Annotated in this window: 77 protein-coding genes and 1 pseudogene (1 of these 78 only partly in view); 32 read left to right on the top strand and 46 right to left on the bottom strand. The window is 41.7% G+C overall.

Annotated features, from left to right (window positions below; translation table 11 throughout):
• Positions 1-142 precede the first annotated feature (142 nt).
• Together L6773_RS10095 and L6773_RS10090 are read left to right on the top strand one after the other, a co-directional pair.
• Positions 143-361, top strand: coding sequence for a hypothetical protein (locus tag L6773_RS10095; protein WP_237853991.1), 219 nt, complete (start codon positions 143-145; stop codon positions 359-361).
• Positions 362-367: 6 nt separating this feature from the next.
• Positions 368-841, top strand: coding sequence for a hypothetical protein (locus tag L6773_RS10090; protein ID WP_237853989.1), 474 nt, complete (start codon positions 368-370; stop codon positions 839-841).
• Positions 842-974: 133 nt separating this feature from the next.
• On the opposite strand, the gene L6773_RS10085 is transcribed toward L6773_RS10090, so the two are convergent.
• The 3 genes from L6773_RS10085 to L6773_RS10075 all read right to left on the bottom strand — a co-directional run bounded on the left by L6773_RS10085 (position 975) and on the right by L6773_RS10075 (position 5,705).
• Positions 975-1,994 carry a DMT family transporter gene (locus tag L6773_RS10085; protein ID WP_237853987.1) on the bottom strand — a complete coding sequence of 340 codons (1,020 nt, stop codon included), beginning with the start codon at positions 1,992-1,994 and terminating at the stop codon, positions 975-977.
• A 259-nt stretch (positions 1,995-2,253) separates the two neighbouring features.
• Positions 2,254-3,198: an NmrA/HSCARG family protein gene (locus L6773_RS10080; protein WP_237853986.1), complete on the bottom strand. Its 945-nt coding sequence runs from the start codon at positions 3,196-3,198 to the stop codon at positions 2,254-2,256.
• Positions 3,199-3,317: 119 nt separating this feature from the next.
• A complete protein-coding gene (locus L6773_RS10075) occupies positions 3,318-5,705 on the bottom strand; it encodes a glycoside hydrolase family 31 protein (RefSeq protein WP_237853984.1) in 2,388 nt (795 codons plus the stop codon).
• Between the two features lie 240 nt (positions 5,706-5,945).
• Here L6773_RS10075 and L6773_RS10070 point away from each other — a divergent pair, with 240 nt between their 5' ends.
• Positions 5,946-6,704 carry a D-alanyl-D-alanine carboxypeptidase gene (locus L6773_RS10070; RefSeq protein ID WP_237853982.1) on the top strand — a complete coding sequence of 253 codons (759 nt, stop codon included), beginning with the start codon at positions 5,946-5,948 and terminating at the stop codon, positions 6,702-6,704.
• 21 nt (positions 6,705-6,725) lie between these two features.
• Positions 6,726-7,328: a D-alanyl-D-alanine carboxypeptidase gene (locus L6773_RS10065; protein ID WP_237853980.1), complete on the top strand. Its 603-nt coding sequence runs from the start codon at positions 6,726-6,728 to the stop codon at positions 7,326-7,328.
• A 42-nt stretch (positions 7,329-7,370) separates the two neighbouring features.
• Here L6773_RS10065 and L6773_RS10060 read toward each other — a convergent pair whose 3' ends face one another.
• Entirely contained in the window at positions 7,371-8,765 is a 1,395-nt protein-coding gene (locus L6773_RS10060; protein WP_237853979.1) for a PQQ-dependent sugar dehydrogenase, read from the bottom strand.
• Positions 8,766-8,956: 191 nt separating this feature from the next.
• Here L6773_RS10060 and L6773_RS10055 point away from each other — a divergent pair, with 191 nt between their 5' ends.
• A complete protein-coding gene (locus L6773_RS10055; protein WP_237853977.1) occupies positions 8,957-11,113 on the top strand; it encodes a DUF5916 domain-containing protein in 2,157 nt (718 codons plus the stop codon).
• Between the two features lie 169 nt (positions 11,114-11,282).
• Complete coding sequence (locus L6773_RS10050) at positions 11,283-12,044, top strand: SDR family NAD(P)-dependent oxidoreductase (protein ID WP_237853970.1); 762 nt, start codon at positions 11,283-11,285, stop codon at positions 12,042-12,044.
• Positions 12,045-12,057: 13 nt separating this feature from the next.
• Here L6773_RS10050 and L6773_RS10045 read toward each other — a convergent pair whose 3' ends face one another.
• The 3 genes from L6773_RS10045 to L6773_RS10035 all read right to left on the bottom strand — a co-directional run bounded on the left by L6773_RS10045 (position 12,058) and on the right by L6773_RS10035 (position 14,735).
• Positions 12,058-13,176 (bottom strand): acyltransferase family protein, encoded by a 1,119-nt coding sequence (locus L6773_RS10045; protein WP_237853968.1) that lies wholly within the window; start codon positions 13,174-13,176, stop codon positions 12,058-12,060.
• Positions 13,177-13,370: 194 nt separating this feature from the next.
• The gene (locus tag L6773_RS10040; RefSeq protein WP_237853966.1) at positions 13,371-13,958 is read right to left on the bottom strand and encodes a hypothetical protein; all 588 of its coding nucleotides are present in this window, start codon (positions 13,956-13,958) and stop codon (positions 13,371-13,373) included.
• A 192-nt stretch (positions 13,959-14,150) separates the two neighbouring features.
• The gene (locus tag L6773_RS10035; protein ID WP_237853994.1) at positions 14,151-14,735 is read right to left on the bottom strand and encodes a hypothetical protein; all 585 of its coding nucleotides are present in this window, start codon (positions 14,733-14,735) and stop codon (positions 14,151-14,153) included.
• A gap of 259 nt (positions 14,736-14,994) precedes the next feature.
• Between L6773_RS10035 and L6773_RS10030 the strand changes: the two genes are divergently transcribed.
• From L6773_RS10030 to L6773_RS10015, 4 genes are all read left to right on the top strand, one after another.
• The gene (locus L6773_RS10030; protein WP_237853963.1) at positions 14,995-15,414 is read left to right on the top strand and encodes a secondary thiamine-phosphate synthase enzyme YjbQ; all 420 of its coding nucleotides are present in this window, start codon (positions 14,995-14,997) and stop codon (positions 15,412-15,414) included.
• A 234-nt stretch (positions 15,415-15,648) separates the two neighbouring features.
• Positions 15,649-17,373 (top strand): carbon starvation CstA family protein, encoded by a 1,725-nt coding sequence (locus L6773_RS10025; protein ID WP_237853953.1) that lies wholly within the window; start codon positions 15,649-15,651, stop codon positions 17,371-17,373.
• A gap of 101 nt (positions 17,374-17,474) precedes the next feature.
• The gene (locus L6773_RS10020; protein ID WP_237853951.1) at positions 17,475-17,801 is read left to right on the top strand and encodes a hypothetical protein; all 327 of its coding nucleotides are present in this window, start codon (positions 17,475-17,477) and stop codon (positions 17,799-17,801) included.
• A gap of 81 nt (positions 17,802-17,882) precedes the next feature.
• Positions 17,883-18,809, top strand: a complete 927-nt coding sequence (locus L6773_RS10015) for an aminotransferase class IV (protein ID WP_237853949.1) — start codon at positions 17,883-17,885, stop codon at positions 18,807-18,809.
• 17 nt (positions 18,810-18,826) lie between these two features.
• On the opposite strand, the gene L6773_RS10010 is transcribed toward L6773_RS10015, so the two are convergent.
• On the bottom strand, positions 18,827-19,210 hold the full coding sequence (locus L6773_RS10010) for a VOC family protein (protein WP_237853947.1): 384 nt from the start codon (positions 19,208-19,210) through the stop codon (positions 18,827-18,829).
• A gap of 263 nt (positions 19,211-19,473) precedes the next feature.
• Here L6773_RS10010 and L6773_RS10005 point away from each other — a divergent pair, with 263 nt between their 5' ends.
• Entirely contained in the window at positions 19,474-19,800 is a 327-nt protein-coding gene (locus L6773_RS10005; RefSeq protein ID WP_237853945.1) for a phage integrase N-terminal SAM-like domain-containing protein, read from the top strand.
• 4 nt (positions 19,801-19,804) lie between these two features.
• Here L6773_RS10005 and L6773_RS10000 read toward each other — a convergent pair whose 3' ends face one another.
• Entirely contained in the window at positions 19,805-20,239 is a 435-nt protein-coding gene (locus L6773_RS10000; RefSeq protein WP_237853943.1) for a hotdog fold thioesterase, read from the bottom strand.
• A gap of 193 nt (positions 20,240-20,432) precedes the next feature.
• On the opposite strand from L6773_RS10000, the gene L6773_RS09995 reads away from it, so the two are divergent.
• The 5 genes and pseudogenes from L6773_RS09995 to L6773_RS09980 all read left to right on the top strand — a co-directional run bounded on the left by L6773_RS09995 (position 20,433) and on the right by L6773_RS09980 (position 27,423).
• Entirely contained in the window at positions 20,433-22,241 is a 1,809-nt protein-coding gene (locus tag L6773_RS09995; RefSeq protein WP_237853941.1) for an AMP-dependent synthetase/ligase, read from the top strand.
• Between the two features lie 209 nt (positions 22,242-22,450).
• A pseudogene (locus L6773_RS21730) lies at positions 22,451-22,681 on the top strand (endonuclease domain-containing protein); the annotation flags it as partial.
• A gap of 68 nt (positions 22,682-22,749) precedes the next feature.
• Positions 22,750-25,110, top strand: coding sequence for a 3-hydroxyacyl-CoA dehydrogenase/enoyl-CoA hydratase family protein (locus tag L6773_RS09990; protein ID WP_237853940.1), 2,361 nt, complete (start codon positions 22,750-22,752; stop codon positions 25,108-25,110).
• Between the two features lie 118 nt (positions 25,111-25,228).
• The gene (locus L6773_RS09985) at positions 25,229-26,434 is read left to right on the top strand and encodes a thiolase family protein (RefSeq protein ID WP_237853937.1); all 1,206 of its coding nucleotides are present in this window, start codon (positions 25,229-25,231) and stop codon (positions 26,432-26,434) included.
• Between the two features lie 137 nt (positions 26,435-26,571).
• Complete coding sequence (locus L6773_RS09980) at positions 26,572-27,423, top strand: SDR family oxidoreductase (RefSeq protein ID WP_237853935.1); 852 nt, start codon at positions 26,572-26,574, stop codon at positions 27,421-27,423.
• Positions 27,424-27,546: 123 nt separating this feature from the next.
• On the opposite strand, the gene L6773_RS09975 is transcribed toward L6773_RS09980, so the two are convergent.
• From L6773_RS09975 to L6773_RS09955, 5 genes are all read right to left on the bottom strand, one after another.
• Positions 27,547-28,398: a hypothetical protein gene (locus L6773_RS09975; protein WP_237853933.1), complete on the bottom strand. Its 852-nt coding sequence runs from the start codon at positions 28,396-28,398 to the stop codon at positions 27,547-27,549.
• Between the two features lie 74 nt (positions 28,399-28,472).
• Complete coding sequence (locus L6773_RS09970) at positions 28,473-28,655, bottom strand: PspC domain-containing protein (RefSeq protein ID WP_237853931.1); 183 nt, start codon at positions 28,653-28,655, stop codon at positions 28,473-28,475.
• Between the two features lie 263 nt (positions 28,656-28,918).
• Complete coding sequence (locus L6773_RS09965; RefSeq protein ID WP_237853929.1) at positions 28,919-30,637, bottom strand: M56 family metallopeptidase; 1,719 nt, start codon at positions 30,635-30,637, stop codon at positions 28,919-28,921.
• Positions 30,638-30,639: 2 nt separating this feature from the next.
• A complete protein-coding gene (locus L6773_RS09960) occupies positions 30,640-31,017 on the bottom strand; it encodes a BlaI/MecI/CopY family transcriptional regulator (protein ID WP_237853927.1) in 378 nt (125 codons plus the stop codon).
• Between the two features lie 197 nt (positions 31,018-31,214).
• A complete protein-coding gene (locus L6773_RS09955; RefSeq protein ID WP_369431559.1) occupies positions 31,215-31,688 on the bottom strand; it encodes an SLOG cluster 4 domain-containing protein in 474 nt (157 codons plus the stop codon).
• Between the two features lie 81 nt (positions 31,689-31,769).
• Here L6773_RS09955 and L6773_RS09950 point away from each other — a divergent pair, with 81 nt between their 5' ends.
• From L6773_RS09950 to L6773_RS09935, 4 genes are all read left to right on the top strand, one after another.
• Complete coding sequence (locus L6773_RS09950; protein ID WP_237853923.1) at positions 31,770-33,338, top strand: cryptochrome/photolyase family protein; 1,569 nt, start codon at positions 31,770-31,772, stop codon at positions 33,336-33,338.
• A gap of 81 nt (positions 33,339-33,419) precedes the next feature.
• Positions 33,420-34,631, top strand: coding sequence for a 2'-deoxycytidine 5'-triphosphate deaminase (locus L6773_RS09945; RefSeq protein WP_237853921.1), 1,212 nt, complete (start codon positions 33,420-33,422; stop codon positions 34,629-34,631).
• 2 nt (positions 34,632-34,633) lie between these two features.
• Positions 34,634-34,831, top strand: coding sequence for a (2Fe-2S)-binding protein (locus L6773_RS09940; RefSeq protein WP_237853920.1), 198 nt, complete (start codon positions 34,634-34,636; stop codon positions 34,829-34,831).
• A 9-nt stretch (positions 34,832-34,840) separates the two neighbouring features.
• Complete coding sequence (locus tag L6773_RS09935) at positions 34,841-35,539, top strand: RsmE family RNA methyltransferase (RefSeq protein WP_237853910.1); 699 nt, start codon at positions 34,841-34,843, stop codon at positions 35,537-35,539.
• Between the two features lie 52 nt (positions 35,540-35,591).
• Here the strand turns inward: L6773_RS09935 and L6773_RS09930 are convergent, their stop codons facing one another.
• The 8 genes from L6773_RS09930 to L6773_RS09895 all read right to left on the bottom strand — a co-directional run bounded on the left by L6773_RS09930 (position 35,592) and on the right by L6773_RS09895 (position 45,144).
• Positions 35,592-37,478: a S41 family peptidase gene (locus L6773_RS09930; protein WP_237853909.1), complete on the bottom strand. Its 1,887-nt coding sequence runs from the start codon at positions 37,476-37,478 to the stop codon at positions 35,592-35,594.
• Positions 37,479-37,620: 142 nt separating this feature from the next.
• Positions 37,621-39,039, bottom strand: a complete 1,419-nt coding sequence (gene hslU / locus L6773_RS09925) for an ATP-dependent protease ATPase subunit HslU (protein ID WP_237853907.1) — start codon at positions 39,037-39,039, stop codon at positions 37,621-37,623.
• 3 nt (positions 39,040-39,042) lie between these two features.
• Positions 39,043-39,597 carry an ATP-dependent protease subunit HslV gene (gene hslV, locus L6773_RS09920; protein WP_237853905.1) on the bottom strand — a complete coding sequence of 185 codons (555 nt, stop codon included), beginning with the start codon at positions 39,595-39,597 and terminating at the stop codon, positions 39,043-39,045.
• Between the two features lie 33 nt (positions 39,598-39,630).
• Positions 39,631-41,373: an Rne/Rng family ribonuclease gene (locus tag L6773_RS09915; RefSeq protein WP_237853903.1), complete on the bottom strand. Its 1,743-nt coding sequence runs from the start codon at positions 41,371-41,373 to the stop codon at positions 39,631-39,633.
• Between the two features lie 518 nt (positions 41,374-41,891).
• On the bottom strand, positions 41,892-43,160 hold the full coding sequence (gene murA / locus L6773_RS09910; RefSeq protein ID WP_237853901.1) for a UDP-N-acetylglucosamine 1-carboxyvinyltransferase: 1,269 nt from the start codon (positions 43,158-43,160) through the stop codon (positions 41,892-41,894).
• A complete protein-coding gene (locus tag L6773_RS09905; protein ID WP_237853893.1) occupies positions 43,153-43,662 on the bottom strand; it encodes an acyl-CoA carboxylase biotin carboxyl carrier protein subunit in 510 nt (169 codons plus the stop codon). Before L6773_RS09905 ends, murA begins: the two co-directional genes overlap by 8 nt.
• Positions 43,652-43,915, bottom strand: coding sequence for a hypothetical protein (locus tag L6773_RS09900; protein WP_237853891.1), 264 nt, complete (start codon positions 43,913-43,915; stop codon positions 43,652-43,654). Before L6773_RS09900 ends, L6773_RS09905 begins: the two co-directional genes overlap by 11 nt.
• A gap of 716 nt (positions 43,916-44,631) precedes the next feature.
• On the bottom strand, positions 44,632-45,144 hold the full coding sequence (locus L6773_RS09895; protein WP_237853889.1) for a hypothetical protein: 513 nt from the start codon (positions 45,142-45,144) through the stop codon (positions 44,632-44,634).
• A 142-nt stretch (positions 45,145-45,286) separates the two neighbouring features.
• On the opposite strand from L6773_RS09895, the gene L6773_RS09890 reads away from it, so the two are divergent.
• From L6773_RS09890 to L6773_RS09875, 4 genes are all read left to right on the top strand, one after another.
• On the top strand, positions 45,287-45,628 hold the full coding sequence (locus L6773_RS09890; protein ID WP_237853887.1) for an arsenate reductase family protein: 342 nt from the start codon (positions 45,287-45,289) through the stop codon (positions 45,626-45,628).
• 31 nt (positions 45,629-45,659) lie between these two features.
• Positions 45,660-46,412 carry a DUF3108 domain-containing protein gene (locus tag L6773_RS09885; RefSeq protein WP_237853879.1) on the top strand — a complete coding sequence of 251 codons (753 nt, stop codon included), beginning with the start codon at positions 45,660-45,662 and terminating at the stop codon, positions 46,410-46,412.
• Entirely contained in the window at positions 46,405-46,851 is a 447-nt protein-coding gene (gene dut, locus L6773_RS09880; protein ID WP_369431561.1) for a dUTP diphosphatase, read from the top strand. The genes L6773_RS09885 and dut overlap by 8 nt, the downstream gene beginning before the upstream one ends.
• 66 nt (positions 46,852-46,917) lie before the next feature.
• Positions 46,918-48,198 carry an MFS transporter gene (locus L6773_RS09875; RefSeq protein WP_237853877.1) on the top strand — a complete coding sequence of 427 codons (1,281 nt, stop codon included), beginning with the start codon at positions 46,918-46,920 and terminating at the stop codon, positions 48,196-48,198.
• A gap of 392 nt (positions 48,199-48,590) precedes the next feature.
• Here the strand turns inward: L6773_RS09875 and xrtX are convergent, their stop codons facing one another.
• On the bottom strand, positions 48,591-49,148 hold the full coding sequence (xrtX, locus tag L6773_RS09870; RefSeq protein ID WP_237853875.1) for an exosortase X: 558 nt from the start codon (positions 49,146-49,148) through the stop codon (positions 48,591-48,593).
• 132 nt (positions 49,149-49,280) lie between these two features.
• Between xrtX and L6773_RS09865 the strand changes: the two genes are divergently transcribed.
• Positions 49,281-50,309, top strand: a complete 1,029-nt coding sequence (locus L6773_RS09865; protein ID WP_237853873.1) for a VWA domain-containing protein — start codon at positions 49,281-49,283, stop codon at positions 50,307-50,309.
• Between the two features lie 20 nt (positions 50,310-50,329).
• A complete protein-coding gene (locus L6773_RS09860; protein WP_237853871.1) occupies positions 50,330-51,085 on the top strand; it encodes an HAD hydrolase family protein in 756 nt (251 codons plus the stop codon).
• Here L6773_RS09860 and L6773_RS09855 read toward each other — a convergent pair.
• Both L6773_RS09855 and purE read right to left on the bottom strand, forming a co-directional pair.
• Positions 51,082-51,882, bottom strand: a complete 801-nt coding sequence (locus L6773_RS09855) for a copper resistance protein NlpE N-terminal domain-containing protein (protein ID WP_237853869.1) — start codon at positions 51,880-51,882, stop codon at positions 51,082-51,084. The genes L6773_RS09860 and L6773_RS09855 overlap by 4 nt on opposite strands.
• A 39-nt stretch (positions 51,883-51,921) precedes the next feature.
• The gene (purE, locus tag L6773_RS09850; RefSeq protein WP_237853867.1) at positions 51,922-52,410 is read right to left on the bottom strand and encodes a 5-(carboxyamino)imidazole ribonucleotide mutase; all 489 of its coding nucleotides are present in this window, start codon (positions 52,408-52,410) and stop codon (positions 51,922-51,924) included.
• 262 nt (positions 52,411-52,672) lie between these two features.
• On the opposite strand from purE, the gene L6773_RS09845 reads away from it, so the two are divergent.
• Entirely contained in the window at positions 52,673-53,698 is a 1,026-nt protein-coding gene (locus L6773_RS09845; protein WP_237853865.1) for an LLM class flavin-dependent oxidoreductase, read from the top strand.
• A gap of 616 nt (positions 53,699-54,314) precedes the next feature.
• Here L6773_RS09845 and L6773_RS09840 read toward each other — a convergent pair.
• The 6 genes from L6773_RS09840 to gltB all read right to left on the bottom strand — a co-directional run bounded on the left by L6773_RS09840 (position 54,315) and on the right by gltB (position 62,889).
• Positions 54,315-54,731 (bottom strand): YciI family protein, encoded by a 417-nt coding sequence (locus L6773_RS09840; protein WP_237853863.1) that lies wholly within the window; start codon positions 54,729-54,731, stop codon positions 54,315-54,317.
• Positions 54,732-54,867: 136 nt separating this feature from the next.
• Positions 54,868-55,383, bottom strand: a complete 516-nt coding sequence (locus L6773_RS09835) for a hypothetical protein (protein ID WP_237853862.1) — start codon at positions 55,381-55,383, stop codon at positions 54,868-54,870.
• 62 nt (positions 55,384-55,445) lie between these two features.
• Complete coding sequence (locus tag L6773_RS09830; protein WP_237853861.1) at positions 55,446-55,919, bottom strand: GNAT family N-acetyltransferase; 474 nt, start codon at positions 55,917-55,919, stop codon at positions 55,446-55,448.
• On the bottom strand, positions 55,909-56,667 hold the full coding sequence (locus L6773_RS09825; RefSeq protein WP_237853860.1) for a CPBP family intramembrane glutamic endopeptidase: 759 nt from the start codon (positions 56,665-56,667) through the stop codon (positions 55,909-55,911). Before L6773_RS09825 ends, L6773_RS09830 begins: the two co-directional genes overlap by 11 nt.
• Before the next feature lie 18 nt (positions 56,668-56,685).
• Complete coding sequence (locus L6773_RS09820; protein ID WP_237853859.1) at positions 56,686-58,170, bottom strand: glutamate synthase subunit beta; 1,485 nt, start codon at positions 58,168-58,170, stop codon at positions 56,686-56,688.
• 102 nt (positions 58,171-58,272) lie between these two features.
• Entirely contained in the window at positions 58,273-62,889 is a 4,617-nt protein-coding gene (gene gltB / locus L6773_RS09815; RefSeq protein WP_237853858.1) for a glutamate synthase large subunit, read from the bottom strand.
• A gap of 607 nt (positions 62,890-63,496) precedes the next feature.
• Here gltB and L6773_RS09810 point away from each other — a divergent pair.
• The 4 genes from L6773_RS09810 to L6773_RS09795 all read left to right on the top strand — a co-directional run bounded on the left by L6773_RS09810 (position 63,497) and on the right by L6773_RS09795 (position 65,477).
• Positions 63,497-63,970 (top strand): aminoacyl-tRNA deacylase, encoded by a 474-nt coding sequence (locus L6773_RS09810; RefSeq protein ID WP_237853857.1) that lies wholly within the window; start codon positions 63,497-63,499, stop codon positions 63,968-63,970.
• Between the two features lie 80 nt (positions 63,971-64,050).
• Positions 64,051-64,563, top strand: a complete 513-nt coding sequence (locus L6773_RS09805; RefSeq protein ID WP_237853856.1) for a cupin domain-containing protein — start codon at positions 64,051-64,053, stop codon at positions 64,561-64,563.
• Between the two features lie 85 nt (positions 64,564-64,648).
• The gene (locus L6773_RS09800) at positions 64,649-64,855 is read left to right on the top strand and encodes a hypothetical protein (protein ID WP_237853855.1); all 207 of its coding nucleotides are present in this window, start codon (positions 64,649-64,651) and stop codon (positions 64,853-64,855) included.
• A gap of 70 nt (positions 64,856-64,925) precedes the next feature.
• On the top strand, positions 64,926-65,477 hold the full coding sequence (locus L6773_RS09795) for an EF-hand domain-containing protein (RefSeq protein ID WP_237853854.1): 552 nt from the start codon (positions 64,926-64,928) through the stop codon (positions 65,475-65,477).
• Positions 65,478-65,553: 76 nt separating this feature from the next.
• On the opposite strand, the gene L6773_RS09790 is transcribed toward L6773_RS09795, so the two are convergent.
• Positions 65,554-66,342, bottom strand: a complete 789-nt coding sequence (locus L6773_RS09790; protein ID WP_237853853.1) for a hypothetical protein — start codon at positions 66,340-66,342, stop codon at positions 65,554-65,556.
• Between the two features lie 168 nt (positions 66,343-66,510).
• Between L6773_RS09790 and L6773_RS09785 the strand changes: the two genes are divergently transcribed.
• A complete protein-coding gene (locus L6773_RS09785) occupies positions 66,511-67,875 on the top strand; it encodes a Gfo/Idh/MocA family protein (protein ID WP_237853852.1) in 1,365 nt (454 codons plus the stop codon).
• 100 nt (positions 67,876-67,975) lie between these two features.
• Here the strand turns inward: L6773_RS09785 and L6773_RS09780 are convergent, their stop codons facing one another.
• The 14 genes from L6773_RS09780 to dgcA all read right to left on the bottom strand — a co-directional run.
• Positions 67,976-68,797 (bottom strand): oxidoreductase, encoded by an 822-nt coding sequence (locus L6773_RS09780; protein ID WP_237853851.1) that lies wholly within the window; start codon positions 68,795-68,797, stop codon positions 67,976-67,978.
• A gap of 157 nt (positions 68,798-68,954) precedes the next feature.
• Complete coding sequence (locus tag L6773_RS09775) at positions 68,955-69,959, bottom strand: hypothetical protein (RefSeq protein WP_237853850.1); 1,005 nt, start codon at positions 69,957-69,959, stop codon at positions 68,955-68,957.
• Positions 69,960-69,974: 15 nt separating this feature from the next.
• Complete coding sequence (locus tag L6773_RS09770; RefSeq protein ID WP_237853849.1) at positions 69,975-71,279, bottom strand: dicarboxylate/amino acid:cation symporter; 1,305 nt, start codon at positions 71,277-71,279, stop codon at positions 69,975-69,977.
• 102 nt (positions 71,280-71,381) lie between these two features.
• Complete coding sequence (locus tag L6773_RS09765; protein WP_237853848.1) at positions 71,382-71,864, bottom strand: DinB family protein; 483 nt, start codon at positions 71,862-71,864, stop codon at positions 71,382-71,384.
• 12 nt (positions 71,865-71,876) lie between these two features.
• Entirely contained in the window at positions 71,877-72,716 is an 840-nt protein-coding gene (locus L6773_RS09760) for an inositol monophosphatase family protein (RefSeq protein WP_237853847.1), read from the bottom strand.
• 19 nt (positions 72,717-72,735) lie between these two features.
• Positions 72,736-74,676 (bottom strand): sialate O-acetylesterase, encoded by a 1,941-nt coding sequence (locus tag L6773_RS09755; RefSeq protein WP_237853846.1) that lies wholly within the window; start codon positions 74,674-74,676, stop codon positions 72,736-72,738.
• Between the two features lie 604 nt (positions 74,677-75,280).
• Entirely contained in the window at positions 75,281-76,228 is a 948-nt protein-coding gene (locus L6773_RS09750) for an alpha/beta hydrolase family protein (RefSeq protein WP_237853845.1), read from the bottom strand.
• 130 nt (positions 76,229-76,358) lie between these two features.
• The gene (locus L6773_RS09745) at positions 76,359-77,096 is read right to left on the bottom strand and encodes a GDSL-type esterase/lipase family protein (RefSeq protein ID WP_237853844.1); all 738 of its coding nucleotides are present in this window, start codon (positions 77,094-77,096) and stop codon (positions 76,359-76,361) included.
• A 13-nt stretch (positions 77,097-77,109) separates the two neighbouring features.
• The gene (locus L6773_RS09740; protein ID WP_237853843.1) at positions 77,110-78,165 is read right to left on the bottom strand and encodes an arabinan endo-1,5-alpha-L-arabinosidase; all 1,056 of its coding nucleotides are present in this window, start codon (positions 78,163-78,165) and stop codon (positions 77,110-77,112) included.
• Positions 78,166-78,256: 91 nt separating this feature from the next.
• The gene (locus L6773_RS09735) at positions 78,257-79,246 is read right to left on the bottom strand and encodes a DUF1996 domain-containing protein (protein ID WP_237853841.1); all 990 of its coding nucleotides are present in this window, start codon (positions 79,244-79,246) and stop codon (positions 78,257-78,259) included.
• Positions 79,247-79,532: 286 nt separating this feature from the next.
• Complete coding sequence (locus L6773_RS09730) at positions 79,533-80,324, bottom strand: 3-keto-disaccharide hydrolase (RefSeq protein WP_237853839.1); 792 nt, start codon at positions 80,322-80,324, stop codon at positions 79,533-79,535.
• Between the two features lie 118 nt (positions 80,325-80,442).
• The gene (locus tag L6773_RS09725; protein WP_237853837.1) at positions 80,443-81,741 is read right to left on the bottom strand and encodes a DUF3472 domain-containing protein; all 1,299 of its coding nucleotides are present in this window, start codon (positions 81,739-81,741) and stop codon (positions 80,443-80,445) included.
• Between the two features lie 44 nt (positions 81,742-81,785).
• The gene (locus L6773_RS09720; protein WP_237853835.1) at positions 81,786-82,106 is read right to left on the bottom strand and encodes a hypothetical protein; all 321 of its coding nucleotides are present in this window, start codon (positions 82,104-82,106) and stop codon (positions 81,786-81,788) included.
• Positions 82,107-82,509: 403 nt separating this feature from the next.
• Positions 82,510-83,123 carry the 3' portion of an N-acetyl-D-Glu racemase DgcA gene (dgcA, locus tag L6773_RS09715; RefSeq protein ID WP_237853834.1) on the bottom strand. It continues 361 nt past the right edge of the window, so only the last 614 of its 975 coding nucleotides appear in the window; its start codon lies off the right edge, out of view; the stop codon is at positions 82,510-82,512.

Genomic DNA, 83,123 nt, shown 5'->3' with positions numbered 1-83,123 from the left:
TCTGGATTACGCTTGCGTAATCACACCCCAGCGGGGTGAATGGTATTGTAACCCCGGGTGGAGGCCTCGTGAAGAGCGGAGCTCTGAAGAGAGGCTGCAGCCCGGGGATGGGAAGGCTCTCTAAACCAAATACCCCGAGGCGGTGGGTATTGAAAAAGCAGGAGATCATTCGAGGGGTAGCGCAAAAAAAAAATGCATGAATTTCATAACTGGCGGTATGAAAGCAGGAGCTTGGGAACGATTTATAGTTGTTGAAAAGGGGCACAAGTGGACACTTTCGCCAGTTGGGGAGAAATTTAAGATAGGTGAACTGTTCGTCAGAAGTATATTAAACAGAGGAAGAGGTAAACTTTTCAGATAGGATAAAATGTCTATTAAATATCGATTTCTCGCATCTGTTCTGCTCTTAATTTTTTCCAGTTGTAGTATTATTTCATCCGATTCTGACCAGAAAACTATAGTCCGGGTTCAGGCAATGGAAAACAGTTATACTCTTGATAGAGAGACTTCTATTGGTTTGAAGATAGAAAATGTGTCATCCAATACGATCTACTATTCAACGTGCGGCAACGGTAGAGTTCAGGAATTGGTGGGCTCTGAAATAAATGAATCCGCTGTCTACGTGAACCCATGTTATTGCATCTGTATAATTTCTATAGAATCCGGTAAAGAGAAAGAGCTTTTTGTTCCGGGTTATTTGATACAGGATAAGAATGAACTCCAATTCTCATCAAATGTAAGATACCAGGTCTTCCCTCATTTCTATAAAGATCAAGATTTGAAGAATCGAATTTCATTAAGCGCCTATGAGATGACACCGATAAAAATTACCGGGATGTAGTATTGAGAACTCTTTGATTCATTGAAGAACTCAAAGAGTTCAGAGTGAATTTCTGAAAAAAGAGTCGCCAGATGAGTGGTCGTACAGTTTACTTTTCTTAAATCCCAAAAGACTCATCCGATGACTTTAAAAATCAATCCTGCTTAGCACTAGAAACTACTGACAGCTCATCGTCTTGCTGAGTGTGTTTGTGAGGTGTTCTTGAGGCATCAATCACCTGTATACAAATTGCCCCGACGATAACCAGCAAACCGGCGATAATTTCATACAATGAGGGATTTTGACCAATGGATAACCAAGCAATCAACAATGCGGCAATCGGGACCAGGTTTCCATAAATAACAACCCGGGTAGGCCCCAGTAACCGGAGCGCACGTACTTTTACCCATTGACCTACACCCACTCCAACAGCACCACCGGCCAGGATGGCGATCCAGGTCCACATACCAAGATTCAGCCAATTTTCTTGTACAAGAGAGGGGGAGGCTATTAAAAGATACAGGGTACCACCAATAACGGTTCGCATCGCCACCATGCTGACGGATCCGTATTTTCGTGCAAGAGGTTTGATGAGGTGTAACTCAACCACAGTGAGTACTAATGCGATAAAAAGAAGCAGATCGCCGGTCCAGTAGCCCTGTTCAACAAAAAGACCGTCGTAGGCGAGAGTGAGGGTTCCAAGCCCAGCTAATACAACTCCAAGATATCCTATTTTTCCCATTTTTTCGGTGCTTAGAATATATCCAAAACCTGTACTTACCGCGGGGCCCAATGCCAGCCAGATTGAAGCCCGTGCACCGTGAGTCAGACCGAGGCCTTCGATTCCCAACCAGGGAGCCAGGGTTGCTCCAAGCACCGAAACCCAAAGAAGCCGCATCCAGTCTTTCTTGTCAATTTTGGGAAAAAATTGAAATGAGTATCCCGTTTGTTTGGCATCTGCATAGCATTGTGCATATAAAACAGCCAGCATGGCAATACCGCCCATTGCAAATCTCGAGACGCTGAATGAGATTGGGGCCATCTCTCGAAGTGCAACCTCTGCCAGTATAAAATTGGCTCCCCAAAAAAAGGTAAAAAGAAGAAGAAGACCGTGATGAGAGAGCTCCTTCCCGGGATTTTGTGCAGTATGTTCAGAGTGTTCAGATTCAGCCAAAAAGTTTATCCGTTAGTCAGCTAATTGTAAGAGTATTGCAGACAACAAATTAACCGGATATTAATAGTAGGTATCATTCGAGCAGAATTTAATATAAAACAATAATAGTGTAATACTTATTGCCAAACTGAACTGTAATAAAGTTTTAAAATTTACCATTAACTGAATAGAGGGTTTGTAAATAAAAAACCGATTGAGATACTTAAAAAACAATTTCCATATCTCAACCGGTAAGAATATTGACAGAAAAATGCCTTATTTAGTCAACAGGAATTTTACTTCCATATTCATCAAGCCACTCATTAAAAGATTTCAATTCAGGATTGAGTTCTTTCGATCGCTGGACATCACGGCTTGAGTTGTATACGTCATAATCGCGATAGAATTGGAACATATTGCCGAGATCATCAGCACCGGGAAATCCAAATCCTCGATATTGTTCGGGAGTCACTGCATGATAGGTAACATCTTCTCCAATAAAATCTGACAGAGATTTTGCTACATCGTTAAACGAAATATGTTCACCGGCTATACCGATTCTTTCGCCAACCATCTCTTTGCCCTTTTTAAAGATTCCGAATGCACATTTGCCAATATCATCAGCTGCAATACCTGCCATCTTTTTATCACCCATTGGAAATGCAATTGCCAGATTGCCGTCTTCTCCTCTCTGAGGCCCCATCCCAAAGTGGATCATATTATCCCAGTAGAAAGAAGCAAGTAGATATGTGGTTGGTACGTCATACTCTTCAAAAAACTTGTCGGCCTCGCCTTTTGCATCAAAATGCGGAACGTTATACTTCTCCTGCAGAGTCGGCATTTCATCACTGTCAAGCGGAATGATCTCCCGGGTATCCTCGAGTGTGGACCATATCACATGTTCCAATCCCTCTTCACTCGCTGCTTTCGCATAATTTTTGATGTTGTTGAACTCCTTCTCCGGTGAAAAATGCTCCCAGAAGAACGTTACAAAAAATGCTCCGTAAGCACCGTTAAGAGCCTTTTTGATATCTTCGAAATTATCGATATTTGCCTTTACTACCTCAGCACCTTTATCGGCAAGGGCTTTTGCACTATCTGAACTTGGGTCCCTTGTTACAGCGCGAACTGAGAATTCGCCATCCGGATCTTCCAGAATTGAATGAACTAATCCGCTTCCCTGTGCACCGGTTGCTCCAAATACTACAATTTTTTTGTCAGCCATATTTTTTAATGATTTATAATTTAATGTTAAATGAATATAGAATAAGAAAACCTGCTATCCAACTTCACATGCATTAATGAATCAATAACCCATGGAAAAAGTTCATAGCAGGTAATGAATTATATTCCTGAATTAATTTCAAGGTTTACACTTCCATTAAAAGGATCTTCATCAAGTATAAATTCACCATTATCGGCAGAAACGGTCACAGACTGCACCTCATCAGTGCCTGGCAGATAAACGATTCCTGATGCCGGCTCACCATTGGCTGAATACACTTTAAGTTCAAGATTCGACCAATCCATATCTTTGGTTGACTGTGCAAGCTCAATATGTGGAATTACTGTTCCACTTTTTACCAATGCTACAATAGGTATGTCACTGGCCTCAATAGTATGCCAGCCGCCTTCGTACGTTTCGCCGGTTTGATAATCGATCCACGTTCCGGGTGGCAGGTAAACATGGCGCTCTTCAACATTCTCAAAAAGAGGGGCAACCAGCATATCAGATCCAAAGAGGTATTGATCATCGATCAGCCATGAACCGGGATCATCGGGGTATTCCACGAATAGTGCACGTACCATCGGCAGGCCGCGCTCAGCACTGTATTTGCCTTGAGAGTAGATGTATGGCATCAGCCGGTATCTCATGTTATCGGCCCTGCGGAAGCCTTCCAGGAATTCATCGCTGTACTCCCAGGGTTCCGTTGGCGGATTTCCATGTGAACGAACATGTGAGGTCAGCATTCCGAAGGGGGTCCAGCGTCGATAAACATCTTCAGGTGCTGCCGTAGTGAAGCCGCCAATATCATGACTCCAAAAGGTGAAACCGGTAAGCCCTAATGAGAGTCCGCCTCGCAGTGTTGCAGACATCGCCGTACTTGTGGTAGCCGCGTCACCGCCCCAGTGAACCGGGTAACGCTGACTTCCCGCCCAGGTACTTCTTGCCCAAATGAATGGATACCCGGTAACTTCCTCAGTTATATCCGCAGCAGCCTTGTTGTAGCGTAGTGGGTAAAGGTTATGTTCATACCACCCGGTTCGTCCGGAATGATATAAACCATCTTCCGGTGCGGCTTCTCCGAAGTCAACTTTAATGGCGCCGACCCCCATTTTCATTAACGGTTCCAATTTGTTTTGATACCAATCGACCGCTTCCGGGTTGGAGAAATCGATGATGGCATCTTCCACCGGAATATTTCCTTTGCGATCTTTTATTGCGAGGTCGTTTTCTACCAACTCATCATAGAGTGCGTTTTTCGGTGTCATGTAGGGGAGCTGCCACAGCGAGATATGAAACCCCATATCTTTAAAATCACTGATCATTTGCTCGGGGTTGGGGAATCGATCTTCCGGGAATTTGTAGTCGCTTCTCCAGTCAACGCCAAACCAGCCTGTATCGTAGTGAAGCACATCTGCGGGGATCTCCAAATCCCGTAGTTGATTGATTACATCACGCCCATCCTGTTCAGAAAAATAGGTGATGCGGCTCATCCAGAATCCAAATGACCACAGCGGTGGCATGGAAGCCTTACCGGTTAACTCGGTGTATTCATCCAAAATATCTTTAGGTTCACCGATAAAGAAAAAGAGATCGGCTTCATCATCCCCAATCATCATAGAATTGACAGCATTGTAATATTTACCCACATCAACGGAGATAGGGGTGGAGTGGTGCATAAATACGCCGTAGCCGCGGTTACTCATATAGAATGGAATCGGTTTGTACATGGTCTCGTTTTGGGTACCGTTTGAGTCATCAACCCAAAGCACAACTTTCTCTCCCCGTTTGTTGAACTGCGTGAATGATTCACCAAAACCATAAATCTTTTCACCGGGTTGGAGAGACATTACCGCGGCATAACTCCTGGAGTAGTCACTTGCCCTTCGAACATAGGAAAAGGGCAGAACCGGCGTGTATGTATCGGTTACATCTGAACGGTGAACCGTACTGGTCAGTAGTTTTCCTTCATCGTCATAAATATATACATGCCAGGGCTTCACTGTGATTAAAACACGGCCGTGCTCACTTGTATATTGATGTCCGTCTTTAACTTTGGAGTATTGCCATGCATCTCCGGCATTCGGAGCCTCGCCATCTACCAGCATCAGGGATTCCCTTTCCACGAACTGCGGACCCGACGAAAGTTTGATTCGAACTGTTCTGGATGAAACAAATTGAATAGAAAACGGCAGTTCCGGGCTCGCGGCATACTCTGTGGTTGGAAATTCGTTGGGATCCACCGGGTTGAGGCCCGCCAGCATATTATTGAAAGCCATTCGGGTGGAATACTCATACCGGTTGTATTTTAACGTTCCGGAGGCACTTTCCGGGTCAAATGAAGTCAGTTCATCCGCCAGGTAGTATGTGTTTTTGAAATTTGTAAAATCGGGTGAGATATCTGTTGGCTCATTTAAAATACCCGTTCCCTGTAGCTGAGCAGAGGCTTTATTTACAAATAGAAATACAAGCAATAGTCCGAATAGAAGTGAAAATTTTTTAATCATAGTTATCCTCTGGATTAAGTCGATAATTAGTTTTCAGACTTATGAAATAATTTTTTTGAGCTTCTCTTTTCTGTCTGAACCCCATTGTTACAATTTAATAAAATTAGCTGATTCCAAAAGCTAAATCGGTTTAAATTCATCTATTTCGAGAGAAATAGTTTTAATTTCATCTCCAAATTCTTATCTCTAAAAAGTAGCTTATTTTCAGTGTTTAACCTTTTTGAACGTTTTAATTGCCTGATGAAAAACAGAATCTGTTTTATTCCATTTTTAGCCATTCTCTCGGTTTCTTTTCTGCTTAGCTGTAAATCAACAGAAGAGATGGTGGATTCCAAACAAATGATAGTGAAGGAATCAGAATCACAACTGCAGATGATGGTTGAGCATTCTGATGTCTTTTCCTCCAATGTTACCGGATTTGTGTTATATGATCCTGAAGCAGATTCAACGCTCTATTCTCTCAACGGCCATAAATATTTTACACCTGCCTCCAATACCAAACTGTTTACGTTTTATGCAGGGCTGAAAGCACTGCCGGATACATTACCGGCGCTCGAATATGTAATAAATGGGGATTCACTCATTTTCTGGGGTACAGGTGATCCCTCATTTCTCCATCGGGAATACGGCTCAGATAAGGTGTACAATTTTCTGAAAAAAAGTCCTCAGCAATTATACTATTCCGATTCACATTTCGATGATGAACCATTGGGTGCCGGTTGGTCCTGGGATGATTATAATTCCTATTATTCAGCCGAAAAATCTCCATTCCCAATCTATGGTAATATGGTTGAGTTTACGATCGAGAGCATTGAAATCAACCGAATTAAACGGGTTGATGGAGAGCTATTGATTGAACCTGAATTGTTTCAACAGAACATTGAGGAGGAAACTGGAGATGAACAACAAATTCTGTTGAGGGATCGGACCGGGAATCGTTTTGAATATTATCCAAAATCCGACACAACCAGTTATGAATATCTCAAACCGTTTCATTAGACACCGGAATTAATCACAGAGATGTTGACTGATACGCTGGGCAAAGATGTAGATTATATTGAGGTTGAAAAGCCGTCTGATACCAATCTGCTCTATAGTATTTCTGCAGATACGGTTTACAAACGGATGCTCCGGCCCAGTGATAATTTAATTGCCGAGCAGCTTTTACTGATGATTGCTTCTGAACGGGGTGAGCCGATGAATACAGGAAATGTAATTGGACAGATCAAAGATAATTACCTGGATGATCTCCCGGATGAACCTCAATGGGCAGATGGGTCCGGCCTCTCCCGATACAATATGTTTACGCCGAGGTCAATTGTTCGCCTGCTTCAAAAAATTGATGATGAGTTTGAAACTGATGAACAGATGTACGAGCTGTTTCCGGCCGGAGGGGAATCGGGAACTATCGAAAGCTGGTATGCCCATCGCGATGGGGGAGAGCCCTATGTGTATGCTAAAACAGGAACTTTGATGAACAATCACTGCCTCTCTGGTTTTATTGCAACCAATAGCGGACGCAAGTTGATCTTCAGTTTTATGAACAATCACTATGTTACTTCATCCTCCGTAGTCAAGGAAGAGATGGAGAAAGTATTGTGGTATATTTACTCAAACTATTGAGCCGTCCATTTTTAACATCTTCAGGTTAATTTACACCCAGAATTATTCTCGATTTGATGTGACCTGGAAGCGATCGTAATTTTCGAGCTTTCGAAGCCTTTGATGTTCATTTGGGCCCATCTGGTGAAAAGAGCTTCCTCCATCATCAATGAAAATCAGATACCCGTCATCCGTAAAAATGGCAATTGATTCATCCGGTAGAGCAGTAAGATCTCTTACCCGGTGCCCCAAATCTATTCGTTCATCATAGATAACCCGGAGTGAATCATCCAACCGTAATCTTCGCAAACTTTGATTCGCCCTTGTTCCAACAATGAGGTCGCCCGACCAATATCGAAATTTATCACCCTGAATTCTTAACAATGCCGCAGGTGCTATTGAATTTGGCCAGGAAAACACCGGTTTCTGATATCCTGTATGGCGGCCGTAATCCCGGCCGCCTGTTAATCTATATGTTGGAACATACCAAACACCCAGCGAAACCAATGGCCAGCCGTAATTTGTACCGGGCTTTATGATATTGAGTTCATCACCACCCAAAGGTCCATTTTCAGTTGACCAGATTGTTCCGCTTTCATCTATAAACAAACCGGCGGGATTCCTGTGTCCAGTTGAATAGATTGACCAGTCTCCGCTTTTTTTATCCACAACTACCATTTTACCATATGGAATTGCTGGATCCATGGAGTAGGCTTCCGCATTGTTTAATCCATGCCGCATATATTCACCGATGGTTACAAGTAACTGGTTTTCGTTGAACTCAATAATAGTACCTCCGGAAACTGAACCCTCGTACGGGTGTGAAGAAAGATAGTGCTCCGGATTGGGATCAATACAGGGCTCCGCTGTAAAAATTGTGTTCCAATTTGATACTTGATTCACGGTTAGATCGGTAAGCTTCAAATCTGTTGAACTGATATTATGGGTGATACAGTTTTCAGTTGAATCAAACCCATTATGCGATACAAACAGCCGATAAGTTGTAGAATCAACCTGCTCAGAATAAACACCATTTACCCGGTACCAGATCAACTCGACGTCATCGTTAGTAAAAATACCTGAGTTAAATAATTCCTCCAGGTTTAAAGGCACATCTTTTGACTCTACATTGAATTCCCGGAATTTATCAATATCAAAAGCCTGTATGCTTCCTTTATTCGTGATCAAAAAAAGGATAGATCCGCTATTACTGATTCCGCCGCCACTTCCAATTTGATCTCCAATTTTTACTTTTTTAATAAGAAGCCTTTGAAGAATTGTGGATTGAGTTGAACCCGAAATATTCTCAGCTGAGAGTTCCATTTCAAAAGTACGATCCAGGATGTCTTTGGCATGCTTGATCTGTTGAAAAGGAAACATTCTGTAGGTTCCAACGGAAACCCCATAGATGAAGAACACCAATAGCAGGGGAATGAGCCAAAAATATTTTTTAATCATTGCAGCAGTATATCAAAATTATATCTCACTAATATAATCTTAATTGCAATTCAATTATCATCAAAAACACATTGGAATTCCTTAATGAACAGGGGTAAATTAACTGTAATAGAATATTGCTCAATCGTTTACATTTAATGAATATCATCTGCCATTTGAAATCAATTAAAACAATCCTAATCACAATAATTTTGTCCTTTGCCTGGATTGGCTTCTTGAATGGACAAAAAATTAACGAAGATTATCGGCTGCATATAAAGAAAGCCTCTTCGGATATTCAGGTTGACGGCGTGATTGATGAACATGCCTGGAGAGAGGCTGAGATCGCCACAGACTTTTTTATGATTACCCCGATGGATACCAGTTATGCCGAGCTCCAAACTGATGTTCGCATGACATATGATGAAGAATATCTATACCTGTTGGTTGAAAATTATCGTGCTGAACCGGGAACAGAGAATGTAGTCGAATCACTTCGAAGAGATTTTAGCTTTCCGCTCAATGATAATTTTTTGCTCGCTATGGATACATTCGATGATAAAACCAATGGTTTTTCATTTGGAGCCAACGCCGCAGGTGCAGAGTGGGATGGAATGATGTATAACGGTGGCAGGATGAACCTGAGCTGGGATAACAAATGGATATCAACTGTAGTAAACTACGAAGATAAATGGGTGTTTGAAGCTGCTATTCCATTTAAATCTATACGATACGATGATGAAATTACCGAATGGGGAATCAATTTCAGTCGATTTGATCTTACTTCAACGGAGAAATCTGCATGGGCTCCGGTGCCTCGTCAATTTCCTTCTGTATCATTAGCGTATACGGGTGTGCTTGTATGGGATGAACCGCCACCGCCTGCGGGTTCGAATATCTCTATCATTCCTCATGTATTAGGAGGTATTAATCATGACTTTCAGAAAGAGGATTCAAGATCGTACGAACGCGATGCAGGGTTAAACGCCAAGATCGGTTTGAGTTCATCTTTAACATTAGATTTAACCGTGAATCCTGACTTTTCCCAGGTTGAAGTGGATGAACAGATCGTTGACCTGGAACGTTTTGAGCTTTTCTTCCCTGAAAAACGGCAGTTTTTCCTCGAGAATGAAGATCTTTTTGCCAGTTTCGGGAATGAAGATATCCGTCCATTCTTTTCCAGGAGAATTGGATTGGATGCTCCTATTCATGCCGGAGGGCGATTAAGCGGTCAAATTAATCAAAACTGGCGACTGGGAGTTATGAATATGCAGACGGGATCCGCTGATAATATTCAGAAACCGGGTCAAAACTTTTCAGTTGTTTCCTTAAAAAGGAGAGTTTCTTCTCGATCAAATATTGGATTTTTGTTTGTAAACATGGAATCAACCGGAGATCTCTTTGATGAAAGCGATACTCAATATATGGCACCTGAATACGATCGGAATGTAGGTGTGGAGTATAACCTTGCGACAGCAAACAATTTATGGACCGGGAAATTTATGATGCTTAAATCTTTTGCACCCGGCGAGAATGACCGAAGCTTTAGTCATGCAGCGAATCTTCTGTATTCAGACGGGAATTGGCGCGCAGAATGGGCTCAAGAATATGTTGGAAGAGATTACTCTGCCCGGGTTGGTTTTGTACCGAGAAGGGGGTATGTCCGTTGGAATCCCAACTTGCAATACCTTTTCTTTCCTTCCGGTGGAGGCTCAGTACTGAGTCACGGTCCATCCGTTCGATCGTCCGTTTATTTCAATGAAGATTTTCAGCTGACAGATTATGAAAATCGATTTGCCTATAATCTTAATTTCAGAAATCGAAGTGAACTTAGTGCATTTGTCAGTAACTATTTTGTTGAGCTTCAGGAACCTTTCGATCCTACCAATGTGACAGGTGAATTTCTCCAGCCGGGTACCGAACATGAAGCTTTTCGTTATGGATTGGAGTTTAATTCGCATCCTCAAAACTCGTTTACTTACAGCTTTTCCGCTGAAAACGGGAGTTTTTATGCAGATGGAGATCTACTGACACTTGCAAGTGAGCTTGGATATCGTTTTCAACCATATGTAAATGTATCACTTAGCACAAGTTATAATGATCTTGGTTTACCACAACCTTGGGGAGATTTTGATTTTTGGCTGATTGGAACCCGGCTGGACATCACCTTTACAAAAAATCTGTACCTGACCAGTTTTACGCAGTATAATGAACAGTTTGATAATGTGAACATAAATACCCGACTGCAATGGAGATTCCAGCCTGCATCCGATCTTTTTATTGTATATACGGATAACTACATCCCCGGCTCATTTGATGTTAAAAATCGCGCCCTCTTGTTTAAATTCACCTATTGGTGGAATATTTGAAATTCCCCCTTCGAAGTGGGAATGATCAGTCAAAGACGGATCGAGGGGGATGACCAGTACTGACATTTGTGAAGAATCCTGTTCAAGAAAATTATCGCCATAAACCCGAATTCTGCGATCCAAACGCTTCGGGAGGACTCTCGCAGGTTCTCATCTTTAATCTATTTTTATGAAACTAAAAGACAGAGTTTTCATTATTACAGGGGCCACAAGCGGAATGGGCAAAGGAATTGCCCTGAAGTTTGCTGAAGAGGGAGCTTCACTGATTTTAAACGGAAGAGATCCAGAAAGGGGAGAGGCCGTTTTGAAGGAGGTCAAGCATCGAGAAGTAGATGCCCTGTTCATCCAGGGTGATATTGGTAAAGAGGCTACCAATAAACATCTAGTCGATAAGGCAGTTGAAAAATTTGGAAAACTGGATGGTTTGGTTGCCAATGCAGGCTTTTTGGGATTAGGTTCTATTACAGAACTGGATACAGAACTCTGGCACAGAACATTTCAAACTAATCTCGATTCTGTTTTCTTTCTATTGAAGCATTCAATTCCCGAGTTAAAGAAAGCAGGAAAAGGCGTGGCTGTAATTAATAGCTCTATTGCAGCGTATAAATCATTTCCTAAACATGCTTCTTACTGTGCTTCCAAAGCAGGAGTCTTAGCACTTACCAAACAAGCGGCTGTAGATTATGGCCCGGAAATCAGGATCAATGCTATCTGTCCGGGGCCTGTAGATACTCCGCTCTTACACGATTCTGCCATCGCATTTCCTGACCCGGAAATGGCTGTACATGAAGCAGAAAAAGCTACATTGATGAACCGCTTAGGGAAACCAAAAGACATTGCCCAACTGGCTCTATTCCTGGCTAGTGACGATTCCTCCTGGATTACCGGTTGTGCATATACCATAGATGGCGGAATTATGGCGAATTCTTGAATTTGCGCTGAAATCAAATTTTGAGAAAGAGCCTGTTCCGATATAAGAAATAGAGAAAGAGCCAGACTAAAATCATAGCACCGAATGCAATAAAAACTTCATGCCAAAGTGCAGGAAGGGGATTAATGAGCCCTGAAAAGAGCAAACGGGAGGTAGTTCCAAAATCGATGAAGCGATAGGCAAGATAAATCGTAAGTGAGTTAAGACCGATTACCTGGAAAAAGAAAGCCCATCTCCGGTAATTTTTAATATCAATCAGCCAGTAGAAAGCGGCCATAAAAAGAAAAGCCATTCCTGAAGTCAATAAAATGAATGAACTTGTCCATAAATGCTTATTCACGGGAAAATGGAGTCCCCATAAAAGTCCAATGATCATACAGATAATACCTGCCATGATCAGAGACTGAAACTTCTGAATCTTCTGAGCACCTGATCTCAAAATATCTCCGGCATAAGAACCCAACAAAGTAATGCAGAGTGCAGGAAATTGAGTGAGTATACCCAGTTCGTCATATGTACCCTGTAATAATCGTCCGGGGAGGAAATTTCGATCGATCCAGCCAACCAGATTCCCTTCGAAAGAGAGATCTCCTGCACCATAACCGGGAACGGGTATTAAATATAAAGCAGCATAGTAAACTAATAATATTCCTGCGACCCAAAATAAGCGACCTCTTTGTGAAAAATTCAGGTACAATATTGTAGTTGCCATCACAGCAATTCCAATCCTGCCCAAAACGCTCACAAACCGTATTTCAGACGGTTCAAAAAAAGGAACGGGTGCATTTTTGTAGAAAATTCCCAAAACGATCAGGATGATCATCCGCCAAAAAGCTTTTTTATAAAGAGCGTTTTTGGTTGACCCAATTTTGCGTCTCTTATTCAGAGAAAAAGTAAGTGAGATACCGGCTATAAACAGAAATAGGGGGAAGATAAAATCATAAAAAGTAAAACCGTTCCATGCAGGGTGGGTCATCTGCAGTGCAATCCAGTCAACCCATTCCAAACCCGTCTTATTTTCCATTAAAACAAGAAAGGTAGCTCCACCGGAAATGAGTAACATATCAAATCCCCGCAGAGCATCAATCGAAAGAATTCGTTCAGACCTATTTTCCGCAACCTTAGAACCCATGTTCAATAATCTATTTCAGCAGTTTAAGCTGATAACATAGGTAAAAGATGGTTCATGTTTTAGATAAAATTATCTCTTTCTGCAAAGATTTTTAATGAAAGATGTCGAGCCAATACTTCAAAAAAAAACCTGTTGGAAAAATGGTCAAATTGTCCATTTCCAACAGGTTAGATTGTTTGAATAAGAACTAGATGTCAATGGCGGACCACTTCAACTTGTTCACCATAGTAATCCATTACAGCCTCGTAATCAGACATATCCAGATCTTCAGGAATAACAGAGGTTTTCTGCTTGGCTGAAGTGTGATCTTCGGTACTGTTCGCTTCTATCTGAACAATATGGACTTCTTCATATTGTTCACCAGGGCCGTCTACAGCTTCAATATAAAATCTAATCCTAGATTCATTTTCTTGCCAGATATGGCCTGTATAGTATTCAGTTGCATTACCAAAACCCCATCCAGGTATATCGAGAAACCAACCCGTTTGATATTTTAAGTAATAATTCCAGGAATTTTGATTGGCTTCAGATTCGGTCTCAAAATTTATAAATAGACCTTCAGTATCCGTATAGATTGGATCTGAATTAAAATCATGCCCATCAAAAATATGCAAAGTAACATTCGCATTTCCAGGAGGCCCCTGCGGCCCTTCAGGCCCTTGATCACCTTGTGGCCCCTCTGGCCCTGCAGGTCCGGTTGGCCCTTCAGGTCCCTCACAACCGAGTATTAATATAAATCCTAAAAGTATAGATGATAGTAGTTTTATTTTTTTTGCTCTCATGTTGATTTATTTAATTGAAATTAACATCTAACTTAAAAAAAAGATGTGCTGGAATGTCAAACATCAACTTAAAAGCATCATTGTTTAAAATGAGCAGATATCAAATATTAAAATGTTTAAAAATAAAAAACCTGTTAACTGTGTTGATTGGTTAAATCACAGCCAACAGGTTTATTTGATAATATTATTTTACTAATACTCTAATCCATAAAAATCCATGGTTGCATGGTAATCAGCAAAATCCGGTAGTTTTTGTTTGGCAGGTGTACTGCTTGGTATAAGAATATACCTGAATTCAGTATTCAAGTTGATAGGCCAAGCTGTATTGTCTAATTCCTGGCTTAAAATTGTTATTCGTTCTGGCGTAAATGGAGCAAAGGTTATCAGTTTATCCTCATCTCCACCGATTCCGGCCAATGTATATGGGAGGGGAGTTATCATTCCCAATAGTTGATAGTAAACTATAATAGTACCACCATCAATGATCTCCTGCGTGAGTTGATCAGCTGGAATATGATATCTTGTGTAATTTCGACCTATTAGACTTGTATCGGCGGGAGTTGCAACATCACCAAGTCGAATCCATTCAGAAGAGATTACGTTAGCATTACCATCTTCACCGGGAGGTCCTTGAGGCCCTTCGGGTCCTAGTTCACCCTGTGGCCCTTGCGGTCCTTCCGGGCCGGTTGGCCCTTCCGGTCCTTCACAATTCATAATAAAAATTAGAGACAAGCTTGATATAACTATTAGCAGATATTTGAGTAGAGAGGTTCTCATGGCTTATTTGTTTAGTTAGTGTTTATCCAATTGGAAGCTTCGTTTTAATTTTTTCTGATCTTTAAATTTCATCAGAGTACTGAGTTTACACTATAATATATGCGAAAAGAACTTGCTGTTTCTCTCAAAGATGTATTGTGAGCTGATTTTTAGAAGGGGCAGCACAAATAATCCTGTTCAATGATTGGTTAAATATCTCAGAGAACTTAATTTAGTGGTGATTCTCATCAATTTATTTTAACCTGTTAAATTAACTTTTATGGATATCATCACAAAAGATCTACACTTGAAGACAAAAGGATTTTCAGACATCCATAATATTACACCGAAAGTGGATGCGACTGTAAAAGAGACCGGATTTAATGATGGATTTTGTCACATTCATGTAGTCGGTTCAACCGCTTCTATTTCAACGATGGAGTTTGAGCCCGCCCTTGTAAAAGATATCAAAGAGAAACTGGAGGATTTTGCATCGCAGAATATGAAATCTCACCACTCAGAAACGTGGGGCGATGACAACGGGTTCTCACATATTCGTGCCACTTTTATGGGGCCCGGAATAACAGTTCCTATTCGTGATGGCAAGTGCATCCTCGGAACCTGGCAACAGATCGTTGTGCTCGATCATGACAATCAATCAAGAAAGCGGCATGTGATCGTTCAGGTAGTTGGGAAATAATTGTATAGAGCCACCTTCAAGAGTGCGCCAGCTCCTTGAAGAGTGGCGGGGTAGGACACAGATTCTTTGAAAAACGTGAGTAGCAGTAGGAGTCATCGGATGAGGATTTTGGATAAATGAACAAATTTTATGGAATTTCCACTTATCCGATGACTTGGGAGCACAAAAAAATTCGACATTTTACTTTCCATGTCAGATATTCCGTTGGCCTAAAAAATAAAACGGAGTAAACTTATGTCCGGTAGTCTCGTAGCGGCAATTTCTCTTGTACTCTTTTTCGTAGGATATAGATACTACTCGAAATTTCTTGCAGAGAAGATCTACAAGCTCAATCCCAATTATGTAACACCTGCCCATAAGTTCGAGGATGGAGTGGATTACGTTCCTACCAACAAATATATCCTTTGGGGACATCATTTTACATCCATAGCCGGTGCAGCTCCAATCGTGGGTCCGGCTATAGCCGTTTACTGGGGGTGGTTACCGGCTATGCTTTGGGTTGTTATAGGAACCATTTTTGCCGCAGGTGTTCATGATTTTGGTGTGATGGTACTCTCCGTTCGAAACAAAGGTCAGTCGATTGGAATTTTAGCTGATAAAATTGTGGGTCGCAGAGCGAAGATTCTATTCCTGTTTATCATCTTAATTCTTGTATTGATGGTGAATGCCGTGTTCGCGTGGGTGATCTCTAACCTTTTTATCAGTTTTCCAGCAAGTGTTCTCTCCATATTTATTCAGATTCCACTTGCTGTATGGATCGGGTATCGTTCCTACAGGAAAACCGGCAGCATGCTCATTCCATCCATCATAGTTCTTTTTGTGATGTATTTTGCAGCCATCATTGCCAGTTATGTGCCGGCGCTGCAGATAGATTTTGTTCGTTATTTCGGAGGTGAGGAGAACACTGTAATAATGGGCTTAAACGGTGTTGAGATCTCATTCCTTTTGTGGATTATTATCCTGATGATCTATGTTTATATCGCTTCAACATTATCCGTATGGAAGTTATTACAGCCGAGAGACTTTATTAATTCACACCAACTGATTGTTGGTTTGGTAATTCTATATTTGGGTTTATTCGTAATGAGTCCGGAAATTACTGCTCCTACAACCAATGAAGCCGCAACTGATGTCAGTTGGTTCCCGCTATTATTTATTACAATTGCTTGCGGAGCTATATCCGGATTTCACGGATTGGTATCATCAGGAACCACTGCCAAACAGTTAGATAAAGAGACTGATGCCCGTTTTATCGGGTATCTTGGAGCTGTTGGAGAGGGAGCACTTGCCCTGATTACTATTGTAGCAGTGGTTACTTACTTCAACACAACAGGTGAATTTCTTGATACCTATCACTCTTTTGCCAGTGCGGGATCTTCAGGCCTCAATATTTTTGTGCAGGGAGCGGCTCAATTAGCTACAGCTCTGAACATTCCGCTGCAAGCCGCTGAGACCATAATAGCAGTGATCGTTATAAGCTTTGCAGCTACCACTCTTGATACTTCCGTCCGTTTGATGCGTTACATTATTAACGAGCTCGGACAGGAGTACAGCGTAAAACCGCTAACGAAGATGCATATCTCCACCTCAATTGCAGTAGGAGCGAGTGCTGCGTTAGTTCTCATTCCGGAAGGCCCGAGAGGCATTGGTTCAGGCGGTTATCTTCTGTGGCCCCTGTTTGGAACATCAAACCAACTCCTGGCGGCAATCAGCTTGTTGATTGTTACTATCTGGCTCAAGCGAAAGGGCAGAAACTACATCTATACACTCATTCCATTGTTGTTTTTAATTTTTATGACTCTTTGGGCAATGATACAGCAGGTGTTCTTTGATTGGTCCGGTTTTGGAGCAACGGAAGGGAATATGCTTCTTTTTATTTTTGGGGCTATTATTCTGTCGTTTGCTGTCTGGATAGTACTGGAAGCACTGTTCTTATTTCGAAAGGAATCAGACGGGTAAAAAACGATTCGGTACCAAGTGATAAAACCCGTAAATTTGCTTTTTTTAAGAAGTGATAATTTTGCAAATTGAATGCAAAGAAACATTGAATAACATCAAGCATGGAACATACTACAGACGATAATATCGAAGATTCATTCCCTCATGAAATTGAAGGGTGGAATTGGGGTGCATTCTTTTTAAACGGTTTCTGGGGAATTGGGAACAAAACATATATTGCCCTGCTTGCATTTGTGCCGGTGATTAATGTTCCGGTTATGATTTACCTTGGATTAAAGGGAAATGAGTTGGCCTGGGGTAATAAGAATTGGGAGAGTATTGAACACTTTAAAGAAATTCAAAGAAAGTGGAATATTGCCGGGTTTATCGCCTTTGTGATTTATGCTATTGTAGTTTTATGGGAATTTTGGGGGATCTTTGCCGGGTGATTTAAATATGCTTACGATAAAATCGTTTAGCATGATTTTTTCCATTTGTTTGAAAATTGAAGATTTGATTCTGCTTACATTATGACTCACGGTACCCACAATGCTCTTGATGATCCGCGAAATGAATCCATAAAAATCTTTGTCAATGGTGAGCTCCTTCCAAGAAGTGAAGCCAAAATATCTGTCTTTGATAGTGGGTATTTAGTAGGGGATGGCGTCTGGGAGGCCTGCCGACTACATAAAGGTGTTCTTGTTTTTCTTGATCTTCATTTGAACCGTCTTTGGACAGCCGCTAAAACGGTTGGTATGGATCTTCCATTTTCCAAAGAGGAGTTGACTAATGAAATTTGGAAGACACTGAATGCCAATGGAATGGAAGATGGAGTTCATGTTCGTTTTATGCTCACCAGAGGGATAAAAAAGACTCCATCACAAGATCCGCGATTAACGGTAAGCGGACCGAATTTGGTGATTATTCCCGAATTCAAAAAAGCATCACCCGAGACCAAAAATAAAGGAGTTACGCTTTTCACCAGCACAATCCGAAGAGGCTCCCCCGATTATTTAGATCCGAGATTGAATTGCCATAGTAAACTTCACGAAGTGCAGGCACTGATACAGGCGCTGGAGGCCGGAGCAGATGAAGCTTTGATGCTTGACGTGAATGGTTTTGTATCTACCTGTAATGCCACCAACTTTTTTATGGTGACAAATGGTGAAGTTTGGACCTCAACCGGTCAGTATTGTATGAATGGAATTACGCGTCATAACGTAATTAGAATTTGTAATGACTACGGAATTCCCTGTCATCAAAAGAATTTTTCTCTGTTTGATCTATATGGCGCCGATGAAGCATTCGTAACCGGAACGTTCGGCGGACTTACTCCGGTACCGGAAGTAGATGGCCGCAAGATCGGAAATGGTTCTCTTGGAGAGATTACAAAAGACCTTCAACAAAAGTACGAAGCTCTGATTGAGGAGGAAGTACGAAAGGCGAAGCTGAGCTGATAAACAGATATAGAAAATCACTTCCTTGAGTGAAGCGCAATCCTGTTTCCTTCGGTATCTAAAAACAGTGCCATATATCCTATATCCGGGCTGATCTCTGTTTTCTCCTGGAGAATTTTACCGCCTGCTTCTTCAATCCGATTTAGTTCGGTATTTGTGTCTTCAGAAGAAAAGTATACCAGTGTGCCATCTTGAGATGGAGAGTAAGTTTCATGATGGACGAGTGAGCCTCCTGCACCTTTCATATCTTCATCCCAGGCAAACCAGGCCATGTCGAAATCGCCCATTGCATTTCGATCAAGTTTGCAATCAAAAACGGTTTCGTAAAATCTGATTGCACGTTCCATATCTGCGGTTGGAATCTCAAACCATCCTACAGTTATAGGTTTTTTATTTGCCATATTGGTTATTTGTTTTGATTGATGTTAGTAGAAAACTCCCACAAAGTGATCCCTATGGGACAAATAACAAGCTCCAATTTTCAAGCAATTGAATTAAAGCACTTCAAAAATATGAGTCGAATGTTTGTTATTTGTGATTTGGTCATTGGAATTTTCTCATTTGTTCATGTTTTAATAGTACTGAAATCCATCAAATAATCAATTCAAAAAAATTCTGTAAGGGATTTAGAAAATCCGGTTCATACAAGTAAAAAGGAGATATTATGAACCGATCATTGATACTTTCGAGATTGCGAATTGAAATTCGAAGAAAAGAATCAGGGTACCCGACTGAGAGAACCATGGTTCGAATCGTCCGTAATTTTTTGGAAAGTATGTCGCTTTCCCATTCATCCCAAATAAGGCAATGGCATAAAGATCTTTATCTCTCAAAATTGAAGAGCAATCAGGATACTTCGGAAGAGGAGTTGCTTCAAACTAAATCCTCACTCTTATTTTTATTTGAGCGAGTGTTAAAGCCTTCCAACACATTTGTTCAAACTGATGAAAACTCCGAACCGGAACCGGGCGTGTTTCGAATTACGGGATAGACGTTTATTTGCGTTTATTCACCACAGCAAGAGTACAGCGGGAGATGCAGACCAACTTTCCGCTCTCATTTTTAATTCGGGTTTCCCAAACTTGTGTTTGTGAACCACGATGAATGGGTTTGGATATCCCAACAACTTTGTTGCCTTCGGAAACCGGTCTCACGTGATTGGCATTGATTTCAAGGCCAACAACGATCTTATTTTCATTTTTTAGATTTAAATACCCACCAACAGAGGCCAGCGTTTCTGCAAGAGCGACGGAAGCACCGCCATGTAAAATTCCCATCGGTTGAGTGGTATTTTCATCTACCGGCATAGAAGCCCGCATCTCATCACGGCTTACATATTCGAACTCCAATCCCAGTGCATCTGCCATGTTTTTTTTCTGTCGTTTATAAAATCCCTCGAACTTTTCCTTGATCTGCTGTTCTATATGCATCTGGAATTGATTTGAAAATTAGTTAAACACTATGAAGTAATAGAAAAAATCAGTGTCAGCTACGATTAGCAATAAAATATCGATAAATCATCAAATTTTTTTCAAAGAAATTTTTAAAAGTCACAGCAAAATGTTACTTATTAGGTAACGGTGTTAACCAACCTCAGTTTACTAAAAAAGCGGTTTTTTAACTATGAATTCTTCAAGTCACACACTACCGGAAATTGTATTCAAAGGACTTGAAAATTACGGGGAAGGATTATTCGCTTCATCGAAGAGAGATGGCACTTGGCATGAAATCAACGTCTCAGACTTTCGTGAAAAAATTATCAATTTTGCTCTCGGTTTATACGATCTGGGAGTAAGATCGGGGGACAAGGTATCCATTCATGCCGAAAATTCAGCCGAATGGCTTATTTGTGATATCGCAATCCTGTCAATCGGTGCAGCGGATGTTCCAATCTATTCAACACAACCCGGGGATCAGATTAAATACATCCTGGAGAATTCTGATTCAAAAGTTCATATAGTTTCGGATGATGAGATTTTTGCTGAGACAAAACCTCTTATAAAGGAGATCGAGACTGTTAAAGCAATTATCACTCTATATGGCTCAAAACATAAAAAGTTAAAGCCTTTTGAAAGTATCCTGGAAAGGGGCGAGAAGCTTCGTAAAGAAAAACCGGATCTGTTTGATTCACTTAAAAGCGAAGTGAAATCAGAAGATCTTGCCACGTTGATCTACACATCCGGAACCACAGGAATGCCAAAAGGGGTGATGTTGACCCACAATAATATTGCATCGAATGTCTTGGCATCAATGGAAAAATTACCGTTCGATGAGAAAGAGTTCTACCAGGAAAGGGTACTGTCGTATCTGCCACTCTCACATGTTTTTGAACGCATGATTGACTACATGTACATCTATATGGGTTGCAGGATCTTTTATACAGAAAATATCGAAGAGATCCGGGATGATTTGATGCATGTCAAGCCTTTCTTCTTTGCAACGGTGCCGCGTCTTCCCGAAAAGATACAGACCGGTGTAAAAGTGAAGGGGCAGGAATTTTCGGGAATCAAAAAGTCAATTTATTATTGGGCTATTTATCTAACCGAAGAGTACAATCCTGAAAACCCACCGAGTGGTATTGGTGCACTGAAACACAAAATTGCTGACAAATTTGTTTATCAGGAGATAAGAGAACTTTTTGGAGGTAATTTACGCGGGATGGTAAGTGGCGGGGCTGCATTATCACCCGAAGTTTTTAAGTTCATGAATGCCATTGGGTTGATATGTGTACAGGGGTATGGATTAACCGAAACATCTCCGGTTATTACAGTGCAAAAACCGGGTGAAATGAGAATAGGCACATCCGGGAAACCTCTTCGGGATGTTGAAATTAAGATTGCCGATGATGGAGAGATCCTCGCCCGCGGTCCCAATATCATGAAGGGATACTACAAAAATGAAGAAAAAACGAAGGAAGTATTTACGGATGACGGGTGGTTTAAAACCGGGGATGTAGGTAAAATTGATGAGGATGGGTTTTTATACATCACCGATAGAAAGAAATCGATGTTTAAGCTCTCGACCGGAAAATATGTGGCACCGCAAAACATTGAAAATAAACTTCAAAATTCCGGTTTTATCGACAGGGTCATTGTCATAGGCTACAAACGAAAGTTCTGCTCGGCCCTGATTATTCCAGATTACTCGAATGTGAAAAAACGATTAAAGAGGGATCACTATACTCCTGAGGAACCCTACTCTGAGGATGGAAAAATTCGTGAGCTTATTCAACGTGAAGTGGATAAGGTGAATAAAGAGCTATCACCCTGGGAGAGAATCAAAAAATTCGTGCTTTTGGAAGAACCTCTCACTGTGGAAGCAGATGAGTTGACTCCAACGATGAAGGTAAAACGAAATGTAATTAATGAAAAATTCAGCGAGGAGATTGAGTCTATGTATGAGGATGAAGTAAAAGCAAATGGAGGTGATTGATGAGTTCATCTCCTTTGCAAGAAGGGGTTAGGAGATGTAGCCTTTTATTTCAACTTTCGAAAGAATTTAAAGTGTTAAATCCTAACAGAACAAAAAAGCAGCGCCAATATCACCGAAATAATATGACAAAATGGGAGATTCGTTTATAGAAGGATCTTCAACAAATGTTGGGCTACAAAGTTAGACGATAGTATGGTGTAAATAATTACGTCATTGATTTCTATTGCCCAGAACTAAAACTGGGAATTGAGGTGGTTGGTGATGTTCATTATATCTATGGAAGATGTGTTGAGGATCAGAAAAAAGATCGGATACTCAAAAAGTGTGGCATTAAAGTAATTAGGATTTCAACACTTGATTTAAAAAGAGATTATGAAAGTATAATTGTCTATTTGGAAGATAAATTCAAGAAAAGAGCGAAAGAGATTACAGATAATTGAACCACCCCTAAATCCCCTCCTTAAGAAGGAGGAGAATTCTCCACAAATTTGAAATTTAAAGAGTACAAATGCAGAAATTCAACATCCAAAATGTAGTAATTCTTGGAGCCGGAGTGATGGGAAGCCAAATTGCGGCTCATTGTATCAATGCCGGACTAAAGGTGAAATTGTTAGATTTGAAATCCGATGATGAAGATCGACCCAATAAAATTGCAGAGGAGGCGATTCAGAAACTTCAAAAAATGAATCCTGCTCCGCTGACAATTTCTGATTGGGCAGACAGAATTACCCCCGGAAATTTTGAGGATCACCTGGATTGGATTTCAAATTCTGACTGGGTTTGTGAGGTGATTATAGAGCGAATGGACATCAAAAAAGAGATGATGTCTAAAATTGAAAAGGTTCGAAAACCGGGGACGATTATAAGCTCCAACACATCAGGGTTGCCCATTTCAGAGATTGGGGAAGATTGTTCGGAAGAATTTAGGAGTCATTTCTTGGGAACTCACTTCTTTAATCCTCCTCGGTACATGAAACTTCTGGAGATTATCCCTACCCAAGATACCTCAGAAGAAGTTGTGGAGTACATGACCGGTTTCTGTGAGAAGATTTTGGGCAAAGGTATTGTTCAATGCAACGACACACCAAATTTTATAGCAAACCGAATTGGTGTCTTTTCGATGGCTTCCATCATGCCATGGTTCTTTGACGGAAAATTTCGAATTGAAGAGATTGATGAACTAACAGGTACTCTAACCGGGTATTCTAAAGCCGCAACGTTTAGAACGGCAGATATGGCAGGGCTGGATGTGTTAAATCATGTGGCTGAAAATCTGCTTCCCGCTGTTCCTGATGATGAACGAAGAGAGATCTTTGAATTACCTGATTCCTTTAAAAAAATGGTCGACGAGGGAGCTCATGGCAATAAAACGGGTCATGGTTTTTACAAAAAAGTGCAGACCGATGATGGAAAAGAGTATCATGTCATCAACTCGGATAATTTAGAATATGAACCTCAGAAAGAGGTTCATTTTGATTCAGTTAAGGAGGCAAAGAAGAAGTTTAAAACACCTGAAGAGCGGCTCAAATATTTAGTCAATCAGGATGATGAAGTTGGAAAATTCCTTTGGGAGATTCACTGTGACTTGCTTCTCTATTCAGCTAATCGTATTTCGGAAATAACAGATTCGGTTGAATCTATTGACAGAGCGATGCAATGGGGTTTTAACTGGGAATTGGGTCCCTTTCAGCGTTGGGATGCAATTGGAATTCGAGAGTCTGTTAAAAGAATGGCCTCGGAAGGAAGAGAAGTACCTGATTCAGTGAAAGAGATGTTAGACAGTGGCCGCGATTCATTTTATGTAGATGGTACAGTTTATAACCTGGTTTCAGGAGAAGCTGAATCGATCCCGCCACCGGCGAACAATGCCATTACGGTAAATATTCTGAAGAATCAGGATCAAGAGGTTTGGGGAAATAAGAGTGCCGGTTTGTATGATATGGGTGATGGAATCGCACTTTTTGAGTTCAGAACCAAGCAGCAAACACTTGGATTTGAACTGGTCCAATCCGTTGAGGAAGCGTGTGAAATTGTTAAAGAGAAATTTGACGGACTGGTTATCGGGCATGATCATGAGAATTTTAGTTATGGGGCGAATTTAGCTGAAGCGGGCCATGCATTGAAAGAGGGAGAATTTTCCAGAGTGAAAGAGGCGGTGGAGAATTTTCAGCGAGTGGCAGTCGGACTCAGATATCAACCCTTTCCGGTGGTAGCTGCCGTTTCCGGCCGAACCTTTGGTGGTGGAGTTGAATTTATGATGCATTGCGATAAAGTAGTGGCTCATCATGAATTGTATGCCGGACTTGTTGAGCTTGGAGTAGGATTGATACCCGCCGGTGGTGGCACAAAAGAGCTCTTATTGCGGGCGATGGAGAAGGTTCAAGTGTCTGAAGATGCTGATCCATTACCATATTTAAAACACGCATTCAAAACTATAGGTTTGGCCAAAGTATCCGACAGTGCTCATAAGGCAATAGAGCTGGGGTACCTGCGACCCTCAGATGTGATTGTAATGAATCGGGATTTGATTCTGAATACGGCCAGGGATCATGCAAGAATTTTATCAGACCAGGGATATCGTCCGCCGGCTGAACCGAAAATCAAACTTACCGGAAAAACAGGGTTTAGTGCATTAAATATCATGTTGTATATCATGAGTGAAGGAAATTATGCAAGTGATTATGATAAAGTGCTCACCCGAAAAGTGGCAACGGTATTGACCGGTGGAGATATCAGTGAGTCTCAGGAGGTACCTGAATCAGCCATTTTGAAACTTGAACGTGAAGCGATTCTGGAATGCTTCCGGGATAAGCGAACCCACAAGCGAATGGAGCACATGCTGAAGACGGGGAAACCATTAAGGAACTAGTTGTGAGTTGATGAGTTCTGAGTTTTGAGTGCGACTCATATTGATGCTCAGAATTTTACAGCTCACAAACACATCATATGCAAAAAATTAAAAAAGTAGAAATTAAACTCAGAATTCAATGACTCAGAACTCAAAACTCGAGACCGAAGTTGTAATCGTAGCAGCCAAAAGAACCGCTTGCGGGAAAGCGAACAAGGGTTCACTTCGATTTACTCGTCCGGATACGTTGATGGGTGAAGTGATCAAAGATTTACTGAAGAATTCAAAAGGTGTTGAACCCGATATGATTGATGATGTGATTGTTGGTTGTGCCTTCCCGGAAGCATCGCAAGGGCTGAATATTGCCCGTCAATGTGCAATTCTGGGTGGACTTCCGAATTCGGTCCCCGGGATGACCGTGAATCGGTTTTGTTCGTCAGGACTTCAAACGATTGCCATGGCAGCTGAACGAATCATGGCTGGCGGGGCAGATATGATTATTGCCGGTGGGGTAGAGTCGATGAGTTTAGTACCGATGGGGGGATTGTCCTTTCAACCCAATCCTGAACTTGCTGAAGATCGGCCGGAGATCTATATAAGTATGGGGTTGACGGCAGAAAATGTTGCTGAGAAGTATAGTGTAAGTCGTGAGGATCAGGATGAATTTGCACTAAAGAGCCATCAAAAATGTGTGAAAGCTTGGGAAAATGGTTATTTCGATGACCAAATCACACCGATTGAAGTCACACACAAATTTGTGACTGCTGATGGCGAAATGGATAAATCTATTTTCAATTTTCAAAAAGATGAAGGGCCAAGGCCCGATACTTCTTTAGAAGCACTGAGCGGGTTACGACCGGTGTTCAAAAAAGGTGGGACTGTAACTCCCGGGAATTCCTCTCAAATGAATGATGCTGCAGCAGGTGTGATGGTGATGACTCTCCAAAAAGCAGAGGAACTGGGACTTGAACCAATCGCTAAATATCATGGTTTTTCAGTTGCCGGAGTTGCTCCTGAAATTATGGGAATTGGCCCGGTTGAGGCGATTCCGAAAGTTTTGAAGCAAACAGACATAAAACTGGACGACATAGATCTCATTGAATTGAATGAGGCTTTTGCGGCACAATCGATTGCTGTGATTCGGGAAACAGGGTTAGACCCCGAAAAAGTGAATATCAATGGAGGAGCGATCGCGATGGGACATCCTTTGGGTTGTACCGGAGCAAAATTAACCACTCAGATTCTTTACGACTTAAAACGCCTCAACAAACGTTTCGGCATGGTTACCATGTGCGTTGGCGGAGGAATGGGAGCTGCCGGAATTTTTGAAAATTTGAATTATTAGATGAAAGATGGAGTGCCGCGAGTGCCTCGCTCGTGCTCCGGAAATTAAAGGGCACAAGCATGATGCTTGCGCAATCCCGTTTTCCATTTAGATTTTATACTATCTACCACCTACTATCTGCTAACAACTAAAAGAACATGTTCAAAGAAGACACTCTCAAAGGAAATACGATACTTATTACAGGCGGCGGAAGCGGACTCGGTCTCTCTATGGGAAAGAAGTTCGCTGAATTAGGATCAGATATTGCGATTTGCGGCCGGACGGAAAAGAAGCTTCAAAATGCTGTTGAGGAGTTATCAGAATTCGGAACGGAGGTTCAATACTATGTAACGGATGTTCGGGACTATGAAGCTGTAGGAAAGATGTTTGAAGAGATTATCAATGAATTTAAAGGGATTACTGGCTTGGTAAATAATGCCGCCGGGAATTTTCTCAGTGCTTCAGAAGATTTGACGCCGAACGGCTTCAAAACAGTGGTCGATATTGTTCTTCACGGGAGTTTCAACTGTACACACCACTTCGGGAATTATTTAATTGACAATAAGAAAGAAGGGAATATCCTGAACATAGTTACGACTTATGCAGAGGATGCCGGATCTGCATTTGTTTTACCGTCTGCATGCGGAAAAGCCGGGGTTTTAGCAATGACCCGGTCACTCGCTTTTGAATGGGCTGAATACAACATCAGAGTGAATGCCATTGCTCCGGGGCCGTTTCCGACTGAAGGAGCGTGGACACGACTCTTTCCGACAAAAAAAGTAGAGAAAAAATATTTGGAGAAAATACCTGCCGGTCGTTATGGGAACCATGAAGAGCTTGCCAATCTTGCCGCTTTTTTGATGAGCGATATGGCTCCATATATAACAGGAGAAACGGTTACTATCGATGGCGGCGAAAAACTCTCAGGAGGGCAATTTAATTTTGTGGATTCGATGATGAGCAGAGGTAAACTCAAAGCCATTTTCAAAATGATGAAGAAGATGAGTTAAGATCCGAGAACCTGCGAGAGTCCTCCCGAAGCGTCGGGATCGCAGAGTTCGATGCACACAGTCCTAGCGCGATTCTTGAAGGATTCTTCGAAAAGCGCGAAGAAAATCTTCAAGGTCGCTCGGTCAATCCTTCTCCATCAATGACTTAATCTGATCTAATGCATTTGCTGTTCGGAGAGCCTGGTAGGGAGAAAAAACTGTTTCCTGCTCCAGTTGAATCGACTTGATGAACTGCATAATTGACCATTCAGCTGTATCTGAGGGATCAAATTTCTTTTCCTGGATGGTTAATCTGTCACCGTTATTCCCCCTGTACAATTTTACTTTTTGTTTTGTCACATCGCAATTTGCCATCAAAGTACGATTGGAAAAGATTCTTTGATGAATTTCACTCTCTGCGGTTGCCAAAAACTGCATGGAGGCCAGTGATGCATTTTCAAATCTCAGAGTAATAGTCAATCCCAGATAGTTAGAATCAACAATGACAGGTTTTACTTCATACCGGTGAATATTTCCTCCCATCCATTTAATGATGAGTGCAAGTTCATCCACCCAATTGTGATGAAAATCATCCGGGCTCAAAACCCGATTGTTCAAAGGAACAGATTCCTTTTTGATCTGGATAAGCTCAGGCTTGGGGATCTCCTTATGAATCCAATTCATAGATTCAGACATGGACGGCCAGTGAGAAAATTGAACGTTTACATGTGCCTCTTCAGAGACGTGATACAATTTTTCAAGGAGTGCTTTATCGGTAGGAAGTTTGGATATCAGGTAGGTATGATTACCTGCTTTTACTGAGTTAAGAAGTCGATGTAAATTGTCTTTAGTATCGTCAATCAGTAACACAGCATCCAATCCTGCACTGTCGGACAGGGATGTGGTTATAGTCACCTCTTTGACAGTCGTTAACTTACGCAGATGCTTTTCCCACGCAGTTGCACGCTCACGCTCACCCACAATGGCAATTTTCATAGGCTGAAATTGTTAAATGCCGTTTCAGGGAAAATGGAGAGGAGCAACCATTATTCCAAATTGTAAATAGAAAATTATTCGGGCATGATGAGTGCAAGAATAAAATAAATAAGTACCATCGCACCGAATGATGAGAACATTAGAATAAGAAAGATGATACGTATGATGGTAGGATCCCAACCGAGATATTCACCGAATCCGCCGCAGACACCGGCGATCATCTTGTCTGTTCGTGATTTTCTGAGCTTAGCTGGCATGAGCAAATTCCTTCGAAGTTTTAAATGCATTTCTTGTACGTACGGCAACATAACTTCAAAGTTTCAAAAAGAACAATAGATTTTCGTGAGACAGGAGAAGTGTCATCCTGAACTTGATTCAGGATCTCCGAACTTTCTGATCTTCTGGAGATTCTGAAATAAATTCAGAATGAAGTAAACAAAAAAAGGCGAAATCCACTTTCGTGAATTCCGCCGGATTCCGTAAAGCTATGGCTCAGCTTTCGGTTGTAATGTAAACTATATTATTGGTCTGTATCCTGAGATAATTTAAACTGAATAGGGATTGAATATTGAACCCGTATGGGTTTTCCGTCTTGATAACCAGGTTCAAATATAGCTTCTCTCACTACTCTCAGCGCTTCTTCATCAGCACCACCGCCAATACCACGGATAACTGTAGCATCTTCTACATTTCCATTTTCGTTTACTACAAATTGGATATAAACCGTTCCTTCAATACCCGCTTCTTTTGCCATTTCCGGGTATCTGATATTCCTCATCACCTGTTCAAGACCACCTTTAAGCTTAGGCATTTCATCCGCTGTAGTGTGAACTTTACCAGATTTTGAAGAGATGTTTTCAGAATCGGTTCCTAATCTGAAAAAAACAGGAATAGCATATTGTACTCGAACAGGATTACCATCTTGCATACCTGGTGTAAACTTAGCTTCATTTACAACTCTCAGAGCCTCTTCATCTGCACCGCTACCAATCCCTCGTATGACTTCTGCGTTTTCAACATCGCCATTTTTATTCACAATGAAGCGAATGTAAACCCGACCCTGAACACCAGCTTTTTTTGCTAATTCAGGATAAGATATTTTGTCTTGAAGGCTTTCCAACCCACCAATAAGTTCAGGCATCTGTTCAACAACTTCATAATAATCTCCTTCTTGAGATTCAGCTTGAATAGATGCAGATGATGGTTCCTCTCCCTGAGTCTGCATATCCGTACAAGACATGGCAATGGCCGTGCAAAGAATGATGAATGCAAATATGGCTGCGCTCGACCGCTTTGGAATCGGTCGATTAGTTGATTGTTGGGTAATCATTTGTATCCTCTTTTTTAGGTTGGATGATTCCTGAGCCATATTTACAGAAAGTTCTTTGTTGATATTCGGCATCGGCAATAGTTCCAGCAGGAGGGTGGCATATTTCTTTCTCGAAATGGATGGGTTGGAAAGCACTATACTGTCGCACCGAATTTCGCGATAATCAATAAGTTCCCGTTTTAAAACATGCACCAAGGGATGGAACCAAAAAACTATTTGAGTCAGAACTATAGCGATGTTTGATAGAAAATCTTTTTGGATGATATGGGTGAGTTCATGTTGTAGAACCAAGTTTAACTTTTCTGAATCTTTTTTGATCGAGTCCGGCAGTACTATCACCGGCTTACGCACGCCGAATGTGACAGGTATTACTTCTTTATCAAGAAATGTAATTTGAACGGTTCTATTCGTTGTCTGAATCAGACTATGAGTTTCATTATCCAGTCCCGAAACTTTTAGGATGGGAGAAAACTCACAATTTGTCTGGAGCTGACGAAGCTGAAACCACTGTAAAGAATTCCGGATTACAAAAAGAATAAGCCCGATCAACAAAAATAGAAATGATACCGCATATAATATTTCCAGTGTGGATACTGCGTTGGCGCTCGCCGCTGTTACAGTCAATTGAAATGGCGCTGATACAGAAATTAATGTAAGTCCTGACGTAGATGTGGATGTAAAAAATAGCCCACTAGCGAATTCTATGAAACCGAGAGTTACAAAACCAAGCGGCAATGCAAACAAAAGTGCAAGACGGCCGTGATATTGATATTGTGAATGAATTGCCGGAGCAAATCGAAGTACCACCCAAACAATAGTGCTAAAGATCGTCCAAATTAAAAGCGGAAGCCATGAAAATTGTACGATTTGTTCACCAATAAATGCGATCTCTTGAATAAAAGTCTCCATTTTTAATCCTCAAGTTTGTCAATCAAATTTTTGATTTCTCTCCTCTCTTCTTCGGATAAATTCTCATTTTTTACCAGCGTTTGTACAAGATCTGTCGGTGATCCCTTGAATACTTTATCTACCAATCGGTCAATAAGACTGTAGCGAACCTGGTCGGGATTAACGGCTGCACTATAGATGTAACTCAACCCGTCTTTTCTGTATTTTAAATAATCTTTGTCGGCAAGATTTTTCATAATAGTCATCACCGTGGTGTAAGCAACCTTACGATATTTCAGGATTCTTTCCCGCACATCCGCGACGGATGCTTCGCCTAAATCCCAAACAATATTCAGGATTTCCATTTCAGTTTCGCCAAGTGGATCAAGTGGTTTTCTCATAGTCATTCATTCTATTATTTGATTAGTACTAATAAAATAGTATTTAAGATTAAAGTCAAATTATGAGTTCTTAAAACATGGTATTTTTTAGAATTGAGTAGAAGTTGTGAGTGAGACAATGACTTTTATATAGATGCTTACATATTAAATGGCTCGAAAAATACCATGTTTCTCATCGGTGCTAAAAAATACAATATTTAGTCTTTGATTAAATTCTTCTCTATAAACTCAAACAAAGCATCAGATTCATCAAAGAAAAGTATCTTTTTATTGGTGAGCGATTGAAAAAAATCAAGTTGAGACTTTCCAACTTTTGTGAATAGGGTAGGTTTTCCATGTTTCATGGCTAGTGCTGCCTCCGATGAGGTGCCCAAACCCATTCCGCAAACAATCACTATATCTGATGATAAAATATTAATATAATTCCTGGCACTACCGACACCAGTCACAATTGGAATCGATACAAAATCTGACATGCCTCGATGTGAATCACCCGGCAGAATTCCAATCACTTCACCGCCGGCTTCGGAAGCTCCTTTGGATGCGGCATCCATCACACCTGCTTTTCGTCCGCCCGTGAGTAACACCCACTTTCTACTCGCGATTTGCATTCCGATTTCTTCAGCGTGTTTCAATATTTCTGAATCTTTGGGATTTCCGGGTCCCATCACTCCGATAATTGGTTTATATTTTCAATCATGCTGGAACGTGTTTTGTTTGATTTGTATTAAGATGCTAAAAAGAAAGAAAAAATGTCCAGACCTTACTTAAAACAGATTGATCAGACGATTCATAAACCGAATCTGAATTCTTTTGATAAAGCTATTTTTATTCTCCACGATCAATTGAATTTGGAAGCCTGGCCGGATTGGATCAAGAAAGAAAAACCTCTGCTGATTTTCATAGAGAGTAAGGAAAAAGGGGAGAGCCTGCCGTATCACAAACAAAAATTGACATATGTCTTGAGCAGTATGAGGCACTTTGCCATAGAATGTACCGAATCCGGTTTTAATGTTCTCTATCACTCCACAGAAGGTCACTACGATGATGGGTTGAGTGCAATCCTCGATGGATTTGATGGACAATTGACATTTATGACTCCATCAGAGTGGGAAACAAGAGAACGGCTTCGATCAGTCAAATCAAATTTTGAGAATCAGGTACAGGAGATCCCCAACTCCTTTTTCCTGGCAGATGTTGATCAATGGAAAGATAAGATCGGACCGAATTACCGGATGGAATATTTTTACCGCGAAATCAGGAAACAAACCGGTTACCTGATGGACGGCGATGACCCGGAAGGTGGAGAGTGGAATTATGATGAGGATAATCGAGAGTCGCTTCCGAAGAATCATCCGTTACCTGAATTCCCTCTGTTTGAGCCGGATGAAATCACCAAAGAAGTGATGCAATTGATAGATGAAACGTTTACTGATCATTTCGGTGAGTTGAATAGATTTGAATATGCTGTAACTCGTGATCAGGCATGCACTTTACTGGATGATTTTATCGAAAATCGTTTGGATAAATTTGGCCCTTATGAAGATGCATTGAAAACCGGGAACCATAAACTGTTTCATTCTCAGTTATCACTTTACCTCAACAACGGCTTGTTATTGCCTGCTGAGGTTTGTGAGAGAGCACTTGAAGCCTATCATAAGGGTAATGCAAGGTTAAACTCCGTGGAAGGGTTTATTCGACAGATTATCGGCTGGCGGGAGTTTATTCGGATCTATTATGAAGCGATGATGCCTGATGTTCGCGATGCCAATCATTTTGGATTTACAAACAAACTACCTTCAATGTTTTGGACCGGCAAAACCAAATTAAAGTGCATGGAAGAAAGTGTGAAGCCGGTCATTGAGGAGGGATATTCGCATCACATTCAGCGGTTAATGATCCTGAGTAACTTCAGTAATCTGACTGAGACGGATCCGCGCGAGCTGAACAGATGGTTTTGGTTTGCCTATATAGATGCATATGAATGGGTAGAGTTACCGAATGTACTGGGTATGAGTACGTTTGCGGACGGTGGAGTTTTAGCTTCGAAACCGTATGTTTCGAGCGGGAATTATATCAATAAAATGAGTGATTACTGCAAACATTGTGAATACAGTGTCACGAAAAAAACCGGGGAGAATGCTTGTCCCTTTAACTACCTATACTGGAATTTTGTAGATAAACAACGAGATACATTTAATGACAGCGGTCGCGTTAATTTTATGGTAAATATGTTTGACAACCGAAAATCAGACCAGGAAAAAGAGGCGATCAGGGAATCAACCGAACGATTTTTAGCAGATCTGGATAGAGAGTCTTGATTTATTACTGAAAAGTCAGATCGGGGCTTTAAAACAGCTCATAAATTGTTAACTTCGCAAAGCAGAAAAAAACGAATAAACATGAGTGAATCGATACGCGAAGTTACTTTAAGGACCAAGGGCATTTTGCCTGTTCAGAAATTAAAAATCCTCGTTAATGCAGGTATCATCTCCGGAGTAGATGGATTTCCTATTGAGGAGAATCAGTTTCAACCCAACTCCATTGATCTGAGATTAGGAACGAAAGCCCACCGTGTGCGAAGCAGTTTTTTGCCGGAAAATGAAACGGTGGATCAGAAGATCAAAAAGCTGCACCAGTATTCATTTTCAATTGAGGATGGTGCTGTTCTGGAACCGAATTGTGTGTACATCATCCCCCTGTTGGAGGAAGTTCGCTTGCCACATTCGCACTACTCTATGCAAAAGAATCTTTTTAACGGTAATGGAGCTGATGAACTGCGTCTTTACTCGGAAGAGAATTTAACTGCCAAAGCAAATCCCAAAAGTACGACCGGCCGTTTAGATATCTTTACACGCGTGATTACAGATCGGTCCCACCGTTTTGAAGAGATTGAACCGGGGTATCACGGAAAGTTATATCTGGAAGTTGTTCCAAAATCTTTTCCGATCAAAGTGAGAACAGGGCACAGGCTCAATCAACTGCGGGTTCGCCACGGACATACGGTTCTCAGCGACCAGGATATACTGCGAATTCACGGGAGTGATACCCTTCTGTTTGATGGTGACGGAGATCCTCTTCCGCTGTCGGCAATCAAGGTGAATAATGGCCTTTTTATGAGTGTAAATCTTCGGGCTGATGAGGATGATATCCTTGGCTACAAGGCCAAAAAGCATCGAGACCTGATTGACCTGGATAACATCAATCACTACGAAATTGCAGATTTCTGGGAGCCGATACTGGCACGGGATGATGAACATCTGATTTTGGAGCCGGAAGCATTTTACATTTTCGCTTCCAGGGAGAGATGTCGAATTCCCAAACACCTGGCTGCTGAAATGATAGCATATGACACCGGTTCTGGCGAGTTGCGAACACATTACGCCGGTTTTTTTGACAGTGGTTTTGGCGGATCCGTCAGTGATAAAGGGGCGCGAGCAGTTTTGGAAGTTCGCTCACACGATGTGCCCTTTCTGATTGAACATGGTCAGACGTTCTGCAGCATGAAGTTTGAACCCAATACTGAGATCCCTGAATATATTTACGGAACCGATATCAAAAGTAATTACCAGGGGCAGGGATTAAAACTCGGTAAGCATTTCAAACAAAAATAAGGATGAAGGTTGATCGATGTATTTGTCACAACATTAGTTTTTCTCAAATTAAGAAAATTGTCGAGGCTCGTAAATTCTCATCGATTGATGAACTTCGAGCGGAAAATATTTGCAGCACCAACTGCAAGTTATGTGATCCTTACATACGTGAGATGCTTAAAACCGGAGAGACAGTTTTTCAGTCAAAAAGATTCAAATAAGAGGATGAGATGAATCTTTTTTATGTAAAACCGGGTGATGTACAGGGGAAAAGTATTGTAATTGATGGCCAGGAGGCGATACACATCTCAAAAGTTCTCAGGTACTCTGAAGGCGATCAGGTAATCGTTACGGATGGATTAGGGAATGAATATGATTGTAAAATTATCAATGTAAAAAAGAAAAGTGTATACCTGGAGATTGTAAACTCTGAGAGACATACTGAAACAAACCCGAAAATCACGCTATGCATGGGAATCATAAAAAAGAGAGATCGATTAGAGTTTGCGGTGGAAAAAGCAGTGGAGTTGGGTGTATCGAAAATCGTACTGTTTGAAGGTGAACACAGCCAAAAGGGAAGAGTGAGGGAAGATCGATTGGAAAGCACAGTTGTTTCTGCAATGAAACAGTCACTGAGATTTTTCTTGCCCGAGGTGTTCGTTGAGAAAAATATATCCGATGCAGTTTCAAAACACGCAGAAAATACTAAGTTTATTCTCGCGGATGAAACGGTAGCGAAATCTGACCGGGATAAAAAGGGTCAACCCAGTGAACTCTTTTTGATGGTAGGACCAGAGGGAGGCTTTTCTTCAAGTGAGAGAGAGTATTTAAAGAATTTTAATCCTACGTTTTACTCTCTTGGAGGCCATCGTCTTAGAGCTGAAACTGCCGCTATTGTGATGGTAGATCGATTTGTCCGCCTGCAATAAAAAAGGCCCGAAAAATCGAGCCTTTCTAGTTCAATCAAGTTAGCGGAAAAATCTAATTCTGATTGAGGTTGGAGCTTGTACTGCCGGTTGTAATCTGAACTAAGGTTTCGAGGTTTTCGGCAGCATCCCAAAGGGTCATTGCTTCTCTTAACTCGGCATTGAAATGATCGTTAATAACCGGGTAAAAGTTTTCCATTCCCCATACTTGTCTTGCCAGTTCAGCTTTCATGCGTGCAAGTGCGTTTGGTTTCAGTTCGTTAAACTCATCAACTGAAATTTGAAGTGTATCTCCTTCAACAGAAATCTCTTCAGATTCTGCAGTGAGAACCATGCCTTCATCCTTCATCATCTGTAGAAAATCGTCTTCTGCTTGCTCATTCCAGGTGAAGTTTTCTCTGAAGCCATCATAATTGTCTTCCCATTTAGCGCGGAAGTCATCACCATTTTTATCGAGGTAGTCTCGCACGAAATTAAAATCAACCCGGTTACTTAGCATAAAGCCATAAAGATAGGATACACTGTCACTCTGAACGATGATATCGGGAACAATTCCTCCACCACCAAATATATCTCGTCCATTTTTAGTTTTGTAGTGCAGTGAATCCGGTACCTGCTCTTTAAATTGAACGGCATCCATTGTTGGGTTTTCAGCACGGTGGCTTATTTCATAAACATATTCTTCAGCACCATTATCAAATGGTTTTTGAATCAACCGGCCGGAGGGAGTGTAGTATCGTGAGATCGTTACACGAATATTACTATTATCCACCAATTCATACTGTTGCTGAACTAAGCCTTTTCCAAAGGTACGCTGTCCTACAATTAAACCGCGGTCCTGGTCTTGAATGGCACCGCTTACAATCTCACTTGCAGAGGCAGAACCCTCGTTCACCAGGGCAATGACCGGCATATCTTTCAGAACTCCATTTCGGCGTGAATAAACCTCAGAGTTAAATCGACTATGCCTGCTCTTTGTAGAAACAAGTTTCGTGCCTCTGGGGAAAAACTCTTCCGATATGGCAATCGCCTGGCTCAGGTAACCGCCCGGGTTGTTACGGAGATCTAGCACAATCCGTTGCATACCTTTATCCTTAAGTTCCTCCACAGATTCGATAAACTCGTCGTGTGTAGTTGCCGCAAATCGGTTTATTTTTACATATCCGGTTTTGTCATCCAGCATATATTCTGTGTCGATCGTCGTAAGTGGAATGTCATCACGTACAATCGTAAAGTCCATATTTTTTGGATTTCCGGGTCGATGAATAGTTACATCTACCTCTGTTCCTTTTTCACCCCGAAGTCGATTTACAACTTGCTGGTTGTTGTAACCAACGGCACTTGTATCATCAATAGCAACAATACGGTCTCCGGACATTATGCCTAACTGATCACTCGGTCCGCCCGAGATTGGAGTCACAACCGTAATTGTGTCTTGAATAATGTTGAATTGGATTCCTATTCCCTGGAATTTGCCTTCAAACTGTTCCTGTATCTGTTCACTCTCCTCTGGTTCAATATAAACCGAGTGTGGATCCAGAGTCCCAAGCATTCCTCTTATAGAAGCTTCAACAAGCGAAGACATATTTTCATCGGGATGATTATTTGCAACATATAAGTAAGCTTCCTCAAAATGATTGTAGGAATCTCTCAGGTTCCCAATATCCGTTGTAGCCGTAGTGTCAAGAGGTGTTCCCGCAATACTGAGTGTGGTATCTTGAATAGCTTTTACCATTCCTACCAAGCTGCTTTGGTATAGCTTATTAAGATCTGTTTCACCAAAATAGTTATCGACTACCCGCCTCTGAACCTGTAAATATTTGTGGAGGTTGTCCTGGTGAGAATCATTTTTAACGATAACACTGTCGACACCTGCCAACCAAACTGCTGAAAGAATGAGCAAGACGGCAAGTTGCGGGGCGATAAATTTTTTCACGGACATAAAAGCTTAAGTTAATGTTACTGCTTCAACGGAAAACCGGTTCCAAAGATTATACTAATTGGGATTTCTAATTGCCATTTCTATTTATTATTAACACAAGAATTGAGAAAACGTTTCTTAAAAGTGTAAAAATTCGTTTTGGTTACAATATATAATGACTGAGATCTTTGTTTTTCACTAATCCGTCTAACTGTTTGTGTACATATGATTCATCAATTGTGATCTCACCGCTGCCTATATCATCAGGCACGGCAAAAAGAAGCTCTTCAAGCAACGAAGATAAAATGGTGTGTAGTCTGCGGGCACCAATATTTTCAACTTGCTGGTTGACCTCGGCTGCAATTTTCGCAATTTGGCGAACGGCTCCTTTTGTAAAGTCAACGGTTACTCCTTCAGATTTCAACATTGCCTGGTACTGCTTTGTAAGAGCATTTTTGGGTTGAGTAAGAATATTAAAGAAATCCTCTTCTGTGAGGGAGTTCAGTTCAACCCGAATCGGAAATCTACCCTGCAGTTCGGGAATTAAGTCAGACGGTTTTGATACGTGAAATGCTCCCGAACCGATAAACAGTATATGGTCGGTTTTTACAATTCCATGTTTTGTGTTCACGGTACTTCCTTCTACAATAGGGAGGAGGTCTCTTTGAACACCCTGCCGGCTCACATCAGCTGAGCCTCCGCCACCTTTACCACCAGAGGAGGAATCACTGGCTACTTTGTCAATCTCATCAATAAAAACAATTCCCTGGTTGTGAACACGTTCAATCGCTTCCTGAACAGCTGCTTCATGATCCACCAGTTTTTCAGATTCCTGGTCAATTAATACCTCTCGTGCTTCATGGATAGGCAGAGTTCGCTTCGTTTTCTTGCCGCCGCCTCGAAGGTTTCCAAGCATATCCTGTAGATTCACGCCCATCTCTTCCATTCCCTGGGGGCCAAAAACCTGCATCATTGGGGTTTTACTGGACTGAACTTCAATCTCAATATTTCGATCCTCAAGTTCCCCATTTTTCAATTTCTCGCGAAAACGCTCGCGGGTTCGCTCATTGAGTTCTGCATTGGAGGCTTCGTCTGCATTAAACCCTACTTCCTTTTGGTTTGATGAGGAGTTGGATCTGCTTTTTGCTTTAACAGGAGGGATGAGGATGTCAAGTATCTTCTCCTCTACAATTTCTGCAGCTTTTTCTTTCACGCGTTCCTGCATCTCTTCCTTTACCATGTTCACGGCAAGGTCTGTCAGGTCGCGAATCATCGATTCTACATCTCTACCGACATAACCCACTTCGGTAAATTTAGACGCTTCCACTTTAATGAAAGGCGCTCCTGCAAGTTTGGCAAGCCGGCGTGCAATTTCTGTTTTACCAACACCGGTCGGACCGATCATTAAAATATTGTTTGGGATTATTTCATCCCGAATTTCTGGATCTGCTTTGAGTCGTCGCCAGCGGTTTCTAAGTGCAATTGAAACAGACCGCTTGGCTTCTTTTTGCCCGATAACATACTTATCAAGCTCCTCGACAATTTGTCGGGGTGTTAAATTTTGTTGTTGTGTAATATTCATGAACTACTCGTCTTCGATTTCTAAAATAGTCAAATTATTATTCGTGTAGATGCATATATCAGCCGCTATGTGTAACGACTTTTCAACGATCTCTTTTGCAGATAATTCTGGTGCATTTTCTTTCAGGGCCCTGGCGGCTGCCAATGCGTATGATCCGCCGCTCCCAATCGCAAGTATCTGATCGTCTGGCTCTATAACATCACCCTGACCTGATATTAGGAGGGATTGTTCTTCATCCATAACAACCAATAATGCTTCCAGTTTCTGCAAAAATTTATCTTTCCGCCACTCTTTGGCCAGTTCTACAGCGGCACGTTGCAGGTGACCGTTGTAGCTGTTTAGTTTTTCCTCAAACTTTTCAAAGAGTGTAAATGCATCTGCCGTGGATCCTGCAAACCCAGCAAGGATCTTGCCATTTTGCAGTTTCCTGACTTTTTTTACCGTTGCTTTCATTACGGTTTTATCGAGGGTAGCCTGGCCGTCGCCGCCAATAGCAACGCGTCCGTTGTGTATCACTCCAACAACTGTTGTTGCATGGAGATCTTTTAAATGATTCATTATAAAAGGGTACTAGTAATTTGAATTTCTTTTTTACCCGTAACTTTGTCTTTTAGGTCGGGGAGGCAAGTTAGAGCGTTTATTTGATCCGTTGTTACTTCCGTTTCCGTTACGGTCGTCTTTAGAGTAATAGTCGAGAGTATTTTGCTCTTCACTCTCAACTTCCTGCATCTGTTGATGGTGTGCTTCAATAATATCGTCAAGGGATTGATCCTGTAAAACTACGTCTGTGATTTCCAGGTCTGAACCGGCAAGTGTTGATTTGAATTCATTAAGCGATATCGTTTCATCCGCAATGAAACTGATTTTAAGTTTGTACCTGAGCATCCATCTCCACCGCTGGCTGAAAACTCCTTTACAAAGGAATGATCGCAGGTAAGGATTGACGTAGATATCAACGGCTCGATACTCCGTACTGTACTTAAATTTGCTGATCCAGCTTTCAATATCTGTAACAATAGTATCCTGGCTCACAACACTACCAGTTCCGCCACACATAGGGCAAACTTTGGAAACTGAGTTTACCACACTTGGGCGAATTCTCTGCCGTGTGATCTGGACCAACCCGAAATCACTCATGCCAATCACATTGGTTTTGGCCTGGTCTTTTTTGAACTCTTTTTTGAGCTCATCATAAATTTTCTTTCGGTTTTTGTTATCGCGGAGATCAATAAAATCAACCACAATAATTCCACCAATATCCCTCAGGCGCAACTGTTTGGCAACTTCGCGTGCAGCCTCAAGATTCGTTTTTAGTGAGTTGTCTTCCTGTTTTTCTTTTGCAGCGTATGGGCCGGAGTTCACGTCCACCACATACATCGCTTCGGTTTGTTCAAAAATCAGGTAACCACCGGATGGCATACGTACACGGGGAGAGAAAATAGAATTTACATCGTGTCCAATATTTGTATGATCAAAGATGTGATCTTTACCTTTATAAAGTTGAACGGCAGGTAACTTCTTCGGGGCGATTTGTGAAACATAGCTTTTTACCGACTTATAAAGCTGGTAGTCGTCTATAAGAACCCGCTCGTAATCTTTCGCAAAAAGATCGCGGATTAAACTCTCTGTAATGTCAAGATCTTTGTATAGAAGCGTTGGTGGTTTGGCATCTTCTAGCTTATTGAGAATACGCTCCCATTTCTTCAGAATGTTGCGCATATCGTCTTCAATAGCTTCCTTATCCTGTTTTTGAGCAACTGTTCTTACAATCACTCCAAACCCTTCTGGAAGCATAGAACCAACAATGCTTTTCAGCCGTCGCCGCTCTCTTCCGTTGTTAATTTTTTTAGAAAGTGCAATATACTCTCCCATCGGAATGAGAACCAAAAAACGTCCTGCTATTGTAATATCTGTGGATACCCTTGGGCCTTTTGTGCCGATCGGTTCCTTAACAATTTGTACGAGCAAGTTTTGGTTGTTTTTCAAAAGCTTGCCGGCCAGGATCTGCTTGTCGTTGTTGGAGAGTTTGTTGAAGTTCTTTAATTCTTTTTTGGCCGAATTGGAGATGCTATTTTCACCATTAAGCATCATGATATATTGGCCAAGGTGATCCCCTGCATCGGAAAAGTGAAGGAAAGCGTCTTTTTCCATGCCTACATCAATAAATGCAGCACGGATACCACTCATCACTTTATGAACTCTGGCGATATAAATATCGCCTACGGTACGTTGATTCTCTTCAGACTCTATGAATAACTGAGCAAGTTCTCCGTTTTCTAACAGGGCCACCCGGGTCTGTTTGCCCGAGGAATGGATTATAATTTGATTCTTCATGTAAGAAATGGAATTTCATCAGCAACTCGCCAAGCTTCTCTGTCACAACTAATAGGAGCGCTTCCATCCTGTGAGAGAAATAAAATATCATATAGTAATAATCATTCATTACAGCAGTGCGAGCTGCTACAGTGTTATAATTCTTGTTATCTAATGAATTGGCAGTGTGAACGCCTTGATTATTGGAAATATCAGCAGTTTCTGTTGAGCGAAAGATCGCCCTCAGAGTACAAAAGAAAGGGTTTAAAAAAAGGTATAAGTGTTTGATAATGCTTCGCTTAGTAATCATAAATGCTTGTATCCACACAGTATTCACAGCTATTCTAATATAGTGTAAAGTTACGGAATTATTAAATATTGAATGAATTAAAAATGGCAAGCCGTAATCAAATCATGGAAGAGATTGAAAAATAGAAGATCAGTTCTCTACGTGAGTTGAGATTTTATCCGCTAATTGCAGATCTGCACCGTAATTGGAGTGTAACTTTAATCAAACGAACATCTTAATTTAATGCACCTTATTGTTCGGTTCTCTTGATCGATGCCCCTACATTATTCAATTTGTTTTCAAGCTGTTCATATCCTCTGTCCAGGTGGTAGACTCTCAATATTTCCGATTCACCTTCTGCAACCATGGCAGCCAGAACCAGGCTTACACTGGCTCGCAAATCTGTACTCATAACAGATGTGCCTGTTAACTTCGTAGGTCCGTTGATGGTAACTTTATTTTTGTCGACTGAAAGGTCGGCCCCAAGCCGTTTCAATTCAGGAACATAGCTAAAGCGGTCGAAATAGATAGTGTCGGTTACAGTACTTGTGCCTTGGGCTTGGGTCATGAGTGTTGCCCATTGCGCTTGAAGGTCTGTTGGAAAGCCGGGGTAGATTTTTGTTTTGATAGATATCGGGTTGATCCCGCCATTGGTTTGCACACGGATATCTGATCCAGATATATCGAAATGAACACCGAGTTTTTTGAAGTGATGAGGGAATCTGCCCAAATCTTCAGGTTTGCAACCGGTGAGAGTGATATCTGAGTTTGGATGCATGGCAGCGGCAATCATATAGGTACCGGTTTCGATTCTGTCCGGGTCATTTGAAAATTCAATCCCTTCCAGTTTATCCACCTTTTGTATAATGAGGGTACTTGTACCAATCCCTTCAATATCGGCGCCCATTTTTTTGAGCATTTTGCAAAGCAGAACAACATCAGGTTCTTTAGCAGCATTTTTAATTGTGAATTTTTTAGCTCTCAGAACCGCGCCAAGTATCAAGTTGATGGTAGCGCCTACGCTGCTGGGTTCAAGAGTAAATTCGCCGCCCTCGACTGAGTTATTTTCAATAGATGCATGAACATACCCCTGGTGCAGTTCTATATTTATTCCCATTGCTTCAAAACCCTTCAGGTGCAGGTCAACCGGTCGAGGTCCCCAGGCACAACCGCCGGGCAGGGAAACTTTAGCTTCCCCTGCTCGTCCGATCAGGGCACCCAGCATATAAAAAGAAGCCCGCATTTTTCGAACTAATTCGTACGGTGCTTCGAAATGAGCCAGGTTTTCCGGGTTTATATGCAGCTTATTCTCCTGCTCATCGAAAATTACCTGCGTACCCGTAACTCTAATCACATTGTTAAATGTGTAGATATCTTCCAGGCGGGGAACAAGATCTATTGATGATGGAGAATTGCCTAATAAAGAAGCGGCCATCAGGGGTAAGGCCGCATTCTTTGATCCACTTATGGGTATACTTCCTTTGAGAGGTGTGGGTCCTTCAATAATAAATTTATCCACTGGGTTCTATGTCTATAAGTAGTTGATTTTTTTCTACGTTATCTCCCTGTTGTATGTGCAATTTTGATACTACACCGTTGGATGGAGATTTCAATTCGTTCTCCATCTTCATCGCTTCGAGTATAAGTACCGGTTGGCCCTCTTCTACATCATCACCGTCTTTGATGAGTAGTTCTAATATTTTGCCCGGCATTGGAGCGTTCAAGCTCCCTGCAGATGCAGCTGCTCCTGCATGGAAGCCAAGCTTCTCTAACAAGAGCTCTTGCTCATCTTTCACCGTCGTTTCAAAATAGGTGCCGTTGATGGAGAACGATACATTCCGTTCGTTCACTTCAATGTTATCGATTTTATACAGTTTAGTTCCCGTTCGAAATAGTAATCGTCCGGATTTCTGAACAATTATTTCGATGGGTACATTTGTATCTTCAACAACAGCATCGGTCAGTTGATCATTAAGTTCAACTTCAAATACCTCTCCGTTAATTTCGCTCTCAAATTGCATGATTTTGAATATTTTTTAGTCCGCGTTTAGTTGCCTTAAATGAGAATTGATCGATATTATCGGAATCATAAAAAGGAGATACACTGGAAGAGGAGTATTTTTCATAGACTTCAATAAATCCATGATTGATCAGTTTAATCAGATCATCTCTGATGGTTCCAAAGCCTAAACCCGTTTCTTCTTGTATATGCTCGAATGGTTCCGGAAAGATCAACTCTCTAAGGATAGATTTTTCTGAACTGGTTAATTTCATTTTAGCCATACTTAAAAATAGATGCTCTGAGAACGAATGACAATCAAAATAAAAGAAATATTTATCTGATTTTTTGGAACAGTCATCGGATGAGTTTTTTGAGTTAGAATTTAAACTCAAACAACTAGCGCAAGTTTGGAACTTGTGCATCGTAGGGTCCAAGTTACAAACTTGAACCAGTGAGTGTTTTTTGAGTTACAGTTTAAATAGAGTGAAGGATAACTCATCCGATGACTAAACGGTTATGAATCGGCTCTCAACTAACGAAAGTTTGAAACTTGTGCAGATGATGGTGGTCCAAGTTGCAAACTTGAACCAGTACGATGGAACAGTCATCGGACGAGTTTTTTGAGTTAGAATTTAGTCAAAGTGCAGGAATACTTATCCGATGACTAAATGGTTTTGAATCGGCTCTCAACTAGCGCAAGTATGTAACTTGTGCAGATGATGGTGGTCCAAGTTGCAAACTTGAACCAGTACGATGGAACAGTCATCGGATGAGTTTTTTGAGTTAGAATTTAAATTAAGTGCAGGAATACTCACCCGATGACTAAATGGTTTTGGATCGGCTCTCAACTAGCGCAAGTTTGTAACTTGTGCTGCTATTGATCTAAAGTGTCTCTTCGGGCGAAAATTTGAACCGGCTAGAGAGTTGTTTGATTCGGCAGGCTAACAATACAATAACCGCTCAGCTCGTATTGGCTAATTGAGGCTTACTACTCAATCCTCACATCTCCATATGTAATAATCACACCCTGGCGGTCTTGAACAATAATTCGGTAGAGTCCCTGCGGATTTTCATCAAAGCGGGCGATATCTCCTGCCGCTAATGAGATAGAGGTTACTCCCGTAGGAAGGGGAGATGTGTTGGATTCATATAATGGCCTGGCACTGCTTTCAGCATATAAAACCAAAACTCTCAAACCAGACACTCCATCTACACCGGTTACAAAAATATTTAGGTTGAGACGTTGATTTGTAAGCAGTGGATTTGGAAATGGCAACGGCTCCACATACACAACCCCCTGGAAAAAGGGGCCAATTCTCCAGTCGTCCGGATCTTCCCGGCCTTCAACTATTTTACCATTTTCATTCGTTTCGGTAATATTTTGTGGAAGACTGATTGCTTCTCTCTCAAATTTCCTTTGTTCATCATTTTGGTTGCAAGAGACACTCAAAAATAAAAAAAGTGCAATCAGCAGTGCCGGAATGAAGTTGAAACTTTTCAATGTTTGATCCATTCAAGTGAAAGTAAATAGAGCTAACCGTCAGGCAGTTTTAAGCGGTTAGACAGATATGTGAAAATAAATTCGGGTTCAAAAAAGCGCTCGAAAAGTTGTATTTTGAAGTTTAATTAAAAAGCAGAATTCTATGATTGAAGTTTACGGAATCAATAACTGTGATAAAATCCGAAAAACAAAAAAGTGGTTATCACAGAACGAGATTGAATTTGATTTTTTTGACCTTAAAAAGGAACCCCTTTCCCGTGAAGAACTGGAAGAGTTCGTATACAGGGTAGGGTTGGATACGCTTGTCAACAAACGTGGAATGACCTGGCGAAAACTTGGTTTGAAAGATAAAGATTTAAGCGAAGATGAACTTTTCGAACAATTACTCGAGAATCAATCAATGATAAAAAGGCCTGTACTGATTAATGGAGAGGGAATATTAGTAGGATATGATGAGGATGCTTTTGAAACGTTTGTGGATTAGTATTGGCTTATTCTTAGTAGTTTATGTTCCTGTGCTTTCCGCACAATCTGAATTTACATTCAACAGGGAGGAACCACCCACGATGGAGATGATGATTGATGCGAGAGAGGTATTTAGATATGAAGTAACTTACGGATGGTTTACTCTCGGATGGATTGATGTTCAACTTTTGCCTGATTCAACGTTCAATGGGCAGAAGGCATATCACCTGCAAACGGTGATGGAGGCCAACAGCAGTAATATTTTGATTGGAAAAAACCTGGTGCATTACGAAAACTTATTCCAATTCAATGAGAAATGGCCTTATAGCTTTGTTTTTTGGAGGGATGACCTCCATGATAATGAGCCGAACCGCACAAGAATTATTTTTGACCGCGATAGCAGTAAAGTCCATTTTTATGAGCGCGGGGAATTGGAAGAAACACTCGATTTGGAAGAACCTGCAAGCGGTGGTGATATCATTTTTTATTATTCAAGAATGTTTGCCGGAGAAGAAACTCCGTACAAACTTCCCGTATATATCGAAAATGAACTTGGATATGTAACATCAAGCAGCAGTAAAAAGACTTATATGAGAGAATATGAGGCGTTTAATGAACCAATTGAAACTTACCTGAGTGAAGGAAACGCTGATATTAATGGCCCTTTCGGTTTTCGAGGTAATTTTAAATCATGGTTTTCTACCGGCGATCTTCGAGTTCCTGTGGAAGCACACGTGAAAGTCATTTTCGGAAATGTTAAAGTCAGACTAATTTCATACAGTAGAGAAGGAGGTAATTATTAAGGTTTACTTTCAACAACTTGATCACGCACAAGGATTACCGCTGCCTGAATATAAAACAAAAGATTCAGCAGGCTGTGACCTCAGAGCTGCGGTATCGGAGGCAATAACTCTTGAACCTGGTAAACGGGCGCTTATACCTACAGGACTCAGAATGGCACTTCCTGAGGGATATGAAGCACAGATTCGCCCTCGAAGCGGTTTGGCATATCGAAATGGAATTACAATGTTGAATACTCCCGGTACAATCGATTCGGATTACAGGGGAGAGATTAAAGTTTTGGCTATTAACCATGGGGAGGAGGCGTTTACAATCAATCATGGAGATCGGATTGCTCAGATGGTCGTGTCGCCGATCCTACAGATTGAGATCCAACAGGTGTATGAACTTCCAAAAACAAAAAGAGGAGATGGAGGATTTGGCAGCACCGGCGTTCGTTAACAAAACAGTTTTTTACCCGGTGTTATTACGTGAAATTCCCAAGAACTGTTTTATAATCGCTAACCTGTGAAAGAGAAGTTACAACCCTACATTGACCTAGTTGGTCAAAACGAAAATTATCGGCGATTATGGCTGGCTCAAATCATTTCCAATTTTGGAGACTGGTTTGGTATTCTCGCCGTTTACGCATTGATTCAGCAATATAGTGGTTCAGAGCTGCTTTTGGGCTTGATAATTGTGGTGAAGATGCTCAGTCTTGCAGCTTCGTCACCACTTGCCGGCTTTATTACCGATCGATTCAACCGCCGTCGCCTGATGATCATCTGTGATTTTGCCAGGGGGGTGCTTGTGCTGGGACTGATTCTGATTAAATCTGAAGAACTCTTGTGGTTGGCTTACGTAATCACGGCTGTTCAGATGGTATTTTCGGCAATTTTTGAGCCGGCAAAAACATCATCCATCCCAAATGTTACTTCTGATAAAGAACTGGTGAATGCCAATATCTTATCGGCAGCATCCTGGAGTATAATCTTTACAACCGGAATGGCATTTGGTGGTTTTGCTACAGCTTATCTTGGAACTGACCTTGTATTTATTATTAACACGATCAGTTACCTGGTTTCTGCCGTTTTTATCTATCGAGCCGTGATTCCTCAGGTAGAAATGAGTGATGAGGAGAAAAGAAAGAACCGGAATCCGTTAACCGGCATATTTGAAGGATTTCGCTTTTTAAGAGATAACCGTTCGGTTCTGCGCCCGGCACTGGCAAAAGGAACATTCACAATGTGTATCGGGGCTTTGGTCTACATGTTGATTATTGTAGCTGAGGATGTTCTCTTAATGGGAAGCGTGGGGCTTGGAATTCTCTACGCCGCTCGCGGAATTGGGACGGGTATTGGGCCCGTTTTGGGACGCCGGCTATTTCGAAGAGAATCGGGCTGGATCCGGGCTATGGGCCTCTTTATGATATTTTGCGGTTTAATGTATTGCATAGCCAGTTGGCTGAGTTCCATTGTATTTATGAGCATCTTTGTTTTGCTTGCACATATGGCATCCGGTTCAAACTGGGTGATGAGTACGGTTCTCCTTCAACGCCGCTCGCCGGATCTTTTTCGTGGGCGGGTATTTAGTACCGAATGGTTGTTGTTTACATTGGCTCAATCCGTATCGGTAACTATCGCTTCACTGATCCTTGAATACGAATTATTATCGATTAGAGAATGTATGCTTGCTTTCGCTATTCTTTTGATTCTATCAGGATCATTTTGGCTCATAAAAATAGCCCCGAAAGAGAAAGACGCACCGGACGAAGTTTTGGATGGGCTTGAGTTGAAGCCTTCTTCATAGTTAACCTGCATTTCTCACAAACATATATGTTATAAATTTATAACCATTTAAGTACCATAGAGTTGGAATAATCTATATTTCATTTTTAAAAGTGCAATGTGTAATTCGGCGAAATTTTCCCGTGAGCTGCGTTTGCCCAGGGCATGCCTTTGGCAGAAGTTCAAATAGCTTGATCAACGTACAGCATGTACGCCTCACTGCGCAATTTGAACTTCGCCTTGCTCACAACAAAATTTCTTGGTGAGAAATGCAGGCTAAGTGTCTTTGCGAGCGGAACGAAGCCTTGAAGGGATGCCAATGGCGTAATCTCCTAATAATCTGTGAAGCTACATTATCGAAATGCGATTTCCACATTCTGTTCATTGCATTTACTGCATTCAGAATGAACAGTATCAAGTAACAACAGCAGACTCAAGAGATTTGCCGGAGGTGTCTAAATCCATCGGCTCTCCGTAATTCGCCCAGATCATCCAGAGGATAAAAATCACAAAATAGAAGATGGCCGTGGTGGAGTAATCATGAGTGAAATCAAACACCTGGGGCCAGTAATACTGTGTGTAGGAGAGGATAACAATTCGCGCCACATTTACCAGGTAGATTACTGCAATCCCAAAAATAGAGAAGAAAATTCTAGGCATCCAGGCCCCGGGATAGGCAAAAATAAATCCGAGAAACAGGCCAATTGCCGCAATTCCATTGCAACCGTCTACAATTTCACCCCCGGCCGTTCCCACAATTCCAACAACCCTGCCGTAGTAAAAAACATCTTCACCCATAAAGGTTAGAACTCCTGCACTGATGGAGGCAATATTTTTGGAGAGTGGTTCGTCAATATACCCGTTTGGGAGTATCCACAGTTCATAAACCATATACCAAACAAAGTATATGCAAACTACTTTTACAAGGAACCGAGCGATGTCTGATTTAAAAAATGATTTTATTGAACTCATACGCACCGGAAAATATAGCAGAATTTGTTTGATTCTCTGAGTGTTGAGTCATTAGAATTCAATAAAAATCAAACCTTATATATAATTGTAATAATGTTATCTTTTGAATCACATAAAAAAAGTTGGTGAAAAATGATCTGGGAAGACGGATTCTATTTATGGTTTTTACTACTGATACCGCTGCTTTATGGCGGATATTGGTGGCATAAGCGTCAGCAGGGGGAGCGGCGATCTGAGTATTTTGATAACCGCTTGGTACAGCAGCTCCGGAAGAATTTTTGGAAAACCGGGGATAAGGTACGCCTGATTTCTTTCCTCGCAGCTACTCTCTTTTTTATCGTGGCACTTGCCGGACCAAAAATCGGTACAGAAGTTCGGGAGGTTCAAAGAAAAGGAGTGAATTTAATGGTGGCGTTGGATCTTTCAACCAGTATGAATGCGGAAGATGTCCGTCCCAGCCGTCTTGAAAAGGCCAAATTTGAGATCAATCGGCTCATTAATCGACTTCAGGGCGACAGGATCGGGTTGCTGATTTTTACCGATCAGGCGTTTCTCCAGGTTCCCTTTACAACAGATTATTCTGCACTCCGGCTGTTTATTGATATAGCCAATTCAGATCAGATGCCGTCCGGTGGTACGAATTTTAGTGCAGCAATGAGAACCGCACAGGACAGTTTTAATTCTCTTGATGAGCAGGAACAGGGAAATGCTGCTGATGTTTTGTTATTTGTGGGGGATGGAGAAAATCATGGCCCAGGTTACGATGCTCAATTAGAAGAGCTGGTGGAGAGTAATGTAGTAACATTCTCCATTGGAATTGGAACACCAAATGGGGCACCCATTCCGGTATATGACGAAAATGGAACGCTTGCTTCTTACGAACGCGACAATAGCGGGAATACGATTACCACTCGTCTTGAATCAGATGCGATGAGAAATATTGCCAATGCAGGGGGCGGAGAGTACTACGAAATTCGGTCAGGCAGTGACAATATCGAACCGTTTTTTTCAAGGTTAGATGAACTGGAAAGAGGCGAGTTTTCCAGCCAGGAATTTGCAGACTATAAAAACCAGTACCAGGTGCTATTGGGTATCGGGTTATTCTTTTTGATGATCACTTTGTTTTTCCCCGAAACAAAACCCCGGATTTTTGAGAAATAGTGAATAAACCAGAACTAGGAATGATAAAATTATTTGTAACCGATATTGATGGTTGTATCTCTTACCCGTTCCAGACCCCAAAATGGGAGACTATCAATAAAATCAGGGAGTTGAATCTTTTAAGCCGTACGGATGAGTCAGTACCTCCGTTGACAATTTGCACGGGTCGTCCTTACCCCTATGCCGAGGCAGTGGCCCAATGGCTGGATGTACGAATCCCTTTTGTGTTTGAAAGTGCTGCACTCTACATCTGGGAAGGGAATCAGATTGAAACGGCATTGAGCAGTACTGATGGTGCACTAAAGCCGATTCGGGCAATGAAGAAATGGATAAAAAATGATCTGTTGAATTCATTTCCTACAGCACAACTTGAGTTTACAAAAATGATGGATGCCGGTATTGTATGCCCGGATAAGAAAGTCGTTGAAGAGATGTACCCGGTGATGAAGAACAAAATTGAGTCCGATCATCCGGACTTGGAAATTCATACAACCGACGTATCGGTCAATATTTTAATGCCGGGTAATAATAAACTCCAGGGGATGAAATTATTGGGCAACAAACTGGATGTAACACTGGACGAGATTGCCTATATAGGTGATTCAGGCGGAGATATCGCTGCTCTTGAGAAAGTTAAACTTCCATATTCACCCTCAAATGCAATTTCCTCTGTGAAAAAAGTTACCCAAACCCTGCAAAGTGAGACAACAGATGCTGTTCTCGAAGCTTATGAAAAGGTGATTGACCTGAATCGTAATGAATTGGGGAAATCTTAATTTTCCAGGAAAAGTCCACAACCGCGTAGAGTATCCACTTGAGATGATTGCATCACTGCAGTTACGGTTTCGGGAAACAGGTAGCCACTCATAGAATCGCGGCAGTATTTATCCTGAACCCGGATTGAAAGTTGAATAGAATCGGCCGATGTCTCAAAGAGTATTCCATTTTCAATCATAGATCGACTTACCTCTCCAAGGTTTCTTGTTGAACCCGGTTTTTCGTATGTCATTAGATTTAAAGAATCTATCTTGATTGACCAAAAAGGTTCATTTCCCGCTGCAAAAAATATAAAACCCTGTTCTGAAAGTTTTTGGTGGTGCTTTCGAATCGATTCTTGATTCCCAACTCTCTCTAACACATACATATCGGCTAAATCTCCGTTAATTTTCTGATTATTCCTGTCGAGTAAGGTCAGGCTGTCTTTATGAAACAGAAATCTTTTCAGAATTAAATCTTCCTGTCCCACCAGGGTTAACGTGTCTTTATTAGCAGACCAGGATCCCGTTTCCTCAAACTTTGCAGGAGATCGATCCCGGTATTGAGAGAGTTCCGTGAATCCATCATCTTCGAGAATTAGTTGATAGTTGATCCCGGGACAATCAGCACAAGGAAGAGTCCCCGTGTACATAGCCGGTAGATTCAAATCAATATCATCTGTAGAAGAGATTGATTTTGTTCGTTCAGAAGGTTCGTTGTTCTTTTGATTTTCTTGTTGATTACAAGAGATCAAAAAAAGCAAAATCAGGTATACAGGGAGAAAACTATGAGATGTAGAAGCAATGATTTTTTCCAAGTTCATTGAAACAGGAGAACTCTCAAAATGTTTCTATGGCTATGTCAAATTCTTGGTTTTCTCCAGGGATTCTTCTGCCATCGCTGTGTGATAATCTTCAAGTTTCTTTGCAATATCACTGTTTTCAGCCCCTAAGATTCGAGCACAAAGTAATCCTGCATTTTTTGCTTTTCCGATTGCCACCGTTGCAACGGGAACACCATTGGGCATCTGCACGATGGAGTAGAGGCTGTCAACTCCTCCTAAAGCTGATGTTTTCACCGGAACACCAATGACCGGCAATGTCGTGTAGGCAGCCAACATCCCGGGGAGATGAGCTGCTCCGCCGGCACCGGCTATGATTACTTTTAAACCTCTTTCACGAGCCGTTTTCCCATATTCAGCCATCAGATCGGGGGTTCTGTGAGCTGAGACTACTCGTTTTTCATAAGGAATTTTAAACTCATCAAGGATTTCAGCGGCTTCTTTCATTGTGGGCCAGTCGCTGTCGCTGCCCATCACAAGTCCGGCAATTGGTTGGTCAGACATATCTTTTTTTGTGATTTATTTTGAATTGTTTCTCCGGCTAAGATATTGATTCTTGCTCTTTTTTCTGATTTTTGATCTAAGTATTAATTGATTCAAAAATTGTTTAATATTGAACGATTTATAAATACTGAATATAGTCAGTGCAAAGAAGTATCAGCGATTGCGACAAATTCACAGCAATAACATTTGAAGATTGCGCATTCCGTTCATTTTGTTCACTTCATTTGCATAACAGTGAAATCATTACTGAAAGATAGAAACTATGGAATTAGGTTTATACACGTTTGTTGAAAACACACCGGATTCAGAAACAGGGGAAAAACTACATCCCTCAAAGCGTCTGGCGAACTTAATGGAAGAGATTGAATTGGCAGATCAGGCCGGTTTGGATGTAGTGGGAATCGGGGAGCATCATCGGGAGGAGTATATCTCATCAGCGCCTTCGGTAATTCTTGCAGCGGCTGCGGCCCGAACTGAGAATATTCGCTTGTCGAGTGCGGTGACAGTATTGGGATCAGAAGATCCGGTGCGAGTCTATCAACAATTTTCCACGCTTGATCTGCTGTCAGAAGGTCGGGCAGAAATTATGGTGGGTCGTGGTTCTTTTATTGAATCCTTTCCTCTGTTTGGGTACGATCTAAATAATTATGATGAATTGTTTGCTGAAAAACTGGACCTGCTCCTAACGCTCCGAGAAGAAGAAAAAGTCAATTGGAGCGGCAAATACCGAGCGTCAATACCGGGTCGCGAAATTCATCCTCACCCGATGCAAAATCCATTGCCGGTTTGGATTGCTGTTGGTGGAACTCCACAGTCCGCATATCGTGCAGGGGCATTGGGGATTCCCATGGCACTCGCTATAATTGGAGGTCAACCGGCTCAGTTCAAACCTTTTGCTGATCTGCATAAACGAGGTGCAAAGGAAAATGATCATCAGCCAAAGGCTTTAAGTATCAACTCACATGGCTTTATCGCCGATAGTTCTCAAGAAGCGGCCGATATCGCTTTTCCGGCTTTCAAACAGACGATGGACAAAATCGGGAAGGAGAGAGGGTGGTCACCCATGAGCCGACAGCAGTTTGATTCATCAATGGGCCTTCATGGAGCAAATGTAGTTGGAAGTCCACAGCAGGTGATAGAAAAGATTTTGCATCAATATGAAATATTTGGTCATGATCGTTTTTCGATCCAGATGAGTGTTGGAAGTATTCCTCACAAAAAATTAATGCGATCTATTGAGTTATTTGCGACTGAAGTGGCTCCTGAGGTCAGAAAGGCGACTACTTAGACATGGTATTTTTAGCGCTAATTAAACATTCTCAACAAGCTCTGCATTGAGAATCAATTCAGTAGCTTATTTCATATAGAAAAAAAACCATGTCTGCTCTTGACTAAGGATTTTAAAGACATTGTATTTTTAATGCCATTTAAAACTTCTAAACCATTTCAAAATTTTGAAAGGGCTAGGAATACTTGCCATCTCAAAAAAATACAATGTCTCCAATATTTGTTTAGACACGCGTTTACCGGTTAGAGCTCTATCCCCGCCACTCTTGGAGGTCCTGCGGACTCTTCAAGGAGGCTCAAATCAAACAACCTTGAGGTACGCAGCGGAGCGAAGTTCCTTTCCCAAAGGGATCGCCTTGCGAGAAGGGTTGTGGGCACCTCGGTTATTCACGTTATTGAGTGGTTAAGACCTCCATCCCCGCCACATGAAGGGTCTTAACTGGTAAACGCGTTTTAGACAGTTTATTCCAATAGATATGGTATTTTAAAGCCAATTAAACATTCTCAATTAGCTCTGTCTTGAGAATCAGTTCAATATCTTTTCTCATAAAGAAAAAAAACCATGTCTTCTTTTCGAGGCTACGGATTCTGCTTACTAATCTGCGAGTGAATCTCATTTATTTCATCAATGCAGCTGAACCATACCAAGGATGCAGCTCCATTTCAAGAGCACCTGCCCGGATAGCAGGGTCGGTTTCGGTAAGTTTCCTGGCTTCTTCAACGGTGCGCACATCAAACACATAGATTCCACGAACTTCACCATCATCCATAAAAGGTCCGGCTAATAATAAGTCACCCGCTTCGGCCATTCGCCTGATATTATCCAAATGAGTCCTCTGAAGTTTCATCGCTTCGGTTGAATCTGTACTTGGATTGGGACCCGTTTTCAAAAATGCCATCACATATTGACGCATTCCGTAATCGTCAGCTCCAAGCTCCTCTGCCAGTTCATGATTATAACCGGTATCAGATGTGTCTGAAATTGAAACAGATGCTGAGTTCAACCTATTTGTTTCGATTTCGACAGTTTGCATAGAAAGAAGTCCAAATGAAAAGCACAGAATTAAGGAAAGTTTATGCTGAACCATATCTTAAGAGATGGTTTGAAGTTTGAATGATTGTTAGCCTTCTTATGATGAAAATCTATGGTTCGGTTTTTAATGGATTAATTTAATTCTCTCTTTTTAAAACTCCTCCCATAACCTGCTTTTTTTCATTGCCTTCCAGCGAATAAAGTGTCCAGGAAATCTGATTCTGATCATCAAAAACCCATTTTTCAGAATACTGAGTTAATTGACCCGATGAATTGTAAGCGGATAAATCACTCTCTATTCCATCATCTGTAAATCGCGTCGTGTAATCAAAAAACTCAACCGGCATGTTGATAGCAGTAAAATAGCCTTTGATCTGTTGCTCTTCGGGATGCCAGAACCAAACTCCCTCAGAGACTTTTTGAGCCTCTCCTTCCACTATAAAATAGTTTTCAGCAATCACGGATTTTTTTCCAAGTCCCCATTTGAATATTTGATAACCTCCTTGCTGATGCCATTCACCTCCAATAATCGTTTCAAACCCTGAAAGTGGATTTGAATTAGAATTCGGTTGAAGTTCCTGGGAAAAAATTTGATGAGGACTCAAAGAAAGAATGATGATCGAAAAACAGATCGTAAATTTTACATTCATCATTAATGGGCCTTGATTGTCATTTATTGAATGTAATAATTCTGAAAACTTGAGGAATAACTTATTTATAGCTCTTTTTCCATGATATAATTAATGAGTTTAGCCCCTCTTATCTTTACAGTCTGTTTCTTTGTAACAGCAAATCCTATTTTCTTAAAGAAGACTTTGGCCGTAATACTTGCTTCAAGAAATAACCTTGTAAGGTTCCTTTTTTGTGCCTCACTCTCAATCTTTTCAAAAAGCAATCGTCCGATACCTTGTCCCTGGAAATCTTTGTGGCTATAAAAACAGTCAATATGGCCGTCATCGTCAAGTTGTGCGAATCCGGCAACGATTCCATTGCTGTCTGCTACCAGTGTGTAAGTTGATGAACATTTCTCTTTCCAATCGCGAGAATAGATATCATCCGGTGCCCGGGCTTTTACTTGTTTCTCGGAATAATCGCCAAGATTAACAGACCGAATGGTATCGTGGAAGAGTTGTGCAATTTGGTCTGTATCGGGTGGTTGGAAACGCCGGATTTTCAATTTAGACTCCAACCTGGTTTGGCAGCATCAGGAAGACGACTGCATTCATCCCAAGATTAAAAATCGCATGAGCTGCTACGGCCAGCCAGAGAGAGTCACTTTTTTGGACGATCCAACCAAAGACCAAAGCGGTCAGAAACATTGAAGGAACCCAGATGAGTATAAGTAATGGCTGGAATGGCATCAGGCCATAATGTGCGAGGTGAACGAAAGCAAAAGTCCCTGCCTGGACAATCTGACCAACTTTAGGACCCCATTCATCCGAAAAACTTTTTTGAATGCAGCCTCGATAAAGAAATTCTTCACCAATAGGACTGAAAATCATGGCCGGGATTGTAACGATCCAAAACTTGGTTTCGAGTGAGGTTTCACCGGGTATTGAACCTAAAGAATCTTTAAGCATAAACGCATGCTGAACAAACCAGTTATTCTCAGAAGTGCCAAAAATTACCCACGCAGATCCAATGTATAATATGAGGGCTCCAATTGCGAAAAATGAGCCGTTTACGAACCAATTCCAGGATGTTGGAGATTTTAGTCCAAGGTTTTGGCGTCCCTCTTTATCTGACAAAATCCAGGGGAGGGGCAAGATGATGATCATGGAGAGAGGAATCAGAAGAGAGTTCCAGAGGCCGCCAAAACGAATCAAGGCATGAACATCAAACAGTAGTACTGCCAGTATCCATGCCTTTGGAAACAGTTTTACAAGTGCCGGACGTAAAAGGTTTGATTGAAAATCATGTCCGCCCTTCACTTGCATATTTCATAAAATTCGTTATCAGGGGAGTTCTGTACTTCCCATTAGCCAGCGGTCGCATTCGCGGGCTGCCCCACGGCCTTCGTTGATGGCCCAAACGACCAGGCTTTGTCCCCGGCGCATATCACCGGCGGCAAAAACGCCCTCAACACTTGTATCGTACTCTTCGTGTTCGGCTTTAGCGTTCGATCGACCGTCACGTTCAACATTCAACTGTTCCAAAACCGGATTTTCAGGCCCGAGGAATCCCATTGCCAAAAGAACGAGATCTGCTTTCCAAACTTTTTCAGTTCCTTCGATCTCTTTAGGAGATTTGCGTCCATTATCGTCGGTTACCCACTCTATTTGAACTGTGTGAAGCTCCTTAACATTACCGTTGCCATCACCAACAAATTTCTTTGTCATCACTTGATATTGGCGCGGGTCGTCACCAAAAATGGAGGCGGCCTCTTCCTGGCCATAGTCCACTTTATACACGTTGGGCCACTGTGGCCATGGATTTTCATCTGCTCGCTCATCAGGAGGCTTCGGCAGAATCTCAAATTGAGTTAGATTTTTACAGCCGTGGCGCATCGATGTACTTACACAGTCTGTTCCGGTATCACCACCGCCAATGACAATTACATTTTTGTCTTTGGCAGAGATAAATTTTTCATCTTCGTGATCTGAATCCAAAAGACTTTTTGTATCGGCATGCAGAAAATCCATTGCAAAGTGAATGCCGTCCAGATCGCGTCCGTCAATCGGGAGATCCCGGGGTCGGGTAGCGCCACCACAAAGTACAAGAGCATCATGCTTTTCTTTCAGATCCTGTGCAGGAATATCGGTGCCTATTTCCGTATTCGTAATAAACTCAACTCCCTCTTCGGCAAGCAGATCCACCCGGCGCTTCACAATCGATTTATCCAATTTCATATTTGGGATGCCATAAGTCAGCAATCCTCCAATTCTGTCGGCTCGTTCATAGACGGTTACTTTGTGACCGGCTTTATTTAATTGAGCAGCGGCGGCAAGTCCTGCCGGGCCGGAACCAACAATACCCACTGTTTTTCCGGTTCGTTTTTTAGGAGGTTCTGCAACAACCCATCCTTCTTCAAACCCTTTATCAACAATGGCCTGTTCAATACTTTTGATGGCTACAGGAGGTTCGATGATACCAAGAACACAAGATCCTTCACATGGAGCCGGACAGACTCTGCCGGTAAACTCAGGGAAATTATTTGTTTTATGAAGACGCTGGAGAGCTTCTTTCCATTTACCGCGGTAAACAAGATCGTTCCACTCAGGAATCAGGTTGTAGACCGGGCATCCCAGAGATTTGTTATCAATTTCTGAACCGGTTTGGCAAAAGGGGATACCGCAGTCCATACAACGCGCACCCTGTTGCTGCAGCTCTTCTTCAGTTAACGGTTCGTAAAATTCATTCCAGCTTTCAAGTCTGTCTTTGGGATCTCGGTATGGAGTTGACTTTCGCTCAAACTCCATGAATCCGGTTGGTTTACCCATAATCTAATCTGCTTCTATTCATTAATGTTTTCAGTCAGTGTAAACAGTCCCTGATCATCATTAATTATTTGGTAGACGGTCAAGGGAGAACTTAAGCCTGCCTCAGTTACCTTCCTGGCGGGCTTTATCTTCTTTATTTTGAAGGAATGCTTCCATTACTGCATCTTCGCCGGAAAGTCCATTTTTCTCGGACTCCTCGATCGATTCTTGCATTCGTTTAAAGTCTTTTGGCATTACTTTGACAAATTTCGGAACCATTTCGTCCCATTTCGCAAGTACCTTCCAGCCCATTGTACTATCTGTATAATCGGAATGGTTTCGAATCATCTGTTCAACTTCCTCAATCTCATTTTCATCTTTGAGGCGTTCAAGATAAACCATCTCGGTATTGCAGTAATGTTCAAATGTTCCTTGTTGGTCGAGCACGTAGGCAATTCCACCCGACATACCCGCTGCAAAGTTTCGGCCCGTTGAACCAAGTACAACTACACGCCCGCCGGTCATATATTCACAAGCGTGATCACCCACGGATTCCACAACGGCTCTAACGCCACTGTTTCGTACGCAGAAACGCTCACCGGCCATGCCACGAATGTATGCTTCTCCACTGGTTGCACCATAGAAAGATACATTACCAACAATAATATTTTCTTCCGGTTTGAATTTCGCACCTTCTCCCGGATAGAGTATCAGCTTTCCACCGGATAATCCTTTTCCAAAGTAGTCGTTGGCGTCTCCCTGCAGTTCAAGAGTTACCCCTTTTGGCACAAATGCTCCAAAGCTTTGCCCCGCAGAACCTTTAAACTTCAAGTGAATGGTATCCTCCGGCAGTCCGTCGCGCCCGTGCCTACGGGTAACTTCACTTCCGAGAATAGTACCAACCACACGGTTAATATTCCGAATTGGCAGTGTTGCTCTTACGGGCTCTTTATTTGTAAGAGCCGGCTCACAGATATCCATCAATGTTTGAACATCAAGGGAGTTCTCAAGGCCATGGTTTTGCTCAATCAGCTTTCGAATTCCTATTTCGTCACCTACTTCCGGCTTAAACAGGATCGGTGAAAGATCCAGTTTTTTTCCTTTCCAGTGATCAATTTTTCGTTGTTTGAGTTTGTCGGTTCTGCCGATCATCTCATCAACCGTTCGGAATCCAAGCTTCGCCATATACTCTCGCACATCCTGTGCAACAAACTTCATGAAATTCACCACATACTGGGGGTCGCCCTTGTACTGATGTCTCAATTCCGGGTTCTGTGTGGCAATTCCTACAGGGCATGTATCGAGGTGGCAAACACGCATCATAATACAACCCAGTGTAATCAGTGCACTTGTGCCGAATCCATATTCTTCAGCCCCAAGCAGAGCTGCGATTGCAATATCGCGGCCTGTTTTGATCTGCCCGTCTGTTTCGAGTGTTACACGGCTTCGAAGATTATTCATCACAAGAGTTTGGTGAGTCTCAGAAAGTCCAAGCTCCCACGGTAGTCCCGCATGTTTAATACTTGTTTGGGGTGATGCACCCGTACCTCCATCATGGCCGCTGACCAGAATAACATCCGCATGTCCTTTGGATACACCGGCTGCAATCGTGCCAACTCCTTTCAGAGAGACCAACTTCACGTTAATTCGTGCTTTATTGTTGGCATTTTTTAGATCGTGGATCAACTGTGCCAGGTCCTCAATAGAGTAAATATCGTGGTGGGGCGGAGGTGAAATCAGTCCAACACCTGGAGTCGATAATCGCACCTTGGCAATCCAGGGGTACACTTTTCGTCCGGGCAGCTCGCCACCTTCACCGGGCTTGGCACCCTGGGCCATTTTAATTTGAATTTCATTTCCCTGTGTGAGGTATTCGCTGGTAACGCCAAAGCGCCCGGAAGCAACCTGTTTGATGGCACTGTTTCGTGAATCTCCATTCGGATCGAGTGTATAACGTTTGGGATCCTCGCCTCCTTCGCCGGTATTGCTTTTCCCTCCAATTCGATTCATTGCAATGGCCAGTGCCTCGTGCGTTTCCTGGCTGATGGAGCCGTACGACATCGCACCGGTTTTGAATCGTTTACAGATCGATTCTACTGATTCCACCTCTTCGATTGGGATTGGATTTTCCTCAAAGTTAAAATCCAATAAGTGACGAAGTGTGGGAGGGGGATCCAGTTGATCATCAATCAGCTTTGCATACTCTTTATAAAGTTGATAATCACCGGTTTTGCTTGCAAACTGAAGTGTATGAACGGTTTTTGGATTATACATATGGTACTCCCCATTTCTCCGCCACTTGTACTGGCCGCCTTCATCCAGAACCTGTCCGTTGGTTTGAACATTTGGATAAGCTTCTTTATGCCGCATTTCAGCTTCTTTGGCGATCTCTTCAAGTCCAATTCCACCAATTCTGGAATCTGTCCAGGAGAAATATTTATCGATGACCTCTTTTCCAAGACCGAGTGCTTCAAAAATCTGGGCACCTCTGTACGATTTGATAGTGGAAATCCCCATCTTAGACATCACTTTTACAATGCCTTTTACCACAGCTTTATTGTATCCTTTTACAGCTCGCTTGTAGTCAATATTCTCAATAAATCCTTCCTGGATCAGGTCGTGCAGACTTTCATAGGCCATGTATGGATTAACCGCATCCACTCCGTAACCAAGAAGTGTACAGAAGTGATGCGTTTCACGAGGTTCGCCGGATTCAAGAACAATACCCACCTTGGTTCGCTTTCCTTCGCGAATCAGATGATGGTGAAGACCGGCAACAGCCAGCAGGGCAGGAATCGGTACTCGGTTTTGATCAAAATCTTTGTCAGAGAGAACTAGAATATTCACTCCTTTCATAATTGCTATGTCGGCTCTCTCGAACAGTTTATCGAGCGCTTTTTCGAGCCCCTCACCACCGGAACCTGCCTCAAATAAAATTGGAAGTGTTTCAGTTTTGAAACCGGGAAGTTTTAAATCCCTGAGTTGTTCCATCTCCTCATTTGTCATAATTGGAGATGACAATTCAATTTGGCGACAACTTTCGGGAGTTGGCTTTAAGATGTTTCCCTGAGATCCCAAAATAGTTTCAGTTGAGGTAATTAACTCCTCCCGAATAGGATCGATTGGCGGGTTTGTAACCTGCGCAAACAACTGTTTGAAATAGTTATAGAGCAGCTGGGGTTGATTAGATAGTACTGCAATAGGAGCATCATTGCCCATCGCTCCAACCGGCTGAAGCATATTTTCAGCCATCGGACCTACATTTACCTGGAGATCTTCATATGTGTAACCAAATACCTTTTGCCGATGTACAATATCCTTGTGAGATAATTCAGGTTTAGCGTAGGTAAGCTTTTCGGTGGCTTTATCAAAGTTGATTAAGTTCTTTTCGAGCCATTCTCCATATGGATGTTCCGTTGCAATCTTCTTCTTAATCTCTTCATCGCTGATAATTCGCCCTTTTTCCGTATCGATCAAAAGCATACGCCCGGGCTGAAGGCGTTCTTTCTGAACAACGTCCTCTTCCGGAATATCAAGCACGCCTACCTCAGATGCTAATACTACGGTATCGTCACGCGTTACATAATAACGTGAAGGTCGAAGGCCATTTCGATCGAGAGTTGCTCCAACAACTTTTCCGTCTGTGAATGCGATCGATGCCGGGCCATCCCAGGGTTCCATCAGGCAGCTGTGATATTCGTAAAATGCCCGCTTTTCGGGGTCCATGCTTTTATGTTTCTCCCACGGTTCAGGAATCATCATCATCATAACGTGGGGGAGAGATCGTCCGCTGAGGGCAAGAAATTCAAGACAGTTATCGAATTTGCCTGAGTCACTTCCATCGTCCTGGATTATCGGGAAGATCTTTTTCAGGTCATCGCCGAACAGTTCAGATGCCAACTGTCCCTGTCGTGCCCGCATCCAGTTTTGGTTTCCACGGAGTGTGTTGATTTCTCCGTTATGGATCAGGTACCGGTAGGGGTGAGCCAGTTTCCAGCTCGGAAATGTATTGGTGCTAAATCGCGAGTGAACCAACGCAAGGGCAGATTCAACATTTGGATCTTGCAGATCCGGGAAAAATGTTTCCACCTGTTTAGGTGTAAGCATCCCTTTATAAATAATGGTGCGGCTTGAAAGACTTGCGATATAGAACAGATCTTTCTCCTTAATGTTCATGTCCGTCTCTTCAATCGCTCGAGTCGCACGCCGGCGGATCACATAGAGCTTTCGCTCAAAATCGAGATCGGTTTCGAGATCATCACTTCTTCTTATGAACAGTTGACGAAATGAAGGTTCGGATGCTTTAGCAGTTTTACCAAGGTGGAAGTTATCCGTTGGTACTTTTCTCCATCCTAATACTTCGAGGCCTTCTTCTTCTACAATTCGTTCAACTACTTTTTCACAAGGTCGCCTGTCTTCGCGATCACCGGGTAGGAACATCATGCCCACTCCGTATTGACCCGGTTCAGGAAGATCTATATTCAGCCCTTCGCAAGAGTGTTTTAAAAATTTATGCGGAATCTGCATGAGAATACCCGCACCATCCCCGGAATTTGCTTCTGCACCCGTAGCACCCCGGTGGTCTAAATTTCGCAATACTGTTAAAGCCTGCTTAACAATTTTGTTAGTCTGCTTACCCTTTATATTTACTACAAATCCAATGCCACAAGCATCGTGCTCGTACTCGGGGTTGTATAAGCCTTGTTTTCCGGGCCGCTTATTTGTTGCTGCAATGTCCATAATATTCAATGAGCTTACTTATAGAAACTTGTTCGTTCGGTTTTCCAATACCTGGTTAATATCCTAAATCTAGATATAACGCCATTTGCATTTTCCGGGAGGGGGGTTATATCCTAAAACAGTGTTGTAGAGCCGGGCAAATATTGACGTTATTTATCATCCTCATGTAAAAAGGTTTATCGGTCTGTTTACCAATCGCACAACGGTTCATCTAACTCGGAGCAGGAATTAGAAACCGAAGAATTTGAACCTTTAATGTAATAAGATTTTTGGGCGATTTTTCAATTTAAACGCAATTAAAGATCATTTTTCTGTTGGTAATTAGACAATTTACAGTTGGAAGCGGTTACAAGCACTCTGCTTTATCATATACAGCATTTTTAGTTCTCAAACAAATTCAAAGAAAAGTCGAAAAGTGATAAGTTTTTTAGCAGATTTTTCCATTTTTGATCTGAAAAATATCTGATTTCTGTGCATGAAATTGTTCAAATCTTTGACTTAATAAGTCTGTTTTCGGCAGTCTACTAAGTATCAATTATGACGGAATGATTCCGACAGATCACGTATTTTATTAATAGTATAACAGTTCACAAAATCGGGAGGAATTATGGCACTAGAAAAACTCACTAGTTATCTGGATGAAAAGGGAATCAAGTACGTGGTTGTTAGACATTCAAAGGCATTTACTGCCCAAGAGGTAGCAGCTTCGGCTCATATCCCGGGAAAAGAGATGGTTAAAACGGTGATGGTAAAGGTTGACGACGATATTAAGATGTTCGTTTTACCATCAACACATGATGTTGATTTCGAAGCAATCAAAGATACTTTTGATGCTGAAAATGTTGAGCTGGCATCAGAATCTGAATTCGAGGATATGTTCCCTGATTGCGAGATTGGAGCAATGCCGCCATTTGGCAACCTGTTCGATATGGATACTTATGTTGCAGAAGTGTTGACAGAAGATGAGAAAATCGCCTTTAATGCCGGAACGCATAAAGAGGTTGTAAAAATGAATTACAAAGATTTCGAAGATCTTGTAAATCCGGAAATTGTTCCAATTGCTGTTCGGGCTATGTCGTAGTCGTAACTGAAATACAGCCACGGAATTGTAATGATTTAATAAATAATTCCGTGGTTTTTATCATAAAAAAGAAGCTGTTTATGCAACCTGAGTCATTCTTTCTTGAGGACGATGGCAGTATCCCAAACAACAGATTACCGCTGTTGATATACAGAGATGTATTTACAGATCGTGATAGCGGAGGAGCGAGGTGGTTTGAAAACAAGTTTAAACAAAACAACTGGTATAATTCATGGAGAAATGGAGTATTCAGCTACCATCACTACCACAGCAATACGCATGAAGTGTTAGGTGTTTACTCCGGTAGTGCCAAACTACTTATGGGCGGTGAAAGCGGAATTAAGGTTGAGGTTTCGACCGGTGACGTCATTATTATTCCGGCAGGTGTGGGCCACAAAAATCTCGGTTCAAGCAGAGACTTCGGGGTTGTTGGAGCCCACCCAAACGGGAGTGGCTATGATTTGAAGACAGGGAAACAAGGAGAGCGTCCACAAGCTGACAAAAATATTTCCGAAGTCCCTGTTCCATCAACGGACCCATTACAGGGTACATATGCGGGATTACCTACTATTTGGAATGATATTGAGAAGTAACTCATCAAGTAATGTGAAACTCATTAATCCTTAAATCTGTTTTATAAATGAATGAAGTTGAATAAATAAAGTAATCTAAGTCAAAATGGATTTGAAAAATAAAACAAGAGCGGAATTAGAAGACAGAGTTAGAAAACTCGAAAAATTAATTTCCGAGAAGGGGGTCGGTTCAAATTATCTTTCAAGAGCTCAAAGAGTTCAGCGCGATGTTAACCTCGCACTAATTTTTGGAGGAGCAGCTGTTGTTTTAGGAGCAGCGGCATGGTCACTTTATAAATTTAAGGGCGAGTAAACCATTCAAGCTTTTTTAGCGAATTAGATAAAATTCTGCATCAGAGTTTTAATCTAATTGATGAATAGTTATGTGGAGCATCAAAGAGCATGCAGGTAAAGCACTAAAAACATCTACACTTCTATTCTTGCTTTTAACTGTTGTAAATGTAGTCCCGGATACTTCATTTAATGAGTGGGACAGTAACAATAATAGCAAGATTAGCATGGATGAGTTTCAATCCCATTTTGTCGAATATTACTACTCCGACTGGGATATGAACAATGATAATCATCTGGATGATGAGGATTTTTACAGGATGACATTTAAAGTCCTGGATTCGAACAATAACGATCGACTCGACTTCTCTGAGTCCAAATGGGGTTATGATTATCTTTATGGTGATTATGTAGATTATGAAGTCGCTGTTAAAAAAGAGTCAGATAGCGAGATCGACTATCGTACATTTTACAGATCTATTTATGAGTCTGGTTACTATAGAGATTTTGACAGTGACAGCGACGGTCATCTGAATGAAAATGAGTTGGCGAAAGCCATCTACACCACGTGGGATATTGACGGTAACGGATATCTCAGTAACAACGAGTTCACGACATTTAACAACCTTTATCTTGAAACATAACTTTTTAGTGTTTCAAAAATTTGCCCCTTCTGATTTTACAGGAGGGGTTTTTTAATTGGGAGAGCATTAACAGAATTCATGAGAGGTATTTTTCCCATCCATTATTATGAACGCAATCTATGAATTCGTCGTAATTTTTGATCATATCGTGGAGAGGTGCTCTATAAATTTTTCGCTGTTTACTGGTCGCCATTTTAGGCTCTAAATGAAGTTTTTTTAATATTTTATCTATTGTAGATTGATGATTTTTTTCATGTTCGAGATCCAATTCGTAAACTACTTCATGGAAATTGATATTCTTTAAACTTTCCGCATCAATTCTGTCAATCTTTATTCTTTTGTTGGTTCTTCTCATGAGGTTTTCACAGTCAACATGTACATTTATTTCTTCTATTTGGTCATCAACCTTATGGAAGCTGCCTCTTTGATGTGCGATTATAGAAGAGAGTGCATGTTTCACTTTGTTTTCTCGTCTCAAGTAAATTATGAACCACCCGTCTTTTTGCAGTTCCTCCAAAAAATGAGATGGTTCGACAGATTTTTTTCGTTTTTTGTTAAGCTGATAGGATTTAAGGTGAAAAATAAAACCCTGGGGATTTGTTGATTTGGCTAATCCACGGATAAACTTCAGCGGGTACTTGATTTCTCTAAACTTTGTAGATAATAATTCACCGTGTTCTGCAACGTAACCGGTGGATGCCAGGAGACTTTCAAGAAGCGTACTTCCGGTTCTGCCTTGCCCGTAAATTACAATCCTTTTCTGCTCTCTCGATAACTCTTTGGTATAATCATGATAGTATGCATATCCTTCTCTTAAAGTACGGCTGATTCTAAAATAGATGTTTTTTAGTGTGGAGTATATCATCCTTAGTTTAACAGTAAAGGGTTTGATATTTTTGCAAATTGAATAGAATAATAAGCAAGTAGAATAGATTTAAACAGGTTTAAAAACTTGATTATAATAGCAGATAAAATTGTACGAATACCCTTATATTGGTAACAAGAATAAATGATCACCCAAAAAGAGAGATCGATGAAAAAAGATAAAAATCTTATCAACAACAGAATTTCAAGACGCGACTTTGTAAAAGCTGCTTCTGCATTTACAGCCGGTGGATTTATGTTGGGCTCATTACCACTGAGTGCCAGTGCATATGCAGGCGCCAGCGATACCTTAAAGCTTGCAATTATTGGATGCGGTAACCGAGGAACCGGTGCTGTTGCCAATGCATTGGATGCTGCAGATGGAGTTCAGCTTGTGGCAATGGCTGATATCTATGAAGATCGTTTGAACAACAGTTACAATATCCTTTCTCAGAGACATGCAGGAACTGAAAAAGTGATGGTGCCGGATGAAAATAAGTTTATCGGGTTTGATGCTTATAAAGATGCCATATCAATAGCTGATGTTGTAATCCTAACAACACCCACATTCTGGCGGCCGTTACATTACGAAGAAGCCGTTCGACAAGGGAAACATATCTTTATGGAGAAACCTGTAGCGGTTGATCCCGCCGGTGTACGAAGAGTTCTCGAATCAGCTAAGATTGCCAAACAGAAAAATCTGAATGTAGTGGTTGGTTTGCAGCGTCGCTATTCAAATAAATACCGGGAAATTCACAGTCGAATCCGGGACGGAGAGATTGGTGATGTAGTTTCCGGGAATATTTACTGGATGGAAGGTGCTTTCGGTAGTGTCCGTTGGGAGCCTTCATGGAGTGAGCTCGAGATGCAGATTCGCAACCAGTTTCAGTTTTTCTGGACATCAGGCGGGCAGGTTCTTGATCAGCTCATTCACAATATTGACATCGCGAACTGGTATGTAGGTTCTCATCCAATTTCAGCCCAGGGAATGGGAGGACGTGTTGAAGAGATCACCGGTAAAGATACCGGACAGGTATACGATCATAACTTTATAGAATATACCTATCCCGGCGGAGTAATGGTTTCTGCTCAGGCAAGGCGCCAGAGAAACACGTTTACTAAAGTTGCTGAGCGTATCGTTGGTTCCAAAGGTATTGCGATGACTCAAGGTTTTGCCGATTATGGAATCATTTCTGATTTAAATGATAATGTCCTTTTCGACTATCATGGCAGTACAGAAACCAATCCATACGTGCAGGAGCATGCCGAACTGTTTGATGCCATCCGGAATGGAAAAACTCTTGACAATACTGAGAGAGCTGCTCACACAACGATGACGGCTATTTTGGGCTTTATGGCTACCTATTCAGGACAAACGTTAACGTGGGATGAAGCACTTAATTCCGATATGAGATTTTATCCGGATCATAAATTTTTACCCGAGGAAGTTAATTATGATACCCCGGCACTTGTGAGTAAGGGTGAAGATGGATATTACCCTGTACCGACTCCCGGAATAACACAAGTGGTATAAATTTATAGTTATTTGTGATATGTTTTCAGTCATCGGATGAGTAATGAATGAACACTATATTTAAAGTTCAAAACACTTATGCGATGACTACCTTTCCGGGTTAAACCTGGCTCATGACAGCTTTGTCAAAGAGCTTGTCACTGAGGTATTTTCGCAGAAACAGCAATGGTCTGGCCAATTTTCCCATCGCATACCGGGTTTTTGGTTTATTGGTTGCTACAGCTTTTGAAATAGCTTCCGCTACCACTGAAGGGGGAGATCCTCCGCTTTTTTCATAAGACTCAGCAGCTGATTTACTGACAGATTTTGCGAGATTAGCATAATCCGTATCACCGGATCGCTTCATCATAGGGCCGCTCATTACATCACCAAACTCCGTTTCAATAATACCGGGTTCAATAATAACAACATCGACACCAAACGGTGCAAGTTCAATCCTCAGGCAGTCGCTCCAACCTTCCAAAGAATGTTTACTGGCATGATACCATGCTCCTAGAGGAGTGTATATTTTTCCACCCATGGAAGAGATGTTAATGATTTTGCCAGATTTTTGTTCGCGCATATATGGCAATACCAGTTGTGTGAGCCGTGCAAGGCCAAAAAGGTTTACATCAAATTGGTGCCTGGCATCTTCAATAGAGGTATCTTCAACAGCACCATAAATGGCATAACCGGCGTTATTGACCAATATATCCACACCACCATGGTTTTCTTTGATGGTTGAAACCACATTCTGTATATCTTCCTCGACTGTGATATCCATTTTGATAGCAGTAGCACCGAGTTCCTCAAGATCCTTCATTTTTTCAAATCGCCGGGCTGCCGCATAAACGGTAAGGCCGTCTTTCAGTAATTTCGTTGCCGTTTCCTTTCCAATTCCGGAGGATGCCCCGGTGACAAGAGCTACTTTTTGGTTTTCCATGGTATTATGATGAATTTCGATTTTGTTGAGTTACTTATTTAGACAGATTTGTAATTATCAGCGTTCTTTTTTTTGCCGTACTTTTCGCCTCAGGATAGCACGGAGATTACTTAAGAATGGTATTCTTGGCATCTTTTTTCCGATCCAAAGTGTTAAATCAACCAAAGTTTGTTTTCGCCGTTCCCGTGATATTTTTTTTTCTTAAATGTCCTGAAATCGAAATCGTTAATACTTCTCCAATGTGATCATCCATTAATTCACGCATTGCACGGCTCAATAAATCATAAAAAATTCGTTTAGATTCATCCCGTTTTTTTCGTTTCGGATTCTGTTTTTTGATACCAGGATAGCCGCCAAAAGTGGGAAGTGTGTTTATTTCCCAGGTTTGAACCGCACCGTTCAACAAACTGTAGTCAATACGCCCAAAATTAATACCGGCTGTTTCAAAAATTTCTCGCAACTTCTCTTCATGAGGATTTTCCAGCATAAATTGAACTTCCTCCTGAACTCTTTCATCTGTATATAATTCTCGTCCATCAGGGAGCGCTGAATTCTCTTTTACCATCCAATGGTAATCAAGACTTAAATATCTTGGGATAATCTTATCACCAAACTTTTGTACCGAGTATTTCCTGAAAAGTCCTGTTTCATCACTTGTATCGAGGTATTCAACTGCAAGAAGTGATTCAATTTTAAATCCACGGTTTTGAACCTCAGTAAGTGCATTTTTAAGAGCTTCAGGGTCATTAATTATATCGGAGACAGTCCCGGTATGGTTATGTTCCTCACGAATAAAAACTGGAAAATTCGGTTCATCAAGAGAAATTTCAGAGAGTCGGTAAGCCCGGAATGAATTCAATCCTTTCGTGTGTAATTCCGTCAATAAATCAAATCTTCCCAAAGCTTTTTGGGGATTATTCATAACTCTAAAGTTCAGATCAGATCGGGTTAATTGATCTGCTAATTCGATGGCAATTTCTCTTTGTACCTCTGTCAGAACTCCCAAGCCTGTAAATACTACGGTCCCCTCAACGATATCCAGGGATTTATAAAAATCGTGATAAGAGGTTGGCCTGACTGAAGGGCGGACATCCTCATCCAGTCGGTCTATCAAATTATGAATGATCCAAATCTGGTCTGCCGGCGTTATGAAATAGATCATGGTGCATTCCAAAAATTATGATGTAATGGCAGTTGGACTCGCTGTTTCACCTGCAAAAGCAGAATCAGAAACAAATCGTGAGATAATAGTTGCCACACTCATATCTTCCGTTACATTCACTACGGTTTTAAAAATATCGGGAATGGCATCTACCGTTTTCAGGATTACATATCCTTCTACAGGAATTCCCATTGCCAGGTAAAGAGGTAACGTGATAAAAAGGCCGGTACTTGGAATTCCGGGCGACGTAAAACTCGTGGGAATATACGCCAGCATGAATAACAGGACCGGGATGGGGTCGAGTTGAATTCCGTAGATATGTGCCAGGAAATAAAGTTGAAGGGGAGCAGATACAGCTTTGTTTACTTTAAAGATGGAGACAGACATCGGCATGATAATTCCGATAACTTTTTCAGGGAGCTGAAGTTTATCTCTTGCTCCTTCAATGAGAGCCGGAAGGCAGACCATCGAGGATCTTGTACCAACTGCAACCGTCTGTGCCGGCAGCATCGCCTTAGCAAATTTTTTGAGTGAGACATTTCCCAAAAGCGGTGTGATGACGTAAAGGAACAAAATCAATAGAACGGTTAACGCACAGTATGCAACAACAAAAAACATGAGGGCAGAAAGCAGGTCAGCACCTGATTCTGTAGCCATTGCAAAAACAAGTGTAAAAACAGCAAATGGCATGACTGTAATAATCCAGCCGATGAGTACATGCAGGGTTTCAATAAGGGCATCAAAAAAGCCAACAATTTTTTTACGATTGGATTCGGAAACACGCGTGAGTGCAAGTGCAAAAAGAAATGACGCTACAAAAATGGGTAGAATATTTTCATCCGCAGCTGCCCTGAATAAATTAGATGGAATTAAATAGCTAATGGCATCAGATATGCTGCCGTCAGTTGCAGACTCTTCCTCGGGCATAGGCATATCCATAACATGCGAGTGGAGAGATGTGGTCATTTCAGGAGTTACATCAAACATGGATACTACTGAGGGCGACAGCAGAGTCATAATTGCCATCCCAGTTCCGATCAAAAAAAGGTGAGTGAGTATAGCACTACCGCCAATCTTGAATGTTGATTTCAGGTGCGAAAATGAAGCCACGGCTGTTACGATATAGGCAATGATGAGCGGCACAACGATCATCCGAAGTGCATTAATCCAAAGATTACCAATCGGTTCAAGGATGTTTGAGAAGGTGAAGAGGAAATCTATATCTCCCTGTTTAGCAACAATCCCAAATAAAAAGCCCAGAGCCAGCCCAATCAGAGACCCATAAAAAACAAAATTTTTATTGATGTTTAATGGTTTCATCTCTCAATCTATATCTCGAATATTAGGTTTGCACTCACATACAGCCGTTATATTAACTAAATATCTGCAAAGAAAAACAGCAAAAAGAATGAAGCAAGATATCTAATTAAGCAGCCGGTAAATCAGATAAAGTTGGCCGGTGTGATAGGAGTTGTGTTCGATCACAACCTGGATTTCTCGAAATAAATTATGATCCGAATCGGATTCAAACGGCTCAAAGAGTTTGTTGGATGAATCTAAGATGTAATGACTGAGTGAATCCCTGTCACGAAAAAAATTTTGGATCAATTCTTTCCATTCAGATTCATGGTCCGGCGAACTGTTTTCGGGCCAATAATCATCCGGCCAATTTTGGGCCTTATAATCGTCATTCTTGCAATACTCAATGATATCTTTTTGAGCATACCAGATATGGTAAAACTGTTGATAAAATGAATAGGGGAGGCCATCCGGAACAATTCCGATCAGATCGTAAGACATATTATCGAGCACCTTGTCAATGGGTGAGAATGCTTGCCCTCCTTCAAGATGTGAGACCAGTTGCTTGCGAAGTGATAAATTGGAATGGGACGAATTCTTCATCATAAAAAATTGAATTTATTTATGATTATTAAACAGTTCTTGAACATCGGAAAAATATTCATCATCACACAATGCAAGCGGATTTTTCAGCCGCCAGTTTATTTTGGCCTCTCCATACAGAAAATCATCACGAGTTAAATTTATCTTGATTTGACCGGTACTGAGTAGCTTTGGGAATATATTTTGTGTTTTTGCGATTGCAAAACCGGCTGCCACATCCCAAATGTGGGCAATGGTGCATGTTGCAGATGCTTTTCCGAGACTTAAAAAAACAAGATCAGCTGCTGAACTTCCCATAAACCTCAGGTTTCCGACAAAACGGTTTTTTGGATCCAGGTTTAGTTGAAGAGCCAGGTGATTGGGCAGCATAATTGTGGATAACGGCTGCTGTTCTCTGAATATAATCTCCTCTTCTTGGTTTGTAAGTAGGTCTCTACAGAGCGTTTTACCTTCATGTGTATAATAGATTTTTGACATTGCGGGAAAACTAATTCCACCGGCAATCGGCTCAAACCCATCCTCATTCTGTTTAAGAAGTCCTACAGAAACTGCAAAATTTGGGATGCCAGAAGCAAAATTCGTCGTTCCGTCGATAGGATCTACCGCCCATAGATATTCACTTTGAAAGGATCTGCCTATCTCTTCTGGTTCGCTTGGAGCTGATTCTTCTCCAATAATTACGGAATTCGGCAGTAACTCATTTAATTTTGGTATCAGGATTTCTTCCACCTCGCGATCTGTTTTTGTGACGATACTTTCATCTGATTTGACAGTGATTTCATGAGCTGAGTGAAAGTTTTCAACGATCATCGAGTTGATCTCTTCGAGGATGGCAGCAATTTCTTTTCCAAGCATTAGATTTATTTTTTAAGAATTAGTTTTTAGTTACTTCAAAAGGGGTTGCCGGTAAACCCTTTTGATTGGTCAGGTTGGCTGATTCAGGATTATTTGCCCATGCATATCGAACGGCCGCCGGGTTTGAGATCTCATCATTCCAAACCCTGATAGAGTTTTCCATGATTTCTGCCTTGGCCCAGACAAAATTTTCACCATCATCAGATATAGCAAAGTGTTTAGGAGCTTCTCCGTCAGACGTTGTTAAGCAATTGACAACATTTTTAAAGTGAATGATTACTTCATTAGAACGGAACATTGAACGGTCGGGAATAGGTCCGCCCGCTGCAAGGTCTTCTTCACCATAAGCAATTTTTTGCGCCTGCAGGGCCAACCGGTGTCCGACATCTTTTTTATTCAACGGGTGGATATCATTCCATTCTCCAACATCTATCGTAACCGCCATGCCGGTATTAGGAAGCTTTAGTGTATTAAGTTGAGCCTGGCGCAGTTCCGCCCAGTTGCTTTGAACCGGCTCATCAGTCGTTTCCATATAATTTGCAAGCTGAACAAAAAGAAAGGGAAAATCACCTTGGTTCCAGTTATCTCTCCAGGTTTCAATCATGGTAGAAAATCGTTTTTCATACTCACCGGGATCATCAGTATTGGATTCACCCTGGTACCAAATCACACCTTTGATTGAATAGTCCAAAAGAGGGGTGATCATTCGATTATACAACCCGGCCGGTTTCCATCGCACAAACGTCTGGCTCGCCAATGGTTCCATCGAAGCCCCGAGTTTGTATTTCCAATCACCGGTCAGATGAAGTGTATCCGTACCGACTGAAAGGTAATAGGGTTTGTCCGGTACAAAACCTCCGCTCCCTGAACTGTTTATGACCCGAATAGCAATTTCATTTTTGCCCTCCTTTAAAACGGTTGAATCCAGGTGATATCGCCGAGGTGGATATTGATAGCCGGTGTTCCCAACCAATTGGCCATTTACAAATACTGAATCCTGGTCTACAATTCGTCCCATCCACAACCGGGCCGGTTTACCGGTCATTCGTTCAGGGACATCAATCTCTTTTCGAAACCAAACGACTCCGTTTTGATCGCCAAGGGATGTTTCTTCGGACCAATACCCCGGCAGGTTCATCTCTTCCCAACCGGAATCGTTCATATTTGGCTGACTCCATTTTGGATTAGCTTTTAGTCCTTGATCCCTCTGGTTTAGTTCAGAATACCAGTTGCCAATCCTTTTTTGATCTTCCTGCTGAATTTCCTGAATCAGATCGTCATCTTTGAATTTCTGTAGTTCCTCATACGCATCCGGAAATTCTTTCAGGGATTCTTCACTCATCCAGGATTCTACAGGCGAGCCGCCCATTGCTGCGTTGATGATGCCGATCGGAATGTTATAATTTCTGTTCAACTCTTTTGCGAAAAAATATGCGACGGCTGAAAAGTCCAGGATAGTTTCGGGCCCGGCACTCTGCCATTCACCACCTTCAAAATCATTGTGTGTTTGCTTAAAATCGTATTGATCAGGAACTAAAAATTGCCGGATTTCAGAATTCCCTGAGTTTTGAATTTCATTTTCATATGTGTATCTCACTCGCCCCATCCACAACTCCATATTCGACTGACCGGAGGCAACCCATACATCCCCAAAAAGAATATTTTTTACATTGACTTGATTGCTCCCTTCAAAATTCATCTCATACGGTCCGCCGGCTTCTTGTGGCGGCAGCTTAATCTCCCAAATACCCTCATTATCTGCTGTTGTTGAAAATGTACTCTCTTGAAATGTTAACGTCACATCTTCATTGGGTGAAGCCCATCCCCAAATTGTAAGTTCCTGGTTTCGCTGAAGAACCATTCCGTCACTTATCAGCTTTGGAAGCTGGATTTGTGCAAAAACCGATGTAGAAATCAGACAAAGTCCAAAGAGAAACAGAAATCTTTTCCCGGTATACATTTCATTTATGTGATTAAAGATCCAGCAAGATAATAGAGGTGGGGGGCTGGAGTTTCAAGAAAAAGTTTTTAAATGCCAAAGATCACAGATTGGGGATAGCGCAAGCGTCTCGCTTTTGCTCTTGACAATAGTACGAGCGGGTTTATACCTCATCCCCTTATCGGATGAATTAACAATAAGTGGTGTTGTTGGGACCAATCTGGATGACGGCGATATCGCCTGGCGCAAACACGAAGGCAGACATAACACAGGTCCCCGACCGGCCTTATTTTATTGATTTTGCAGAGAGATATTTTGAGTGAATTGATGACGGAGTTATGTGAAAAAAAATTGTAAAACGGTTTGGCGCTGCACCGGCGCAATCATTTAGCCAAACGCCTGTGATTAGACCGGTAAAAAAATCCCACAGATTGTGTACGTAAATAACAGTAATGGAGCCAAAGGGCGATTCTAGCCGAAAAATTGACATCTAAAGTAACTGTTGGGAATGAACAATCGTAGCGAGTTTATTAAACCTGAAAAGCTATGCCCAATCGACAAATTGGAACCTTAAATAGATTATCCAAGCTGTTTGATGCGCATGATTATATGGCTGGGTACAAGCTTATTTTCCTGGAATTAATCCTTTCTCATGAATAATGGGAATGGCCGCTTCAGCCATCTCTTTGTAGTTGTGTCCTATACCCTCCGCATATTTGATCTGCCAGCCCAGAGTTAGGCCGCGGTTGGTTGCATAATGTTGAGCTGCCTCAAAAAAATGTTTACCTCTTTGCGGCCTTGATTCCCCCTGTTTCATTGCCTCCGGTCGCGTTCTAAACCCACCTTGGTCTGGTTTGTCCTCTGTTCCAAGAAATACAACGAGTGGTCGTTGGAGCGAATATGAAATTCTGTCTTGCAATTTTGGAGCTCCCGAAATGCCATAAGGATAGTTCTGTTCGTTGTCTGGAATGGTATACCATCCGGAGTTAGCAGCGATAGCCAGATCAAAGCGAGCATCTGGTGTAAACATAGCCATTCGGTGGACAAACTGGCCGCCGGCTGAATGGCCGAACAGAACATATCGCTTCAATAGTTGAGAATCAGATCGCAGGAAAGTATCGAAAAGGTGCTCGACAGATGTATAGTACCACTCCTTTTCAGAAAGGTCCCGTGAAAACCATGACACGACGTTACCTGTAGAGTATCGATATTCAAACCCACCTGTCGAGAGGGATCCGACAAATCCAATTATCTGTTCATCAGAAAATTCAGGAGCTACTATTAACAATTGGTTTTCATCGGCATAAGGTATCCATGAGTCAAGATAGTCTTCCCCGTTTCGTCCCATACCATGGAAAACCATGACTAACCGAAGGGAGTCTTCTGAGGTAGAAGGCCGATAATACCAAACGCGATTAATCCCCGGCCAATTATATTTATCTGTTTCAATGACATTCTTACCCTCAGAAACCTGGACAGTCCCGGAATAAACTGAGTCATTTGTAGAGCAGCCAATCAGTAGCAAAATCCAAAGAACCCCGCTTACCTGAAGCACTGAATATTTTGTTCTCATGAATTTTGCCAATTTGAGATTTTTGCAATTAAAATAATGTCTTCAAATTGAAGGTTTATTACGGTTTGGCATTTGTAAGGCGGGCGCATCGTAAGCTTTTTGCTCACGGTCACCTGCTCAATTCTCTGTTTTATTGCTCAAGCACAGTTATTAAAACGTTGTAGTATCGTGTCGCAATAAATTCTGCTCCAGCTTCATTATAATGTACTTCGTCTGCTAAGTAACTGTCGTTAAATCCTGTGTACATATCAACTGCTATTACTTGCGATTCTCCTGTCGTCTGATTTGCCGAAATAGTTACTATATCTTCTCGCATTTGATTGAAGGCGTTTGTAAGATCCGTTATCATGAAGTCTGAACGACCTTGTGCGGGTTGTTCAATTATTATCGTCACATATGGGTTATTTGCTTGCAAAGCGTCAATAATAGCGTTGATATTTGATATGGTTTGGTTATAATCCAAACTTTCTAATAGATCATTACCCCCTGGTGAGCTAAAAAGGACAATATCAGGTGAGCCGGTTTGACGCAGCCAACCATTCAATCCGTTTAAAATTTGTCCCGAGGTCCATCCTCCTCTTCCTTCGTGGTCGATATCAAAATTTTCATTATCAAATCGTGGATAAGACGCATTGTCTGATTGTGTCCCAACGAAGTCAAAATCCCAATTGTTTTCTTTCAAATCTTTCCAAAGTTCATAACGGTAACTTTCAAATTCGGGTCTTGCCCCTTCAACTCTCGAAGCTCCCAGTGGAAGTATTTTATTTATTGAGTTGCTTTCCGGTTTGGAATTTAAATGATCATTGTCGCAAGCGTTGAACATCAAAAATGATATTCCAATAAGTAAATAATTTACTGTGATTTTCATCGTATTTATTTAACTAAAGATTTACTTCATTTTGAGTATTCAAGAGAGGCCATCCATCAACCCAGTCTAAGTTCCAAATAGCCATTGATGCTTCGCCATTGTTATCTACATCGTAAAAATGGTGAGAGAAATAAAATTTACCATCTGAATGCCGGTAAATACCTGAATGACCCGGGCCTGCGAAACGATTATTCCCGATTATTTCTCCGTTCGCATCTAAAAACATCGTTCCACCTCCTGATTTTAAATCTACACCATCCTTATCCAGAAAAGGCCCTGTTGGCGAGTTAGACCTTCCTACACGAATATTGTAAGTGCTATTGACACCACTGCAGCAAACATCCCAATTGACAAATAAATAATAATAGGGGTTATCAGGGTGATTGTAGATATAGGCGGCTTCAATATTATTTTCATTGAGTTGACCTCCATAATTGGCTATCTCAATAAACCTGTTATCTGTAGTGTTCCATGTTTTATTTGCTGGATTTTCTTTTAGCAACCCTGTTGCTTTATCCAATTCTATCATCCAGATTCCTTTAGCGTGTGAGCCGTAAACCAACCACATACGATTAGAGTCGTCTTCAAAAACTGCCGGGTCAATAGCAAATGGTTGTTCTGTGTTTTGAGATTCAAGCACATAGTCGCTTGAAGGTGTAAAAGTAAAATTAGACGTTGATGTATGAACCGTTGCAAAGCCAATTTTGGACTGGTGCATGTCTTCATCTGAAACTGCGGAATGGTATAATCTAAGTTTGTTGGAATTAATTTTAAATACAGATGGTGCCCACAAATTCGTACCGTTGTACCATGAAGGAGTTCCGTTTGCATAGATATTATCTCCATTCAGTTGCCATTCATTGCTGCCAAACTCATAGGTAGACCATTCAACTGCACTTGCAAAAAGAACCAACTCCTCATTGACTTCTACTAATTGAGCAGGATCATGTACACCACTGTAAATTATTGCATTTTGATTATTATCTATGACTTCATTTTGAATCATATCACAAGAATTCATTGTTGCAAAGATTAATCCTAACAGCAAAATATTTACAGCTATTTTCATTGTGTCATTTTTTAATTACAGAGAACGCTGGTATCTAAACAACGCTATTGAGCTTATCCTGGTTTTGTACGCAAGCTTTATTCATTATGAATCAATCTGTTATGACCGGATCCAATCTTGTCCCATCACCAAGAAGCCCAACGAGGCACTCACGAGCAGGTCGCAAACAATTCTCCACAATTTTTTCCATCGTCTTTGGATCCCAACCATTCATCCAGTCAGCGTGTGCACAGATGCCACCAGGGTTTGTTTCGCATGCGAATCGCCATGAATTTGAGGGCCCGCGATCCTCAGTCACATATAATCTGAAATTGTATGAGATTTCGGGTATGGCAATCGGATGAGTTTGAGGACACGCGCCGGTGCCTACTACCGGAGGCGTGGCTTCACTTGGGTAGGCCATGTGACTTTGATCAGGCAGGTACAGGTTCTTACCATCCCAGCATTGTGGAAAAACTATACGAATTTCAAGAAAGTCATCTTTTGGACAGTCAGGTAATATAGATACATGATCGAGAGGGTCGCCCGGGTCAAACCAATCCTTTTCAGACACCCAACTTCCGCAGCGAAACTTCACAACCGAAACATCCTGGGACGTGGTAGCATGTGCGTTACCCGCAATGATCCGCAAATTCTCTGGTGGCGGTTGAATCGCAGCGGCAGCAACGTGATAGCCTGTCTTGTAGTAGAAAAGGGGTTCCCCGTAATCGATTCGCTTTTCATTGGCATCGTACAGAGCCGGTATCCAATAAGCCGAACGATTCAATGTGCCACCATCACAAGTCGTTTCAGTTGCTTCAAACAGTGAACCAATCGTTGTATAGGCGTCCACATTCGGATTTCCGAAGAAAACATGATGATGCGAGGCTCCCGGTTGACCGGGAAACACAAGCGGATCGTCAAAGTTTTCGTGCGACTCAAGACAGTGCGTACGAAAAGCCCCACTACCGTCCTCCCGGTCACCAACTTTCTCTGCAGAATACACCAAGCCGTCACCAGGCGCACCCGATGTTTTACCATCAGAATGAACAGATCTATTTTCGCAAGCGGCAGTTGCCCAGGCCAGTGAACAGATCAACATAGATCTAATGAAGACCTTTTTTCCACCCGCGACATTGAAGACTTTTGAAAAAATGGCAAGGTGAAAAGAAAGTCGATTAAGTATCAATCTCTTCATCTTATTTCTCGAAACGTTTCAGTGTTGTAACTAATTCTGTCTTCATAGTGATACTAAAGTGCTACTTTCCTTGATTTTTACAACCCTTCTTGAGTTGCTGACATAACACATTATTAATGGGATCTTCAACATTCGATAAATAGCCCCCATTGCCACAGTAACTTGTGCCAGGTCCTTCTTGAGATTACTTTTAGTCCAATTCTTTAATTCTAATATTCCTGAACTCAACACCCTGACCTTCAGCCTGTAGTCCAATATAACCTTCCGTTAACGGCTGACCATCCACTTTGATCTCGGGGTCAAATCCATTTGCTACTCCACCTCCAATCTGCGGTTTTGAATACTCCAGTACGGTTTCATCATTCACCTTATGAACCACAAGAGAATCGCCGTAAACAATCAGATCAGCCCGGACCCATTCATCCCATTTGTAAGTATCAGATGAAGAGTTAATACAGTGCCGCGGATCTAATTCTCCTTCATAAAAAACATCCGTACCGGGAGAACACATATTTCCAGTGGGACGGGGTTCTCCTTCGGTTGCTTCAGCCAGCATCTGGTATTCTACGGAAATAGGCCAGTCCTGTTCTTTCAGAATAGTACGAGGATCCTGTGAGTGAAACATCACCCCGCTGTTCTTGTAGGTGTAACCGGGAGCATCTTCCAGCCATTGATCGGTAAACCGGTACTCGAACTTCAGGTGATATGATGAAAACGGTTCTTTATAAAACAGGTGCCCGTACCGCGCATCAAACTCTTCATAGTCATCATAATTGACCTGTATCACTCCATCTCTCACCCGAAACGTATTGGCATAATTATCTCCCGTTTCGTGATGGTGAATTTTAACAATCCAGTCGTTCAAATCTTCCCCGTTGAATAGAATCTTCCAGTCATTGTCATCCGTTGATTGGGCTTTTGATTGATCTAAGGTGAGTGCGAAAATAAGGGTCAGAATTAAAAAAGCTGCCGGGTTTTTCATGTGGTATGGTTTTGTTTAAATAATAGGTGATACGATGAGTCCTCAAATTATAAGTAAGCTGACAAGATCATTCCATATAAATTAAATGGGTGATTCTTTTGAAAATGTGAACGAATTTTTAAGGTAAATCATCAAAATTAATGAAAGGAGATTCTCCGCCGGCATCTCGTTCAAAAAAAGAATCGATTGGAGTTGTTTTGCTAAAAAAGCCACAATTCTTTAAATAAAATTGATCACCTTCAACACCTCCCGCATAGTCCATTCTTGATTCCTTTCGGGCCGTAGCATCTGCTGTAAATTTGATCTTATTGATCTCTATCCATTCGTTATCCGTCGTGTAAATCCAATGATTTGAATAATTTCCTTTTCGGGTAATATTACCGGTTGTTGTTTGAAAATTTTCAAGAAATGAATATAAATTCGTTAAATATGAATCCGTTTTTGGGCGACGAAAACTGGCAATGAGTTTCCATTCATTTACTTCAGGTGCAAAAAACCAGGCTGTAAAATCTGTTTTTCCATCACCTGTTGGTTCTCCTTTTAACAGGAACTGATATGTAGTGTCTGTTTCCCACATGAACTTGTAGTAGCTTTGTCCGCCGGAACCTTCATTACCAAATTCACCGGAGTAAACTCCCTTTCCCTTTTTTAGCAGTTCTATCTTTTGATCATCCGGAATCTCGTCCGGGTTATCCGTTTCATAAGGGCTCCATACAGAAAATAACACTCGCCTTTCAGTAGATGAATTCACCTGAATTCCAAAGTATCCCTGGCCAAAGCCATTGGCCATAAAGTAGGATCCTAAAACATCATTACCTTCAGGAACAGTAATTTCGTTATAAAAATAAACGACATCGCCAGTCTCCTTGGGAACCTGGTAGTTAAGATGAACAGATGGCCCTCGTCTTCCCCAGTAAAAATCATCTTTGGCAAACCAGACTTTTCCTGTAGACACATCCCCACCGATTAAAATGGCTTGGATTTCCGGAAAATAATCTCCGCTTTTTTCTATTCCCTGAATTTCAACAAAATGATACCCCGGTTCTTTTATTTCAAATTTTCCGACATTAATTGTATCGAGAGTTGAGTTTTCAACGTTTATCGTTGAGATATTCTCTCCAAGGGTTATTTTTATTTCCGAGAGATCTGACGATTTTGCAATCAGACCCAAATCAATCATCCCTCCAATTTCTGTTTTAAAATACGTTCGGATCCTGGTTTCCTTATCAACCCAGTTTTTAATTCCGTTCTCTCCAATCAATGTCCGGTTTTTATCTTGATCATCAACGACCCAGCTATTTCCTTCAGTAGGAATTGAAAGTGAAAATTGAAGTTTATCAAGCTCGTCCGTGCCTGTACAGGAAGTAAAAAAATAAACGATACTAAGGATTACGATCGTGAGAGGGTTCTTCGGCATTTGATTTATATTATTTTTTTTTGGCTATTACACCTGGTATTGAGTTATTTCATATGGTTATTGGGTGTAAAAAAAGGTATAAACCGGTGAGAGTCCATGTTAAAGTTCAAGAAATGAGAGTGTCGTTCGCTGAATGAGAATAGTTTTGTCTTATCCCGGCTTGATAGATGATCAATCATATACAAAATTCCAATTTCCGTTGTCCTGTTTTTTCCAGACGGCGTGAAAGATTCCGGATGATTGTATGGTATCGCCCTGTGCAGAAACGCCATAAACCTAAAAAGTCCGTAGGTATAACCGAGATCACCTGATTCAGCAACTTCTGCAAATTCCGGCGTCCATTCTAAACTGACATCCCTCGTCATCCAATATTCGAAATTATACTGAATTGTTTTGATTTAATATTGAGATTTCTGTTAACCATGTTTCGAAAGGTAGGGGAGAGAGATCCAGGTGAATTTAGAGGTTGTTATTAGTCACGCTTCTTTGCGGCCCGACTCGTCCTTTGAGGTGAAATGTAACCGCCGGGATCGCAGAGATACGCGGAGAGCAATTTTTGCCGAGGTGGTTTGCGTAACTTATGGAGATTGGTTTGGCAGGTTTGTGATGGGCGGCACAAGTGAGTCAACTACGCCATATCTATACTACAAAGCTTTAATACTGTTCTGGTTTCGTTGACCGAGAACGCTATGCTGAATACCTTGCGCCAGTATATTCCAGTTTATGAGTTGTGCCAGTATATTCCAGTTTATGTGTTGTAAAATTCGTTTACCCCCAAAGTTCGGGCAGGGGAGGGTGAACGCCATCTTCATCAAATTTCAGAGAAGGCTTTCGATCTTTGGCCAGGAGTAGCGGTCCATCCAGATCGGTAACGGCTGCTCCCTGTGCTAATAAAACAGCCGGTGCCATCGCAAGGGAAGTGCCAACCATACAGCCGACCATAATTTTATACCCTTCGGAGATGGCTTGTTTTTTTAAGGCCAGCGCTTCGGTCAGTCCACCCGTTTTATCCAGTTTGATGTTGACCATATCATATCGGCCTTTCAGCGCGGGCAGGCTTGCCCGGTCGTGGCACGATTCATCCGCGCAAACCGGAAGCGGACGCTCAATCTCTGCAAGAAGTTCATCCTGGTCGGCGGGTAGCGGCTGCTCGACCATGGTCACCCCAAGTCGTAACAGGTGAGGGGCGAGATCTTTATAGACCTCAGCCGTCCAACCCTCATTAGCATCTACAATGATTTCTGAATCGGGAGCACCGGCACGTACGGCTTCCAAGCGAGACATATCGTCGGGAGTTCCCAGTTTAATTTTCAAGAGTGGGCGGTGAGCATGTTTTGCAGCCGCCGCTTTCATTCGCTCGGGGGTATTCAGTGAAAGCGTAA

Origin of the sequence: Rhodohalobacter sulfatireducens, assembly GCF_022012475.1 — a bacterium.
In the GTDB taxonomy this organism is placed as follows: Bacteria; Bacteroidota; Rhodothermia; order Balneolales; family Balneolaceae; genus Rhodohalobacter; species Rhodohalobacter sulfatireducens.
Note: the sequence above shows the minus strand (reverse complement) of the source record. Positions and strands in the feature narration are given on the sequence as shown.

Bases quoted from the DNA above. Each gene is read 5' to 3' on its own strand.
- L6773_RS10065 (WP_237853980.1), top strand. From the start codon at position 6,726: ATGTTGACTGATACGCTGGGCAAAGATGTAGATTATATTGAGGTTGAA.
- L6773_RS09765 (WP_237853848.1), bottom strand. From the start codon at position 71,864: ATGATGAAGAATTCGTCCCATTCCAATTTATCACTTCGCAAGCAACTG.
- L6773_RS09745 (WP_237853844.1), bottom strand. From the start codon at position 77,096: ATGAAAATCACAGTAAATTATTTACTTATTGGAATATCATTTTTGATG.
- L6773_RS09775 (WP_237853850.1), bottom strand. From the start codon at position 69,959: ATGATCTATTTCATAACGCCGGCAGACCAGATTTGGATCATTCATAAT.
- L6773_RS09905 (WP_237853893.1), bottom strand. From the start codon at position 43,662: ATGCAATTTGAGAGCGAAATTAACGGAGAGGTATTTGAAGTTGAACTT.
- L6773_RS09970 (WP_237853931.1), bottom strand. From the start codon at position 28,655: ATGCCAGCTAAGCTCAGAAAATCACGAACAGACAAGATGATCGCCGGT.
- L6773_RS09780 (WP_237853851.1), bottom strand. From the start codon at position 68,797: ATGGAAAACCAAAAAGTAGCTCTTGTCACCGGGGCATCCTCCGGAATT.
- L6773_RS09820 (WP_237853859.1), bottom strand. From the start codon at position 58,170: ATGGGTAAACCAACCGGATTCATGGAGTTTGAGCGAAAGTCAACTCCA.
- L6773_RS10050 (WP_237853970.1), top strand. From the start codon at position 11,283: ATGAAACTAAAAGACAGAGTTTTCATTATTACAGGGGCCACAAGCGGA.
- L6773_RS10015 (WP_237853949.1), top strand. From the start codon at position 17,883: ATGACTCACGGTACCCACAATGCTCTTGATGATCCGCGAAATGAATCC.
- L6773_RS09805 (WP_237853856.1), top strand. From the start codon at position 64,051: ATGCAACCTGAGTCATTCTTTCTTGAGGACGATGGCAGTATCCCAAAC.
- L6773_RS09990 (WP_237853940.1), top strand. From the start codon at position 22,750: ATGCAGAAATTCAACATCCAAAATGTAGTAATTCTTGGAGCCGGAGTG.
- L6773_RS10000 (WP_237853943.1), bottom strand. From the start codon at position 20,239: ATGCATATAGAACAGCAGATCAAGGAAAAGTTCGAGGGATTTTATAAA.
- L6773_RS09795 (WP_237853854.1), top strand. From the start codon at position 64,926: ATGTGGAGCATCAAAGAGCATGCAGGTAAAGCACTAAAAACATCTACA.
- L6773_RS10005 (WP_237853945.1), top strand. From the start codon at position 19,474: ATGAACCGATCATTGATACTTTCGAGATTGCGAATTGAAATTCGAAGA.
- L6773_RS09995 (WP_237853941.1), top strand. From the start codon at position 20,433: ATGAATTCTTCAAGTCACACACTACCGGAAATTGTATTCAAAGGACTT.
- L6773_RS09735 (WP_237853841.1), bottom strand. From the start codon at position 79,246: ATGTTGATCTGTTCACTGGCCTGGGCAACTGCCGCTTGCGAAAATAGA.
- L6773_RS09980 (WP_237853935.1), top strand. From the start codon at position 26,572: ATGTTCAAAGAAGACACTCTCAAAGGAAATACGATACTTATTACAGGC.
- L6773_RS10020 (WP_237853951.1), top strand. From the start codon at position 17,475: ATGGAACATACTACAGACGATAATATCGAAGATTCATTCCCTCATGAA.
- L6773_RS09960 (WP_237853927.1), bottom strand. From the start codon at position 31,017: ATGAGAAAACCACTTGATCCACTTGGCGAAACTGAAATGGAAATCCTG.
- L6773_RS09985 (WP_237853937.1), top strand. From the start codon at position 25,229: ATGACTCAGAACTCAAAACTCGAGACCGAAGTTGTAATCGTAGCAGCC.
- L6773_RS10010 (WP_237853947.1), bottom strand. From the start codon at position 19,210: ATGGCAAATAAAAAACCTATAACTGTAGGATGGTTTGAGATTCCAACC.
- L6773_RS09940 (WP_237853920.1), top strand. From the start codon at position 34,634: ATGAAGGTTGATCGATGTATTTGTCACAACATTAGTTTTTCTCAAATT.
- xrtX (WP_237853875.1), bottom strand. From the start codon at position 49,148: ATGAGTTCAATAAAATCATTTTTTAAATCAGACATCGCTCGGTTCCTT.
- L6773_RS10060 (WP_237853979.1), bottom strand. From the start codon at position 8,765: ATGATTAAAAAATATTTTTGGCTCATTCCCCTGCTATTGGTGTTCTTC.
- L6773_RS09915 (WP_237853903.1), bottom strand. From the start codon at position 41,373: ATGAAGAATCAAATTATAATCCATTCCTCGGGCAAACAGACCCGGGTG.
- L6773_RS10025 (WP_237853953.1), top strand. From the start codon at position 15,649: ATGTCCGGTAGTCTCGTAGCGGCAATTTCTCTTGTACTCTTTTTCGTA.
- L6773_RS10030 (WP_237853963.1), top strand. From the start codon at position 14,995: ATGGATATCATCACAAAAGATCTACACTTGAAGACAAAAGGATTTTCA.
- hslU (WP_237853907.1), bottom strand. From the start codon at position 39,039: ATGAATATTACACAACAACAAAATTTAACACCCCGACAAATTGTCGAG.
- L6773_RS09790 (WP_237853853.1), bottom strand. From the start codon at position 66,342: ATGATATACTCCACACTAAAAAACATCTATTTTAGAATCAGCCGTACT.
- purE (WP_237853867.1), bottom strand. From the start codon at position 52,410: ATGTCTGACCAACCAATTGCCGGACTTGTGATGGGCAGCGACAGCGAC.
- L6773_RS10045 (WP_237853968.1), bottom strand. From the start codon at position 13,176: ATGGGTTCTAAGGTTGCGGAAAATAGGTCTGAACGAATTCTTTCGATT.
- gltB (WP_237853858.1), bottom strand. From the start codon at position 62,889: ATGGACATTGCAGCAACAAATAAGCGGCCCGGAAAACAAGGCTTATAC.
- L6773_RS09730 (WP_237853839.1), bottom strand. From the start codon at position 80,324: ATGAAAAACCCGGCAGCTTTTTTAATTCTGACCCTTATTTTCGCACTC.
- L6773_RS09965 (WP_237853929.1), bottom strand. From the start codon at position 30,637: ATGGAGACTTTTATTCAAGAGATCGCATTTATTGGTGAACAAATCGTA.
- L6773_RS09865 (WP_237853873.1), top strand. From the start codon at position 49,281: ATGATCTGGGAAGACGGATTCTATTTATGGTTTTTACTACTGATACCG.
- L6773_RS09890 (WP_237853887.1), top strand. From the start codon at position 45,287: ATGATTGAAGTTTACGGAATCAATAACTGTGATAAAATCCGAAAAACA.
- L6773_RS09950 (WP_237853923.1), top strand. From the start codon at position 31,770: ATGTCCAGACCTTACTTAAAACAGATTGATCAGACGATTCATAAACCG.
- L6773_RS09770 (WP_237853849.1), bottom strand. From the start codon at position 71,279: ATGAAACCATTAAACATCAATAAAAATTTTGTTTTTTATGGGTCTCTG.
- L6773_RS10080 (WP_237853986.1), bottom strand. From the start codon at position 3,198: ATGGCTGACAAAAAAATTGTAGTATTTGGAGCAACCGGTGCACAGGGA.
- L6773_RS09835 (WP_237853862.1), bottom strand. From the start codon at position 55,383: ATGATGAATGTAAAATTTACGATCTGTTTTTCGATCATCATTCTTTCT.
- L6773_RS09825 (WP_237853860.1), bottom strand. From the start codon at position 56,667: ATGCAAGTGAAGGGCGGACATGATTTTCAATCAAACCTTTTACGTCCG.
- L6773_RS09740 (WP_237853843.1), bottom strand. From the start codon at position 78,165: ATGAAAATAGCTGTAAATATTTTGCTGTTAGGATTAATCTTTGCAACA.
- L6773_RS10040 (WP_237853966.1), bottom strand. From the start codon at position 13,958: ATGAGAGCAAAAAAAATAAAACTACTATCATCTATACTTTTAGGATTT.
- L6773_RS09900 (WP_237853891.1), bottom strand. From the start codon at position 43,915: ATGAAATTAACCAGTTCAGAAAAATCTATCCTTAGAGAGTTGATCTTT.
- L6773_RS09945 (WP_237853921.1), top strand. From the start codon at position 33,420: ATGAGTGAATCGATACGCGAAGTTACTTTAAGGACCAAGGGCATTTTG.
- L6773_RS09975 (WP_237853933.1), bottom strand. From the start codon at position 28,398: ATGAAAATTGCCATTGTGGGTGAGCGTGAGCGTGCAACTGCGTGGGAA.
- L6773_RS09810 (WP_237853857.1), top strand. From the start codon at position 63,497: ATGGCACTAGAAAAACTCACTAGTTATCTGGATGAAAAGGGAATCAAG.
- L6773_RS10090 (WP_237853989.1), top strand. From the start codon at position 368: ATGTCTATTAAATATCGATTTCTCGCATCTGTTCTGCTCTTAATTTTT.
- L6773_RS09760 (WP_237853847.1), bottom strand. From the start codon at position 72,716: ATGCTTGGAAAAGAAATTGCTGCCATCCTCGAAGAGATCAACTCGATG.
- L6773_RS10070 (WP_237853982.1), top strand. From the start codon at position 5,946: ATGAAAAACAGAATCTGTTTTATTCCATTTTTAGCCATTCTCTCGGTT.
- L6773_RS09930 (WP_237853909.1), bottom strand. From the start codon at position 37,478: ATGTCCGTGAAAAAATTTATCGCCCCGCAACTTGCCGTCTTGCTCATT.
- L6773_RS09800 (WP_237853855.1), top strand. From the start codon at position 64,649: ATGGATTTGAAAAATAAAACAAGAGCGGAATTAGAAGACAGAGTTAGA.
- L6773_RS09845 (WP_237853865.1), top strand. From the start codon at position 52,673: ATGGAATTAGGTTTATACACGTTTGTTGAAAACACACCGGATTCAGAA.
- L6773_RS09860 (WP_237853871.1), top strand. From the start codon at position 50,330: ATGATAAAATTATTTGTAACCGATATTGATGGTTGTATCTCTTACCCG.
- L6773_RS09725 (WP_237853837.1), bottom strand. From the start codon at position 81,741: ATGCCGAAGAACCCTCTCACGATCGTAATCCTTAGTATCGTTTATTTT.
- L6773_RS09935 (WP_237853910.1), top strand. From the start codon at position 34,841: ATGAATCTTTTTTATGTAAAACCGGGTGATGTACAGGGGAAAAGTATT.
- L6773_RS09840 (WP_237853863.1), bottom strand. From the start codon at position 54,731: ATGCAAACTGTCGAAATCGAAACAAATAGGTTGAACTCAGCATCTGTT.
- L6773_RS09720 (WP_237853835.1), bottom strand. From the start codon at position 82,106: ATGACGAGGGATGTCAGTTTAGAATGGACGCCGGAATTTGCAGAAGTT.
- L6773_RS10075 (WP_237853984.1), bottom strand. From the start codon at position 5,705: ATGATTAAAAAATTTTCACTTCTATTCGGACTATTGCTTGTATTTCTA.
- hslV (WP_237853905.1), bottom strand. From the start codon at position 39,597: ATGAATCATTTAAAAGATCTCCATGCAACAACAGTTGTTGGAGTGATA.
- L6773_RS10035 (WP_237853994.1), bottom strand. From the start codon at position 14,735: ATGAGAACCTCTCTACTCAAATATCTGCTAATAGTTATATCAAGCTTG.
- L6773_RS09755 (WP_237853846.1), bottom strand. From the start codon at position 74,676: ATGTATACCGGGAAAAGATTTCTGTTTCTCTTTGGACTTTGTCTGATT.
- L6773_RS09785 (WP_237853852.1), top strand. From the start codon at position 66,511: ATGAAAAAAGATAAAAATCTTATCAACAACAGAATTTCAAGACGCGAC.
- L6773_RS09750 (WP_237853845.1), bottom strand. From the start codon at position 76,228: ATGAGAACAAAATATTCAGTGCTTCAGGTAAGCGGGGTTCTTTGGATT.